Below are 114938 nucleotides of genomic sequence, written 5' to 3' on the forward strand. Positions count from 1 at the left end.
CTAAGGTTTCCATAAGCGCCAAGGTTAAGCCAGTTACTATGGCTGGACGCGCCATTGGCAAGGCCAATTTAAAGAAGGCTTTGCGGTTTGAGTAACCCAAGGTTTTGGCCACTTCTAAACTGTTCGCAGACTGTTCCAAAAAAGCAGCACGACTCATTAGATAAACGTAGGGATACAACACCAAAATCAGCATTGTCATAGCGCCGCCTAAAGAACGAATCTCAAAAAACCAATATTCCCCATAACGCCACCCCGTTAGATGACGAATAAAACTTTGTACAGGTCCGGCAAAATCCAATATGCCTGTATAAGTATAAGCAATGATATATGCGGGAAAAGCCATAGGCAGTAATAAAGCCCATGATAAAAGACGACGACCAGTAAAATCACACATACTGGTTAACCAAGCTGAAGGCACACCAATACATAGCACGCCAATGCCAACACCAAACATTAGCCAAAAAGAGTTACTTATGTATTCCCCAAGCACAGTATGGTAAAGATGATGCCAAACTTCACCATCACCAATCACCACATTGACCAGCACCACGAGAATAGGCAAAGAAAGAAGTGCGGCAATCAAGAATGCCGCACTAGGAAGAAAAGGAAATGGAAAGCCTTTAGAGGAGTTCAAGGGTGTACTAAAACCTTATTGTCAATAGTCTTTGACTGTTACTTCCAGCCACCAATATCCATTAGTTCAACGGCTTGACGATTATTTTCGCCCAATTTACTTAAGGATAAACTATCCGCGTGGAACTGACCAAAAGGTGCTAACATTTCGGGGGCACCAATACCTTCTACAACGGGATATTCATTATTCACATGAGCATACCATTCTTGGGCTTTTTTACTGGTTAAAAACTCCAGCAATAATTTAGCATTTTCTATGTTGGTTGCAGCTGCTGTAATACCAGCACCACTTACATTCACATGGGCACCACGATCGCCTTTTGCCTGATTTGGCCAAAAAGGTTTCACTTTTTGATACACCTCTCTATCACTAGCACGATCACTCTGGCCTAAACGACCATAGTAGTAAGTGTTCGCTAAGGTGATATCACATACGCCAGCGGCTACCGCTTTCAATAAATCCACATCCCCACCAAAAGGCGGACGTGCCAAATTTGCCATCAAACCTTTAATCCAAGCCTGTGTTTGCTCTGGGCCATCAGCTTCTATCATGGACGCAACCAATGATTGATTATAAATATTGGCAGAAGAACGCACACAAATTCGACCTTTCCATTTATCATCAACTAGATCTTCATAACGGCTTAGTTCACTTGGAGAAACCTTATCTGGGTTATAAAAAATGACTCGAGCACGTTGAGACAAACCAAACCAATAACTGTCTTTATCACGCAAGTGAGCTGGAATATTTGCCTCTAATACATCACTTTGAAGCGGCTGCAAAACTCCAGCGGCTTTAGCGCGGTGAAGACGTCCAGCGTCCACCGTGATAAAAACATCAGCAGGGCTTGCGCTGCCTTCAGCACGTAAGCGACTTAATAAAGCATCAGCAGATCCGGTAATAAGATTGACTACAACATCATTTTCTTCAGAAAAAGTATCTAAAATAGGTGCTATCAAAGATTCTTTGCGCGCGGAATAAATATTCACTTCCCCTTTGGCGAAGCTAGCAACAGAAGTCAAAAGAGCGGAACAAATGAGAGCCAGGCTAAAACCTCGCTTCAAGCCTTTATACTGTGTTTTTTTATTTATTAATTGCATTCTAATCGCCATTACTACCTTCCAGAATATTTAGCATTTTCTCGTACCTATGAATACGTCCATGCGCCAATAAAGAAAATAAGGTCGTTGAAAAATGAGTCAGAAATTGAGTGTCGAAGTTAGCATAAGAAAACCATAAACACTAGCGATTCTCATTCCACAGAAAAAGGATTATCACTTCGACCATCTAATAAATCAATGGGGACAACTCGTTACCAATCTGTAATGCCTCATCTAAATCAAACATCACACTTTCACCCAAACCAGCCGCTTTAACTACAGCTTTTGGAAGACTTTCGCGTACCAACTCAATCTCACGTTCACTGCGGATGCAAGCATTCAGAAAACAGGCCAGATTCAATACACACGCCAAAGGTTGCGGATTATCATTCATAAAAGGTCGTTTATGTTCTTTTACCGCAACCCCTAAGTTGGCTGGAAATTTCCACTGGTCCATTAAAGCTTGTCCAGCTTGTTGAGTGGTAAATCCCAATAAATCCATTTCGGCTTTCATGCGACTGGCTTTACGATTATCTACTAATGTCTGAATCTCTAACGCTGTTTCAGGTGCCGTTAAATGCAGTAATAACACCCCGATGTTATGCACAATCCCTACTGTGAAAGCTTCATCTTCATTAACCAAATTGCTACGTTTAGCAACCCATTTTGCCAACTCAGCAACCTGAAAGGAGTCTGCCCAGAAATCGCGCAGATTAACACCTTCAGCACTTTCCACTGACGCAGAAAAACCAGAAGCAATCACCAAGGTCTTTAACTTTTCCATTCCGATCAATACCGTGGCCTCATCAATAGAAGAGATCTTACGCGATAGACCAAAATAGGCTGAGTTAACGATACGCAATACTTTCAGTGAAATGGTCTGGTCATGAGCAACCTTGCTGCTGATATCAGAGTAATTTGCATCAGGATCACCCAATAATTGGATCAGTTCACGAACCACATCGGGCACATTAGGCAGCTTATCCGTTTGCTTGATTAACTCTTCAATACGCATGTTATTTGCCTTATCTGTTAGCTATCAACAGCTATGCAGCATAAGTCAGCCGTTTTTTTTTACAACGGGAAATACGTAGCGTTTTGAAAACGAAGAAAAGGCTATGATTACAAAAAAGAAGACAGTCCAGCAGCACGAGCTACCACTTTGTTTTTTATCCCTTGGCTACGATTAAATTGTTTCATACCCACATTACGCAGGCAGACCAACAAAGGATGCTGACTGGCAAACAGACGCTTAAAACTTTCCATACCAGCTGCCATAGCAAGATTATCCAGCATTCGAGCGCGCTGGTAACGACGTAATACCTGACAAGAGCCCAAAGCCTCACCACCTTGATGCGCTTTACTGAACACTTCAACCAAGGCCTTTACATCACCAAAACCGAGATTCGCACCTTGTCCAGCTAACGGGTGAATGGTATGTGCAGCATCACCAATTAAAGCAATACCAGCTTTCACGTACTGTTTTGCATGACGCTGACGTAAAGGGATGGCTTGACGCTCACGGGTTAATGACAACACCTCAAAACGTCGATTAATAGCGTAGTTTAAACGACGACAAAAAGCCTCATCAGACAGTGCCATTAAAGCATCCGCTTCTTTTGGAGGGACTGACCAAACAATGGAAATGAAGTGACGCTCTGCAACACTGGGCAAAGGCAAGAAAGCCAGAATGCCTTCATCGCCAAAGCTTTGCCAAGCGGTATTTTGATGACTTTGATCTATTTCAATGGTGGCCACAATGGCGCTGTGACCATAATCCCACTCGACTGTGGCAAAATCATTCTGTTGACGCAACAAAGACATAGCACCATCAGCACCTATTATAGTCTGTGCCAACAAAGAATAACCGGATGTTAAGGTCGCAGAAACGCCGGACTCGGCTAACTGGTATGACTCTAATGTATCACCCAAATAGAGATCCACATTGGGTTCTTGTTTGAGGCAATCCATAAGACTTTGATTAAGAACTGCATTTTCAACGAGATGGCCTAATTCTGGCATTTTGTTACGTTCAGCATTAAAGTCTACTAATCCGTCGCCTAAACCATCCCACACCACCATATTGTCATAACTTGCTAAACGTTCCATTGGCATATTCTGCCAAACGCCAGCATCTTCTAACAAACTTTTAGATTGCGCGGACAAAGCACTTACCCGGGCATCATAGGCTGGTGGCGTGGAGAGTGTGTATAACCCAGTGTGTTTATCCACAAGCGCCACACGCATTGAGGATTGGGCAAGCAATATGGCCGACAAGGACCCTACCATGCCAGCTCCCACCACAATTACGTCATACGCTTTCGCCATGAGATTGTCTCCAACTACATCATCTAATTTTATTGCGCCATCAAGGCTTCAATGTCATGGATTTCTTTGGGCAGTCCATGTGTCAATACATAAGGGCCATCGGCTTTGATCAGTACATCGTCTTCGATACGAATACCAATGCCACGCCACTGTTCTGCCACATTCATATTGTCTTTAGAAACATACAAACCCGGCTCAATGGTCAGCACCATACCTTCTTCCAATAAACGGGATTGCCCAGCCACTTTGTAAGCGCCACAATCGTGTACATCCAACCCAAGCCAATGACCGGTATTATGCATATAAAAATCACGGTATGCTTTGCTCTCGATCAGTTCTTCGACCTTTCCTTTCAGCAAGCCCAACTTTACCAAACCTTGCGTTAAGGTCTGCACCGCTGCGTTGTGAAAGGCCTCGTAAGGTTTGTTCACCTGCAACTCAAGCATGCCCGCCTGATAAGCATCTAATACCAGTTGATACAAAGCTGCTTGTGGCGCTGAGAAGCGGCCATTCGCAGGAAAAGTTCGAGTGATATCTGACGCATAACATGAAAGCTCTGCACCGGCATCAATTAAGATTAAATCCCCATCTTGAATTTCAGCATCGTTTTTAATGTAATGTAAAATACACGCATTTGCGCCACTGGCAACAATGTTATTATACGCGGGTTGACGTGCCGCGGATTTCATGAAGACATAGTTCAATTCCGCTTCCAGCTGATACTCCATCATACCGGGACGCACAGAGCGCATAGCTTGTTTATGAGCTTCTACACTGATTTGGGCTGCTGCTTCCATAATGGCGATTTCTTCCATATCTTTACGTAAGCGCATTTCTGCCACAGGCTGAGACAGGTCTAGTTGACTTTGTGGTGGCTGCGCACCCATTCGCACTCTGCCAGCTAAAGCATTTCGACACGCTGCCAACTCTTCTCTTAAACGCGCATCGCCAAAAACATATACCAGATGATCAGCGCCATCCATGGATTCTTGCAAGGTGTCATTTAAGGCAGTTAGTGGCTGCGCTTGAACAGCACCAAACTCCGCAATTGCACCCTCTACACCATAGCGAAAACCATCCCACTGCTCTTTTTCAGGATCTTTCGGCAAAGTGACTAGGGTTAAATCCCCTTGTCCGCTAATGATGGCGTAAGCACTGGGTTCAGAAAAACCGGTTAGATAATAAAAACTGCTGTCAGGTCTAAACTCATAATCACAATCATTGTTGCGCACCGCTAATTCACCGGTACGAATGACCACCACGCTGTTGTCTGGTAAAGACGACATCAAGCGCTCACGACGAGCTTGATAGGTTTGTAAAGAGATTTTCATTTAGACCTCGTTTGCTTATTAATCCATTGCCATTAATGCAAAGCGTTTTGTTGACTATTATCCGCGTCAGGATTCACATCATGATGCTCGGAATACATCATCATGGCAGACAAACGAACATATTCGACCAATTCAGTTAAATCCGCCTCGTTGTCATTATTGTCTTCCAAATGACGCATTTCCTCTTGCATACCAGAGATATTGGCAAAATCACGCAAAATTTGTTTGGTTTCTTCCGACAAGTCCTTTTTCTGTCCTGACAAACCGTAACCTGCCAAGAAGCCATGCGCCCATTGGGACAAGGTGACACCTCGTTCACTCAATTCAGCATCATCATCAGCAATACTGGGTACCAAAGCGTATTCCCCGTTTTGAAATAAAGTCAAAGTGGCGGTGTAGAGTTCAATAATCGCGGCGCGACTGGCCTCTTCCTTCCAACTTTCAATATCGCAAAACTCCACCACCATGGAAAGCCAATCTTCTAATGGTAAAGTAACACCTGAAGCCAAATAGCCACATAGTTGACCGTGTAACTCAGCAGGCGAAGCGGGTATGGATTCACTGACAAACACATCGGCGATCAGATCAAAATCCAAAGCATCTTTTAGCATTTCGGTAGACATCTTCTGCCTCATTTTATCTTGGTTGTTATACAAATAAAGAGCGACTGCGCAAATAAAGAAGCCGCACCAAAATCTGTGCGGCTTGTGAATTTCGCTCTTTTAAGACCTTAATTTAGCTGCTTCAAACCAGATTCTAAGGTCTGCAAAATCAGCGTATTAATGGTCATTGGTCCCACACCACCTGGCACTGGAGTATAGGCAGAGACGCGTTCAGTGAGTGGCGCTAATTCAATATCGCCTACACCACCAGGATGATAACCTGCATCCACCACAACAGCACCGTCCTTAATCCACTGCGCTTTTATAAACTCTGGTTTACCAACCGCACCAACCACCACATCGGCTTGTTTAATAAAGTCCGCAAGGTTTTGCGTACGGGAATGGCAAATGGTCACAGTAGCGTTCGCGTTCAACATCATCATGGCCATTGGTTTACCCAAGATTGGGCTTCGCCCTACCACAACCACATGTTTACCTTCTAAAGGCACTTTGTATTCCGCTAACAAACGCATGATACCCGCTGGCGTTGCCGCTCCATAAGCGGGTTCTTGCATCGCCATACGGCCAAAACCTAAGCAAGTAACACCATCCACGTCTTTATGAGCAGCGATGGCATCAAAACACAAGCGCTCGTTAATTTGTTTTGGTACAGGGTGTTGCAACAGAATGCCGTGTACATCTGGGTTATCATTCAATTCATGAATTTTATTTAGCAACTGTTCTGTGGTCGTGCTTTCAGGCAATTCGATCGCCATAGAGTCCATACCCACGCGGCGACAAGCATTGCCTTTCATTTTTACGTAGGTTGCTGAAGCGGGATCCGCGCCCACTAGAATGGTTGCTAAAATCGGTGTGCCACCAGTGCGTTCTTTAAGCTCCGCCACTTGAGCTTGCAAACGAGTTTCGGTTTCTTTGGCGCATAATTTGCCATCAAGAACCAATGCTGTCATGAATGAACTCCAAAATATCTCGGTGATGTTTGAGGGAGGCACATTGTACCTCAAGTTGACTCATGATGGGCACTCAATGCTGAGATTAATAACTTACGCAGGCTCTAAATAATCCACCAACAACTGCAAATTACGTTGGCCACGAAACTCATTAATGTCCAGCTTATAGACCAATCGTAGGCGCTTTGCCGATTCGTTTGGCCAGTTATCCAAATCAACAAAAAAGCTAATGGCGTCAAGCAACAAGCCACTTTCCGGTTCTCTAAGCAAGAGCTTAAGATGCTTTTCTCCCACTAGCCGCTGTTGCAGCACGTCAAACACACCATCAAAACTGGGTTCTGGAAAAGCTTGGCCCCAAGGTCCTGATACACGTACTAATTCGGCAAAGCTGAGACTAAAGTCTTCTGCAGCCAACGGCCCATCTGTCTCTATACAAGCTTCTAATGCCTGTGGTGTCACCCATTCGGTTATAATGGCATCAAAGGCCAATCGAAATGCCTCATAATGGGATTCCTTAATCGACATGCCTGCCGCCATAGCATGACCACCAAACTTGCTCAATAAGTGTGGATAACGCTTGGCCAATAAATCCAAGGCATCGCGAATGTGCACACCGGGAATGGAGCGGGCAGAACCTTTTAGCTCACCTTCACCCACTCGCGCAAAAGCAATCACAGGTCGATGACATTTTTCCTTCATTCGAGAAGCCAGAATTCCTATCACGCCTTGGTGCCATTCTGCATCGTAAAAACACATACCGTTAGGCATTTCATTGGTATCTTCCAACAGAGATTCCAACAACAACTCAGCCTGTTCCTTCATGTCGGATTCAATAGCTTTGCGCTCTCGATTAAATTGATCCAATTGCTGAGCATAGTATTGCGCTTGGTGAGCTTGTGTTGCCAACAGACACTCAATACCAATCGACATATCATCCAAACGCCCTGCCGCATTTAATCTAGGCCCTACCACAAAGCCCAAATCCGATGCTTTTAACTCTTGGTAATCACGTCGTCCTACTGACAACAAAGCCATGATGCCAGGACGAGCCAATCCTGCCTGAATTCGCTTAATGCCTTGCTGTACCAAAATGCGATTATTATTATCCAAAGGCACCACATCAGCGACTGTCCCCAGCGCTACTAAATCAAGGTAATCCGCCATCTTGGGCTCTGGAATGTGCTGACGCTCAAACCAATTACGACCTTTGAGTTCAGCACGAAGCGCACTCATCACGTAGAAAATCACCCCAACACCGGCTAGATTTTTACTAGAAAAACCGCAACTTGGGTGATTAGGATTGACTATAGCATCCGCCTGCGGCAATTCATCTCCCGGCAAGTGATGATCTGTCACCACCACTTTCATGCCATGGGATTTCGCTGCTGCCACCCCCTCTAAGCTGGCAATGCCATTATCCACGGTGACCAATACGGAAGGTCGACTGTGCTGAGCAACTGCAACGATTTCAGGCGTTAAACCATAACCAAATTCAAATCGATTCGGCACTAGATATTCAGGGTCAATAGCGCCCATTGCTTGCAAGGCCAATATTCCCAAACTGGTACTGGTTGCACCATCGGCATCAAAGTCACCTACAATGAGGATTTTTTCTCCAGCTTCAATTGCATCAGCCAAAATAGCAGCGGCTTTGGTGAGGTCAAATAAGGCATCGGGTCTTAATAAATGCGGCAAACGGTAATCTATTTGCGCCTGATTGAACACATCTCGCGCCATAAAGATACGCTGAAGACTGGCAGGAAAATGAGTTGGAAACTGACAAGGTGCTGAAGGCACAGATCGGCGTTCAATTCGCATAAATCACTCAACAAGAATCACAATGCCGCAAGCATATCATGAAACCTCATGATACTGAGCAAATCAACAATAGACTAGCCATGTCGAGTTTGATTACGACCAGCACGTTTCGCACTGTATAAACGGCTATCTGCCAAACTAATGGCTTCGCGCAGGGATATTTTATTATCCATACCGGCCACTCCAAAGCTTAAAGTGACATGAAAGCGTTGATCTTGATAGCAAAACTCATGCTGCGCAACAGCTTCTCGTAGCGCTTCGGCTATGTTGAAGGCTTGTTGTTTAGTGACATCAAACACGGCAAACAAAAATTCCTCACCTCCCCAACGGGAAGCCAAGGCTGAATCAGGCAATTCCGCTTTTACAATTTCAGCAATGGCTTTTAATGAGTAATCTCCAGCATCATGACCATATTCATCGTTAACACGCTTAAAAAAATCCACATCGGCCAAGAGCAAATAGGCTTTAGGACACTTTTCTAACTCTTGGTACATACCACGGCGGTTAAACAAGTTGGTCAGCATGTCAGTATTCGCCATGAGTTTAAGCTTGGCTGACGTGACCTTTAACTCATGATTAAAATGTGACATGGAAAATTCGTATATACCAGATAGGAAAACAACTACCGCAAAAGCGAACAAAATACGTGACCGAAATGATGGCGGATAATCGTATGAAGAAAAAGGACCGTCAGTATAAAACATCAGCACCAGCAAACCAGTAAAAATAGCTAACTCGATCAGACCTTTCTTTAGCCCGTGAAGAAACAGGGCTACGGCAGGAACGCAAAATAACCAAACATGCCCGGTTCCATTCACTCCACCCGAATAAATAAGATACAAAATTAAGGCATATAATGGATAAATCACAAAATGACCCGATATTTTATGATTATGAGTATGACGCAGATATACGTGATTTATCATGTATAAGAAGGCTGTTGCGATCAGTACAGCACCTAGCAATAATTTTTGCTGAAGAAGAGCGACGATACCAAGCGGGAGAGTGAAAAGTATACCGACACTGGCAAACAAGTTGATAATGAGTACACGGCGCACATCGTCGTCAGGTTTGCCTTTGACATCACCTGCATAGAAATAGATTATCCTAGATAATTGAGCTCGCATATTAGACGAGCTGGGCGGCTTTTCACGATACTCTTTTGCCATGTACTGATCCAAACTTGTGTTACCTCAATTCTTTTGAGGCGATATCAGTTAGATTTTAACGCAAATGTGTGTAAGCCTCTGTTAAGAAATGCACGTTTTTACAAACAATAACATGGCTAAGCTTAAAACTTGGGATTCAGGACACAATCGGCCTAGGCTGGATACAAACGAGACAGCAATACAGGCACAGCCGTCTCAACTTTCAGAATTCGTTGTCCAAGGTGTACGGCAGACATACCGGCTTCCAGCCACTTGGAGACTTCAAATTCATTCCAGCCACCTTCTGGCCCCAAAGCCAATACACAGGGCTCCTGTAAATCCACTGGACAAGCACTGGCTTGATAAGGGTGAGCTAACAAGCCCATTTTCCCTACTAATATATCAGGCAGTTGATCTTCGACAAAAGGACGGAATCTTGGCACCATAGTATAGTTTGGCATAATGGTATCTTTTGCCTGTTCTAACCCTTCCAACAAAATCTGATGAATGGACTCAGACTGTAACACAGGACTTTGCCAATAACTCTTTTCCACCTTAGCAGAATGAATCAAATACAATTCTTTAACGCCCATAGCAGTAATATTATGCAAAGTCCGTTTTAGCATATTGGGTCTAGGCAATGCCATCACCAGAACCATAGGCAAGGCTTTAGGAGGTGCCTGAGTGAGCTGTAAAGAATGAATGTGTGCGGGCAAATCCGAACTGGCAGCTTGATATACGCCTTCCCCAAGCTGTTCACCTAATAACCCCACCCGTAATACATCTCCCGACTTCGCCTGAATCACGTGATGTATATGCGATTGTTGACGCTCCGACAAGGCGTAGCGCCCTTCAGACAAACTCAAGTTAGGTTCCAATAAAATCAGATTCATATGCTTAAGTTTACACGAGAGGATGGTTTGCAAAATCACGGCCATATATTATGGCCGTGATAACAAGTTGATGGATTAATGACTTTGTTTAGATTCTTTCAGCAACAAAAGACTGCACTTTCGCTAATTCATTATCCAACACAGAATAAGACTCTTTACGCTCAAACAAGTCTTTCATGTGTTCAGGTAAATTAGGTGATTCACAAGCGGCTTTTTCGACTGCTTCAGGGAATTTCACAGGATGTGCTGTCGCCAAGGTAATCATAGGCACGGACGTGTCTTTCCAGCATTGTCTTGCTGCTTCCAAACCAATTGCGGTATGAGGATCTAACAAATATTGAGTCTTAGCATGAACATCGGCAATGACTTCACACGTACGTTTGTCGTCCACTTTATAACTGTCAAAATTCTCTTTTACATAAGACCAAGCTTGATCATTTAACATCACATCACCTTGATTGAAACGCGCCATCAAGTCATCAATTGCAGCGCCATCTCGGCCATGCGCATCAAACAACAGACGCTCAAAGTTACTCGATACCATAATATCCATACTTGGTGACAAGGTCACATTCAAAGCTTGGCGACTCATGTCATTTTCAGCAATTACGCGGTGCAAAATATCATTCTGATTGGTTGCCACCACCAGCTGATCCACTGGCAAGCCCATTTTCTTAGCCAAGTAACCAGCGAAGATGTCACCAAAGTTACCCGTTGGCACAGAGAAAGAGACTTTACGATGTGGCGCACCAACCGCCAAAGCGGAGGAAAAGTAGTAAACGATCTGCGCCATAATACGCGCCCAGTTAATCGAGTTGACCGCACCAAGCTTAGCACCATTTAAGAAAGACTGGTCTGCAAAGCTGGATTTCACCATGCCTTGGCAATCATCAAAGTTGCCTTTTACTGCAATATTAAACACATTATCATCGATTACTGTCGTCATTTGACGGCGCTGCACTTCAGAAACGCGTTGATAAGGGTGCAAAATAAAAATACTTAAATGATCCGAATGACGACAACCTTCAATGGCCGCAGAGCCAGTATCGCCAGAGGTTGCGCCCATGATAACCAGTTTCTCATTGCGCTGTGCCAATACATAATCCATTAAACGGCCTAACAGCTGCAATGCAAAATCTTTAAAGGCTAAGGTTGGGCCGCGGAACAGTTCCAATACCCATTCGTTATTACCTACTTGCACCATTGGCGCAATGGATTCGTGGTTAAAACTTGAGTAAGCATCCTCAATCATGGCTTTAAAAGCGTCTTGCGGGATATCCCCCTCAACAAATGGCCACATCACTTTAAAAGCCAAATCTTGGTAGCGTAAACTGGCCCAAGAAGCGATTTCTTCCTTACTAAAATGAGGCAAGGTTTCTGGTACGTACAAGCCGCCATCGTTTGCCAAACCAGCCAATAACACATCACCAAACGACAGAGCTGGTGCTTTACCACGAGTTGAAATGTATTTCATAGTATTCTCTCTTAAGCCAAGTTTTCGACACGGATACGTTGCACAGAGCCCGCAACGTCTGGCAATGCTTCAATGGCTGCAATCGCAGCATTCATATTGCGTTCTTTTACTTCATGCGTCATAACTACTAAAGGCACAAGATCACTGCCCTCACGCTCTCGCTGAATCAAAGATTCAATACTGATGCCATTATGAGACAGAATCTGGGTAATGTTGGCCAATACGCCAGCACGATCTTGAATCGTCATGTTCAGGAAAAAACCACATTCAATTTCTTCCACTGGCAAAATATCCGTATCAGACAAAGAGTCCGCCTGAAAAGCCAAATGTGGTACACGATTAGTCGGATCGGCTGTCAAAGTACGAGCCACATCAATTACATCAGCCACAACAGAAGAACCAGTCGGCAAAGCACCTGCTCCCGCACCATAAGTTAAGGTTGGGCCAACGGCATCACCTTGCACCATGATGGCATTCATAACGCCATTCACATTGGCCAAAAGTTGTTTACGTGAAATCAAGGTTGGATGTACGCGCAGTTCAATACCTTGTTTAGTACTACGAGCAATGCCAAGATGCTTCACGGCATAGCCAAGCTCATCAGCAAAGGCAACGTCTTCCGAGGTAATGCGACTGATGCCTTCCGTATAGGTCTTTTCAAACTGTAAAGGAATACCAAACGCAATGGACGCCAAAATAGTCAATTTATGTGCGGCATCAATACCTTCAACATCAAAAGTAGGGTCAGCTTCGGCGTAACCTAATGCTTGAGCTTCGGTCAACACATCATCAAAAGTGCGTTTTTTCTCACTCATTTCAGTCAAGATAAAATTACCTGTGCCATTGATGATGCCCGCTAACCAGTCAATGCGGTTAGCCGAAAGGCCCTCTCGTACCGCTTTGATAATTGGAATTCCACCAGCAACGGCAGCTTCGAAGGCAACAATAACGCCTTTCTCCTGCGCCTTGGCAAAAATTTCATTACCATGCTCTGCAATCAAGGCTTTGTTGGCTGTCACAACATGTTTGCCATTTTCAAGTGCCGTCATCACCAGCTCTCTGGCCACGCTAGTGCCACCAATCAGCTCAAGAACAATATCAATCTCTGGGTTATTCGCCACGTCGAAAATGTCACGGGTCACATCAATGCCTGTTGTGTCACATGCCTCATTGTCACGACGAGCTCCCACCTGCTCAATAACAATACTGCGACCAACCCGTCGTGTGATTTCTTCTGCATTTTTGCGCAGAATATTAAAACTACCGGATCCTACTGTTCCCAGCCCACAAATTCCGACTTTTACCGGTTTCAAAACATTACCCCACAGAGATGATTTCATTATTTGTTGTTGGTTTATAAAGCGCCATATTATAACGCCAGAAGCAAACAAACCCAACGCAGAAAGAACTGAACTAGGCCCATGTTCAGTGGATTATTTTGCAATAAGACTATAACCCAAGCCGAGCAGCCAATTCTTTTGGCGGTAAATAACCCGGTAGGAAAGTACCATTGCCTAAGACAATACTGGGTGTACCACGAACCCCCAGTTCATTACCCAATTGATATTGACTGGCGACCGGGTTCGCGCATTTATTTTCTGGCACATCCTGACCTAGTTTGGCCTTTGTCATCCAAGCTTTTGGATCGTCTGAACACCAGATACTGACCATCTTACGATAAGCCGTCGAACCAACCCCAGCTCTTGGATAGGCCAAATAACGCACACTAATTCCCATCTCGTTTAAAGCGGCTACATCGTTATGCAACATTCTGCAGTAACCACAATCCACGTCGGTAAACACAGTGATGTGTGCCTTTTCATTCGCCGCCTGAAAAATCACCATATCTTTTTCAGGCAAAGATTCAACTTGTGCCATCTTAGCCTGTTGGGTTTCGTTCACCAGACCTTGTTCACTGATCTTGTATAAATCACCGGCGATCAGATATTGACCGTTTTTCGTAGCATGTAAGGTAGGGCCGTTCTGCAAATGCACCACATACAAACCTGCTTCTTCATGCCATTCCAATGAATCGATACTGTATTGTGGCAAAGCCGATTGCAGTGTTTGTCGTAGTTGAGTTTGATCTGCGTAACTGGAAGATAAAGGGAGCAAGAAAGCGGCAGCGAAGAACACTCGTGCCCATTGCGCAAGGGTATGTTTCATGAAAACCTCAAAGACATGTGAATGGTCTCTATTAGGCCATATGATGGGGGGTTAGTTCCACAAAAAAAGGCGACTCTCGTCGCCTTTTTAAGGAAGAAGTATTAGCGCTTAGCCAACTTCTCTTTAATACGTGCAGATTTACCAGAACGCTCGCGCAAGTAGTAGATCTTAGCTTGACGAACATCACCGCGGCGTTTCACTTCAATACTCTCAACCAATGGGCTGTAAGTTTGGAAAGCACGCTCAACACCAACACCACTAGAAATTTTACGAACAGTGAATGCTGAGTTCAAGCCACGATTACGCTTAGAGATTACAACACCTTCATAGGCCTGTAGACGCTCACGTGAACCTTCTTTAACTTTAACCTGAACAACAACAGTGTCACCAGGCGCAAACGCTGGAACTTCTTTTGTCATTTGTTCAGCTTCTAACTGCTGAATCAGTTTAGTTTTATTACTCATGGATGTGACTCCTAATAATATGGTTTCTTATCAAATCGAAGGCTCTTCTCTGATAAGCTCGCAATTCCTACTCTGCCGAGGTTGAATCTTCAGTTTCGCGAATAAACTCTGCTAACAACTTTTGCTGTTCCTTGTCCAACTCAAGGTTCTGCAAAAGGTCTGGCCGGCGTTGCCAAGTTCTTCCGAGCTTCTGCTTTAAGCGCCAGCGTCTTATCTCCTCATGGTTGCCACTAAGCAGTACCGGTGGCACAGGCTCACCATTAAGCACTTCTGGGCGAGTATAATGCGGACAATCCAGCAAACCATCAGCAAACGAATCTTCCTCTGCTGAAGCCTGCTTTCCAAGTACACCTGGAACCATCCGAAAAACAGCATCCATAAGCACCATTGCCGGCAACTCACCACCACTTAGGACAAAGTCGCCGATGGACCACTCCTCATCAATCTCAGACTGAATGAGACGCTCATCAACACCTTCATAACGACCTGCTACCAGAATAAATTCTGCTTGTTTAGCAAGCTGTTGCACGCCTTCTTGCGTTAGCGTACGCCCTTGAGGGGATAAATAAATAACTTTTGCGTTGGGTACAGTTTGTTTTGCACTCACAATCGCATCTTTGAGAGGTTGAACTTTCATCAACATCCCAGGACCACCACCATAAGGTCGATCATCCACAGTCTTATGACGGTCATGAGTAAAGTCACGGGGATTCACAAAATCCACCTCAACCAACCCAGACTTAATGGCTCTGCCCGTTACGCCGTATTGGGTAATGGCTTGAAACATTTCCGGAAAGAGCGATATAACGCTTACCTTCACGTAATTGACCTCAGCTTATCGATTAAAATTCCGGATCCCAATTTACCAGCATTTCTTGCTGTTCCAAATCAACATTTAGAACATATGTCTCTGGTACATAAGGAATCAGGCGTTCTTCACGATCAAAACTTCCTTCACACGCACGGACAACGATCACATCATTCGCACCGGTTTCCATAAGTTGAGAAACCTTCCCCAAGAGGACACCCTCTTCGGTAATTACCCTAAGACCTTCTAACTGACTCCAGTAAAAATCACCGTCGTCCAATTCAGGAAGATCTTTTGCATCGATATATATGTCTAAACCACAAATCTCTTTTACTTGATCTCTGTCGCTGTAGCCTTTTATCGAGGCAACCAAACCACGCCCTTGCAGACGACCTTGGCCTAACTCTACGGTTTTCCACCCACTTGGAGTGTTCAACCACCAATGCTTATAATCAAAGATTCCTTGCATCGGTTCAGTGTGTGAATACAACTTCACCCACCCTTTAACACCATAAACAGATGTAATGCGTCCAACCACAAGGGCTTGCTCAGGAGCGGCCACTTGCTTTACCTTAGACATAGCACTACCTCTGAATTAAGCGTTTTTGCTGGCTTCTTTAACAAGCTTAGCAGCACGGTCAGATAGCTGAGCGCCTTGGCTAACCCAGTGATTTACACGATCTAGATCGATGCGTAAACGTTCTTCTTGACCACGAGCAATAGGATTAAAGAAACCCAAACGCTCGATATAACGACCATCACGAGCACGACGGCTATCAGCCACGTTCAAGTGATAGAATGGGCGCTTCTTAGAGCCACCACGAGAAAGACGAATAGTTACCATATGATTGGTTCCTTATTGCTTAACGAAACACCTCTTGCCGAGTCCTTTTTGACTCATACTACAAGAAGGCGGCATATTCTAGTCTATAAAGCAGAAAAACAAAAGGGCGAATCAATCGCCCTGTTAATAAAAATCGTACTTTTTTTGCTAAAGTCAGAAAAAACAAGCCAATAGGCTTACAACTTAGGAAATCCACCACCTGGAAGACCACCAGGCATCATCCCCCCAAGACCTCGCATCATTTTTTTCATGCCGCCTTTACTACTGAATTTCTTCATCATCTTCTGCATTTGTTTATGCTGCTTAAGCAAACGATTCAGATCCTGAATTTGCAAACCCGCACCAGCCGAGATACGTTTTTTACGCGATCCATTAATCACATCAGGATTACGACGTTCTGCTGGCGTCATGGAATTGATCAAGGCCTCCATACGCACAAACATCTTATCATCAACTTGATCTTGAATATTGCCCAATTGCCCCATGCCCGGTAACTTGTCCAACATAGAGCTCATGCCACCCATGTTTTTCATCTGCTGCAATTGTTCTTTGAAATCTTCCAAATCAAAGCCTTTGCCTTTTTTCAGCTTTCCGGCCAGCTTCTCGGCTTTATCCTTATCAATTTTTTGTTCCGCTTCCTCAATCAAAGAAAGCATATCGCCCATTCCTAGTATGCGCGACGCGAGACGATCTGGATGGAAAGGCTCCAAGGCATCGGTTTTTTCACCTACACCTAAGAACTTAATTGGCTTACCCGTAATATGACGCACAGAAAGCGCGGCACCACCACGTGCATCACCATCCGTTTTGGTCAACACCACCCCTGTCAACGGCAGCACATCACCAAATGCCTTGGCCGTATTGGCGGCATCTTGACCTGTCATAGAATCGACAACAAACAAGGTTTCAATAGGATTAACTGCGGCATGTAAGGCTTTGATTTCGCCCATCATGTCTTCATCAATCGCCAAGCGACCTGCGGTATCGACGATCACCACATCTTTGTGCGCTTTACGGGCATAATCAATGGCATTGTTTGCAATGTCGATTGGCTTTTGTGAGAGATCACTGGCGATAAAGTCAACGCCAATTTCATTCGCTAAGGTTTCAAGCTGTTTGATCGCGGCTGGGCGATATACGTCCGCACTGACCACAGAAACGGACTTTTTCTCACGTTCTTTAAGGTATTTTGCCAGTTTGGCAGTCGACGTGGTTTTACCTGCCCCTTGTAGACCCGCCATCAAGATAACCGCAGGACGTGCAGCACGCAGGTTCAGGCCATCATTCGCCTGCCCCATAACGGTTTCTAATTCTTGTTTAACAATTTTAAGAAAGACTTGCCCGGGGCTCAGACTTTTGGTGACTTCCGTACCAACGGCTCTTTCTTTTACCGCCCCAATAAAGTCTTTAACAACCGGTAAAGCGACGTCCGCTTCCAATAGCGCCATGCGCACTTCGCGCAACACATCTTTAATATTGTCTTCGGTTAATTTGGCTTTTCCTCGAATGCGATCTAAGGAGGAAGTTAAGCGTTCCGATAAATTGTCGAACATATTGCCCTCAAATTTGGCTCAAGAATGGAAAAAAACCGACCGTTTCAGTTTATCCAAGGTGAAATTGGTTTTATTATAACGGATAAATGAGTATCACCCTATACCTTTACTAAGCGGACAGCACAGTTTCATGACTCAAATATCCCTATGGTTAGCGTGCATTGCCTGTTTAATTGCGGGTGCAGTGTATTATTTCCGTCCACATCATCGCTTTACGCAAATGATTGGCGCCTTGACCATTGCTTCTCATACCTTTGCATTAATGCAATTACTGCTCAATCAAGATGGTTTTAACTTCCTTACCATAGGTCTACTCATCGCATTGATCGGTAACTCCCTGCTGTGGTTTAGTAATCGCGATAAAGATTTATCCTTACTGATTGGCACCGCCTTTCCTTTAAGCGCTACTATTATTGCACTCAACGCGATTCAGCCTTGGGACTTACAACAATTACACAGCCACTCTTGGGGCACCAGTGCGCACATTTTAATTGCTTCAGTCGCTTACAGCTTATTTGCCACCGCTTGTGGGGTTGGCATCCTACTTTCCATGCAGGAGTATCAACTCAAACACCATAAGCTCAAACAACTGCTTCGTGTGCCGCCTTTGCAAGTACTAGAACAATTGATGTTTGAATTCATTTGGGCTGCCTTCATTTTACTCACCATCACCATTTTCACTGGCTTCTACTTTATAGAAGATATGTTTGCCCAGCATTTGGTGCACAAAACTTTCTTTACCATTGCGTCTTGGTTTGTTTTCGCAGGCTTGTTACTCGGTCGCCATATTGCAGGTTGGCGCGGTCAATTGGCAGTAAAACTGACACTCAGCGGATTTTTCTTATTGATGCTGGGCTACTTTGGTAGTCGCATTGCATTGCAAATCATACTGCAACCCTAAACAAAACTATTAAAGTATGTTTGACAGTGCGTTCTTAAGAACTAATAATTCCACTATCTTAATTATTGAGGCGATCCCTTTTTGAACGAAATACCCTTAAGTTTGCTCGGCGGCATCTTGGTTTTTTTGATTTTATTTTCCGCTTTTTTTTCAAGCTCAGAAACCAGCATGCTGTCGTTAAACAAATACCGACTCAAGCATCTCGTAAAGAACAAACACAAATCGGCTATCAAAGTCAGCTCTCTACTTGAACGTCCAGATCGCCTTATTGGCGTTATTTTAATTGGCAACAACTTTGTCAACATACTCGCTTCCGCTATTGCCACTATTATTGCTGTAAGGCTGTGGGGCGATGCCGGTGTTGCCATCGCCACCGGCGCACTGACATTGGTTATTCTGATTTTTGCGGAAGTCACCCCAAAAACCTTTGCCGCCACCCACCCAGAAAAATTAGCCTTTCCTTTTTCTTGGGTTCTTGCTGTCATTTTAAAATTACTCTATCCACTGGTAGTGCTAGTCAACACCTTGTCAAACGGTTTACTGCGCATCTTAGGAGTACGATCCCATCACAGCAATCAAGACACATTGGATACAGAAGAGCTGCGCACTGTAGTAAACGAGGCCAGCGGGCTGATTCCTGCGGCCCACCAGGACATGCTACTGTCCATCTTAGACTTAGAAAAAGTCTCCGTGGAAGACATCATGATTCCTCGCAATGAAGTGGTTGGCATCGATATAGAAGACTCCATCGAAGAGATCATTGAGCAAATTTGTCAAACTCGTCACACTCGCATGCCAGTTTACAATGGCGAAATAAACAAGGTCATTGGCATACTACACGCCCGTCACGCTGCCATGTTCTTGCGTGACCCATCGCCCTCAAAAGCAGCCTTATTAAAAGCCACTGTAGAACCTTACTTCATCCCCGAAAGCACGTCCTTAAATACGGTTTTGCTTAATTTCCAGAAAGACCACCAGCAAATGGGGGTAGTGGTTGATGAATATGGTGACGTACAAGGCATCGCGGCTCTAGAAGACGTCTTAGAAGAAATCGTGGGCGAATTCACTCCACCAACCCAAGACGAAGAAGAAGAGATCAAACCCTTGGATGACGGCTCATTCCGTATTGAAGGCTCAACTCACATACGGGAGATCAACAAAGCCTTAGAATGGCATTTACCTACTGACGGACCAAAAACACTCAACGGTTTGATCATAGAGACACTTGAATTTATCCCTGAGCATCCGATCAGCTTATGGGTCGAAAACTACTTAATCGAAATCCAAGAAATTGAAGATAAAGTGGTGAAATACGCCAAACTTCAATTAAAGCGGTAAGGATGTATAGATGAGATACTGCCCCAAATGCGGCCACCAAGTTGATATGATGATTCCAGCAGGTGACAACCGTCCTCGAGCAGTATGTCCAAGTTGCCATCATATTGATTATGACAATCCGCGTCTCATAACGGGCACCATTCCCTTGTACCAAGGCAAAATACTGCTTTGTCGACGCAGCATAGAGCCGCGCCTTGGTTACTGGACCTTACCTGCGGGCTTCATGGAAAACCAAGAAACAACAAGCGAAGGAGCCTTACGAGAGACATTAGAAGAATCTGGCTCTATCGCTCACTGTAAACAAGCCTTCAGCATGATCAGCATTCCCAAGATCAATCAAATACACTTGTTCTATATTGCCGAGTTAGAAAGAGACGACTTTCATCCAACAGAAGAGAGTTCGGAAGTGGCCTTGTTCGCTTTAGATGAGATCCCTTGGGATGATATGGCCTTTAGCAGTGTCACCAAAACCCTCGAATTCTTTATAGAGGATCACAAAACGGGCCAATACGGTTTCCACGAAGACATCATTCGCATTAATTCCGTGCCAGAATACTAAATACTAAATACTAACCGGAATCAAATGATAGGCCACTTCCTCATAAGGGTGTGCTGACAGTAATGCGTTTACCACAGCGTCTTTATACTCTTCCAATAACACCATTTCCACTCGATATTCTGCAACTTGCTCAACTTGCCCTATTTCACCAAGAAAAGGGTTAGCGCCTTCATTAGGACGGAATTGCCCTTGCCCAAGCACTTGCCAGCAACAGGCCTCATACTCCCCCATACGGCCCGCGCCAGCGGCAAAAACCGCGCTTTTCACTGCCTCAAGATGACTGGCAGGCACATAAAATACCAGGGAATACATTGCTACTTCCTTCGTTTCAAATAAAACATTAATGACTAAATCAAACTCATTTGCTCTAACGTATCAGGCAAAATCAGCTGTTTCTCAGTCAAAGCACCATTGGCCACCAACTTATCGTCCAACCAAGACGCCAAAGTTGGCGCCGCGATATTGTCAGAGGAATGCACAAACACAGTGGGACTTAAGCCCTGCTCTAACCATTGTTTTATCTTTGCCGCCCATTGATCCAGCCAAACATGATTACGCGGTAAATCAGGGTGCCCAATATAGCGAACCACAGGGTTGCTTGCCGTTGCGACCGGATGACAGGGCACTCGTGGTTTCTTTTGTTGAGCTTCTACCAGACTGTCATTATAGGCGGGCGTTGAAAAAACCGGACGCGAATCCATTACCACTCGATCCACATTATGATCAGACAAGAGACTCAACAACGCCCCTTCCCATTGGCCTTTATCAAAAAACGCCAAATGGCGTACTTCAACACTTAAAGCGGTACTGAGCTGCCACTCCTCCAGCAACCCCTGAATATAAGGCAGTCGCTCTGCCGACAATCGCCCCGGCAATTGCAACATGCTTGCTCCCAACTTAGGCATAAGCGGCGCTAAAGTATCTTGAAAAGACAACCAATCATCGCGTATCGCTTGCCATGGCCGTTGCTCTGAAGCATGGGAAATCTGTTGCGGCACCTTAAAACAAAAGCGAAAGTCTTCTCCCACTTGATCAAACCAACGCAATAATTGCTGATCCGCCACAGGCGCATAAAAAGTGCTGCCCACTTCGACCGAGGAAAAGACCTTGGCGTATTCAGCCAGCCGCTCACCGCTAGGCACGGCAGACGAATACAACCAATCCACCCAAGCAGAATGCTGCCACTGAGCCATGCCATATAAAATCGTCATAGGATAATAGGGCGATATTCCACACGTTCAATACAATAGCGCTTTTCCCCTTGCGCACGACGAATCATCACCTCATCACCCTCTTCTTTTTTCAACAAAGCTTTTGCCACTGGCGAATCCATACTGATGTAATCCGCATGATGATCCAATTCATCCGGACCAACAATACGAAAACATTCTTGTTGCCCAGTGTCATCTTCTAACGTCACCCAGGCACCAAAAAACACCTTGCTTTGATCATCAGGAATACGATCTACCACCTTACAATGATCCAGACGCTTTTCTAAATATCGCACACGCCGATCAATCTCCCTCAGCTGTTTTTTGCCATAGATGTATTCTGCGTTTTCCGAACGATCCCCTTGCGCGGCCGCTTCTCGAACCGATTCCGTCACCGCGGGGCGCTTCTCTTTCCACAAATACTTTAATTCTTTTAACAAAATCTGCGCGCCTTCGTGGGTAATGTAATTGGATTTCGGCGCCGCTGGCGGTCGATAACGACTCATAAAGCTATCTCTTCGGACGGTTATCAAAAATACTGCTGCTCAACACTGCGTGGCAGCCTGTTAGCAACAAGCATTTTAATGCCAAAGAAAAGCTATTGAAAAATATTCTGATGAAAAAAACATAGGCATATGACAATAAAGATCAAACGAACCCGCAATAAAAGGCACGAACATGAGTCAAAACAACCAAAGTTGTTTTTCGCGCAACGCCTTACGATACAATGTTATTGAGTCACCTCCTACCTTTGGTAGGTTAAATTACTAAACTTATGACCTAATAACCAATACTGCACCGAGTACATTTTCAGCTTTGCCATCTAAATAAACTATTCCCGTTTTTCCCTCACCCTTGAAAATGTAGTTTTGAATCAATTGATCTTCACTAAGTGTTGCGAGGGTGTTCTGAAACTCAATCATGCCTACAGACTCTATGCCAGAATCTCTGACGCTCTTTGATCGTATCTTTAGCTCTGCTAACAAATCACCAGCCGTGTAATTACCGGGTTGATCGCTAACTAATTGAGTCTCATTCGACTCAATAAACGCTATAATCGCATTTGCCCACGACGAACCCGTTAATAGGCTGAGCTGTAAAAGAATTGATTCTCTCATTTTAATACCTCCACGCCGGAACGAACTCCTCGCATAAGCACTTCCTGCTCACCATAAATATCAGGAGACCATTCCCAACCCCACTGGGAACCTTTAGGTGGTGCTCCCTGCGGTACCCGAAGAACCACACCACCATCGCCATGCTTTGCCGCATGCTGGGCAGCGATGTTTGGATCGCGAGTCCAGGAAGTGAACGGACTGTTGCCAGCATGACCGCCGGCATTATGCATTTCTGGAGTAACCATACCATTAACGTTGCCTGGTGTTACATCACCTTTCTTAGCTGCGCTCAATGCTGGATGATTAGCTGAAACTCCTCTATATAAATAATTTGTTTCCTTTGTAACCCTAACCGCTTGCGCACCCAGTCTCGTCGCTGTGGCCGCTTGCCCAATAACAGGCACTGCCGACGCTAATCTTGCGGCAGCGGCAGGTAAGTTCCCTCTAACAACCGAAATTCCTGCATTAGCCACATCAGCAAAAAATTAGAGAGGCTTATCACTCCTACCAACTGCACCAGAACTGCCACCAACGCACACTCATTGGTGAAATTCATCTGGTAGGCCATTTGTTAATCAAAGCGGGATTTGAGATTGATTCACCTGTGAAAGTCAGTGTGATGGAGGGATGTTTGGTGTTAACTAGCGAATTGTAAAAACTAAAAAGGCACTCAATAATTTTAACGAGTGCCTATCCTATTTATTTAAATGTCTTTGTAAACTCTGGCAGATCAAATTTCTTTTTCAGTTCTAGAAATTGAACTTCGCTATATGGACCAGATGCACCATTAGCGAATTTATCATCATTGTCTTTTTCAATATAATAGTAAGCTACCGCATCAGTATCAGGCTCTTTTTGCTTAGCTACTATGTAATGATCGTTACTACCCACAGCAATAATTTTGGCCTTAATTCGAGTAATAGACCCACCATCACCAAGATCATAGTTTAGGGTTCTATTGTCTGTAACATCAATCCATAAAACCTGATATGGCTTATCTTCCCATAAGGCTCCACTATCACACCCAACCAGCAACAAAGCCGTAAATATTAAATACGTTATTTTCATTTTCACTACCTAACTGGTGACGTCCATTCTATCGTCATATGTACATCACTTGCTTTAGGGCCAATTGACCAACCAAACCACTGATCTGTATATCTCCCTGAAAAAAATGAGCTAGCTCCCATAGTGTTTGTAGCTCGGAAGAGAATTTGTTGATCAACGACTCTGGCTTGCCTACCTCCCCAACTGCCAACTACATGTTCAGCAAAATTAGCTGTTCCGAAGAAACGCGGAGTATTAAATCTATAAGCATAATCATCGACACTATCGCTAGTGGTCAAGCTACCTCCAAATTTGTCATAGACGAATTTTTCAAAAGCCTGCGCACCTTTTCCTTGGCTGAATAACTGAGACATCCGACTATCAGGGCCAAAGTAAAGACTTTGACCATCACCATTTTGCAAAACCGTTCCCCCAAAATATTTCAAGAGGTCGACAGGCGACATATTAACGCGGGCCTGCGTCAAAGCTACAGCAACAGATCGAGCAGGTCAGGCAGCTACCAAGAGCGAAGCAGCAGTTTGTGATAGAGATGTTAGATACAATAATCCAGCAAGCCGCACATTAAAAAGCCCGCGAATGCGGACTTTTTAACATATCAATGAGGTTTGAATACTTCAGGATCAAATATTGAAATGGCTTCAACACTTAAACTCGCAACTTCATCTGGCAAAGGATCATCTTCATTTAGCTCTATAGCAACACCTTCAAGCTCTTTGGATAGTATTGCTTCATCACAGTCATCGTAATAAAAGCCATGGCCTGACTTAAGAATATCACTTGCAGAACTTCCTATGCCAATCAAGTCATTTAGCTTTCCTGAGTAACCTTCAATAGCTGAAATTTTATAAATTAATCCTGTACGCGTATCAACATTAATCTCAATTGGAGAACCAACAAATGAATACCTAGTTGAGTAAATATCCACTTGCTCATATCTCAATTTTTTGAGGATGTTATATCTCTCAAGTAGCTCCGAATAATCAGCAATTTTTTTTCTTAACGAAAACCCACCCAAGCTATTTGCTGGAAGAATCTCAGCAGCTGCATCCATAATTTACACTCCATTTACAGGAAACCGAACTGTTCCATCACTACCGGAGGATACTTTCCAGTAGGGTTGGCCATCAACATGTCTTCGACTTCCTGGGTGATACTGAATATACCTGTCAGTATAATCTGTACCTTTTTTGTTTAGCTCTCTTAAGGTAAAACCCTTATCTGTACTTCGAGTTTTCTTCATTGTTCCGACAACCCAGCTATCGGATTTATTTATCCTCGACATTAATTGGGCAGGGTTGAGTCCTTTTAATAATTACGGGTTAGCCATCACATCGACAACACTTTGCAAGATGCTACCAACAGGTCTTAGAGCCTTACTTCCACTCTTCTTTGCAACCCTAACCGCTTGCGCACCCAGTCTGGTCGCTGTGGCCGCTTGCCCAATAACAGGCACTGCCGACGCTAATCTTGCAGCAGCGGCAGGTAAGTTCCCTCTAACAACCGAAATTCCTGCATTAGCCACATCGGCAAAAATGCCTATCCCAGGCACCATTCCAGCAAAGTCTAACACAGTTTGAACGGAATCCCAGAAGCTGTAGGCTGGCTCTGGTGTCTGTTCTGTTTCTTCTCTTTGTATCGGAGACACCACCTCGGGCGCATCTTCATTAACCGTCACGGTGACGTTTTAATGTCAAAGAAAGGCTATTGAAAAATGTTCTGATGAAAAAAGAATCTTTAATAAAAGGCACGAACATGAGTCAAAACAACCAAAGTTGTTTTTCGCGCAATGCCATCCGTTACAAACTCAATAAGACTAGACTGACCAGGGTACATTCCACTGCTTACCCACCGTTAAAAAACGGTAACGGCGCTGGCGCTTGGCGTAAAATTTCTTGGATTAATTTACGGGGATTTTGGTTGGAGCGAGCTGGCTCTACCATTGGCACAACCTACACCATTACAGCCTACAACAAGCAATTGATTTTTACGGCTGAGTAAGACGATGATACTGTGCCAGCTAACGCTGGCACAGTATTTTTAACTAGCAGTCCACTTTTTTGCTTTTGCTGATTCAATCAAAACCTTTACTGGCAACGGCGCAGTGTCTTTAGAGATTTCCTGCTTCCAACCTAGAGCATTTAATAAAAACAAAACAGGCCAAACAAAAACTCCTAAAGAAAATCCCTCTGACCCAAAATATGTTTCATTAATGGGTGTAAGATCAACGTCAAACTTTTCCGAAAACTCTGTCAGTAATTCACTTCCATCATCACCATCAACACCAAGTTCCTCATTTATCAATGTATCTGGTGTAATTTGTGAAGGCTTGGTGCCAGTTTTATCAGCAACAAAGTTAATAACCTCTTCCTGTATATCCATCAAATATTATTCTCCCGGTCTCACACAAGTAGCAACACATTGATCCAATGCCCTAACATCAGGGAACAACGATGCTGTGCCGACTATAGGTACAACACGACCTGCAAAAGTACCAACTTTAACTGTTCTTGCAGATATACCTTGCTTCAAAGTTGGCGCGGGCACTCGTCGTGGAAAACGAAGATTACCAAATATTTTACGAAAGAACTTTGATGCTGGTGAAGTTCCCGGTGTTGTTCCACCAGGCTTCCCATCGGCTGGTAAAACATTAAGGCCGGACGCAGCAACCCCAGCTTTAGCTGCTGTATTAACATCCAAAACTTCTGCTGCACAATCTATCGTACATTGAGCAAACTTTGCAGGGTCGTTTATCAATGCGCCAATATCCTTGATTAAATGTGGCTCCGTTTGCCCCTTTTGTGCATTAGCCACATCGGCAAAAATGCCTATCCCAGACACCATTCCAGCAAAGTCTAACACAGTTTGAACGGAATCCCAGAAGCTGTAGGCTGGCTCTGGTGTCTGTTCTGTTTCTTCTCTTTGTATCGGAGACACCACCTCGGGCGCATCCTCATTGACGGTCACGGTGACGTTTTAATGCCAAAGAAAAGCTATTGAAAAATATTCTGATGAAAAAAACATAGGCATATGACAATAAAGGTCAAACGAACCCGCGATAAAAGGCACGAACATGAGTCAAAACAACCAAAGTTGTTTTTCACGCAATGCCATCCGCCACAAATTCAAAATGCTCAATTAAACATTTCCCTTAAATCACGCGATTCCAAAAACTCACGCAATCCCAAAAACACACGTCGTACACTATCTCACCTAACAGACTGTTACTTTATGGCATTTAATTACCATCTATCCACACATGAGTACACGGTTTTTGAAAAGCGGTGGCTAGCAGATCTATATTACTAATAAGTTCCACAAGACATAAGATAACAAGTACTTGTTGGTAGTATACGAATACCATCAAAATCATACTGCTTATCACCTGAGCTAACCTTCAACCCATTCAAAGTAACAGGAAGCTCTTCAGTAACTTTTATCAAGAAAGTTTTCTTGACCTGCTGCTCGATGATCGAATGCGCCTTTATTGTCTGTGTTGAACTTTCTGAGGAAAGAAAGATAGGCGAAAGTAGTCGAAGCGGCTGATCGATTGTCATTGCCCGACCATTTATCAATAACGGAAGCGAGTTAGTAGATTCAACAGTCACTTCTAAAGCAAGCTCCCTATGTACATTTTTGAACTGAAACGGTACACCAGTTTGCTCTTTATCGACTAGGCTATATAGTGTTTTCAGTGTTACAGAGACATCATCACATGCAACACTCAGCACGCCACTCTTGTCATTCTTATAGACACAGTTATCAGCCTGTATACTCTCACCTTTCTCAATAACAAGGTGACTCGTACAACCCGACAATAATACTAGAACAATAATAGGTATGAATGACTTTATCATCAGCAGTTCCACGGTGTGAGAATAACATCGCTCACTTTCTCAAAAACAATGTCTTTTACAAGATAGGTTACGCCATCACTTGTTATGGTTAACCCACTCAGGGTAAATAAATCCTGATACTTACCAGCCACCCTTATAGTGACACTGCTTAAGTAAATATCATTTGAGTCGTTTGGGGAAAACAAAGAAGATTTCGAGTACTTGGTTAGCAAAATTTTGGCTTTTTTACCGTCATGACTTACCAGCAAATCATCACTTATGGTGGCATGGGATGTTTTAGAACGTGTAAAAACAAGTAATGTTTCATCTATTTGATCAGAGCGTAAGGTCACCTCTACTACCGTATCTTTCAGATAAAATAATAACATTTCCTCCGGCCCAGCCTTATAGTGACACAAAGATGGCACAACCTTAGCACCCGACTGGTTAGAAAACGGCTTATTGAAGCTTTTCTGCGTGGCACAGCCGACTAATGAAAAGGCGAGTAACCATACAAAGGGCTTTAAACATCTCAATTTTTCATAGCTCACTATGATATACCTTTCTAAACCTTAGTAGATTAACGACGTATATAGCTTTCAATTAACTACCCCATTGAACCCAGCTGATCCATGAGCCTCACTCTTGTTATATGAATTCCAGATTGAGCCGTTTGAAAAACGATTATGTTTTACTTGTAAAACAGCAAAACACAAAAGCCAGTGACTATAACGCCTTGAATCAAGAACCAAGACAGACAAGTTAAAGGTTACCGCCTTCATCAAATCCCCATGCTTTTACAATATAGGTATCTGAATCCACAACATAATAAATTAAACACTGACCCGCAATAACAAGATTGAAAGGTGAGTAGGCGGTTACATGAGCACTAGACTAGGGCCAAGACCTACAACTTAAAGGGTTACCGCCTTCATCAAATCCCCATGCTTTTACAATATGGGTCTCTGGATCCACAACATAATAAATTAAACACTGACCTACCCATGCTTTCATATTGGCGTTGGGTAGCACCTCTTGATCACTTATATGGTAAATAAGGTGACCCGCATGGTCTTTCGTAATATGCGTTAAACCTTGACCTGCAATAACAAAGTCCCCCCTTACTAACTCACCCGAGTTCTCAAACTTAAAAGGTTTGCTATAAGGTAGTTTTTTACCAATCATGTTATTTTTAAAATTTACGTAATCTTTATGACCCACTGCACATCCAGCAATTGTACATATACAAAAAAAATAAAAGACACTTAAATATCGAAAATTCATATTCTTACCTAATGCGACATTAAATCTACGAACATTTTATTTGGGAGCATCATGTTAAGTGTTTTGAAAAGACAAGTAACACAAAACCAATCAATTGGTTTTGAAAGGATGAACTATTCAATCTAGTTATTTAGAACAAGGCGCAAGATACTCGGGATTAATTGTTATATTTTCGTCCGTTACCCAATAGGGCCTAAACCACTTAGAAGGCATTTCAACACTTTGCACACTGCCTTTCATATTGCCCAAAATAAACCAGTGTCGCCCAGTCTCCCCCATTGCTTTGCTAATTACTTTCTTAACCATGAAAGATGTCCCAACTTCGTACATTGCAATATAGTTGTCATCACATACCTTCGCTAGCAATGAAAATCCTGACGAGCATTGAGGCAAAGCCATTTTCATTTCAAGCTCCTTTTTATCTTTAGGCAAGCAGGCAGTCGCTCCAAAGAAGCCCACTTTAATTCTCTCTGATCCACATCTTGCGTATGAAAAAGAGCTTTTTAATGTCATAAAACACTGGCCAGATATTTCACTGGCAATATCCTCATTGGTGCGATCATAAGAAATAATTTCACACCCAGCACAAAGCAAAAGAGGTAATACAATTAGGTATTTCATTTTCACCTTAGAAGTCAACTGCCAACTACATATTCAGCAAAATTAGCTGTTCCGAAGAAACGCGGAGTATTAAATCTATAAGCATAATCATCGACACTATCGCTAGTGGTCAAGCTACCTCCAAATTTGTCATAGACGAATTTTTCAAAAGCCTGCGCACCTTTTCCTTGGCTGAATAACTGAGACATCCGACTATCAGGGCCAAAGTAAAAACTTTGACCATCACCATTTTACAAAACCGTTCCCCCAAAATATTTCAAGAGGTCGACAGGCGACATATTATTGATTTCGTCCTGAGTCAATCCCTTTTGTGCAATAGCCACGTAGTCAAAGATGCCTATTCCAGCAAAGTCTAACACAGTTTGAACGGCATCCCAGAAGCTTTAGGCTGGCTCTGGTGTCTGTTCTGTTTCTTCTCTTTGTATCGGAGACACCACCTCGGGCGCATCCTCATTAACCGTCACGGTAACGTTTTAATGCCAAGGAAAGGCTATTGAAAAATGTTCTGATGAAAAAACCTAGGCAGTTGACGAAAAAGATTAAATGAACTTGTCCACTTCCCCATTAATGCCATCTGTTACAAACTCAATAAGACTAGACAGACCAATATGCAATCCACTTCCACTGGCCACCCGCCTTTAAAAAACGATAACGGCGCAGGCGCTTGGCGTAAAATTTCTTGGATTAATTTATGGGGATTTTGGCTTGAACAAGCTGGGTTTGAGATTGGGACGCCTTACACCATTACAGGCTACAACAAGTAATTGATTTTTTTGGCAGAGTAAAACAAGTAGCCCCGCTTTGCGGGACCAGTATTGTTCATACCTTATTTATTTCTTAGGCTTTTTTTCGTCGACTAATCCCAATTTTAAACATTGATACAACAGTGATCATAAGCAGATAAAAAGGAATATAAAGCAGCCCACCAAAAAGCAACCCTTGCAAAAAATATTGCTTCGTAGAGATTGGTAGACAAAAGTACGACATAAAAACAATACCAGATAACAAATAGATCCAGTGTAATCGTTTATTTTTGGCCGTTATTTGCCATAAATTCCATCCCCAAAATATCAAGGGTATTCAAGTGTCATTCGGTGTTCAGGTTTATTATAAATTCGACCTGTTAAAAACATGATTCTCGATAGCAGTTTCCAGCTATCATCTGTTAGCATGAGTCTCGGCATTTGGGAAAGTTAAATTTTTTTTGGCGAAATCATTATAAACGACCCAATTGCTGATTACTTTTCATACCACAAAGATCAATACGCTCTAATTACAAATCATTAATATCAGGTTCAGAAATTAGTAGTTTTAATCAAAAAGCACCGCTTTTGACACTAGGACTAAATAAAGGTTGTCTTTTTACCAAAATAAGTTAAATTTTTAACTCAAAGGAATTGAACACTTATTGTTAACGGAAAACTAAAATCAAGCTTGCAACTCCAAGCACCAGCCTTTATACAAATTATTTAAATTTAATCTCACAAACTTCGGAAAAGTTCACATAAAGACTATGTGCGGCTTTTAACCTTACACTAACAACATCGTCTTTTTTGATCACCGCATTTACAGTAACTGCATTTTCAATAATTGCATTTTATTTTGTTGTGTTATTGCATGTCGATGTGTAAGGTGATGGTATGTATTTCGTGAGTGATAGAAAACGTGGTGAACAAACTTATACCCAATGACGCAACGAGAGAGTTAAGGGCCTATTTACTATCTGACTCGGTAACAGAAACCTCTACTGAGTTTGTTCCAATGGCTGCGGCTTCTAGTGTTCTTGGAGTGACAACTCAAACAATGAAGTTGCGCATCCGAGAAGGTAAGTTAAATGCCAAGACGTTCTTTGTAATTGAGCCAGACCGCAAATCATGGGCAGGTGTTGAAGCTGGCTCTTTAAAATCTTTGCTTGAAGAAAAAGAGCGTCGTAGAGCTCGAATTAAACATAATGTCGACTTGTGTGCGAGCAAAGGGGTCTATATGAACTACTCACAAGTGATGAATGATGTTGGTATGGATTGGCACAGTCCTCCAGATAGGAAATATATCAATCAAGTACTTGAAGAGATAAACCATCAGTCATTCAAGGAAACTATCGATGCTGGTTCACCTTGTTTAAAAGGTTGCGTGGTCGTCAGTATTAACGAAGGGATCCCAACCGATTCTTTCTTCCGCTGCGCTGTCGAGTTGGGTGTTTGCGAGGTGGCTGACATTGAAAATCTTACGCATCGACGTGAATTTTGGCAGGAACAATTTGATTTAACCAAGCAGGTATATGGAGGCAGTTATGAGCAGTGAGCACATTATCCATATAGAAGATGTCTATAAAGGGTATGACGGGAAAGTAATACTGAAAGATATCGATTTGAAAATTCAAGAAGGTGAATTTTGCTCAGTCGTTGGGCCGTCTGGTTGTGGTAAAAGCACCCTACTTCGCCTGTTACTAGGTCAAGAACTGCCTGATTCGGGCAGTATTCTTTTCGACGGAAAGCCAGTGATAGGACCAGAACCAAGCCGAGGTGTCGTCTATCAAAAGTACAGTTTATTCCCTCACCTAACGGTGCTAGAGAACGTCATGTTAGGCCCAAAATACCTTGGCATAAATGGTAAGAAAGCCAATAAAGCCGAGATGGTTGAACGAGCAATGTACTTTTTGAAGCGTGTCAGACTAGACAACGCTGCTGATAAGTATCCCGACCAACTGTCCGGTGGTATGCAACAGCGTGTTGCAATCACGCAGACACTGATTGCAGAACCCAAATTGCTGCTAATGGATGAACCCTTCGGAGCATTGGATCCCGATACACGTGAAGAACTCCAAGTTTTTCTGCTGGAACTGTGGGAATCACTTAAATTAACCGTTCTATTCGTGACGCATTCGTTAGAAGAAGCGTGTTTTGTCGGTACCCGGCTGATTGCACTGAGTCAATACAACAGTTATTCGAGCGCAAAGATTGTCGAGGATCACCTCTTGGATAAAGAGGTCAAATCAACAACAAAGGATGACCTCAAATTTATCGAATTGATCACACAAGTGCGCAAGAACGCATTTGACCCAGATATTTTGCAACATCTAGAAGAATTTAACTTAAAGCATCCTGATAGCTTTATGACACCTTAAGGAAGACACTATGAAACGACTTTTAATCGCATGTTTAGCAAGCGTACCAATGCTGGTAAACGCTGTTACGGATATAACAGTACAACCGGTAGAAGAGCGCCAATTACCGGCACCGAAAAACCTTAAATCAGGACCGTATGATCTTCCCATTATTACCTGGGGCGGCGATATAGCAACGATACTCGCGAACGGAAACCAGGCGGTAACTCAACCTGGATCTATCTTTGCCGATGCAGGACTAGCGTTCAAACTCAAGCGAGTAGACGTGTTTGAAAACCAGTTACGTGATTACCTAGAAGGTAATACGCCTTACTTGCGCGGAACTATGAGTATGATCAACATGGCGGCATCTGCGGTTAAGGGTAACGATGCACTTACTCCAACTGTGTTTTATCAACTGACTTGGTCAGCAGGCGGCGATGCGCTGGTCGCTAAATCCAATATCCAGCGTCCAAGTGATCTGTGTGGCAAAACGATTGCCATGAACTATGATGGCCCTCACTTAAACTACGCGAATAAAGTATTAACTGATGCAGGCTGTAAGCTGTCAGATATTAACTTTGTGTTTACTAAAGATCTAACGGGTACACGCGAAACGCCGATGGAAGCGTTTAGAGCACAAAACGTCGACGCAGCCTTTGTCATTATTCCAGATGCTTTGGCCATGACATCTGGCGGCGGCGTTGGGGATGGTTCTGAAACGTCTATTAAGGGCGCCAAAATATTGTTATCCACGAAGACAGCTAACCGCGTTATCGTCGATGTATATGCTGTGCGCAGTGATTACTTTGAGCGCAATAAGCAAGAAGTTGAGGCATTAGCAGCTTCGTTGTTCAAGGCGCAAGAAAACCTTCAATCTCTCGCGTCAACAAAAGGTTCTGAATATCAAGCATTGATGCGAGCATCGGCTGGAATTTTACTTGATGCACCAGATGCAATTGCTGATACAGAAGGCTTATTGTTAGATGCCGAAATTTCTGGCTTTACTCAAAATGTACAGTTTTTTCAGAATGCCAATAACTTCCGCAATTTTGAGAACATCGTAAAGGAGTCAGCGAGTGGTGTGATAGCAATGGGGATCGTTTCTTCGGCGGGACCTGTAGCAAAAGCGGACTTAAATTTTGCCTTGTTAGCTTCTGGCGTAAGCACGATTCAACCTGAGAAACCGAAGTTTGACCAAAACGAAGTGACACGAGTCATCGAAAATAGACAAAGACAAGGTGGACTGGATAATGCCACGATTTTCGAATTCGAGGTGTATTTCCGTCCGAACCAACAAGTCTTTGACTCCAGTCTGTATTCAGCCGAATTCCAAAAGGTGTTTGAAATGGCGAGCACTTATGGTGGCGCAATCCTAACGATAGAAGGCCATTCTGACCCACTGGGATATTTGCGGAAGAAGAAAGAAGGTGAGCAACCATTTGTCCTTAATCAGATCAAAACGAGTGCACGCAACCTTTCTTTGACTCGCGCTAACCAAGTAAAGCAAGCCATTATCGATTTCATGTCGAATGAAAAAGGCACTGTCATGGATGAATCACAATTTGGCCTTATCGGTCACGGTATTGAAATGCCTAACACCGGTATCTGTGGCGTTGACCCTTGCCCACCGAAAACTGAACAAGAATGGCTATCAAATATGCGCGTTGTGTTCCGCATATTGCAAGTTGAAGCCGAAGAATCAGTGTTCTCACCGCTATAAGGGGATTAGCATGAAACTATTTAAAAAGACTCTCTGCAGCATGGTTGCGGCCAGCATAGTACCCATATCATTAGTGGGTTGTGGACAAGAAAGTCCGTCAGCTTTCAAAACTGCAATGCAAGATACCACTGCACTTTATGGCATGAGAGGAACCGACCACTCATGGCCTGGAAACATCAGTGAAAACAGTGTGTTTGCCGAGAATAAATTGCAGAAAAACTTCTACATTATTTTTGATGGCTCTGGCTCTATGGCCGAAGCAAGTTGTGAAAATGACGGGGCAAAAATCAATGTTGCGCAAAAAGCTATAAGAACGTTTTTCGATAATCTCGCTCGTGATGTCAACGTCGGCATGTACATTTTTGACTCTCAAGGGCGTCGAGAAGCAGTTTCGCTCGGTCAAAACGACCCAGCCAGCCTCAAACGAGCAATCCAAACTGTGTCGACTGGTTCAGGAACGCCACTAGGTGAAGCTTTGCGAAAAGGCTACTCAGCGCTGAAATCTCAAGGCATTGTTCAACAAGGTTACGGCGAGTACCATTTAGTTGTCATTACCGATGGACAAGCGAGTGATTCGGATTTAATGAAGGATATGGTTAGACAAATCACAAACGCGTCGCCAGTGAATGTTCATACACTTGGGTTCTGTATCGGTAAAGACCACGCACTAAATATCCCGGGAGTCGTGAACTACACATCTGCCAACAATGCAAAACAATTGTTGGATGGCCTGCAAAACATTGCTGCAGAGTCTGCTGACTTCGATATCAGTTCGTTCGCTGGAGTTTAATGAAATGAATAAACTTATAGCGGCTGGTGTTCTGGTAGTGGGTTTAGCTAGCATCGTTGGCCTTAAATTTTACTTTACAGAACAATCGAATGATTTGACTGCATTGACGTCTGATGCGGGTAACTTCGATCACTCCATTCGTGTTGGCGTTGACAGCTGGGCCGGCTACTACCCGCTCTGCAGCAAGTACATTCGAAGTGATTTACGCAATCAGGGCATTTTGCTTCAGTGCATTAATGACAGTGCAAACCTCGATGAACGCTTTGAAAATCTTCGTCGAGGGGAGCTTGATCTGGCAGTGAGTACTGTCGACGCATATTTGACTGTTGGCGAGCAACACAGGTATCCCGGTACCATTGTGTCAGTTATCGATGAGTCGAAAGGTGGTGATGCCATGGTCTGCTATCAAGATATGGTTGATAGCATTGATGACTTAAAAACCAATCCTAACCTACGTGTGGCATTGACGCCCGACAGTCCGAGTGAACATTTGCTGCGCTCATTGGCTGTGCACTTTGATGTTGAAACCTTTCAATCATCGGGTAGCTGGAGGGTTGACGCCAATGGCTCTGAGGATGCACTAAATAAATTACAATCACGAAGCGTAGACTGCGCTGTCGTTTGGGAGCCTGATGTCACAAAAGCACGTCAGCTTTCGGGCACTAAGAAAGTTATCGGAAGTGAAGATACTGAACGTCTAATCGTGGATGTATTGCTTTCGAATCGTGAATTCATTCAAAAGAAACCGGACGTTCTCAAGCATGTGCTCTCAGCTTATTTTGACGCATTGGTGTACTTCAAGAACAACCCCAATGCGCTAGTAGTAGAAATGAGCAAAGAAGCTGGGCTCAACAAAGGTGCAGCACGGCAAATGCTTGAAGGCGTTAAATGGGCTTCATTGTCAGAGAATGTGTTTAGCTGGTATTCGTCAGTCGGTCATGAGCGAAGTGAATATCTAGTTGAGTCAATCACCAGTACGCTCAACATATTAAAGAGTGCCGGAGTATTGGATTCAAACCCCCTGCCCAATCAAGATGTTTACGCGATCATTAACAGTACGTTTGTCACTGAATTGTTTGATGGCAATGTCACAACGACTGACAGCACACAAGAAGCGCGAGCGGCGACCTATAGAAACCTAAGTGTTGAAGAATGGTTGGCTTTGCCAAATGTTGGAACCTTGAAAGTACGTAAAGTGCAGTTTGCTCGGTCAAACGGAGAGCTATCAATGAATGCTAAACGCATGCTTGATGAGGCGTCTGCTGACTTGTCTCACTATCCAAACTTTCGGATCATGGTTAAAGGTCACACCGGAACATACGGTGATATGGACGCTAATAGACGATTAAGTGAGACGCGCGCGAAAGCGGTAGTGCGTTACTTGAATATTGTTCACGGGATAGATGAGTCTCGAATGCTGGCAATAGGCGCAGGCTCTGACGAACCGCTAGCGCAAATGCCGAACGAAGGTCTACGCGCATACGAAGCCAGGTTGCCGCGGGTAGAGCTTATTCTAAAGGTAGGAGACCGCTAAGTGTCAGACAGTAATGTTGATTTGAATGACGCAGACTTAGGAAAGCACCTATTGAGTGAGGTAGCGAACTCCCCTATCACGCTAATTTCTGGTGTTAGTAGTTTGTTGATGGGAGTGTCAAGTGCTGTGTTCTACTCTTCAGAAGTGTTCTTGTGGCTAGCAGGTCTCACAGGATTTAGCGTCGCTACACTCGGGAGTTACCTGTTAAAGCGAACAGTATTTGGTCGCCATAAAGAAATGATTAGGATCATCGAAAAGCACCGTGTTGAAGCGATAGCAAAGCGGAAAGACATGATGACTACCGTGACACAAAAGCTTGCTGAACTTAACCATAAAAAAGGAACACAGCAATTCAGTCAATTGGAACGAAAATTCTCTACGTTCTCTGACGTATTGAACATGCAGTTTGATAAAGATGAGTTGACGCATAAGCGTTATTTGACGATTGCTGAACAGTTGTACTTCGGTGCAATGGATAACCTACTTACGGTAGCGACGCTTCGCATGAGCATGAACGCAATCAATGTAAAAGACTTGGAAGCCAGTCTTAGTCAAGACACCAACATGCCAGAGGAGGCAAAACAAGCGCTCACATCAAGGATAGATATCTATCGAAATGCAAGTGAGCAAGAAACCCAAATTTTAACGTGCAACGAGCAAGTAATGACAAAGCTCGATGAACTAACAAGCAAATTAAGTGGGATTCAGACACGTGAAGGTTTGAGTACTTTAAAACTGGATTCAGCAATACGTGAAATCAAACACCTGATTGCACGTGTTGATGATTACGATATTTCGCAATAAGGAATTATTAGCATGAATACACAAGTGAAACAGGAAGAAACAAATGTGTTACTCCAAACGGACTTAAACCTCCCCTCATTAAGCGCATTAAGTGGCGAACTGGCGCCCGTTTATGCTGCCCAAGATATCTCGGATGAAGTGAAAGCTAGCGGTGATAGCTGGATCGAAAAAGTCATCGCTATCGATATGTCACAAATCGATATGCAACATGCCGCATCTGTCGAGTTGAAAACTCTCGGTGGCGAGCTGGAGAACGAGCTATTGGAAATGTCTGAGCTACTTCAGACGCCAATGTCTGAGTTAATGGCCGATGCTGAAAATGGCGGCGATGTAGCTAAAGACCTTCTCAAGCTTGAAGAAACCGCCCGCAGCATCGACCCGAATGGCTACGATTTCGAAAACATGTCTGGGGTCCGCGCGTTTTTAAGCAAGTTCGGACTAATGCCAACTCCGCTTAAAATGTGGATTGCAAAATACCAGTCGACAGAGTCGATTATTAAGAGTATCGAAAAAGGTCTGCGCCAAGGCAAGCAAAAGCTGGAGCGCGATAATCAAACGCTAAAATCAGATCAAATTCGTTACCGCCAGCACTTATTGAAACTCGACGCTTACATCCAATTCGCTCGTTATGTAGACGAGACGCTAGATAAAAAAGTGGCTGAAGTTACTGATGCTGAGAAAAAGCGCTTTTTGACCGATGAAGTGTTATTCCCTGTTCGTCAGCGCCATCAAGATCTGCATACTTCAAAGGTGGTGTTTCAACAAGCGTGGGTGACTTCTGAGTTCATCATTAAAACCAATGAAGAGCTTATCCGTGGTGTTGATAGAGCACTTAAGCACACACTTATTGCATTAGGCGTCGCATCATCGCTGGCTATCGCGTTGGCTCGACAGAAGAAGGTCTTAAAGGCACTTCAAAGCACTAAGCAAATCACTGAAAAGATGATCACGGATATTGCGGATCAATTGCTTGAACAAGGCACGGCTGTAATGGCACAAGCGTCTGATCCGTTCTTGCAAGTGGAAGTGATGAAAGCAGCCTTCACCAAGACACTTCAGGCCATGGATGAGGTTAGCCGTTATCGCTCAGAAGCACTAACGCAAATGAAAACGTCGGTCTCAGAGCTACAAACGATGACAAGCGAAATAGACTCCAACATTCAGCGCATTGAGCGCGGTCAGTTGGCGAAAGAAGAATTCAAAGTACTACTAGGTTAATAAGGAACGTATTATGTTTAAAAGACACTTTGCTGCAACGATCGCTGCATTAGCAATGTCTGCATCGTCTTCAATAGCATTTGCCGCAGACTCTTTTAAAGTATGCTGGTCTCACTATGCTGGTTGGGAGCCATATGCACTGCTTGAAACAACAGGGATCTTACCCAAGTGGGAAGCAAAGTACGGTATTGATATCGAAGTCACACTTATCAATGACTATATCGAGTCAATCAACTTGTACACTGCTGGCGAGTTTGATGCATGTACAATGACAAACATGGACGCACTGACTATCCCTGCCATTGGTGGTGTCGATAGTACTGCGATTATTATGGGCGATTACTCTAATGGTAACGATGGCATCGTGTTGAAAGTTGGGTCTTCAGTTAAGGACCTTAAAGATCGCACTGTAGACTTGGTCGAGTTCTCAGTTTCTCATTATTTGCTATCGCGTGCGCTAGATAAACACGGTATGTCAGAGCTTGATCTGACTGTTCGTAATGCGTCAGACGTCGATATCCCAAGTATCTTCCGCACGAAAGAAAATGCGGCCGTGGTAACATGGAACCCACCACTGCAAACGGTTAGAAACATGGCCGGTGCGAATCTTGTATTTGATTCAAGCGAAATTCCAGAAGAGGTTATGGACTTACTTATCGTTAAAACGGATACCGACGAGCGATTCAAGAAAGCCATTACCGGAGCATGGTATGAGCTCATGAGCAAGTTAAGCCAACCAGGCACTGAATCAAAGCATTTGATCTCGTTAATGGCCGCTAATGCCGGTGCTACCGATGCAGAGTTTCGCGCACAATTGAAAACAACAGCTATGTTCTATACGCCTCAAGAAGCGGCCAATGTTTTCACATCAGAGAAAGCAGCGGAGACAATGGACTTCATTCGTAACTTCTCGTTCGATAAAGGTCTATTCGGTCAAGGCGCGAGCACACTAGATTTCGTGGGTATTGAACTACCGGGCAAAGTCTTAGGTGACGCCGACAACGTTACATTGCGATTCGACCCAACGTACATGCAAATGGCTGCAGACGGCAAGCTGTAATTTCTGTACAGGGGCAGAAATGCCCCTTTTTTTGTGACGCTAGGAATGCAATATGTCAAGACCACAATTTATTGGACTTCATGCTAAGCCAAGAAAACTGTTGAGCATCTTTTTAGCCATATTACCCTTTGTACTGGTTATTGGCTCTTACATGTACTTCAGTGATATTCGATTAGCTGAAAATCCTAATGACAAGTTACTGCCTTCACTCTCAACGATGGCAGAGACAGTCAATAGAATGGCCTTTGAAGAAGATAGACGAACCGGCGACTATCTGATGGTAAAAGATACACTCGCGTCGCTAGGTCGTATCGCGGCTGGTGTAGGTTTAGCCACGTTTGTTGCGCTGATACTGGGTCTTAACATGGGTCTATATCGAGGCATGAGTGCTGTTTTAAACCCGTTTGTTAATTTCATCGCAATGATACCGCCCTTGTCGATTCTACCGATATTATTGATCACATTCGGTGTTGGTGAGTTAGGTAAAATTATGCTGATCTTCATAGGCACTGTTCTTATCATGACGCGTGACATTGCACTATACACGCGAAAAATTCCCATCGAAATGATCATAAAGGGCCAAACACTCGGAGCTAATCCATTAGCAATTACATACCGGATCATCATGCCGCAAGTGATGCCAAGATTGTTAGACAGTCTGCGATTAAGTCTCGGGGGAGCGTGGTTGTTCCTTATTGCGGCTGAAGCGATCGCCGCGAGTGAGGGGTTAGGTTACAGAATTTTCTTGAGCAGACGTTATATGGCTATGGATGTCATTATCCCTTATGTATTTTGGATAACATTCTTAGGATTTATGTTTGACTACATGTTGCAACGGTCAGTGAACTACTTTTATCCCTGGTATTCTCGTTACAAAACATAGGGTTAAAGAGACTTTAATTTGCAAAGCTGACTACCGCGTCAGCTTTGTAAATATGACTATGATTAGATGTTTCTGCAAGATGCTGGGTTGTCAGGGTATCGACGTTTCTCAATAGCAAAATAGGCTGATAGCAAATCCTCCTCAAGGCCAATGGCTTTGCGGACATCCTTTATACTCATCTCGCGCATTGACTCAAAGTCTACCTTGTCCAAGGGTTGGCAATCAGAAATATAACCAAGTTTAACGGCGTCTCTATACACCTGAATTTCATCATCTTTCAATCGATACTCTTTAGGAAAAAGATGCTTTGCGAAAATGGTGTAGAGCTTTTTCTCAACTGATGTAACTCGATTGGTGCTACCAGCAGTGAATCCTAGGACAAATGCCTCATCAGTTGCATGAATTCCCCGACCTAATACCAAATGAATATAATCATGCTGACGTAAGTCAGTACTGCCATGGAAAATATCAAATCCCGGCAAGTAATCATAATTTGGATTTTCTACAAGCTTCACAATTAGAGGAATATCATCCTGATTCAAACCAAATGAATTTAAATGATCAAACTCTACACCTAATAATCTTTGACCTTCCCACAACGGTACGTGCCATTTGTCAACAATTTCCTTGGTGTTCATTCTCATTTACCCCCTGACTAAAGATCGAAATTTGTGGTTATCAATATTCTAATACGAAACTGCTACTACCTATGAATCTTTTTTGTCCTGCGACCATTCACTTGACAGCTTACTACTCCGTTTGTGATAGAAAACTAAACGGACGGAATTAAAAGCGGCTACAAGGCTATCCCAGACACCATTCCAGCAAAGTCTAACACAGTTTGAACGGCATCCCAGAAGCTGTAGGCTGGCTCTGGTGTCTGTTCTGTTTCTTCTCTTTGTATCGGAGACACCACCTCGGGCGCATCTTCATTAACCGTCACGGTGACGTTTTAATGTCAAAGAAAGGCTATTGAAAAATGTTCTGATGAAAAAAGAATCTTTAATAAAAGGCACGAACATGAGTCAAAACAACCAAAGTTGTTTTTCACGCAATGCCATCCTCCGCGAATTCAAATGTTCAATTAAGTATTTCCCTTAAATCACGCCTCTCTTCACCCAATAAATTGTCGCCAATAATAAAGCGTCATACTGGCTAATGCGATGAAAGGGCCAAATGGCAGAGGGTTTTGCTTAGAGATTCCTTTTACAAAAACATAGAATATGGCGCTGATAGAAGCGATCAATACAATATTCGCCAGTTCGTAAATGCCTAGCCAAGCTCCGGTGACGGCCAGTAGTTTGACATCCCCCAGTCCTAACATTTCTGCTTTTCTGACCAGTAAGTAGACAAAGCGAATAAGATATAAAACGCTGTAGCCAATCATCATCCCTAGTATATGTGCCGTTAGGTCATTTCCATTGAGTAAAGCGAGAAGTAAGCCACACCCCAATATCAATACATTGCATTCATCTGGTATGAAAAAATGTTCAATATCAACGATGCTCACCACACATAAACTTGATACCAACATCATCAGGAGCAGCCATTCAAGAGGCGATTGCACCACCCAAATTAATGGCAGCAAAGCAAGCGCATAGCCAATTTCGATCAGTGGGTATCGGTAAGAAATGGGAGCATGACAGAAACGGCAATGACCCTTGTTAAGACAAAAACTCACAAGGGGTATGAGATCTCTTATTGCTAGCGTGTTTTGACAAGAAGGACAGAACGATCTTCCTTTAACAAAATCAGATGGCTGTATAAGTCTTGAATCGCTGGCGTCTTTAATACCGAGTAGTTGCCGAGCCTCCTGTTCCCATTCCGCCACTTTTCCCCTTGGATAACGCCAAGTAAAACAGGCTAATGCGCTACCAAGACAGAGTAATGTGACAAGATAGAGGAGAAGAATCGTCGGGGTTATTTCCATACTCTACTAATCCAAGACAAGGTTAATGTTGACTATGCCCGGCGATACCGACTGTATTTGCGCATTATCGATTCGAACGTCAGCTTTATTAAGCTCGGTAAACCAAGCAGCGACTTTTTCATAAGGAATGTTTGAAAAACTAAGGCGCAGTTGGTTTTGGCCTTCGCGACTGATCACTTCGGGGGTCAATCCAATACGCCGTAATGTAGTGGTAACACTATTTCGTAATTCTAGTGAGTTTCTCGCTTGAAGACTATCTTGTTGATGTTGCGGCTGCGCCACTAAATGCGCATTGTTATAAAGTTTTAGATACAAATTTTCAGCGGCTTCGGCGCGCTTTTTTTCATGTTGATAGTAGTCGTATACAGGTATGAGTGTTTGATTGCTAACCAGATAACCGCTCAAGAGCAGTAAAGACACTACAATTAGGCGCTTCTCTCTAATGGTTCGATTTATAAAGGCATTATAGATAAGTTTTAGCAGTGCGCTGTTATAATATTGCTCAATCCACCAATTTCTCATTGTGCCATTCCTTGAATTCTAAATGAGGCAATATACGCCTGATTGTTTTTCATAACCTGATCTAGGTATACATCCAACTTTTGATCTTCTAGATGGTGACTTAGGGCTTCTAATGTTTCTTGAGAATCGGCTTTCCATTCTAAATAAATAATACCGTTTCTGTAAGCGAGCAGTTGTAATGAATGAGGTGACGAAACCTGGCGCTGTGCTTCGTCGATCAAATGCAGAGCTTTATATAATGTTAAGTCTTTCTTTATTGATGAATTTGCATTCAATTGGCTTCGAATTCGCCCTTCGATTTGTCGCTTTAAGTTAATGATTTTGCCTTCGTCGGGAGCAAGGGACAGGAAGTTAGCGGATGTCTTATCTTCAATGTGATTTGCTATCTCGCGGAATTGAATGGCTTGATAATAGAACCAACCGCAAGATAACAATAAAACCAATATGAAAACACCACACAGTGTTTTCCAAAAAGGCATGGTGATAAGACGATTATTTTTATCGGCAAAACGGCCCTGTAGCAAGTTCAATGGAAGTGAATTTTGTAAAGCCAAATATTCAGAAGGTTCCATCTGATCATCCAGTGAATTATGAGGCTCCTCGGTAGATTGATTTACTCTTGGTAAAGCAAAAATCTGTCCATCAGAATAACGATAGGATTCCCCCATAAAACGCACATCATAGTCAGCATTAATTGCCTGTTTTTCACACAACACGGCTTGTGGGAGAGTTAAAATACGACGTTCAATAGCAATAAAACTCAACATTTCAAGCCATTTTTCTATATGCGACTTACTGATTGCAGCAACAAGCAGTTGATCTTTTCCAAGCATTTTATGGGCAAAATGTAGGTCTTCCAATGGCTGTGCTAAGTAGCTCTCCATTAACGCCGGTATAATTTCATTTTTGTATTTTACTTGGCCTTTTTTGAGCTCCAATATTCGCACATGTGCTCGGATTGAAGGCGCTAACACCATTGCTTGAATACTACTAGATGCCGTTTCAGACAATTTATGAGACGCAATAAAAGCATTTAACGCTGTGATCGGAAGGCTTTTTTCAACAGCCAAGAGTTGAGCATTTTTATCATATAGCCAAACCGTTACATGCCATTCTGACTCTTCTAATGTCGGTTCGATTAATTGCACTATCAGCTGATTCAAAAGACGGCCAACCTTATAAAAAGTGTCTAATTTAAAGATTTTATAGGAGCAAAAGAGCGATAGTAAGAGATCATTTGATCTCCCTTTCTTTTTTGCAATTTAGAATACAACCAATACGGCCTATTCTGGTAATTAAGCTTAACTAACACGGAGAAAAACTGACTATCAGTACGCCATCCAGAAGCCGATAAATTTGCCGCTTTAATACTGTCGTCAGAAAACAGAATAGAGAGATCGGTAACAGGCTCAGTGTGTATGAGGGTTAAAAGTTGATTTATATGTTCATCACTGACATTGGCATAATAGGATTTTATAACCAGGTCAGGAGCACGGTTGATATTAAGAGTAGACACATCGGAAGGAAGCGCACAAATATAGGGTAAAAGGGCCTGTCCTTGGTTTGGGGGAATGGCAATAAGACGCCACTCTTCTATCGATGGCAATGGTGTATCAGCGGTTCTGTAAGGAGTCACTCGATTTAAATAATAATCGTCTTCTTTACCATTATTGGAAGACAAAACTTGGTTATCATCAAGCCAGTCCGTTAATACATCTATCCAGTCTTGATTGATCCCAAGCTCAGTAGATAAATGCTCAAAACGAAGTCGAGTAACCTCTCTGTAAGCAGCATTATGAAGTAAATTCACATTAAAGCAGCTATTTTGGTCAAATATTCTAATGTCTATTTCACCCCGATCTGTTTCCAGCCTTTGCTGGATAAGCAGGTTATTTTTTGCTTTCATTTCTTGTTGACCCACTTCCTTATGCAACCAAGCTTGCGCCCAGGCCTCCCCACCCAGCAATTCTTGGTGAATTTGACTCATTGACTGTAATTGCTGAGAGAAAACAACATCTTTATGAACACCAGACAAGATGTTTGTTGCTATGCCACTTATTATGGCCAAAATCATTAACGCCAATAATAAAACAGAACCGGATTGACGAGAGATCATGGCGCCTCCTCATTACCTAAATAGGATGGTATGACAAATATCCGACTTATTTCAGGTAAATTATCAAACGCTAAGGTTAGTCTGATGGCTAATGGTAAGGCTTTTTCTTCTTGACCATTGGTATATCTTGGCCAAGTATCCACCCACTCCTGTTCGTTGGTCAGCACCTCCACCTTGAAAGACTGAACCGACGAAAAATTTTGCACTAATCTTTGACTGCCCGGCGGTCTATCCAGCTCTTGCCAAAAAGATCGTTTGAGTGAATTTTCAGTTTGTCGATACTCTACTCTCAAATAGGGAGGTCGCTCCGTATCCATAGGATCGAGCCACCCTGCGCGAGTGAAAGACAATTGATTGCTGTCTAGCGTTAACGCTGGTTCATCTTGGCCATATTCATTTTTAATAGGACGATCAATAAGTTGCTGTAGATCCGCTTGCAGTTTCCACCATGTTCTTGCCACTGTATTAAATTGCTCTGAGTCCTGATCCAGTTTGTTCTGCATCTGTAGACCCGTTGCTACCAACTGAAATGATACGACGCCAATACCTGCCATAATAGACATCACAATCAGTAACTCAATTAATGTAAAACCGCCTTGTGTGGCTTTCATTGAGATACCTGCAATAACTGATAAGTCGGCACATAAGCATCGAGCGAATAGATTACCTGATTAGGAAACTCAGCTGGTGAGACCTGTATCTCCAGCCTAGAAAGAGAGTCGGTATTTTTTTCTATATTGACACGAGACACCCATGCTATGCCCCCTTGCTCAGTCATTTTATTTGCGAATGAGATAGTCCATTGATGATCCAATGCTAAGCGTATTTCATTGATACGATTCTCCGCCACCCAAAGAGCGATGCTTCGCTTTGAAAAGTGTTGCGCATTAAGCCGCGTTGTCGCACTAATATTCATTAGCACGACACTCACTGCTGCAATAATGGCTAATGCAATCAAGACTTCAATGAGAGAAAAACCCTTTTGCTGCAGGCTATTGAATCTGGAGATCATTGATGCCATCCCCTTGCAGAGTAAGTGTTTCCTCATTACTTGTCATGGTAATATCAAAGCCTAAATATCGACCATTGGACAAAAAAACGAATAATGCAGATCGCGTAAAGGCAAGACTTTTTAATACCTTTTGCTGCTCCAATGCATTGGTCTTTATGTCCGTAATGGTCTCTGGCTGTTGAGCATACAGAGTATCAATCTGAACCCAGCCTTTTTCTTGTTTTGCCCAGAGTAACCATTGTCCCTCTTGGTCTTTCGAAACAATCAAGGGCTCGCCAGTAAAGATGCTTTGATCCGCTATTTCTTGTAATTGAGACCGCAAGGTATTTGCTTGTTTATATAAAGATTTAGAAAAAGCATTCACCGTGATCTTAGGAGTGACAACAGCAATCAGTAACGCAAAGATAGCAAGTACAATCATCAGTTCTAACAAAGAAAAGCCTGTTAGTTTTTTATTTATTGTCCTAAAAGGGAGCGCGTTACTGTTTAGCATCACGACAAGGCACGCTATAAATCATTTTGCGAAAGGTCAGCGTCGTCACCTGAGCCACCTTCCACACCATCCGCGCCCAATGACATAAGATCATAGTCACTCGTTGCGCCAGGGCTAACATAGAGGAACGCCTTGCCCCAAGCATCTAGAGGGAATTTCGGTAAATAACCACCTTCTTTCCAGTTCTTGGCTTCTGGATACCCTGAAGGTTTAGAGATTAATGCCTCTAACCCTTGCGCCGTTGATGGGTAGCTATTGTTATCTAACTTATAGACATCCAATGCCGTAACAATGTGACGCATTTGCACTTTGGTCACCGTGATTTTGGCATCGTCGGAACGGCTCAGTAAATTGGGTGCAATAAAGCCAATGAGTGACGCTAAGATCACCAACACAATCAACATTTCTAGTAAAGTGAAACCTGATTGCTTATGTTTTAAATTATGCAGGCGTAAAATTGGGTAATTCATCTCGTTTCCTTGTTAGAGAAGTAATTGATTAAGGTCCATAATGGGCAACAAAATAGCAGCCACAATCAACATCACTATGGCACCCATCATGAGCAACATAGCAGGTTCAAATAAGCCAACTAAAGTACTGATCCAGCCGTTTGTATCTTCCTCTTGTTGATAAGCGGCTTTGGATAACATGAGATCAAGCTGGCCACTTTGTTCACCATTTATGATCAACTGTAACATCATGGGCGGTAATAGTTCCGTTGCCTCTAAAGCTTTCCATAATGCCGTCCCTTCCTTAACCTGACGACACGCCTCAGCAAGTTTTTTTTGCAGTACTTTGTTGGCAAGGACTTGAGCAGCAATTCTCATGGCGTCCACTAGTGGCACTGCACTTTTGCTGAGCATGGCCAGTGTGCTGATGTAACGAGTAATTTGTATCGTCTTAATGGCTTCTTTTACAAAAGGGATCAATAACATGATTTGATCTCGTTTTACTTGTAAAGCGTCTTTTCTCATCAGCCATTTGTATAACACGCCAGTTAATAGAAAAAAGGCTAATAGGCCAAGCCCATGTTGCTTTAGGGCGTCACTCAGATTCAGCATAAATACAGTCACACCAGGAAGTGCCGTATTTTGCTTTTGAAAGGTTTCAACAATGTTTGGCATTACTGAGGTCAGTAGAAAACTGACAATAGCAATAGCCACTATGGTTAAGATGGCCGGATAGAGCATGGCCATTTTCAGCTTTTGTTCATTGCTTTTAGCACGTTCACTGAAATTGGCCAGTTCCACTAAAACATCAGCAAGATGACCTGATTCTTCACCCGCCTGAATACTGGCACAATACAAGTTAGAAAAAGCATTGGGGTAATCTTGCAGCGCCCTCGCAAAAGAATGGCCTTCTAGGACTTTAGAACGGACAGATAATAAAATGCTTACTATCTTACGTTTTTTGGTTTGTTTGGCGACGCCAGAAAGGGCTTCTTCTATTGGAAATCCTGCACTGATAAGAGTTGCCAGCTGTCTGGTTATTAACGCTCTTTCTTTTACTGACATTTTTGGCGAAAACAACTGAGCACTTTGCGTGTGTTTACTTTCTTTGCTGGTCAGTAAAATAAGTCCTTTTTCACTGAGTCTTTTTCTCAGGTGTCGTTCATTCTCCGCTTCCAAAACCCCTTTTTGCTTTTTACCTGATCCATCCAGTGCTTGATAGTCATAAGCTGCCATGTCACACCTCATCCTGTGAATTTTGTGCCACTCGCAGTACTTCTTCAACAGAGGTTGCACCCTCAGAGGCTTTCTGTAGTCCGCTTATGAGAAGACTTGGGTGTTTTGTTCTAGCATGGGATTCAATGTCCATTTCACTGGCTTTTTGATGGATCAAGCGCTTCAACACGCTATCCATTTCAATAATTTCATAAACACCAAAGCGTCCTTTATAGCCCTGATGAAAACACTTTTCACAGCCATTGGCCTGATACACAGTGACGGCTTGATCTAAAGCAACACCCATTAAGCGTTTAATTTGATCAGATGCTTGAATAGGCGTTTTACAGTGATCACATAATTTTCTGACTAAGCGTTGAGCAATAACGCCTTCTAAAGAAGAGGCAAGTAAAAAGGGTTCAATGCCCATATCCACCAGTCGAGTAATGGCACCTGCCGCACTGTTTGTGTGTAACGTTGACAACACCAAATGGCCTGTAAGCGAGGATTGAATGGCAATATCTGCAGTTTCTTGATCACGAATTTCACCAATCATGACCACATCTGGGTCTTGCCGAAGAATGGCTCGTAACCCCCTTGCGAAGGTTACCTTAGCTTTTGTGTTGACTTGCGTCTGACCAATACCGTGAATGTGATATTCAACCGGATCTTCAATTGTCATGATATTCCGTAGGCCATTATTTAACTGGTTAAGAACAGCATAAAGGCTGGTGGTTTTTCCCGAGCCAGTCGGCCCGGTAACTAGCAAAATACCTTTTGGTTTGCGAATAAGACTTTCAATGACTGAAAGTTCATTATGGGGAATACCTAAACTGGTTAAGTTAAGTAAGTTGTGCTCTTTACGCAGTAAACGTAACACCACTCGCTCCCCTTGAGTGGATGGAATGGTAGAGACACGCACATCAATATCTTGTCCCGACAACCGTAACTCAAGACGACCATCCTGTGGCAGGCGTTTTTCCGCAATGTCTAGCTTCGCCATGACCTTAATTCGAGAGATCAACATGGGTGCCAAAGCGCGAGTGGGTTTGATAATTTCTTTTAGTACCCCATCGATCCGAAAGCGAACCCGCATACTCGTTTCAAATGTTTCAATATGCACGTCGGAGGCATTCTCTTTAATCGCTTCACTGAGAATAGCGTTCACTAGACGAATAACTGGAGCACTATCTTCGTTAGCTAGTAGGTCTTCACTTTGCGCAAGAGAGTCTGCTGCTTCACTCAAGTCGATGCTGTCGTCTATGCCTTGCGTTAATGTATGACTGCCCTCTTGTTGATAGAAGAGAATCGTTTGCTGCTCAAAATCTTGGTCTGAGAGCGGTTCTATTTCTGGATAGCTGGGACACACTCGTATGGCTTCTGAGAGGGCGTTTAAAGAGGCAGTCTCTTTATGAACCAGGCACCACTTTGACCCTCCTTCGGACAAACTTTGTTCAATGAGCAGAACGCCATATTGTTCTACGAAAGCAAATGGAAGCTTCATCTAAAGTCACCATTACTCATCATAGAAAGAGTTTAGGGTCGCAGGGCGAGCCAAGCCAGTTGGTAGACCTAACTCAATAGAACGAAACTCTTGAATGGTTTCTTTTGATAGCGCATTGACGTGTTGTTTATTACGTAAAATAGTTGGCTTAATAAACACCAGAAGGTTTTGTTTTGATTTTTCAGTTGAGGTACTTCTGAACAAAGGGCCAAAAAAGGGCAAATCCCCAAATACGGGCACTTTTTGTTTGATTTCAGTAACGTTATCTTTCATCAATCCACCAAGCACTATGGTTTGTTGATCTCCTGCAATCACTGTTGTTGTGACCTCTCGTTTGGTGGTGATCACTCCTAGGTCACTTTTTTCAGGAGAGGCAGCTTCGACGATTTGTGTGACATCCATTTTCACTTCATCTCCAGCATTAATGTGAGGCGTAACTTCCAATGTTAAGCCTATATCATGTCGCTTTGTGGTGACAAAAGCGTTACTCGAAGAATCTGCATAAGCACCCGTTTGAAATGGGCGCGTCTCACCTACCAAAATCTTGGAGGTTTTATTGTCTAAGGTCATAATTTTAGGGGTAGACAATAAATTGGCATTAGAGTTACTTTCTATGGCTTGCAATATCCCTAAAATATTAAAGCCGTTATTATCTGTTTGACCAAACCCGGCCGTTATACCAGGTGCTAGGGTGATATTGTCAGAGTCGGAATTCACTAAGCTGGAAATGGTTTGTCCCGCATTGGAAAAGTTGGTGCCCGCCGCAGGAGTGGATGAATTTTCCCTATCACCTATAATCCATTGAAAGCCAAACGCATCCGTACCATCCATAGTAATCTCCACAATAATAGCTTCAATAAGCACTTGTGCACGTGGAATATCCAAGGCTTGAATGATGGGACGTAACTCCACCATAACATCAGGCTCAGAACTAATCACGAGACGATTCATACTGACATCAGGCTTCACTATAGGGGCTTTTTTTTGAGTGCCTGAACTCGAATTGGTCTCATTGACTAGTAAACTGGAAATCAGCTCCGCTGTTTCCTTCGCATCTGCATATTGTAAAGGAATCACATGCAATCGATTAGTGCGTTGAGCTGGCTGATCTAAGCGTTTTATTAAACTTTCAATATAGTCCAGGCTACTTGTTTGCCCTTTTAGAATGATCCTATTGGTACGCTCATCTGCAATTAACTTTGTCGTTGAACCATTGACATCATTGCGACTACTGGTCTCTTTTGAACCGGACAAATTATTTAAAAGGTTTAAAAGATCGCCAGCCCATGCATGGGTCAATGAAACAATACGAATTTCTCCTTCAGAAGTACTGTCTAAGCGTTCAATCAAACGTTCTAACTGCCGAATATTATCCGCATGATCACTGACAACCAGCGCGTTGATCGTTCCGATTGCTGCTAAATGACCGTATGGTGGCACTAAAGGACGAAGAATGGGAACCAGTTCAATGGCGGATGCACCTTTTAAAGGAAGCACTCGGGTGACTATTAAACCACTAAGAGCATCTCCTGACTCATCAAACATCAATCCGCTTTGTTTGCTACTGTCTTGCGGCACAATTTTTATGCCATTGGAAGTTTCCAAGGCTGCATACTTATGCACATTCAACACTGAAAACATCAGCTGTAGAACACCTTCTTTATCAAGTTCAGTATTGGCAATTACGGTGATTTTACCTTTGACTCTGGGGTCAAGGATAAAGTTCTTGCCTGTTATTTCTGCAACCTGATTTAAGAAAGTACTAATGTCTGCCTGCTTTAGATTAATCTTCCAAGTTTGCGCAAACACAAAATAAGAACCAAAGATACAGACAAATGTGAGCAATATCTTGAGAAAATAGAGAATTCGCATCCTATCCCTTATTCAAAAGTGTATCTGAGTGAAACACGTTTTTGCGCTCTCACCACATCCACTCGTGCCTTTCCAAGTGAAATAACAGCTAACATAGCGTTGCTATTCATTAATAATGCTTTAATCGGCTGTCCATTTATAGACACAATTTGATCTCCTGATTGGAAGCCCGCAAAAGTCAGAGGACTTTCATCTTCCACTTGATAGGCTCTCGACATCTCAGACAAGCCCATTTTCTTTAATATATCCTGCGGTGTCGCTCTAAAAGCCGCAGCATACTCTTCTAACCTTACTTTACTAAAGTTATTTTTTTGTTGAGAAGGAATGACTTCATCGGATAATTGTGGGCCATTCTGGGTTGCTATAAACAATGCTAAAACATCAGGGTTATCACTCGTAAAACGCAACTCTTCTTTTGTTTTCAACCCTTCTAAAATGACATGATCACTATATACTTCGACTAACTTCATATCATTCAGCACAGTATCGCCAACTCTAAAGAGAGTTTCTTCATTTCTGTCAATCGTAATAGCAGCCATGGCTTGACTCGGTTGCGAAGAAGGAAAGGTACCATTAAGTGTCAAGTTTAACCCTGTCGGGATAACTTGTTTTTTGACTTGTTTTTTGACTTGCTTCGTTACCTTTTTCACCTGCTGTGGAGTCGCCCCAAAAAGTTTTCCCGAGAGAGATGGAAGCAACGCCTGTTCTCTGTACTCTGGTATAGGTATTTCAGGAAGAACAACAGGAGAAACCTCAAATACATGAGTAAGCACTGAAAATGCGTCTTTCATTTGTTGACGTGAAGTCATGCCGCCATAGACGAGGGCAGCACTTAAACACAAGACAATAAAAGCACTCCATGTTTTTATACTCATATTTGACATGATCAACCTTTAATAAGACAAGGACACACCGATCTGAATGCCTTCCTGAATTGTCTCAAATTCCAATTCCCTAGAAACAAACCCATCATACCGATAAAAAGCAAAGAGATTAACATGAGAGTGGGGGCGATAATTGACCCCGAGTGATGCATTCATTTCCATAAATTCACTATTTTCATAATCCATTGACAGCCAAGTGAGTCGATATCCGCTATCAAGATACCAAGACAAATCACCTACAATAGGGAAGTATGCTCCAATTCCCAAATCGATCCCTGTTCTTTCATATTGCAAGAGTTCCGTTTTACTTATCCCTAAGGACACTCTTGCTCCATAAATACTTTTTTCTTGCGCCAGCTGCAAAGCCATTATCCCTACACCTATAATGTCGCCATCTGGTGTCAATGTGTCTTGGCTAAAATACAGCCCGCCGAAACTATTCTGATTCACATCTCGCTCTAATCCAAGCGCAACCAGCGTGTGTTCCGAGTCTTTGTCTCCTTTTGAATATTCTAAAAACCAAGTTGGAGGGATATATTCCACATCATTATTTTGAGTTTCATTATCAGCCCAAACAACAGATACAGCAAAAAAAGTTAACAGACAAAACAGTAATAACGATTTAAGACTATAATGCATCCATACTCCAGCAATTTATCATCTACTATCTTATCCGCAAAGATCTAACTTTTGTCAGAACTCAGATACACAACTATTCATAGATAATAAGATCAAGCTGAGTAAGAGTGAAGTAAACTTTATAAATTGCATTAAGGCTTTTCCACCTGCCAGTTAGATCCTAGGACTCAGATTTAAACAGGTGAACATCCATCTGTGGGTAAGGAATACCCACGCCCTTTTCATCAAAGGCGTATTTTATCTGCTCTAACAGATCAGCCCTTACATCCCAATAGTCAGCAGACGCTACCCAAGGGCGCAAGTTAAAATTCACGGAACTGTCTGCCAATTCTGCAACGGCAATCACACAAGCAGGGTCTTTCAGAATACGCTCATCTGCGTTCACAATATCTTCCATGATTTGCTTAGACAAACGAATATCCGCGTCGTAGCTGATACCAATCACCAAGTCTAAGCGACGAGTAGGCTCGCGTGAAAAGTTAACAATGGATCCGTTCATAATGGATGAGTTCGGCACAATAATCACACGATTATCCGGAGTTTTTAGGTGGGTGTGAAAGAGCTCGATGCGATTTACCGTACCCATCTGCCCCCCAGCATCGACAAAATCGCCTGAACGGAAAGGACGCAATAAAATAATCAACACACCAGACGCGAAATTCGACAAAGAACCTTGTAACGCCAGCCCCACAGCCAGGCCTGCCGCACCCAAAATGGCAATGAAAGAGGTGGTTTCAACACCAATTTGCCCCAGTACCATGAGCACTACACCGGCAAACATTAGGGCATATAAAATACTCGATGCAAATCCCGCAACCGCTTGATCAACCGACGATTTCAACAAACGATTTTCACACCAATTCGCTATCTTTGCGGCAATGAATTTACCAACAAAAAATATGACCAGTCCAACAGCCAGATTGATCGCACTATCGATCAACCAAGGCGCCCACTCAACACTCTGATCAAATAACTCCTGAATGTCGTTCATAGCTTACACCCTATCCTTCATAAAAAAGTCAGACGAAATAATCCGTCTTATGCTGCCATTCATCTAACAATTTTTCTAACGCTTTCCTTCCTTCTTTACTAAAAGAAACACAAGCACGTCCATTCACGGACTTAGTTCCCAAGACAGCCATTTCATCAAGCCAACAGCACTCTTCTCTAAGGGCTTCTAAATTGTCGTTATCTCGGATACTCATACCAATAAAGGCGTGCCATTCAAACTCAGGCAAATTGCCTTGCAAAGCTTTCTCTAGCATAGCAACGCAGTCTGCCTGACTGATGCGATAATAGGGCATTTTGGATTGATGACGAATGAAAAATATCATCAACCCCATTAGTAAAATAAAAAGAATGAGAGCGGAGAGGATAAGTTCAAGCATCATTCGGAAAAGTCATAGGCCAACAAGGAAGCTTTGGCTTGCTGCAAGGCATCAGCATAATCTTTTTCATAGGTTTCCATTTCTTTCTGAAAATTACGCTTCGCCTGTTTTGGCAAGGTACGCCATTGATCGTGAGTCGGAATGTGTTCTGTTTTCGCGGTGATATCGTAAATCACCGAGATAGCATCATGTGATGATAAATCCATACTCAATCTGTCCAGCAAATGCTTGACTCGAATACAGGTCTCTACCCAACTCACTTCATCCGTGCCCGCCACTTTTAGCAATACCTGAATACTGTCGATGGCTTTTTGACGCTCTTCTTGATAACGCGCCTCGCCTGCTTTGATTCTTTCCTCACGCTGCTTATTGGCCTTCAACTGTTGGCGAATAAACCAGATTGAAATCGCCATCACCACCAAAGATACCAACAAGACCCCAAAAAATACCGTCAACGACATAAGTTTCTCACTTTTCTATAACCAGAAGCTTGCCAAGCTGAATTCTTCAATAAAAACATTTTTACTCATTAAAACCGCTACAATGTGGCCAGCAAAGACTCATATAATTCTGGTGTAGCCACCAATAAGGCTTCACCACTGATAACTTCTGGCCAGTGGTCAAGCATTGGTAAAAAATGCCCAACTCTGGCTCCAGCCTCTTCTGCGATTAACGCGCCTGCCGCCATATCCCAAGGCTTCACACTTTCGTAATAGGCATCCAATCGACCAGCCGCAACCCAACATAAGTCCAGTGCCGCCGAACCGTTGCGACGCACATCCTGACAAACAGCTAATACCCGAGACAAACGCTCAATCAATTCAGGCAAAGCATCTTTTTGATATGGAAAGCCCGTCGCCACTAGAGCATTGCGTAACTGCAAAGCATGAGAAACCTGGATTGGTTGCTCATTACAAAAGGCACCACCATTTTTGACCGCATAATAGGTTTCTTGCAGAAAGGGCGCATGCACCACGCCTAATATACGCTGTGAACCAATAAACAGACCAATGGACACTGCCACATGCTTGTGCCCATGAGCAAAGTTTACCGTGCCATCAATAGGGTCGATCACCCAAACCACTTGCTCTTCTGCCAGAGAATCAAACGATACATCCGGAAAGGTTTCTTCCGACAATATGGTATGCTGCGGATAACGAGTTTGTATTTGCGCGCACAAATAAGCATCAACTGCCACATCGGTGGAAGTCACCAGCTCATGATGTAATTTATAATCACGCTCAAAACTGGCTGTTTGTCGTGCCTCTAAAATCATACTGCCAGCTTGTATCGCTATTTTTTTAGCAAAAGCCAACCAATCGTGATATTTCGAGGACATGACTCTTCTCCTTTTCTAAATTACACAAGTGTTAAGCTAAACGCTCATTGAGCCAAGCTGAAATATCTGTCACTTGTTCAGGACAAACTGCATGCGGCATAGGGTAACTTTGATACCTTACCTCATACCCCTTGGCTGAGAGTAATTGTTCCGCCTGCACTCCTAAACTTGGTGCGACAATCGGATCTTGACTACCGTGATGGATAAGAATCGGCGTTTTGCCGTTTGGACAAAACTGTGCTGAGGTAATATTTTCATGATTCACTAGATAAGTTGATAGGGCCATAACACCTGCAAGTTTATGTGGCGTATGCAAAGCAACCTGATAAGCAATGACGCCACCTTGGGAAAAGCCCGCCAAAACAATTCGATCTGTTGCAATACCTTTGCTGATCTGATCTTCAATCAAGTCTTCAATTTGTTGAGCCGACTCGTGGATATTTTCCATATCGACTTTGCGCTCTAAAGTCATTTCCAAAATGTCATACCAAGCACGCATTTCCATTCCACCATTAATAGTGACAGGACGGTGTGGTGCATGGGGAAACACAAAACGCACCTGCAAACCTTGCTTTAAGGTTAAGGCAGGTACCAAAGCTTCAAAATCATGGCCATCTGCACCCAAACCATGCAACCAGATAATGGCTGCATCCGGATTCGCGCCAGTTTCTACCTCTACTAGGGGTAACAAATCAGACATTTTTCTCTCTCTTTCTGTTAATTCTAATGTACCAGTCAAAAAAAAGGCTATTACCAAGCGGCAATAGCCTATCATATTGTGGTTTTTCGTGGTCATTTAAAGATCGATTAATGCTCCGTAGGATACTTCACTTCTAGTACAGATTGGGATTCATCCAGTCGCATTAACACATCGACTCGTTCCGGCATAACAGATAACAAGTGACGTGTAAGACGCTCGTAATATTGCATAAAACCCTTCAACTCTTCAGCAGACATGACTTTTAAATCTAAGGTGTCCAAAACACCGCCATGAATATCATACAAATGCGCTTCTAATAAACGCTCTTGCTTATTACGCCATTCATAAATTACATCGTAATTTGGGGCCTGCATCCATACCATCAAATCAATCATATTGAAAAGAGTATGGTAATCATCCGCCAACAAGTCATTCACCTTACTACGCCAAACACCATCAGCGTCTTTCTCTTGTTCTAAACCATTAATTGGCGCACTCAAATCTTGTTTCATTACGGGCGAACCAACACACCAACCTTCAAATAAAATAACATCAATTGGCCCCTGCACCTCCTGCCACAAATGTACTGCTTTCCTATCATCAAGGGATTTATCAAAACGAGGGAATTTCATGACCTCACCGTCTTTAAGCTGCTTAGCCCTTTCAAATAAACTGATTGCTAAATTCACATCATGAGTACCTGGCACCCCCCGCACCTTAAATAAAGGGGAATACTGTTCGGCGAATTTCAAACGGTCTTGTCGACTGCTATACAAATCATCCAAACTGATGACCACAGCATTCAATTCAAATCCCTTAATCAAGATACGGCTGACCACATTGGCAAAGGTGGTTTTGCCACAACCCTGAGGCCCAGATAGTCCAAGTATTAATGGGCCCTCATTATTACCAAGTTTGCTGCTTAACCAATTCGCAAAAGGTAGATACAAAGAGTCAATTTGATCGGCCAGATCTGCTTCAGCATATAAGCTATGAAGGGTCTGCTCCACTTCAAATCTCAATCGATGAGATAAGGGGTCGGGCAAATTCGAACGATCAATTTCTGAACGTCTATCTTGCTTCCACATAATCAATACCTCCAACAACAGAGTGAAACAAAACAAGAATCCGCTTTGTTTCCGAGTTATGATTATAGACAGAGAAAGACGGAATTGTTTGTTTTTTAACCACCCCAATTATTCAAAAGGCAAAAGTAATTGCGCTGGTGCAGGGTTAACCAAACGAAAGCCCACTCCAATTAACCGCACTGGACGCTGCACTCTCGCATAAGCCTGTTCTAGTAAGACAACAAACACTTCGTCTGATAATTTCTTTTGAATGGGTTGTTCTATGGTGGTTTGCTTAAAGTCATCAAACTTAAGCTTGAGATAATATTTGTGCAAACGCGACTCATAACCTCGCCCTTGCATCCGCTTATGTAAACTGCTCAATAACTCTGGCAATACCGACCGACAAATGTGAAGTCCTTTTAGATCCTCAGAGAAAGTATGCTCCACAGAAATACTTTTACGCTCTCTTGAAACCTGCACAGGTCGATCGTCAATACCTTTAGCAAACTGAGACAAACGAAACGCCATGCTACCAAAACGTTTTTGCAACAATGCAAAGTCAACCTTTTGCAGATCTGCACAGGTAAAAACGTCCAAAGCGGCCAGTTTGTCTTGCGCCACTTTACCAATACCCGAAATGCATTTAACTGGAATCTTGGCAACAAATTCGTCTTGATCATCTGGCGAGACCAAGGTTAATCCATCTGGCTTATCCCAATCGCTGGCAACTTTTGCGATGAATTTATTCGTTGCCACACCTGCGGATACTGTTATTCCTACTGTGTCATAAATTTCACGTCGAATTTCTTGTGCAATCAAAGTCGCACTGCCCTGAAATAACTCTGAATCCGTGACATCCAAATAGGCCTCGTCCAAAGACAAGGGTTCGATTAAATGGGTATAACGACGAAAAATCTCATGCATTTGCTGCGAAGCTAAACGATAAGCCTGCATTCGCCCTGGTAAAATCAATAAATCAGGACACAAGCGTTTTGCAATAGCCACTGGCATGGCGGAACGAACACCAAAAGCTCGAGCGGGATAATTGGCTGTCGACAATACACTGCGCCTTTCAGCAGAACCCCCTATCGCCATGGGACGATCTTGCAAAGAAGGATCATCTCGCATCTCTATCGCAGCATAAAAACAATCCGCATCTATGTGAATAATTTTTCGGGTCAAGTGAGACATGAATTAAGACCAAAATACTGTATATAAAAACAGTATATATCGACCTATTAGGCTTCTCAATTGTAAATTTTCCAATCTCAAAGATAAGAATTGATAGACTTTACCCATGTTATTGGAGAACAAAAGGGTAAACAAAAAATGTCCCAATAGTGAGTAAAGGCATTTTTATTATATAAAACAAAGAAAATTGCCTATTAAAGACGTTATAAATAGACGCTAGCACATAAAATAGTTTACATTTTAGGCATAGGAAAAATATCTCTGATGAAGTATTTCATTTATGTGTGAAACTCAGGGGTATGGCTTTGTTGTCCTACCACGCACTTAAGAAAAATAAGACGAGGTCGACAATAAAGAGATGAGAATCGCACACAAAGGGCACCGTCATGACACATTTCACTCAAATTTTGTTGATTGCTGCAGGAGCAATCCTTATCACGGGTTGTCAAACCTACAATCAGCAAGGTGTGGCCAATACAGGTACCTGTACTTCAATCGCGCCTTGTAATGGCAACCAAATTGGCAATGATGGCGCGACCAACAATTACACACCAGCTGCTACTACTGGCGCACTCAACGCCAACAACACCATCGCCGTTATCAAACAAGAACCTATTGTAGTAACCGCAACAGGTTATGCTGCCTTAACGACTAATAAACGTCTGACCAAATCACAAGCTCGAATCATGACGCTTCGCAGTTCTATGTTGGACGCTTATCGAAACCTTTCTGAACGTGTTTACGGCTTGAAAATCGATGGCTCCAGCTCTTTGAGCAATATGGTCATCCAAAACGATGAGTTACGTACTTATGTTGACGCTTATTTGGTTGGTGCCAAAGTGGTTTCACAAAGAGAACATGAAGACGGCACCTTTGAAACAGTAGTTGAGATGGCATTACAAGAGAACTTCCGTCAGTGTATCGCTTCAAGCAATGTAGCAAACGATCCAAACTGTCAAGTTCAACCTGGTTATCGTGCCATTAACGTACAAAGTTCTACTCCAACGACGAATTTCTATAGTATTGAATAATGCGATTGTCATTCTTTAGTATACTACTCAGTTATGTTTTATTGAGTTTCTCTGGTGCTAGCTTTGCGGTTACCATTGACGCAGTCGGTGAAGCTATAATTTATGATAACGACATCGCCGATGCACGTTATCGAGCCACTCAACAAGCTATTAAGCAAGCCGTTTTAGAAGCCAGTTCTAGAGTCAAAGTAAGCGATGAAATGACCAATGGAGATGTCACCTCTAGTGTGGCAATCCGCAGTTCTGGCTATGTGCAACGCGCGAAGATAATTTCGGAAGAACAAAATGGTAACTTCCTTAAAGTCGTTGCGCGTATCGATGTGACTGAAGACTCCCAATGCAGCACAGGCCCTACTAGCTATTACCGTAAGACGCTTGGTGTCACAGGCTTTGAACTACAAGTTCCTCAGCAAGCACAGCTTGGGGCAATCAGTAACATTGCACGTGAATTACCCAAGTTTTTGGCAGATGAAATTAATAAACAAGGGTACCTAAAAGCCCTTACTGCAACTAACATTGCCATTTATCCTGATCTTATTAACGCACCCTCTTCAACCAATTACGATGGCTCGCTCACTGACGTCACTCGTCTTAGTGAGCAATTAGGTGTCCAATATATTATCAGTGGCGTTATCCGTGACATTGGCGAACTCTATCAACGTCGCCCGAATGATAAGGCCAACAAAGACCCTCTACCCGATGAAGATAAAGAAAGAAACTTTGTGGTCGATATCTACCTATACGATGGCTTCAGTGGCGCTTTATTATTCGAAAAAAGATACAGCGAAATCGGCAACTGGGACATAGCAGATAATAAAAGAGTCGGCTTTGGTAGTGCTAAGTTCTGGACGATAAACTACGGCAAAGTGGTACAACAAGCTTTGAAAGAAAGCGCACTGGATACCAGCGAGCAATTGAGATGCCAACCTTTCATTGCCAATATTTTTCGCACGGAAGGCAATCGCATCCATATCGCGGCGGGATCCATTGCAGGCATCAAACCAGGCGACACCTTTAATGTATACCGTCGTTATGAAGTATTTGATCAGCTACAGTCTGCGCAAACTCAGCTGAACAATGCCAATATCAGTGTTACAATTAAACAAGTACAACCTAATTTTTCGGTAGGTGAATTGGTTGTCGACTCACGCATTCTAAATGTACAAAAACAAGATGTGGTCATCGCCTGGTAAAGAATTCAACTGCTTTCGCTTAACATCAGCGAATTATTTTAGGAATATATTATGAACAACGAACTACTTCATCACTTAGAACAACGCATCAATGAAGCAGTAGATGAAATTAGCTCTTTACGCAAAAAAATATCAGAACTAGAAGTACAAAATTACGAATTAAATGAAGAAAAAACTGAGTTGCAAAACTCACTGAATCAAACCAAAGAACAGCAATCTAATTGGGAAAGTTCCCTTTCTCAGATGCTGAGTCGCTTAAATCAAATGGATAACAAACAATGAGATCATTATTACTGGCAGTACTGGTGTTAGTAAGTGCTAATGCATCTGCAAATGGACAGCTTGCTAGCCTGCTAACATTTGAATCTGCAGCTGCACGACCAGACGGTAGAGATGACCAACCAAATGTTACCTCTATTATAAATGCCAACATGGAGTTTATCACCCCAGAAAATATATCTTTTCACGGTGGTATTTCTTTTGTATTAGGCGAAGAATTTGAGAGTTCCGTTAATTTAGGCACTCGCTTTTACAGTTCGAGCCCTGCTTTTCAAATTTTTCCTAACGCCCCTGTATGGTCATTTATCGGTGGTGGTATTTCATTCTTAGATGAGACTGTCTATTACCCTGAAGCAGGATTTCGTATCGCGACATCAAATGTTTCGCGTTTAGACGTATTTATTAAAATACTCAATAGTGATAGTGAAACTTACGACAGGCACATTATGATCGGCGCTGGACTCACTTTCTAAAACTCATGAAACTAGCACCTATTATCATTGCAGGTCTTTTAATAACAAGCACTTACTCATGGTGGCAAGGTAATAATGACATTGAAATTATCTTGCCCAACGATGCACAGAAAAAAGAAATGCTTGGCACCAGTAATACACCCAGCATACCATTAAGCCCATTACAGCACTGAGCCTCGTGTTTATGGAACATTTGATTGCCCAACTCGAAGCACGGATTGGCCAGCTGACCAAACAGCTGGAAGAAGCGAATGAAGAGATTGCAAAGCTAAAGGACAGCAAACATACTGCTAATGAGCATAACGCCTCTTTGGACCTATTAACCCAAATGGAGAGTCGCTCTACGGAAGATCAGCTGCAGTTTTATATAGAAGACTCACTGGATCTGTTATCACCGACAAAGACACCCTCTCCAAAACGCAAAGTAAATACAATGGTTGAGCAACAACTTAACTTTGATTTACTGTACGAAGGTGCCGATAACGACACCACCAATACGACAACTGAACAGACGAATTACATGACTACACAACAACCAGAGTCTAGCAAGCTAGCGGAAGAAGAGACAAACACGGACATAGAGCAAATGACAAATGATGCTGCTGATAAACAAAGCGCCCCTGATAAACAAGAAGTGACGCTAACGCCTGAGCAAAAAAAACGTCAGCGCAATCAGAAAAATAACCGTCGCCTCATCAAAATGTTGGAAGATCGTTACCCTAAAGCCTTTAATTGGAACCAACCAAAGCCACTGAAAGTGGGCATAGATAAAGACATGGTTCTAGACGATGACTTTAATGCCAGCAAACAAAAGCGCGCCCTAGCGGCTTACACACGCTCAGATCGCTACAAGAAATGTTTGTTGTCGGGTCAACCTCGCATTGACCTTGAAGGTGTAGCGGTAAACGACGAGCCCGCTTTACCTGAATCCATGATGCCAACGAAACCTAAAGCTACCACCAATCGACCAGCGAAAGATAAAACACCTCGCGCCAACAAAGCCAAATCAAAACCCCAACACAACAAAAAACCGAAAAAAGCCGAAACCAAAGAAGACAGCATCTATGACAACCTGTCTCCTGAAGAGCGCATGAAGGCCAAATTGGAAAAATTATTAAATAAATCATAAAAAATGGTTTACATACTTTAGTGTGGTATATATGATATGCCGCGCTGCTGTGGAGGGGTTCCCGAGTGGCCAAAGGGAGCAGATTGTAAATCTGCCACGAGAGTTTCGGTGGTTCGAATCCACCTCCCTCCACCATTTCTCTTATATCTTCTAAAAATCCATATAAATCATTGTTTTAAAATATTTTATACTTTAACTATTCAGCTAGTTAATTAATCGTAACACTTGGATTTCGCACACAGAGCACCGCTCTGCTTTCACTTTCATAACCCTATATGTACATCTAACCAGACACTCACAACAATTTCTCACCAAAGCGCTTATCTTATCGACGAACTGAACAGCAAACCTCTCAACACCAACAAGAAGAACAATGCATTTAACACAAAACAAAAAGGGACTATTGCAAAACAACAAGGCAATTTAAGAGAAATATACAAAAAGAAGAAAGAATGGTGGGTCGTACTGGATTCGAACCAGTGACCAATTGATTAAAAGTCAACTGCTCTACCAACTGAGCTAACGACCCATTCTTTGAGATGTGCAAACTGATGGTCGGAGTAGAGGGATTCGAACCCCCGACATCCTGCTCCCAAAGCAGGCGCGCTACCAGACTGCGCTATACTCCGATGGCTCCTCGAACTGGACTCGAACCAGTGACCCAATGATTAACAGTCATTTGCTCTACCAACTGAGCTATCGAGGAATTAATCAGATTAGTGCAGATTGTGCATCAGATATAGCTGGTGGGTCGTACTGGATTCGAACCAGTGACCAATTGATTAAAAGTCAACTGCTCTACCAACTGAGCTAACGACCCAACTATCATAGTAATGGGGTGGACGATGGGGCTCGAACCCACGACCGATGGAATCACAATCCATAGCTCTACCAACTGAGCTACGCCCACCACTACTAAAATGAACGATAAAATGGTCGGAGTAGAGGGATTCGAACCCCCGACATCCTGCTCCCAAAGCAGGCGCGCTACCAGACTGCGCTATACTCCGATGGCTCCTCGAACTGGACTCGAACCAGTGACCCAATGATTAACAGTCATTTGCTCTACCAACTGAGCTATCGAGGAACTAATTTTATCTTCGCCGCAACCTGTCTTTTAAAGACAATTTCTTTAAAAGATGGCGGAGGAGGAGAGATTCGAACTCTCGGTAGGCTACTAACCTACGCCGGTTTTCAAGACCGGTGCATTAAACCACTCTGCCACCCCTCCGTTGCGAGCGAGGTGTATATTACTGATTTGAAATTTCAGTGCAACATTTTTTTGAAAAAAAGTTAACTTTTTTCGCTCACATAGTGTTGATCTGCAGCTGGACGAATCCAAACATTGGAGTACCAATAGTAACTGCGACCAGTGCTATCTGGCATGGTACAGTTAATACGTCCACGTCCAGTACCAAATGCTTTCGGAGCCGTTGCCACCACTTGATTGTCTGCCGTCCATTCCAAATTGGCTTTGCCTTGCCCTGACACATAACAGGCTAAGTCTTTGAAGCGATACTTACCCTCTTTAAAAGTCAAACGAATTGAAACCGGATCAGCTCCAGCCAAATCGCCTCCTGCATCTGCGTTCAATAACGGCATTGGTTGTGAATTTAACTTGGTCTTTAATGTGGCCAAGTTGGCATACACACCTGAGGCCGGAAAGCGTGGCAAATTCTCAAAGTCAGAATCAATACTCACGACTCCTGATTGCTGACCAAACGCCATAATGCCTCTGTCTTTCATGATATTTCGAATCGCTTGATTAGATTCACCGTATGGATACGCGAACATTTTTGGCGTGAAGTCTAATTTTTCCAGCAAGAGTTCTTCAACCGTGTCTACCTCTTGCGTCATACGAGACAACCAAGCCTCATTTGTTTCCCCCTCTTCCTTACGCATCATATAAGGGTGATTCACTGTATGATTCGCAAACACAGCGCCCGACTTCTCCATCTCTTTCATCTGTTCCCAAGTTAATGCACTACTGCGCTTCGCTAAAACGGGTTCTGTATTAATAAAGACGGTGAAAGGATATTCGCGTTCAGACAGAATTGGGAAGGCGCCGGTATAAATATCACGATACGAATCATCAAAAGTGATGGCTACCGCTTTCTCAGGTAAAGGGCTATTCACTTTAATTTTGTTCAAGGCGGTACGTAAATCCACCACTTCAAATCCAGCACTTTCCAAATAATCCATGTGTCCGATAAACTCAGCAGGACTTAAAGAAGTCGATCTTGGCGTCGTTTCACTCACATGGTGATACTGCAAAATAGGTAAATAATCTTGCGCTTGTAACGCGACACTCATTCCAATACCACTTACCAACAAGCTAGATCGCATCATCCTCTTACAAACCTTTGACAACATGTCACATCCTCTTTGATTAAAACTTGCCCCATTCTACGCGACCCTTACAATTTAAGAAAACTGTTATGGTCATTTTACTATGCCACTGCATCTACTTTTCTTTATGGCGGACTTCTACACTCAAGACATATGTAATGTCACTTTTAGCGGAGTACTGTATGAGCAAAACCAACTTTTACCGAGGGTTGAAAAACCAGTTAGCCGAACTCAAAAAGCAAGGCTTATACAAGCAAGAACGCCCAATGATTTCACCGCAAGCCAGCTTGGTAGAAACGACTGATCAACGCCCCGTCATTAATTTATGCGCCAATAACTATTTGGGCTTAGCCAATGACGAAAAAGTGAAGCAAGCAGCTCACCAAGCCTTAGACACTTTTGGTTACGGTATGGCATCGGTACGTTTCATTTGCGGCACACAAAGTATCCATGAAACGCTGGAGACTAGTATTAGTGACTTTTTGGGAATGGAAGCCACCATTCTGTATTCTTCCTGTTTTGATGCCAATGGTGGTTTGTTTGAAACCCTGCTTGATGAAGATGACGCCATTATCAGTGATGCGTTAAATCACGCCAGCATTATAGATGGCATTCGATTATCTAAAGCACAGCGCTATCGCTACGCAAATAACAACATGGACGAACTGGAAGCGGCATTACAAGCTGCCGATCAAAAGGGTGCAAAAACCAAACTCATCGTAACCGACGGTGTCTTTTCAATGGACGGCATCATTGCGGATTTACAAAGCATCTGCGATCTAGCGGATCAATATGACGCTCTGGTAATGGTTGACGATTCTCATGCCGTTGGATTTTTAGGAGAACAAGGCCGAGGCAGCCATGAATATTGTCAGGTTATGGGACGCGTCGACATTATTACCGGCACCTTAGGGAAAGCCTTAGGAGGCGCTTCTGGTGGTTACACTAGTGCATCAAAAGAGGTGGTTGATTGGCTGCGTCAGCGCTCACGGCCCTACTTATTCTCAAATGCTTTAGCGCCTGTCATTACAGCAACCAGTCTGGCCATTATGGAGCAACTCAAACAAGGTGACCAAGCTCGTCAACAGCTCAAAAAGAACAGCCATTACTTTCGCTCCGAGATGAGCAAACTAGGCTTTGAATTGGTTCCTGGGGATCACCCCATTATTCCCGTTATGTTGGGGGATGCCAAACTAGCACAAGATATGGCAAATGCGCTGTATAAAGAAGGCATCTTTGTTACCGGATTCTCCTTCCCAGTAGTGCCTATGGGCAAAGCCAGAATTCGTACACAAATGTCGGCCGCTCATACTGAGCAACAGCTTGACCAAGCCATTCAAGCCTTTGCCAAAGTAGGTCAGCAACTTAACATTATTTAAGGAGGGGGAATTGCCATGAAAACGCTAGCCAAACTGCACGCCGAAAAAGGCATCTGGTTAACTCAAGCAGATTACCCTGAATGCGGCCATAACGATGTCATTATCAAGATACGCAAAACCGCCATTTGCGGCACCGACATGCACATTTATCACTGGGATGAATGGTCACAAAACACCATCCCTGTTCCCATGACTATAGGTCATGAATTTGTTGGCGAAATCGTCGAGATTGGTCCAGAAGTCAGTGGTTTTGCTCTAGGGGATCGCGTCTCAGGGGAAGGCCACATAACCTGTGGTCATTGCCGTAATTGTCGAGCTGGACGTCGTCACCTATGTCGTAAAACCCTAGGTGTGGGCGTCAATCGTAGCGGTGCTTTCGCAGAATATCTAGCCATTCCTGCCAGCAACGCCTTTAAAATTCCAGACAATATCAGTGATGAGCTAGCCGCTATCTTTGATCCCTTTGGCAATGCAGCTCACACCGCCCTCTCTTTTGATTTAATTGGCGAAGACGTATTAATCACAGGCGCAGGGCCAATTGGTGCCATGGCCACCGCTATCGCCAAACATGTAGGGGCGCGTAATGTGGTCATCACAGATATCAATGATTTCCGCTTATCACTCGCCAAAAAAATGGGCGCAACTCGTGTGGTCAATGTCGCTCGCGAATCACTCAGCGATGTGATGGCAGAACTCGGCATGAGTGAAGGGTTTGATGTGGGCTTGGAAATGTCTGGTAATGATCAGGCGTTCCGTTCCATGCTTGAAAACATGAACCATGGAGGCAAGGTTGCCATGCTAGGCATTCCAGATAAAAATGCCTTGATCGACTGGAATCAGGTCATCTTTAAGGGCTTGGTCATTAAAGGCATATATGGCCGTGAAATGTACGAAACCTGGTACAAAATGGTGGCCATGCTGCAATCTGGTCTCGACATCAGCCCAATCATCACACATCAATTCTCCATGGATGATTTTCAAAAAGGCTTTGATACCATGGCTTCTGGTCAATCAGGAAAAGTGATCCTAAACTGGAACTAACGTATTAAAACTTGCGTCAATAAGATGATCGCGTTAGCGTAATTCTTTTTGACGCAAGACAGAGCGGTAACATGTTAGAAATTGGCACACAAGCGCATCCTCGCCCACATCAAGATGCGCTCTATATTTTGTTACATCGTCAACAAGTGCTAGTCGAAGCGGATCAGCAGTTCTTAATCCCTTTTCATCATTTTCAACCTAACGCCAATATGGGCGCGGTGTATTGTGGTCAATGGCACGGTCAAGACCTATTTGTTTGCCGTTTTGATAAGGTACCGAAAGGCTTTAAAGAAATAAGTCTACGTGAACTCTTATTTCTGCAAGATCATGACCACTACATTTTACTCAGTCGTGCTCATCAGCTGTCTACTTGGGACAGAGATCACCAGTTTTGCGGCCGTTGTGGAACGGGCTTACAAGAAAAACACCATCAAGAACATACTAAAATTTGTCCAAAATGCCACCTAAGACATTATCCACGTATTTCTCCCTGTGTGATCGTCTCCATTCGTTATGACAATCGCATTTTGCTTGCTCGTGGTCCACAAGCGCCAAAAGACCGTTACAGTAACATTGCCGGATTTGTTGAAGCAGGCGAAACCTTGGAGCAAGCCGTTGCTCGTGAAGTTAGAGAAGAAGTGGGCATTGCGGTCAAGAATATTCGCTACATAAGCAGCCAACCTTGGTCCTTTCCTCATCAACTAATGACAGGTTTTTTTGCCGATTACCAGTCAGGAAAAATCACCCCAGCGCCCGGTGAAATTGAAGAAGCAGACTGGTGGCATATAGACAATTTACCCACGATTCCAAACCCTGCCACTATCTCAGGCCAACTGATATTACAACATGTTGACTGGATTAAGACACAACAGTACTTTAATCCGCTTAAATAACCATAATAAGATTGAGAAAAACGTGGAAGCCTTACTTCAGTCCATTGAAAAGAAAGTTCGCCCTTTAATCGGTCAAGGCAAAGTCGCCGATTACATCCCAGCCCTTGCAGAGGTTGACGCCAACCAATTTGGCATCGCCATCTACAGTAATGATGGCACCTTATATCAGGCAGGCCAGGCGGATACTGAATTCTCCATACAAAGTATTTCAAAGGTATTCAGCCTCACCCTAGCCATTAAGCACTATGGCGAGAGTATGTGGCAACGGGTTGGTAGAGAACCATCTGGTAATCCATTTAACTCTCTAGTGCAACTGGAATATGAGGCTGGCGTACCAAGAAACCCCTTTATCAATGCTGGGGCTTTGGTAATCAGTGATATGAACCAATCACGCTTCGCATCTCCGCATTACGCCATGCGCGAATTCATTCGTCGATTGGCAGATAATCCACACATTCAATCAGATAAAGTGGTATCAGACTCAGAATATGAGTTTCGCGCTCGGAATGCGTCCATGGCGTATTTAATGAAAGCCTTTGGCAATTTTGATAATGATGTGGAAGCGGTTTTGCACAGCTATTTCGATAACTGTGCCGTGCGTATGAGCTGCATTGACCTTGCCAAAGCCTTCAGTTTTCTTGCCAATAAAGGTTACTCGCAACTCTCCAATGAGCAAATTTTAAGCCCTAGAGAAACCACTCAGATCAATGGCTTATTGGCCACCAGTGGTTTATACGACGAAGCGGGCAACTTTGCATACCGGGTTGGCTTACCGGGCAAGAGTGGCGTTGGCGGCGGCATTATTGCCATTGTGCCAAATCAGTTTTCCGTATGCGTTTGGTCACCAGAACTAAACTCATCGGGCAACTCCCTTGCCGGCATGGCGGCACTAGAAGCCTTATCCGAGAGTATTGGTTGGTCAGTATTCGGTTAATCACAAAAAAGGCTCTCAAATTATTTTAAGAGCCTTTTACTTGCCTACTTTTTTTTACCTATACCAGATACCAATAACTTAATCAGTGATCACTTTGTAGCAAGGCACATAAGCCGTACCGGGCAATTTCATTCGTTGTTGATCAACAAAGGCTTGTAACAACACATCCAATTTGGCCAACAAGGCTTTATCGCCATGAATCTCAAATGGGCCAAATTCCTTAATGTGCGCCACACCTTGAGCCTTCACATTACCTGCCACAATAGACGAAAATGCTCGACGTAAATCAGCAGCAAGCAAATGCACTTCTTGTCCAAAATGCAGATTTAAGCTGCGAACATTGTCATGAGTGGGTTCAAAAGGGTATTGAAACTCTTCAGGAATATGCAGTTTCCAGTTGTAGTAGAAAGCGTCCTGATGGGTTTTACGATAAGCTCGCACCTCTTCCATGCCTTGCTTCATAATACGAGCCACCGCCACTTCATCATCAATGACAATCTGATATTTATTCTGCGCTTCGCTACCTAATACTTCTCCAATAAAGGCATGAATCTGTTCGAAGTAATCCGCACTTTCTTTTGGCCCAGTAAACACAAATGGGAAAGGAATATTGGCATTTTTAGGGTGCAGTAAAATACCCAAAATATAGAGAATTTCTTCCGCGGTTCCAGCACCACCAGGGAAGACAACAATCCCATGCCCGGCTCGCACGAAAGCCTCTAAACGTTTTTCTATGTCCGGCATGATCACTAATTGATTGACGATCGGATTGGGCGATTCAGCTGCTATAATACCTGGTTCCGTCAGCCCCAAGTACACACCATCTTTAATACGCTGTTTGGCATGAGCAATGGCCGCTCCTTTCATTGGCCCTTTCATGGCACCAGGTCCACAACCGGTACAAATATTCAGATCACGTAAACCCAGTTCATGACCAACACGTTTGGTATAATCGTATTCATGACGAGCAATGGAATGACCACCCCAACAAACAATCAAATCTGGGGTTTGAATGCGGCGAAAAACATCGGCATTTCGCAGTAACTCAAATACCACATTGGTTAATTTGTCTGAACTGGCGTTTTTAAGACCATCTTCTAAATCGTATTCGTGATGCGTGAAAATAATGTCACGCAATACGCTGAACAACATCTCACGCACACTACTAATCATCTTACCGTCAACAAAAGCACTGCTCGGCGCATTCTTCAGCTGCAATTTAACGCCTCGCTCTTGCTGAATAATTTGAATATCAAAGTCACGATATTCATCCATAATAGCTTGCGGATCATCCGAATCACTGCCGCAGTTCAAAATAGCCAAAGCACAACGATGGAATAAATCATGAAGTGGCCCTGATTCCTCAGACAAACGCGCCATTTCATCTTGTGACAACATTTCCAAAGCGCCTTTAGGCGCCACTAACGCATCTACGCGATCCTCATACTGCATGATCGCCCTCCTCTTTTTTCATCTTATTTTTCATCTGTTTCATGTCTTTATATTGGTAGTGATGAACAGCTTTATCAAGCAGACGTAACAAAGTTAACAAAATATCCCTAATTTGAAATCAATAAGTTAGCGACGATTTAGGCCATTTGAGCACGCAACCGAGCCACCGGGCGTTCATCAATCACAATGTGAATCAAGGCGGTAATCAAGGCAATAATGCAAGCTGCCCACCACACAACATCATAAGATCCGGTGTGATCATAAAGGTATCCGCCCAACCAAACTCCGCTGAATGAGCCAAGTTGATGACCAAGGAAAACTATGCCATACAACATGCCCATATAACGCAAACCAAACATTTGCGCGACCAAACCAGAAGTCGGTGGTACGGTAGCTAACCAAAGCAAGCCAGTCACAATCGAGAACAGATACACTGACCAATCCGTCATTGGGAACACCATAAAGAGTGCGATGGCCACAGCGCGTAGTGCATAGATGATGGTCAGTAGTTTCTTTTTCGAATAAATCCCTGCCCAACTGCCCGACAACAAACAACCAAAGATATTAAACAAACCAATCAGCGATAAACTGGCTACCGCCACTTCGGATGAAAAGCCTTCATCGGACAAGAAAGCTGGCATATGCACCGTGATGAAAGCCAATTGGAAGCCACAGACAAAAAAGCCCACCACCAGCAACCAATAATGTCGATACACACCCGCTTCTTTTAATGCCTGCATCATGGTTTGCGTGTTTTCTGTGCTTTCTGCTTGGAAAGAAGCGGGTTGGGTTTCATGACGAAAAGGACTCGACAATAACACCATCATTAGCGCGCAACCGGCTAACAAAAGCAGGGCGTTACTCCAACCGTAGGCCGCAATAAAACCTTGTGCGACTGGTATCACCAAGAGTTGTCCAGCCGAACCAGCGGCACTACCAAGACCAAGGGCAAAAGAGCGTTTTTCCGGCGCGACCATTCTCGCCAAAGCTGGCAAGACAACCCCAAAACCCGTAGCGGCTATGCCCATGCCCATCAAGATGCCCGCCCCCAGATTTAAACTGGTTACACTGCCAGCATCGGTTGTGACATACAAACCTAACGCATACAAAGCTGCCCCAATAAACAAGGTTTTCATGGTGCCAAAGCGATCGGAAAATGCACCAGCTAAAGGCTGAAACAATCCCCAGCATAAATTTTGTAACGCCAAGGCAAAAGCAAACACTTCACGACCATAACCAAACTCCTCGGAAATCGGCGTCATAAAGAAGCCCATGGAGGAACGCAAACCAAAGTTTAGTGCCAATAAAATACATACTAAGACAATGGCAAAACTCACTAATTTAACAGGCTGAGACATGAACTTCCTCGACTTCGTCTATAGGTGAAAGAGCATCAAATCATAGGAGTAAAGACACAAAAAGAGCAAGCGAATCCATCGCCCCTGCCCTGTACTAAAACATCTCCCTCGCCTAGCTGAATTTTAAAGAGTTTGAAAACTACCGCCCTTAGCTAACGCTTGTTGATAACTGGGTTGTTTTTCCACTGCGGTAAGGAAACGACGAATATTGGGATACTGATCTAAATTCATACGAGTACTGGATGCCTGTAAAGGAAAACTCATTTGAATGTCTGCGGCACTCATAGCATCACCAGCAAACCATTCGCGCTCTCCTAAAGTGACTTCTATGAAGTCCAACTGCGGCTGTAAACGGGGTAAAATGAACTTTTGCTGGACTTTATCCGTTAACGCTTTGGCAATGGGTTTGATGAAAAATGGCATGGGGCTTTTTGGTACTTTCATCATCACCAACTTCATCACTAATAAAGGCATTAAAGACCCTTCGGCAAAATGCAGCCAAAAACGATAATCCAACAAAGCCTGACCTTGCGCAGGTCGTAATCGTTGCTCGGAATCGTATGTATCGAGCAAGTATTCAATAATGGCGCCAGACTCCGCTATGGTATTTTCACCGTCAGTTATAACGGGGGCTTTACCCAGAGGATGCACTTTTTTAAGCGACTCAGGTGCAGCGGAGGTTTCTGGATCACGCTTATATTCGACAATGTCATACGCTAGATTAAGCTCTTCCAATAACCATAAAATACGTTGCGAACGTGAATTTTCCAAATGATGAAGCGTTATCATAATGACTTCCCTTGCAGACAAAAGTGTTTGATTTAGAGAGGAACATAGCAAGAGCAATATACAAAGTAGGGAAAATCAACACAAGAATTCACAACTCATTTAATAATGAATCGTACAATGAAAGACCGTCAAGGGTATTAAGTCCCTAGGCAAAGCCATGGGCTTGTGCTGAATATAAATATTCAGGTCTATGATCAAAGTTCCATTGAGCGGCTTCAATAATCTTCAATGTGCCATTTGGTTGACGAAATAAACAAGGGAAGGTTCATACCGCCAATACACCACCATTTGGTACTGCTAGTGTGGTCATATTGAACGGTATTATTTGTAATCTGTATTGCTCTATTAGAAGCCTATACAGGCTTTAATTGTCTTTGCAGGTCATGATAATTACCTACATATTCAGAGCCGTAGAAGAGTTGAGGTATCTTGGCTAGCTCCTGACCAATCATATAAATAAGTTCAGCTTTGGAAACCTGAGAGGATTCAGAATCTTCTATACGAACCGTCTCAAATACAATGTTATTACGCATTAAGGTATCTTCTGCCAAGCGGCACACGCCATCATTTGTTGCGCAATATAGTGTGTAATTTTTCATCTTGATCTCCTTCAAGTATGTGGTGGGATTAGCGCCTGTCGCCTTATTCCATGAGTCATACTTTAGAAGAATTACAAAACAATAAAAAATAAATTAAAATTAATATATAAATTAAACAAAACTATTTAATCACAAAACAGCTTCAAAACATTCTAAATGTGGATGCTCTATATAGACCTCTCTGCGGTTCCTGTATTTTATTAAGGTTACAAACATTCTTATTGAAATACGGGGTACGATAGAGAATAAATTTTACGTGCATAATAAATCATATTCCTTACACAAAAGATCACAATTCTCGTTCAAATAAGTATTTATAATACTAAAACAGAGTCTTAGAGGATTAAGGCTATTAGGAGCAATCGCATAAGGAAGAATTTATGCTTAAGGATATCGAAAAACCAATACAGAAAATAAGAAGCTCGTCTGCATGGGTAAGTTTCATAGAACAAACTCCCAATCCCTTAATAATTAACACGCCTTTAGTAAAGTCTGATCTCCTAGCAAGAGCTTCTGGCATAGACGAAGTTTATTTTAAGGCTGAATACCTCCAGCTTGGAAATAGTTTTAAAATCCGAGGAGCTATTCACAAATTACAATCCTTACTGTCTCTTTCTCAAAAACCTATCGTATATACGGCTTCGGCAGGTAATCATGGTATTGGTCTTGCCCTTGCTGCAAAAGCTCTTGGTTTCAAAGCCGTCATATATGTTCCAGAGAATACTCCTCAAATAAAACAAGAAAAGATTCTTGCTACAGGTGCAATCCTAAAAGCAGAGGGAAGTAATTTTGATGAAAGTGAGTTTTTAGCTAAAACTCATTGTGACAAAACCAAAGGAGAATACATATCTAGCTTTGATGATGATTATATAATTGCAGGAAACGGAGGAAGCATAGCGCGAGAAATATACCAAGCTTTAAACGAAAACATAGAAAATATGGACTTAATTGTACCAATAGGAGGAGGTGGAATGGCATCGGGACTGGTCACTTTTTTCCACGGTAGTTGTCTTAGACTACTTGGAGTAGAACCAGAAAATGACTGCGCCATGTATCACTCCGTTAAAAATCAAAGATTCCAGAAGGACTATATTGGGCAAGGAAGTTATGCCGACGGCTTAGCAGGCGCTATATCCCAACACACCTTCAACTTATGCAGCACTGGATTACAGCAGGTTCTAACTGTATCCGAATCTGAAATACTTCAAGCAACTTGTTGGGCTTATGAGCAACTTGGAATTGTTATTGAAGGCTCATCTGCTGTCACTATTGCAGCTTTGTTAAATAAAAAAATTCAATTTTCGCCGAGAGTCTGTCTGATTCTAACTGGCTCAAATATTGATCAATCACTTATAACAAAGGCGCGATCATTTAAACACACATTACCAATCTAAATACCAAGGACGAAAAATGGAAATCAATCATTTACTAAAACAGGTTAGCACGCCTGCATTCGTATATTGTTACGATACCTTAAAAAAATCTAAAGATAACGTACAAAATGCAATTGACGGATTATGCACCGGTAACTGGATTGCGTATTCCTATAAAACCAACCCTCTATTAGCTCCTTATTTAGCAAACTTAGGGTGTGCTATGCAAGTCACATCTGTTCAACATTTAATGGAGGTTACTTCATTTCTTAGTGAAGAGGCCATAAGAAACAGCTTTTACTGTTCAGGCTCTTTAACTGCTAAAGACGCTTTAGAAGTTATTAAATCTGGAATATATATTGTCGTCGATTCTATTTCCCAGTTAGCCATTATTGATAAAGTGTCCCAGTCGTTAGATATAAAACCAAGGGTGTTGATTCGTGTTGATGCAGGTCAATCTGCCATAGACTCACCTTTTGGCACCTCTGGTATGTTGCAAGGTATTGATATAAAAACATTACCTAAGCTACTAAATAACCCCTATTCCAACGTACGTATTGTGGGAATTCATAATCACTTTGGTAGCCAAGTAACATCACTAGATGCATGGCAAGAAAATATTCGAAGAATTGCCACTATAGTCTGTGATCTAGATTACCCTTTAGAAATACTTAATTTGGGTGGAGGCACTCCCATAAATTACGATTCAATGAATGTCCCAAACATTGAAGAAATATATGAAAAAAGCCTAATCACCTCCTTAAAATCAATGAAAGATATACATCCAAGCCTAAAGATAGTTGTGGAGCCTGGTCGCTATATTGTCGGACCTTGTGGATTTTTGGTCGCAACAGCAACTAATTTACACTCTGCTGATAATCGACAAGGTGCTAATTTAGATGCTTCTCTATTTGCCTCTTTCCAAGATCGTTTTCTTTCAAATTTATCATTCCAATTTCCTGTGCTAGAACCTAAAGCAGATATTAACTCTAGTAGCAAGACTATTTTGCGAGGAAGCTCCCCGGCTTCAATAGACTATTTTGGTATTTATGAACATATACCGAATGTAAATCTAGGAGATAAAATCATATTTGGCATGGCTGGAGCTTATGCATCGTCAATGGGAAGTGGGTTTTCTGGTGTTGAATGCCCAAAAGAATATGTGTTACGAGATCTTGCTCTAGAGGATATTAGTAATGACAAATAAAATTTTATCCTCTCTTGTTAAGGAAGAAGAGGTTTGCCAATCATTTCTTCATATGACGTCATATGAAAATCGCCTATCAAATACAGCAAGTAGTTTTCTTTCTTCCGATTTAGGTAATCGCTATCATTTAAGTACACCATCTAGCCATAACGGTTCAGATATTAGTGTTCATATTGCAGGTTTTAATTGTCGAACTCTCTCTAGTGTTCATCAACTGGAGCTAGAGGCACATTCTGCAGTACAAACCATGTTTAATGCTAGCCATGCTGAGTTAAGGCTGGTATCCGGGGTTCACGCAACACTATCCACCATTGCAGCAATGACTGAACCTGGACAGATTGTATATTCTATTGCTCCAGAAGATGGAGGTCATTTTGCCACTAAACATGTTGTTGAGTCTTTAGGAAGGAATTCAAAATATATTCCTTGGGATACAAAAAACTTAAATATTGACCTTACAAAAACTCAAAATGCTTTTAAAAAAGACTTTCCTAGCATGGTCTTTTTGGATCACGGAACTCCTCTTTTTAATCTACCTGTTTCTCAATTAAAAGAAATGCTTCCACCGGAAGGTCTTTTAGTATACGACGCATCGCATACTCTAGGGTTAATAGCTGGAGGGTATTTCCAAAAGCCATTATTAGAAGGAGCTGATGTTATCCAAGGAAACACCCATAAAACATTTCCTGGCCCACAAAAAGCAATGGTTCTTTTTAAAAATGCTGAATTAGGAGCACGATATTCTGACTCCATTTCTCTTGGGTTGGTGTCTAGTCAGCATACACATCACACTATTGCATTAGGCATCACTATTTTAGAAATGCAAAAGTTCGGGACTCAGTATGCTGGAGACATGCTAAATAATGCTCAACATCTTGGAGAAAAGATGATGTCAGAAGGACTTGGCTTAGTGTCTCATAATGGCATATTCACAACGTCCCATGAACTCCTTATCAACAAAGGTTGGTTTGATAATTATTTACAAGGCGTAGATAGGTTATTTAATGTAGGGATCAGTGTGAATGGGCGCATAGCATTTTCCCAACCAACCATTCGAATAGGAGTTCAAGAAATTACCCGTCGGGGTATGAGCTCACTACAAATGACTCAAATTGCAAAGATCTTCAAATTAGCCCTCCAAGATTCCAAGTCCGTAGACTATATCCAAACAGCCATAGCAGAGCTTAATCAGGAATTTGATCAAGTGTTTTATTCATTTGATCAACCAAAAGCTTCACTCCATGCAGCTAACAGGAGATAAACAGTGATTTTTCTTAGTAAAAAAGAGATTCTCAAAGTCCTTGAAAATATAGATATATTTAACTGTATAGAAGAGGGGTTCATTGCGTTCTCAAAAGGTGAAGCGCTAATTCCTCCTGTTGCTGGAATGGAGTTTGCCTCTCCACCTGGAGAAGTCCATATAAAATATGGTGCTATAAATAACCATTCAGAATATGTCATTAAAATTGCTTCGGGTTTCTATGAAAACCCGAAAATAGGCATGCCCTCCAGCAATGGGGTTATGATGGTTTTTTCAAAAGTCACAGGAGAACTCTTATCCGTTTTGCATGATGAGGGATATCTTACAGACATTAGAACGGCGATTGCAGGAGCGATTTCTGCACGCTTACTTGCTCCTAAACATATAAAAAAAATAGGCATAATAGGAACAGGTACTCAAGCTAGACTTCAGCTCTCATATTTGAAGTACATAACGAAGTGCAGAGATGTTGTTATCTATGGGCGTCGAAAAGATGCTTGCCATAGTTTTCATAAAGATATGGCAGCGGAAGGTTTTAACATAAATATTGCCCATAGCATCTCTGAGCTAGCAGTTTCATGTAACTTAATAGTTACTACTACAACATCACGAGACGCTCTTCTTATGGCTAAAGATATACAGCTTGGCACCCACATAACAGCAGTTGGTGCAGATACTCCAGGTAAACAAGAGTTAGACCCTAAATTATTTGCAAAAGCCGATAGAGTTGTGGCTGATAGTATCGGGCAGTGTGTTGAGAGAGGGGAATGTGCCATAGGAATTCATAAGGGGTATTTACATAAGCAGCAAATAGTAGAGCTTGGAGAGTTGCTAGAAAAAAACAACACTTCCAGAGAAGAGACAGATATCACTATTGCTGATCTAACTGGAGTCGCAGTCCAGGACATTCAGATTGCTACTGCCGTTTATCACAACTCACTATAATTTCTATCTCACTGTAAGGAGACAAAATGGAATCCCCACTTATCAGCTTCAAAGAAGCGGAACATTTAATAGAAAGAAATAATGTCCAGTCATGGAAAAAACAGGTAGTTGAGCAAGTTAAAAGCAGAATTTTGAACAAGGACTACCCCTGCATTTTTACAAAATCTGCTTACGATCATGATCATATTATGATTAATTTTATAAATGATCCATTCAGCGAAGACGATCTAAATAGATCATTCGTTGCTATTAATGAATTCATTACTTTAATCAATAATACACGTAATAAACAATCAGCTTCTATGAAAACTTTATTACTGTGTATTGATTGCAATGAAATGGGGGCAGACGACGAACCTAAAGCAGTTTGGCACTTATTAAATGGATTTCTTCGTTTAGATTCTTCTGCTTGGCCGATGGATGTACCTACAGATCCAGAAAATGAAGAGTGGGCATATTCTCTCTTGGGAAAACGAGCTTTTATTACGGCTTTAACTCCAAGCCATAAGAAGCGGCATAGTCGAAATATTGGTTCCCATATGGTTCTTCTTTTCCAGTTACGAGACGGAATTGAGCATGTCGCTCCATATAACGCTAAAGGGGATAATATACGTGAGTTAATAAGACAGCGTATCGAAGCCTATGATGATGTTCCTTTAGCCCCAGATATGACCACTCATGGGGATGGGGGTAATAAGGATTGGACTCAGTACTGGCTAGGAGATAGCATGGAAAGCCATACAGGGAAATGTCCATTACATGATAAATATGGAGAGTAAAATAATGACGGCCAGCGCTTATTCAAAACGCTTGTTTAACGTAACTATAGCTGATTGGATACTGCTGGCTGTTGCTATGGTTTGGGGCTCTAGCTATCCCGCTGTTAAGTTTGTTTTAGACTATTCTGATGTAATGACATTTATCTTTATTCGGTTTAGCTTAACGGCTGTGATAATGCTACCCGTTGTTACAAAAAGCCTCTGCCATAATACTAAAGCAACATTAAGCGTTGGCTCTATTTTAGGCGTTTTACTGTTTCTTATTTTCTTATCTGAAACGGCAGGAGTACAAAGAACAACGGCGGTAAACGCGGCCTTCTTCATTAGCTTATGCGTCCTATTCACCCCCATACTAGAGTCGATAATAGCTAAAACATTCCCTCGACTAGGATTAATATTCGCCTGCTCATTAAGCTGCATTGGGGCTGGTTTAATGGGAGTGAATGATGACTACCATTTTCAATTAATGGAAGGAGATTTAATTATTCTCTTGGCTGCTTTTCTACGTTCAGTGGGCGTCATAACCACTAAACAGCTAATGCAGGAGAAAAAGTTAGACTCTGGGGCAGTCACTTTTATTCAGATGCTCGTAGTCGCGTTAATTGCAGGGAGTTGGCTATTAACATCTAAACATGGCTTCTCAGTACCATCCCATATGAGTTTTTGGTTAGTCACACTATATTTAGCGTTATTTTGTACTTTATTAGCTTTTTACCTACAAACTCACATGATCCGAGAAACATCCCCAACTCATGTAATCCTAATTATGGGCACAGAACCAATATTTGGTGCTTTATTTGCAATTATCCTTCTACAAGAAGCTCTTACTTTTATCCAGTTAATTGGAGGCTCTCTAATTATAGTGGCAACTTATTGGGGGATTATACATCAACAAAAACATAAGATAACGGCTCCTAATGAACAAATATAGGCCTAAGGTGTATTAGTTCAGACAAGATCTGACACATCTTCTTGAAAAAGAGAGAGTTACCCGTTTTGATAAAGGTGTCGAATCTTTAACTCAAAACAAAAAAGAGGTAACTCTCATGCTTCATACTAACAACCCAATCATCAAACACAAAGCAGGTTTACTTAATCTTGCCGAAGAACTGGGTAACGTATCTAAAGCTTGTAAAGTCATGGGCGTATCAAGGGATACGTTTTATCGTTATCAAGAGCTGGCCGAAGAAGGCGGTATTGATGCGTTAATTGATAAATCCCGTCGAGCACCAAATCTAAAAAACTGAGTCAACGAAGAAACTGAGCAAGCCGTTATGTCCACTTCCCCTAAACTGAGACAGACATAATTAGAGTTTTCTGTAATGATTAATACAGGAGACGACTATGAAAAAATCACGTTACACAGAGACACAGATCATCGCGGTATTAAAAGAAGTGGATTCCGGAATGAAGGTAGAGGATGTATGCCGTCAGCATGGAATCAGCAGTGCAACCTATTACAATTGGAAATCCAAATATGGGGGGATGGAAGCCTCTGATGTGAAACGATTAAAAGAGCTCGAAGAAGAAAACGCTAAGCTTAAAAAATGTACGCGGATGTCAGTTTAGAAAATCATGCGATCAAGGAATTAGTCGCAAAAAAGGGCTGGTGACAGCAGATAAACGAGATTGCGTTAGTGTATAGGTTGAAGCTGGTCTGAGTATTTTTAAGGCTTGTCAGTTTGTAAAGATTGGCCGTTCAACATTCTATCGCCCAGAGCGAGACTGGCGCAAAGCCGATGCTGCTGTCATTGAGGCCATTAATGCTGAACTGAAGAAATCTCCCAGAGCAGGATTCTGGAAGTGTTTTGGTCGTATGCGATTTAAGGGCTATCCGTTTAACCATAAGCGTGTTTATCGTGTGTACTGCCAGATGGGGCTGAATTTAAAACGCAGAACGAAGCGTATGCTTCCAAAACGCGTTGCACAACCGTTGGCAGTGTTAGACCAAGTGAACCACCAATGGGCACTGGATTTTATGCACGATACTTTATACTGCGGCAAACGATTTAGAACACTTAATCTTGTCGATGAAGGGACACGAGAATGTTTGGCGATAGAAGTTGATACATCGCTTCCGGCTGAACGAGTGGTGCGCACTTTAGAACAGTTAAAAACAGAGCGTGGCTTACCTAATCAAATTCGAGTAGATAATGGCCCTGAGCTTATCTTAGCCAAGCTGACCGACTGGTGTGAGGCGCATAATATCAACTTGGTTTATATCCAGCCTGGTAAGCCACAACAAAATGGTTTTGTTGAGCGTTTCAACGGTTCATTCCGTAGAGAATTTCTTGATGCCTATCTGTTTGAGAGCCTTAGCCAAGTAAAAGAAATGGCTTGGTTCTGGCGATTGGATTACAACGAAGAACGAACACATGAAAGTTTGGGTAACCTGCCTCCGGCAGCTTACCGAGCAAAACTGGAAAACTCTAGTTTAGAACTGTGCCATTAATGGGGAAGTGGACAGTTATTGCTTACGCAATTGACTACCTTTTGGCATTACAGCCATCCACCCTGATGAGTTCTTAAGTGACATGTTCGAATTAGATTCTGCAGCCTGTCTACTCGCAGCTCAACGACATAGAAAATCTCTGAAAAATCCGCCTTTTAATTCAAATGAGTACTTGGACTGCCTACTCAAACAAAAGCTCCCATCATTCGTTAGCGATTTGAAAAAACTTTCATTTGCAATATAAATTTCTACGCGGGACTCATATGAAACTTTCTAGCATTAAAAAGTATATAGATAGGGTAAAAACAGGGAAACTGGTCATTTGTTAAAGTTCCAAATTTCCCGCAGACTTGACAATACCCCTTCCACGAGCCGCCAACACCTTTTTGCCTTCCACTAATTTTTTTATTCATAGATTAGTTCCAAGTATTATAGGCAATTTCAAAGAGTTGATATTTTTATTTCAATGACTGATAAAAATGGCACGCCCGAAAGGATTTGAACCTTCGACCTTCGCCTCCGGAGGGCGACGCTCTATCCAGCTGAGCTACGGGCGCATAGTGAGCCATGATCGATGGACCAACGGCAAAAGAGTGTGCGTATTCTAAAGCAAATCCAGAAGTATTCCAGTGCTTAATACCAGAAATAATCAGAGAATCCTCTCAGACAAATGATCCAGTACATTTACCTTATCGTAAAACTCACTGATAATGTCATTATCCTCTTCGAGTAAAGCCATTTAGGGACAACAAAGCTTATGATGTTAACGAGATCTTCCACTCAGTTTAATCCGTTTCTTGTAACCGCATTGGTGTTATTTGCCTTTTTTGCCAGTACGGAAGTATTTGCCGAAAGAACGGGGGACAAGGTATTCAATACTTTTTGCGTCGCCTGTCACCTTCATGGTGTTGCAGGCGCGCCACAGTTTGGTAATGCTCAAGATTGGCAAGCCAGAATGGAAAAAGGCATGCCAACCTTACTAAAGCATGCCATTGAAGGTTTTAATGCTATGCCACCACGAGGCATGTGTTCGAATTGCAGTGACGATGAAATTCAGAGCGCCATTCAGTTTATGATAGACAATAGTCAATAATAGACAATTGCTAATCATTCAACATGGCTTTGAGAGCGGACAGAGAAGCTTGACCACGCTCACGCTTGGCACTTTCGCCTTCGTCGCCTAGGCCTTCCCACACCAGATCGTCTTCCGGCAGCTCGTCCAAAAAGCGGCTCGGTAAACAATCAATCTCTTCACCGAACTGACGACGTTTGGCAGCTAAAGTAATACATAAGGTCTTCTTAGCACGGGTGATACCAACGTAAGCCAACCGACGTTCTTCTTCTATGTCATCATTTTCAATACTGTTACGATGCGGCAATAATTCTTCTTCACAACCAATCAAGAAAACGTGGGGATACTCCAATCCCTTCGACGCATGCAATGTCAGCAATTGCACCTTGTCTTCGTCTTCCTCTTCTTCTTGTCGTTCTAACATATCGATCAGCAACAGCTTACTGATTGCCTGATCCAATTCAGCACTATCGTCGTCTTCCCAAGCCGACTCCATCATGCGTTGGATAGAATCGAGCAGGAAGCGCACATTTTCAATGCGCCGTTCCACTGCCTTGGTGGAGGCACTTTGTTCTTGAATCCAGCCATAATAATCCATGTCATGTATCATTTGCTCTATAACAGGAACAGGCGAAGCGCCTTGTAGCCTCTGTCTTAGAGTCGACATCCAACGTTCAAAGTCTTGCAAGCTTTTCAAGGATCGACCGGTAACCGTTTCTTCCAATTCTTTATAACCCGATGCTTCAAACAAGCTGACTCCGCGCTCGGTGGCTAAGTTGCCCACTTTTTCCAAGGTAGCAGGTCCAATTTCACGACGCGGTAGGTTCACCACCCGCAAAAAGGCATTGTCATCCGCTGGATTCACCAGTAAACGCAGGTACCCCATTAAATCTTTGATTTCCGCTCGTGAGAAAAACGATGTACCGCCATTCATCTTGTATGGAATACGATAAGCCTGCAGCTTTATTTCTAATAAACGTGCCTGATGATTACCACGATACAAAATAGCAAAGTCACGATAAGGAATGTCGTAACGTAAATGACGAGATTGAATTTCTGCCGCCACTCGCTCCGATTCCGCGTCTTCATTACGCGTCACCATGACACGAATTTTATCCCCCAGTCCCAAGTCACTCCATAAAGACTTATCGTAAACGTGAGGGTTATTCGCAATGAGGGTGTTGGCCGCTTTTAGAATGGTCTTGGTAGAACGATAATTCTGTTCCAACTTTACCAATTTGAGATTAGGGTAATCCACCGACAAACGCTCAAGGTTTTCTGGGCGCGCACCTCGCCAAGCATAAATAGACTGATCATCGTCTCCAACCAAAGTGAAACAACGACGAAAGCCCGCCAGCAATCGAATCAACTCGTATTGACTGGCATTGGTATCCTGACACTCATCCACTAAGAGATATCGCACTTTATTTTGCCAGCGCTCACGCAGCTCATCGTCAGACATGAGTAAGCTAACGGGCAACAAAATCAAATCGTCAAAATCCACCGCATTATAAGCACGCAGATAACGCTGATATTGAGCGTACACTTGGGCTGCTAATAAATACTCTTCGGTATCCGCATTAGTGACCGCTTCTTGTGGTGTGATGAGATCGTTTTTCCAATTGGAGATAGTATGCTGACAAAAAGCTGCCGAATCGGTTTGACCATTAAATTCTTTGTCTAAAATTTCTTTCACCAAAGACAAAGAGTCCTGTGAGTCAAATAAAGTAAAACCTTCTTTTAAACCAACGCGGCGGTATTCTCGACGTAACATTCGCAGCCCAAGGTTGTGGAAAGTCGAAATACTTAGACCACGACTTTCTTCTTTCGCCAACATGCCCACCACACGTTCTTTCATTTCACGTGCTGCTTTGTTGGTAAAGGTCACCGCTATGATGCTACTTGCCTTGAATCCACAGGTTTGGATCAAATAAGCGATTTTCGTCGTGATAACGCTGGTTTTACCCGAGCCCGCTCCAGCCAGCACCAGCAATGGCCCGTCGATCTGCTTAACCGCCTCAAGCTGACGCTCATTCAGGTTTCGCATGCGCTGCGAGATAGAAGGTAAAGGTTCACTCATAATGACTCAACGTAAATGACTGACATACAAACCCACAGTGTAACCGACCTGCTCAGGAAGCTACAGCTACATAACCACTCTTACATAGTCACACTTAAATAGTTACTTTTAAATAGTTACTCTTTTTAAAAACTCTCTTTAGTAGAAAAGCCTAAAGCACATGTGAAATTATTCCTTGCTAACCGGACGACGACTCCAATAACTGGCAAGCAAAGAACCTGAGATGTTGTGCCAAATGCTGAAAAGAGTGCCAGGAAGCGCAGCCATGGGCGTAAAAAATTTCACCGCCAATGCTACCGCCAGACCTGAATTTTGCAATCCAACTTCAAAAGCGATGGTACGACATACACGAGCATCAAAGCCCAAGGCTTTTGTCACCCAATAGCCCAATACCAAACCGATACTGTTATGGATTATCACGGCCGCTGCCACGACCAAACCAATCTGCACAATTTTCGCAGCACTTAACGCAACCACAATGGCAATGATAAGAACAATGGCAAACATAGAAACATAAGGAAATATGGGCTCCGCCTTACGAACCCAGTTTGGTAAAAAGGTATTAATTAAAACCCCAATGGCTACGGGCAAGAGAACAATTTTAAATAAACTCATCAACATGGGCGCCACTGGAACATTAACACTTTGGCCTATCATCAGTGAGACAAGAAGTGGCGTCAGTACCACACCCAGCAAAGTGGAAATGGCCGTCATAGAAATAGACAAGGCCGTATCTCCTTTCGCGAGATAGCACATAACATTCGAAGCGGTGCCACCCGCCACGCTACCAACCAATAACATACCGACTGTTAATTCGTTATCAAAACCAAACATTGTGGCCACACCGAAAGCCGCTATTGGCATGACTAAAAATTGTAACAACACACCAACACCAACAGCTTTACCGTTTTTGACCACTTGCTTAAAATCTTTTGGACTTAACGTCAGCCCCATGGCCAACATAATAAGGGTTAACAAAGGAAGAATTTGAGATTTCAGATCAACAAACAAATGTGGCTGAAAAAACGCCCAAACTGAGAGCAACACCGCCCATAAGGGAAATAGCAGGATGACCATATTACCAACTCCATTTTTACAACATCATGCCAACACATGTCTGTCGTTTATTATCAAACGCCCAGCGCTTCCTTAAGAAAGCCGCTTGTCTAGCTAATCAAAACGAGGGAATGGAATTGTAATCAAATAAGGGGGATTAAAATAGCACTTCTTTAAAACGCAACAAGAAAGGAAACGCCCCATTCATTGGAAGAGTGGTTGGCTGTTTTTTCTCTTAAATCAGATCTTTCAGCCTCTTTTACAAACCAATATTTATAAAAGGGTTCAATCACAAAGCCACCCCCTTCTTGGTTTAGCAAACGTTTAAATTTTAATGAAAAATGGTAACCTCGGCCATTAGATAAATCCGTTTCAATCACACGATAATTTTCCTCAGCAGACAAACGGGTTCGATTTCGCGCTATGAGTACAAGCTCGTATTCTATTCGCGCGCCCATCAACCAACCTGCTTCACTTTCTAGCGCCTGAAACTCAATACCAACTGGGTTGTAAAAATAAGTTTGCTGACTTTTATATCCTTCAATCAGGGTCGAAGATACTCTATCTCTGGAATCTAATGTCGAACGTCGATAACCCAAGCCCAAATAAGGCGTTATTCGATACCCATCAACCAAATACAAAGCTCGACCGATCATACTTCTAAAGTTAATAATGTCGTTATTCACTTGCTCTATTTTGCCAGCGCTTTTTTGCGTAATCTTGTCACCGGAATAGGCTAAATCCACCAACAAAACTGAAAAGCTGTGGTATGAAGAGTAACGGGCTTGCACACCAAACAGAAAGCCATATTGTTCGATATCGCCATGTTCACCGTACTCTAAATAAGATAGATTTGGCCCTAACTCCAAATCATAACCACGCGTATCCGCCAACACGGGCACAGACATAATCGGAATCAGCCAACTCAGTAATAGTATGCAGAGCCTCATCATAATTGATGCCCTTCTCGCTTCCTTACTGTATAACTATAAACCAAGCTGGTTAAAAAATAATCAACCAGATAGCAGATTCCCTAAGGTCTTTTCCATTTTACGATAGCTTAAGGATTCCATAAGGTGTGCGCGGCTCACTTCTGTGCCATTCAAATCCGCTAAGGTTAAGGCGACTTTAAGTACCCTATGATAAGCTCGAGCAGATAAGTTTAATTTTTCCAAGGCTTGCTGCATAAAGCCTTTATCCGCTTCACTCAAGTTACAAATTCGTTCCAGCTCGCGTCCATTTAGCTGGGCATTTTGCACACCTTGGCGAACGCGTTGACGAATTACGGCAGCTTCCACGCGCTGTCGAATGGCATCACTTGATTCCCCTTCTTCTTGCGCATTAACCAACACATTCGACGGTAAAGGAGGGACTTCAACATGTAGATCAATACGATCTAAAAAGGGAGCCGACAGCTTTTTAAGGTATTTTTGACTCGCTGCAGATTGATAATAATCTTGCTCCCCACGATACGTTTCATTACTGGCATTCATCGCCGCGACCAACTGAAAACGGGCAGGAAACATCACTTGGCCACGTGCTCTAGAAATATGCACTTCACCACTTTCTAAGGGCTCTCGTAATACTTCTAAAACCTTACGATCGAATTCTGGTAACTCATCTAAAAATAACACGCCACAATGTGCCAAAGAGACTTCTCCTGGCTGCGGAATCGAACCGCCCCCCACTAAAGCAACGGCCGAGCAAGAATGATGAGGAGAACGAAAAGGCCTTTCAGACCAGTGCCAATCGCGACCCATTTTACGTCCAGCTACCGACTGAACTGACGCCACAGATAAGGCTTCTGTTTCCGTCATTTGTGGCATGATACTTGGCAAACGTGATGCTAACATGGTTTTACCTGTCCCTGCTGGACCGATGAACAGCAAATTATGACCACCTGCTGCCGCGACTTCTAAAGCTCGCCTTGCTTGGTACTGACCTTTTACATCGCGCATATCATTAAAGTGATGGCAGCTCTCTTGTGCATCTAATGCCTGTCCTAGGCAAGTAGGCAAACTGGTTTGCTTTAATAAATGCGCCGTCACTTGTGTTAAATGTCTGGCACAAACTGCATTTCCTTCAACTAAAGCGGCTTCTTGTTGGTTCGCTTCGGGCAAAATAAGTTGTCGACCGGCTTGCTGACAAGCAATCGCAGAGGGTAAAAGCCCAGAAATGCCTCGAATATCACCGGATAAGGCTAATTCGCCAATAAATTCTATGTCGCCAAGATTCACGTCACCCAATTGCCCCGAGGCTACCAACACACTAATGGCAATTGCCAAATCATAACGCCCACCTTCTTTAGGCAAATCCGCTGGCGCGAGATTAATGGTGACTCGACGTGTTGGAAATTCAAAATGACTGTTGATAATGGCGCTGCGGACTCTGTCTTTGGCTTCACGCACTGCCGCTTCAGGTAAGCCAACAATGTTAAGAGAGGGTAAACCATTGGAAATATGCGTTTCTACTGTTACTAAGGGAGACATCACGCCCACACGAGCACGACTGTATATGGTTGCTAAACTCATGATCACTCCTTGATCTAAGAATTATGGCACGCTGAATCATCCTTTTCGGCGTGTTGTGCGTATTTGAGTTAATCTATAGCTTTTTAACTCAATCACGTTTTAACTAGTGCTTTTTTATTCACTTTATTAATTACTATTTCTAGCCCATCATGAACAAAAATCAGATCAATCCAGACAAACTTTTATTGTCCAAATGGACTTCTCGCACACCTCAACAAAAAGAAAAACACTTTATTGTGACCGAGTTATTTCGAGACGAAAACGACCAAATACTCGAATGCTTGTTGGAAGCCGTCATCAATAAAAACCAATATCGCGTTGTTTGGCAAGAGCTTGCTAACATTGAGCAATGGCAGCAGGGTTGGAAATAGAGACCTTATTTTTCCTCTAACTCGGCTAGACGCGCTTCCAATAAAGCGAGTTTTTCACGATATCTCGCTAACATAGCAGCCTGCACTTCAAACTCTTCACGCGTCACCAAGTCCATCTTACTGAGGGTATTTTGCGCTACTTGATGAAGCTGCGCCTGAATTTCCTCTTTGGGCAATTTGCCTAACGTATCCGCAGCTTGCTCCAAACCAGTGCCTAATTGCTTTATAAATTGATCAATCATTATAGTATCGTCACTTAAAAGGGTGAATTTGTCATTAGTACTAAGTATAAAGCGGGAGTAACTGAGCAAACAAGAGACATTCTATGCATCGTAACTGTGCGTATGAACATGTTGATTGATCAAAAACCGACCAACATAAAGCAATACTCTCTCCCAAACGTACTGCATAGGTTTTTCATTTTCTGCATAATTAGCAATTAGATAGCCAATTCATACGCGGTAAATTCCTATCTCAATTCAACACGCGCACCGTTTTAACGCACCAAAAAGAAACCACTCACCAATATATAGCACTAATTCGACTCATTCATCGCCATTTTTAATTTCAAAAAGTCGACAAAATCCTTACAAAGCCCAGAAAGATAGGACTCCTTTAGATATGGCACACATATTGAATAAAAGACACCTACCTGCGAAATGACAATAAAACTGACTTTTAAAGGAGACAGTGGGTATGAAGCTTATTACTGCCATCATCAAGCCATTTAAACTCGATGATGTTCGAGAAGCGCTTTCTGAAATCGGTGTTCAAGGTATCACGGTAACAGAAGTAAAAGGGTTCGGACGTCAAAAAGGTCACACTGAACTGTACCGTGGTGCAGAGTACGTTGTGGACTTTCTACCTAAAGTAAAAATCGAGCTAGCCATTGCAGACGACATGACCGACCAAGTGGTTGAAGCTATTAGTGGTGCCGCAAACACTGGCAAAATCGGCGACGGTAAAATCTTTATCGTTAACCTTGAGCAAGCGGTTCGTATTCGTACCGGCGAAACAGGTGTAGAAGCCGTTTAATCACTGTTCGAATAATAAAAGCCTTTAGGGGGGCGAAACATGCAAGATCAAATTTTTCACTTACAATATGCCATGGACACCTTCTACTTCTTGGTGTGTGGCGCACTGGTTATGTGGATGGCAGCTGGGTTTGCCATGTTGGAAGCAGGTCTAGTACGTGCTAAAAACACCACAGAAATCCTTACCAAGAACGTCGCTTTGTTCGCGATCTCTTGTATCATGTACCTAGTATGTGGTTACTCAATCATGTACGGCGGCACTTGGTTCCTAACTGGCATTCAAGATGTTGACGTGGCTTCAACGCTAACTGACTTTGCTGGCCGTGACGGCGGTTTCGAAGGCGGTTCTATTTACTCTGGCGCTTCTGATTTCTTCTTCCAAGTGGTATTCGTAGCAACGGCGATGTCTATCGTCTCTGGTGCGGTTGCTGAGCGCATGAAATTATGGTCTTTCCTAATCTTCGCGGTAGTAATGACAGCTTTCATCTACCCAATGGAAGGTTCTTGGACTTGGGGTGGCAACGATGTATTCGGTATGTTCAACCTAGGCGACCTTGGTTTCTCTGATTTCGCAGGTTCTGGTATCGTTCATATGGCAGGTGCAGCAGCCGCTCTAGCAGGTGTTATTGTACTTGGTGCTCGTAAAGGTAAATATGGCCCTAACGGCGAAGTACGCGCTATCCCTGGTGCTAACCTACCACTAGCAACACTAGGTACTTTCATCCTTTGGATGGGTTGGTTCGGTTTCAACGGTGGTTCCGTATTGAAGCTAGGTGATATTGCCAACGCTAACTCTGTCGCCATGGTATTCCTAAATACTAATGCAGCGGCGGCTGGTGGTGCGATCGGTGCACTATTGCTTGCTCGCATTCTATTTGGTAAAGCGGATATCACTATGCTACTTAATGGTGCACTAGCAGGTCTTGTTGCCATTACTGCTGAGCCTTCTACTCCTTCGGCTCTAGGTGCAACGCTAATCGGTGTTGTAGGTGGTCTAATCGTTGTGGTTTCTATCTTGACACTAGATAAGCTAAAAATTGACGATCCAGTTGGTGCTATCTCTGTTCACGGTGTGGTTGGTCTTTGGGGTCTATTAGCAGTGCCTCTAACTAACGACGGCGTAAGTTTCAGCGGTCAAATCGCAGGAGCATTGACTATCTTCCTATGGGTATTCGTAACCAGCTTGGTAGCTTGGTTGATTATCAAAGCTATCATGGGTGTTCGTGTTAGCGAAGAAGAAGAGTACGAAGGTGTTGACCTATCTGAATGTGGTATGGAAGCGTACCCAGAATTCAAGAAGTAAGACACAGTTAATCTCATCTTACTCTTTTCTGTAAGACCAAACCCTCGCCCCGGCGGGGGTTTTCTTTTTTTAGCGCTCATAATTGCAATGAAAGGATTTCAAAGAAGTTATCACCCCAATCACCCAATAGGTTATTATCCAATTTTATCGCGAACATAAAGGCTCACTCAGCATGCGTGAAGATTTACATTTAAAAATTCGTAACATCACCAACCAAGATTACACCCAAGTCAAAACCCTAATGGATAAGGTTTATCATGATATTGGCGGCGCCTGGCCTGAGCATACTATCCATAAACTGATTAAAGACTTTCCAGAGGGGCAGATCTGTCTGGAAGATCATGGTGAAATTGTTGGCATTGCCCTTTCTGTACAAGTGAATTATCAAAAATTCAGTAACCCACACACTTATGATGATTTAGTAGATCAAAAGGAAAATATCTTAAATGACCCAATGGGTGATGCTATGTATGGTCTGGATCTACTGATTTCACCTGATTATCGGGGTTATCGTTTGGGACGTCGTCTCTATGAGGCCAGAAAAGAACTGTGTCGCCAACATAATCTAAGAGCAATTTTAGCCGGTGGTCGCATTCCAAATTATCATGAACATGCTCATGAAATGACCGCCGTAGAATATCTTGAAGCAGTGAGCGAGCGAAAAATTTATGATCCTATTTTGACCTTTCAATTATCAAACGATTTTCAGGTCACTCGCTTAATGAAACGTTACTTGCCGGAAGATGAAAAATCGCAAGGCTATGCGACCTTATTGGAATGGAAAAATATTTTCTTCACGCCAGAAACTACAGTAATACAATCCCGTAAAACCCAAGTGCGTATTGGGGCCATTCAATGGCAAATGCGTGAAGTGGAAAGTGTTGATGAGCTACTCAAACAAGTCGAATACTTTGTTGATGCTGTCTCCGACTATAAAAGTGACTTTGTACTCTTCCCCGAGTTCTTTAACGCGCCTTTAATTGGCTTAAGCCCAGACCAAAGTAATCAAACTGAAGCCATTCGATTCTTAGCCAGTTTCACCGAACGCTTTAAAAATGAAATGTCACAATTGGCGGTCAGCTACAACATTAATGTGATTACCGGTTCCATGCCATTAATGGAAGATGAAACTCTCTATAATGTCAGCTACCTATGTCGTCGTGATGGCACAGTAGAAGAACAGAAAAAAATTCATATCACCCCGCACGAGCGGCGTGATTGGATCATCGAAGGTGGCCATGATTTAAAAGTGTTTGATACGGATGCGGGTCGAGTCGGTATTTTGATATGTTACGATGTGGAATTCCCTGAACTGGGACGTTTATTGGCCTCTCAAGACATGGACATTTTGTTCGTACCTTTCTGGACAGATACTAAAAACGGCTACTTGCGAGTACGTCGCTGCGCCCAAGCACGAGCCATTGAAAACGAATGCTACGTGGTGATCTGTGGTAGTTGTGGCAACTTACCACAAGTAGAAAATCTAGACATACAGTATGCACAAAGTTCCGTATTTTCACCTTCCGACTTTTCCTATCCACACGATGCCGTCATGGCAGAAACCACACCAAATACGGAGATGATCATGTTCTCAGATTTGGACTTAGATAAGTTAAAACTGACGCGAAGTGAAGGCTCGGTTAATAACCTAAAAGACCGTCGTACTGACCTGTATTCGCTTAATTGGAAAAGTCTGTAACGAGCATTAAGTAATATTCGCCCTGTGATAACATGGACGTTAACCAAGACAAGCAAATTAAGAGAAACAAATGGCTAAAGCGAAAACCGCCTTTGTCTGCAATGAATGCGGTGCAGACTACGCCAAATGGCAAGGCCAATGTCAGGCCTGTGGCGCATGGAATTCACTTTCAGAAATACGCCTAACTTCCAGAAAAACTTCAGCACGAGTAGCGGCCAGCCAAGACACTAGAACCCTAGGTTATGCCGGCGCGACTACAGGTATTCAAGACTTATCCGAAGTGGATCTGGCCGATGTACCACGCTTCAGCTCAGGAGCAAATGAATTTGACCGAGTATTAGGGGGCGGTTTAGTGCCAGGAGGCGTGGTGTTAATTGGTGGTCACCCAGGGGCAGGCAAGAGTACGTTATTGCTGCAAACCATGTGCTGGCTTGCGCAACAACAAAGTGCACTCTATGTAACGGGGGAAGAATCACTACAGCAAGTTGCCATGCGTGCCAAGCGTCTTGGTTTACCTACACAAAACCTCAAAATGCTGTCTGAAACGAATGTTGAAGCCATTCTCAATGTAGCACAACAAGTAAAACCCAAAGTCATCGTCATTGACTCAATCCAGGTCATGCATTTGGATGGTATTGAATCTGCACCAGGGAGTGTGTCGCAAGTTCGTGAAAGCGCTGCTGTACTGACCCGCTTTGCCAAGCAAACACAAACCGCCGTCTTGCTGGTTGGGCATGTAACCAAAGACGGTACCTTGGCAGGACCAAAAGTGTTGGAACACATGGTAGATTGTTCGGTATTACTAGAAGGCTCGGAAGATTCACGTTTTCGCACCTTACGTGGTATGAAAAACCGCTTTGGGGCAGTAAACGAGCTAGGGGTTTTTGCCATGTTGGAAAACGGCTTGAAAGAAGTCAAAAACCCCAGTTCTATTTTCCTCAATCGTAGCAATCATCCGGCAGCAGGTAGTTTAGTTATGGTGGTGTGGGAAGGTACTCGTCCACTACTCGTTGAACTGCAAGCCTTAGTGGATGATTCCGCTCTTGGTAATCCAAGGCGTGTCACAGTAGGTTTTGATCATAATCGTTTGGCCATGTTACTCGCTGTACTTCACAAGCACGGCGGCTTATTAACGGCCGATCAGGATGTATACCTAAATGTGGTGGGTGGCGTCAAAGTATTAGAAACCAGCGCAGATTTGGCCGCTATTGCAGCTGTCGTATCCAGTTTCCGTGATCAAGTATTACCGCACGACTTGGTCGTACTAGGAGAAGTTGGCTTGTCGGGCGAAATTCGTCCGGTTCCCTCTGGGCAAGAACGTATTAGTGAAGCTGCAAAACATGGCTTTACTAAAGCCGTTGTACCAAAAGCCAATTGTCCGAAAAAATCGATTGATGGTATGAAAGTCATAGGAGTAGAACGTCTCTCCGAAGCCTTAGAAGCTATTTTCGGTTAACGAATTGACAAACAAATCACCAACAGGGTCATCTTCTATGCCATACGGCAATGCTTTGTCAGACATAGCTTCAAGCTTATCTTGGCGTGCTTTTAACAAACGTGCTCGGCGCTGTTTACAGAGTTCTAATACATGAAAACGCGCTTCATTGGACAAGGAAAACCAATGAAAGCGCTCTTCTCGGTTACGCAAGCACCCTTTGCAAAAGCCTTTTTTGGTATTTTCACAGATACCGCGACAAGGGCTTTCTATGGCAAATAACTCGATTTGTTCCATACGCCCTCCGTTATCATTGAGACCTTATTTTGTAGCTAGCTGAAAATCATACACTTCTTCGGGTGACAAAAAGTAGACTCTATCGGCAGGGGCTGCCGTCAAAGAAAACCAATAAAAACGCTCAGGCACACCCATTTCTAGATAAAAGTTTACATAAGTTGCATGAATAGGATCAGCCACATTCGCACTGGAAGCCTTCACCCGCGTTCCATCCGACCAAGCATGAACACCAACACCTGCTCCTGCGCCAATTGATCGCTCAACCCCACCAAGAAACAAATCCACACCGCCAGAAAGAACGTATCCCGTAGTCGCGATATGCGTATTTAACCCTAATCGGCGGATTAAACGGGCAGCATCCATGGTAGCTTGCTGATCAACGGAACCCGGCACATCCACTAACACCAAGTCCGTCACATTTGGGTTTTCAGCGAGAAAAGCAGTTAATTGCTCCACCAAGCTAGAGCTTAAAATACCCGACATATAGGCAGTATTATCTTCAACTTCAAAGGCGATGGATTCCGTTTCCGAGACCTCTTGATTATCCATAGAAGCACAAGCTGACAACAACAGAGCGAGGGAGAGAAATAAGCCTTTCAGCCCACTTGGCAAAAACCTAATAATCTTCATAGCGTACTAATGAACCCAACAACATGACTAGCTGCTAACATACTAGTTCAAAAAAACACCACTTCCCAGTGAAAGTAAGGCTCTTCACAGCAATTTCACGTAATTTGATGAAAAAAGACCGCTATGGCAGATGGCCAATAGCGGTCAATCAAACATGACTCTCTGAAATCGTTTGATACTGAACTTGAAAAGACAAGTGTCAAATCTAACTAAGAAGGAAAGGCAAAGCTCTTACCTTCTCGTACGCCCGCCGACGGCCAACGCTGAGTAATGGTTTTACGCTTAGTATAAAAGCGCACCGCATCTGGACCATAAGCGTGCAAGTCACCAAATAACGAACGCTTCCAACCACCAAAGCTATGGTAGGCCACAGGCACGGGTAAAGGTACATTAATCCCCACCATGCCCACTTCAATATGATCTGAGAAATAACGCGCTGCTTCTCCATCGCGGGTAAAGATACAAGTCCCGTTACCATATTCATGGTCGTTAATTAAGCTCATGGCTTCTTCCATGGAATCAACACGAATAACTTGCAAGACAGGGCCGAAAATTTCCTGTTGATAAGAATCCATTTCTTTGGTGACCCCATCTATTAAGGTGGCGCCAACAAAGAAGCCATTTTCATAACCCGCAACCTGAGGATTACGACCATCCACCACGACTGTGGCCCCCTGCTGCTCTGCACTATTTATAAAGCCAACCACTTTATCCTTGTGCTGTTTGGTAATCACAGGTCCAAAGTCGTTTGTTTTATCAGAGCATTCACCCACTTTTAATGGCGCCATCGCAGCTTTCATTTTAGTGACTAATTCATCACCGGCTGCTTTGCCCACTGCAACGGCAACCGATAGTGCCATACAACGCTCGCCAGACGAACCAAAAGCCGCGCCCAATAATTGACTCACCACATTGTCCATATCGGCATCCGGCATCACAATGGCATGATTTTTCGCACCGCCTAATGCCTGACAACGCTTACCATTGGCGCTGGCTTTGCTATAAATATATTCGGCAATAGGTGTCGAGCCAACAAAACTTACCGCTTTAACGCGCTTGTCTTCTAGCAAGGTATCAACCGCTTCTTTATCGCCATTCACCACATTGAAAACCCCAGCAGGCAAACCGGCTTCATGAAGCAGTTCCGCAATAAAAATAGACGTACTAGGGTCTCTCTCAGAAGGTTTGAGAACAAAGGTATTGCCACATACTATGGCCATTGGGAACATCCACAAGGGTACCATAGCTGGGAAATTAAAAGGCGTAATACCCGCTACCACACCAAGAGGCTGGAACTCGCTCCAAGAATCAATGTTTGGGCCAACATTTTTGCTGTACTCGCCTTTTAACAGTTCTGGCGCACCACAAGCGTATTCTACATTTTCAATACCTCGTTGCAGCTCACCAGCCGCATCATGACAAATTTTACCGTGCTCAGCGCCAATCAATTCACAAATTTTATCAGCGTGTTTTTCAAGCAAAGCTTTATAATTGAACATAATTCGAGCACGTTTTAACGGTGGTGTGTTTCGCCACTCTGGATACGCCGCTTGTGCCACTGCAATAGCCTCTTCCACTGTTGCCCGCGGCGCAATAGCAACTTGCTTAGCCACTTGGCCTGTGGCCGGATTAAAGACCTCTTGCTTACGAATTGCTGCGTGCGATGCTTCACCGCCAATAATGTGTCCAATAAGTTCCATAAATGTCCCATTTATCATAGTTGTAATAAAAGCTATTTCTGCGAAAGTCCTGAATTAATCGACTTATCACACAAACTATTGACCTCACTATGCCTAGCGAAATAGATTATAAAAAGTTAATTTTATTAACCCTTGGTTAACTTATTATTTAACTAATGGCTTAATATTCTTTCCTTCTAAATATCCTTAAGAAATGGCCTGTTATTAAATGAGGTTGAGTACAATGAAAAGCTTTCAAAGCCAGGTCAGTGACGCAGACCTGCGCATTTTGCGTATTTACCGAACCGTTGTGGAATGCGGAGGCTTTTCGGCTGCCGAAATAGAACTTAACATCAGTCGCGCAGCCATCAGTATTGCCATTTCTGATTTAGAAACTCGACTGGGCTTTCGTCTTTGCCAGCGTGGTCGCTCAGGCTTCTCACTGACCAACGAAGGTAGTCAAGTATACGAATACACTCTGCAATTGCTCTCTTCAATTGAAGACTTTCGTACGCAAATTAATGCCCTCCATCAGCATTTACAGGGTGAGCTCAACATCGGCATTACCGACAATTTGGTAACTCTACCTCATACTCGAATTACCCACTCTTTGGCAGGGCTTAAAGACAAAGGGCCAAAAGTCAAAGTGAATATTCGAATGATACCTCCCACGGAAGTTGAACGAGGTGTGCTCGACGGCGGTTTACACATTGGCATAGTGCCTGACTTAAAGGTGTTAAGTGGATTAGATTACCGTCCTTTATATGAAGAAGAATCCAAGCTTTATTGCAGCGATCAGCATCCATTGTTCACTTTGTCTGATAAAGACATAAACAAAGCTAAACTCAAACAGTATGACGCTGTCTTGCCAGCCTATGCCCAAACACCAGAGGTCAAAGCACAACACCAACCTCTTCATACCAGTGCCACAGCAACAGATAGAGAAGGTATTGCCTTTCTGATATTAACAGGACGTTATATCGGTTTTTTACCTGACCATGTGGCTGACCATTGGGTTCGAGATGGGCGAATGCGCGCCATCCTTCCCGCTGAATGCCGCTACATTACTCAGTTTTCAGCCATTACTCGTAAAGGAGCCAGAAACAATTTGGTATTAGAAACCTTCTTAGAGGAATTAGACAAAACGACTTAATAAATGAACTAGTCATCCTTAATAAGTGCAAATTTACTGGCAGTATTCCCTAGGTGATATATCTTTAATATATATTTAAAAATTTATATCGCCTTTACAGAGATATAAAATAGATTCATCTAACATCTTTCAATTTATTGACGGAGCCACCAATGATACGCGCCAAGCGACTTAATTTAATGATGGGCATCACCCTAGCGACTTCGCTATTGCTGACCGCTTGTTCACCTGAAAGCACTGAAGAAACCGCTGCGGAGAAAGATATTATCCGTCCCGTTAAACTGCTGACTATTCAATCAACAGACGCTATTAACATTCGACGTTTCCCCGCTGAGCTACAAGCTAGCGAAGAAGCTGACATTGCTTTCCGTGTTGGTGGACAATTACAAACGCTGAATGTGATTGCTGGTCAACGAGTCAAAAAAGGCGATTTACTAGCGACCTTGGATCCAACAGATTTCAAATTGGAAGTAGAGTTAGCACAAGCCAACCAACGTTTAGCAGACGCTCAATTCAAACGAATCCAAGCGATATTTAAGCAAAACGCTACCACCAAAGCAGAATACGACTCCAGTAAAGCCAACTTGGATCAAGCCAATAACGCCCTACAAACAGCGCGCAATCAGCTTAAATATACTAAGGTATATGCACCATTTGACGGTGTTATTGCCACTGTTGATACCGAAAACTACCAATACGTAAGCGCAGCTCAAGCTTTGATGCACATTCAAAACATCGACCAATTAGACGTGGATTTCGAAGTGCCAGAGAGTCTTGTGGTTAGTATCAAAGGTACCCATTCCAACTACCGCCCACGGGTTATTGTCGATGTTGCCCCTAACGAAGTATTCTCTGCTGCTTATAAAGAGCATAACACCTCGCCAAATTCGACAACCATGGCTTATAAAGTCACCATGCACTTGATTCGCGGTGATAACAATCATCACACTTTGTTACCAGGTATGACAGCCAATGTGGACATTGATGTCAGTATTTTATTAGGCACGAAAAGACATATCACAGTTCCAGTAGAAGCCGTAATGCGTCACGAAAATATCGACACTGGGGAATCAAACAGCACTGTCTGGGTGTTTAATCCAGATTCAAATAAAGTGTCCTCCCGTATGGTTGAGTTAGGCGCGTTAGAAGGCACGCAAGTGGAAATCATTAATGGCATCTCGCCTGGTGAACAAGTTGTTGCTGCAGGCATTCATAGTCTGACAGAAGGCATGGAAGTTCGCCCATGGACACGTGAGCGAGGCTTATAATGGATATTGCTGCTTATTTTATAAAACGCAAAGTCACCAGTTGGATGGTAACACTTATCCTACTGGTTGGTGGTATCGTAGCTTTTACCAACCTTGGTCAGCTTGAAGACCCTGAATTTACCATCAAAGATTCTTTGATCATCACTACCTATCCTGGCGCTTCTCCTGAACAAGTAGAAGAAGAAGTGACCTATCCAATCGAGCGTGAACTGCAAAATCTACCTTACGTCGATAAAATTGTGTCGACATCCAAAGCGGGTTACTCGAAAGTACAACTTACCATCAAAGACACTTACCGTGCCGAGCAGTTGAAACAGATTTGGGACGAAGTACGGAAGAAAATTCGTGACATTTCAGGCACCTTCCCTTCAGGTGTCAATACGCCTATGGTGTTGGATGACTTTGGTGACGTATACGGCGTCATGCTGGCCATTCATGGTAAAGGCTATCCATATAAAGATCTAGAAAACTACGTGGATTATGTAAAGCGTGAGTTGGTTCTAGTAGACGGTGTCGCCAAAGTAACGGTCGCAGGTGAACAAGACGAGCAAATTGCCATTGAGATTTCTCGCTCTAAAATGGCCAATATGGGCATTGCACCTAGCCAATTACAAACTTTACTAGCAAACCAAAACAGTGTCTCCAATGCGGGTAGCGTCAAAGTCGGCAGCGAATACATTCGCATTAGTCCAACAGGCGAATTTAAAGACATTTCTGAATTGGAAAACCTGATCGTAGGTACACCAATCGACGGCAACCTCATTCGTTTAAAAGATATTGCCACGATCAAACGTGAATATGTTGAACCTAAAACGCATATTGTCGATTTTAATGGCGCTAAATCCCTATTGCTTGGCGTGTCCTTCTCTAAAAACGTCAATGTGGTAAAAGTAGGTGAGCGACTAGAGCAACGTATTGGAGAACTTGAGTATCAACAGCCTGTTGGTATCAGCATGGATCCCATTTACTTCCAATCAAAAGAAGTAGATCGCTCCGTTGCTAATTTCCTACTAAACCTAGTTGAAGCCGTTGGTATTGTTATCTTGGTACTCTTGGTTTTCATGGGGATTCGCTCTGGTATTTTGATCGGTATTATCCTATTGCTAACCATTTTGGGCACCTTCATTGTGATGGATTATTTCCAGATCAATTTACAAAGGATTTCCCTAGGTGGTTTAATCATTGCTCTCGGTATGTTGGTGGATAACGCCATCGTGGTGACCGAAGGCGTGTTAATTGGTATGCAACGGGGTAAAACTAAGTTGCAAGCCGCTAGCAATGTTGTCAAACAAACCAAGTGGCCGCTGTTAGGCGCGACCATTATTGCTATCACCGCCTTTGCTCCTATAGGTTTGTCACCAGACTCAGTAGGCGAGTTTGTTGGTTCTTTGTTCTACGTCTTGTTGATTTCGTTACTCCTTAGTTGGATCACGGCCGTCACTTTAACGCCTTTCTTCTGTGATTTATTCTTCAAAGAGAAAATCGCACAAGGTGACATGGACAACAAGGATCAAAACACTGAGGCAAACGACCCCTATCAAGGCTTTATCTTCACTGGTTATAAGTTCTTTTTAGATAAAGCCATGCATTATCGCTGGGTAACCGTGTTGCTTTTGGTTGGTAGTTTGCTCACTGCAGGCTGGGCATTTCAGTTTGTAAAGCAAGCTTTCTTCCCACCTTCTACTACGCCAATGTTCTACATGGACATTCAACTACCGGAAGGCACGCACATTGACAGCACTTATGAAAAAGTCCAAGAAATAGAACAAAATCTTCTTAAAGATGATCGTATTGAGTTTGTCGCATCGACCACGGGACGAGGCGCATTACGCTTCATGCTGACTTATAATGCTGAGCAAACCAACTCAAGTTACGCTCAATTCATTATACGTACAAAAACCAAAGAAGATATTCCTGGCTTGCTTAAAGACCTGTATGTCAAAATGCAGGAAGAGTACCCGGAACTGGAAGTGAAACTGCAACGTTTGCAATTAGGGCCCGCCAGCGGCGCGAAATTGGAAACTCGTATTAGCGGTCCAGATCCAAAAGTCTTGCGTCAAATCAGTACTAAGATTCAAGACATTTATCGTGCTGATGGTGGCTTAGAAAGCATAAAAGACGATTGGCGCCAGCCGGTGAAAGTATTACGTCCTATTTTCAATGATGCACAGGCTCGTCGCTTAGGCATCAGCAAAACTGAACTGGACGAAGTGTTACTCACCAACTTCACAGGGTCACAAATTGGCTTGTACCGCGAAGGTACTGACTTGTTACCAATTGTTCGTAAAGCGCCAGAAAACGAAAGCATGTCGATTGATCAGATACGCGATCTGCAAATCTACAGCCCGGCATCTGGCTCTTATGTGACCTTATCCACCTTGGTATCAGGATTTGAAACTGTATGGGAAGATCCCATCATCGAACGTCGTGATCGTAAACGCACCATCACAGTGATGGCCGACCCGAAAATCCTCGGCAATGATACCGCTATGGCAATCTTCAACCGTACCAAGGACGCCATTGAAGCTATTAAACTACCTCCAGGTTACAGTCTCGAATGGGGCGGTGAATACGAAAACAGTACCGATGCTCAGGCTAACATTTTTAAAGCCTTACCAATGGGTTATATGTTTATGTTTATCATTACCATTCTGCTGTTTAACTCAGTACGTGTACCATTGACCATTTGGTTCTGTGTCCCTTTGGCCTTGATCGGCGTATCAACTGGTCTATTGCTCATGAACTCTGCCTTCAGCTTCATGGCACTCTTGGGCTTCTTAAGTTTGTCTGGAATGATAGTGAAAAACGGTATCGTATTGGCCGACCAGATTAATTATGAGTTAGATCAAGGCACAGAAACCTATGAGGCCATCTTTAACTCTGCGGTCAGTCGTGTGCGCCCAGTTTGTATGGCAGCCATCACTACTATCTTAGGCATGATTCCACTCTTATTCGATGACTTCTTTGAAGGCATGGCGGTGGTCATTTCCTTTGGTCTGGGCTTTGCAACCATTCTGACTCTGATTGCAGTACCTGTGTTCTACGCCATACTGTTCCGAGTGAAATACCGTTTTCATAAGGACTTCAAGTAGAGCTATTTCGTTCATCATCGAGTTTGGCCCGTTGATGCTAAGCTCGATGATCCTTAACTTTGTGAGTAAATTATGCATTTAGACGAAATCTTAAAACTGGATATTAAGTTGCTCGTCGCTTTCGTCACCATAATGAAAGAAGGCAGCGTATCACGTGCCGCCGAACAACTGGGTGTCACTCAACCCGCGTTAAGCAAAAGTCTGCAAAGGCTACGTGAGTTGTTCAAAGACACCTTGTTTACTCGACAAGCTTATGGTTTGACGCCAACGGCCAGAGCAACGGAACTACACGACGCTATTCAACCCATTCTTGACTCCTTATCGGATTTAATGAGCCCTAGCTCATTGAATCTGAAAACCTTAGACAGACGTTTCAAACTACGGGTTGATGAGGGTGATCTAGAAAATTTTATTGAACCTCTATTGGCGTCAATGCAATACGAAGCACCACAAGTATGTTTGTCGATCAGTTCATGGGGGGAATCGCATTTCGAAGAGATTACCTCAGGTAACGCTGACATTGGTATCATGCGTGTCAGTGATACGCCCAACAACGTTCGAAGCAAACTAATAGGTTACCTAGATTCCTGCATTATTTTGAGCGAAGCTCACCCTCTTTACCAACAAAATAAAGTGACGGTATCTGAGCTTTTAGAACATAAAGTGGTGACACATCATTTACGCAGTGATCATAAAAATTCTTTTACCAAAACCGAGCAAAAATTAAAACAACGCGGCCATAATATACGCGCATCACTAGAGACAGATAGTCTTATGGTCGCTATGCAAGCAGTGAAAAGAGGTTTGGCTCTTGTAACTTCCCGTTCCATCGGAGATTTATTTTTGCAAGTAATGGGTGAAAAAAGTAATTTCTATCCTGTCAAATTGGTTGAAATTCCAGATGAAGTAATTGAACTGGATGAATACAATGGTCGTCATCCCATTCACATTTGTTGGCATGAAAGGTTCAATAACGACTTGGCGCACCGTTGGCTTAGGGAAAAAATCATCACCTTTATGCGTGAATCTCCTTGGATGCATCCCCCAACCTAGTTACTTCTACTTATAGTTACTTCTACTTATAGTTACTTCGGTCTAAAATGGTAATGCCAACTAAACTATTTCGCGTTGCGAGTGCTGCGAATCCACTCAAAACGCGGAATGACTTCGCCGTTCACCTCAACACTTTCTGAAAACATCTCTTTTGGTCTTGCCCACCAGCCAAACTCACCATACAAAGCCTGATACACCACCAACTCTTCTTCTGTCTCACTGTGTTTTACCACGCGCTCAACCCAATACTCAGCGCCTTTATAATGTTGATAAACGCCTGACTTCACCATGAAAACACCTCTTTATTACCAAAATACGACCCCAAATAGCCAAATATTGGAAATCCAAGTCGCAAATACGAAAAAAGCAAACTTACCAAGTTCAGGGAAGTAGGTAATAATTCCCTTATCAAAAACAATTAGGTTGCCCAATGTATCTTGTTCGCCCCGCTGACTTCGCAGATCTCCCCGCCTTGGAACGCATTGCCAAGCAAGCTGGTATAGGTTTTACTAACCTACCGGCCAATCGAGATCGCCTAAATGACAAGATTGCGACGTCAAAACGCTCACTGCAAGCAGACATCAGCCAGCCGGGAGATGAATCCTACTTGTTTGTGCTAGTAGATACCAGCCGAAATAAGGTGGTCGGCTGTTGTGGTATCGATGCCATGGTAGGTACCGATACACCTTTTTATAGTTATCGGATTGATGAAGTGGTGCATGCTTCACCTCAATTGCAAATTCATAATCGTATCCCAGCTTTGTTTCTATGCCATGACTACAATGGCACGAGTCGCCTAATTGCCCTAGTTGTTGATAAAGCGCATCAAAACCCACTGGCAGTTTCCTTACTGTCCAAGGCACGTTTACTTTTCATGGCCCGCTACCCTGAGCGTTTTACTAAAAAGGTCTTTGCAGAACTCCGCGGAGACAGTGATAAACAGGGGCATTCGCCTTTTTGGGAAGCATTAGGAAAGCATTTTTTCAGCATGGATTTTAAAAAAGCTGATTACCTTTCTGGCGTCAGCAATAAGCATTTTATTGCCGACCTCATGCCACGTTATCCCATTTATGTTCCCACCTTGCCTGATGCGGCCCAGGAAGCCATTGGCGTTGTACATGAAGAATCCAGCCAAAGTGCGGACATATTACTGGCTGAAGGCTTTGAATTTCGTGGCTACGTGGACATATTTGATGCAGGTCCCAGTGTGGAAGCACAAACACACCAGCTGAATACAGTCACCAAACATAAGGCCGGTAAAGTACTCAACATCAATACCGCAGCACAGGCGCAACAATACTTGATTGCTACAGGACATTTAGCACAATTTCGCGTTATCTGTGCTCCTGCCGAGCCACAATCAGCAGGCCTTGGAGTAAATTATGACACCCTAGAACAATTAGGCATTAAGGTTGGTAGTCGCATTCAATGGGCTGAAATGTCAGTGTAAACGTCGACAATGCAATACCTAACAAGTTTGATTTAAAACACATGATCAACGTAAGAAGTATGTAAGAGGACACCGCCCATGATGGTCATTCGCCCTATTCAATCAGAAGATTTACAACAACTGTATCGATTGACCCAACTAACCGGTATCGGTTTTACGTCTCTGGTCACAGACGAGGCTATGTTGGAAAAGAAAATTGCTCGTGCAATAACCTCTTTTGCAAAACAAGACATCACTAAACCAACCAATGAAGACTACCTGATGGTCTTAGAAGACACAGCAATAGGACAAATCGTTGGCACCTGTGGCATGTTGGCCACAGTAGGCTTGGACGAGCCATTTTACAGTTACCATCTAGGCACCATTACTCACGCGTCTCGTGAATTGAATGTTCATAATGCTATTCCTACCTTGATACTCAATAACGACTTCACTGGCTGCAGCGAAATCTGCACTTTATTTTTAGAAGAAGGCTATCGACACTCTAAGAACGGTCAGTTGTTATCTAAATCACGTTTTATGTTTATGGCGCAATTCCCTGAGCGTTTTACGGAAAAAATCTTCGCGGAAATGCGCGGCGTCAGTGATGAGAATGGCACTTCGCCTTTCTGGGAATCTTTAGGCCGTCATTTCTTCTCGATCGATTTCAAACAAGCTGACGAACTAACAGCGCAAGGTAATAAACAGTTCATTGCCGAATTGATGCCCAACAACCCTGTGTACGTTAACCTGTTGCCCGCTGAAGCTCGCGCGGTATTGGGCGAAGTTCACAAAAACACTCTGCCAGCACGTCGTTTATTGGAAAAAGAAGGCTTCCGCTATGAAAATTACGTGGACATTTTTGATGGCGGCCCAAGCTTAGAGGCACGCGTGCAAGACATACGAGCGGTACGCGATAGTCGCCTCAAAGAGGTGGTGATTTCAGAATCCATTGAGTCGCAAGAGGACGACATTAGTTTCTTAGTTGCCAATACCAAAATCAGCCATTTCCGTTGTATATTGGTGCAACGTCAAGTCTCCCGCAAAGAGCCAATCCAATTGACTCAAGAAGAAGCCGATGCACTTTGTTTAACTGGCCATGATCAGGTTCGCATCGTTGAATTATCTGCCGATCCACAACCGAATAACCCTTAGGAGGCGATATGAAACAAGCTCATTACATTAATGGTCAATGGCAAACGGGTGAAGGTCATCCCTTTGCTTCCATCGACCCCAGTGATGCCAGCCTTGTCTGGCAAGCCAATGCAGCCTCTGTTCAGCAAGTGGATTTGGCCGTTGAAGCCGCTCGAGAAGCCTTCCCAAGCTGGGCAAACCGTCCATTGAGCGAACGCCTAAACATCATCGAAGACTTTGTGGCCTTGCTAAAGCAAAACACTGAACAACTGGCGCGTATCATCAGCCGAGAAACCGGTAAGCCATTGTGGGAAACTCGTACCGAAGTCGCCGCCATGATTGGTAAATTCGCGATCTCCAAACAGGCCTATGAAGAAAGAACCGGACACAAAGAAAACGACATAGCGGGTGCCAAAGCCGTGTTACGTCATCGTCCACATGGCGTGGTGGCCGTGTTCGGCCCTTATAACTTCCCTGGTCACTTACCCAATGGTCATATTATTCCGGCATTGATTGCCGGTAATACGGTGGTTTTCAAACCCAGTGAGCAGACACCAGCGACCTCTGATTTAGTCTTGCAACTTTGGCAACAAGCGGGCATTCCAAACGGTGTGCTCAACTTAGTTCAAGGAGAAAAAGAGACCGGCATTGCTCTGGCAAACCATATGGGAATTGATGGCCTGTTTTTTACCGGTAGCCCACAAGTTGGTCACTTGCTGCATAAAGAGTTTGCCGGCCATCCAGGGAAGATTCTGGCTTTGGAAATGGGCGGCAACAACCCACTAATCGTTTCCAATAAGGTGTCAGATGAAACCGCAGCCGTACACGAAATCATTCAATCTGCCTTTATTTCAACAGGTCAACGCTGTACCTGTGCCCGCCGTCTGTTACTTCCTCACGGGGAATTAGGTGATCGCGTCCTAGCAAAGCTGATTGATGCGACCAAAACCATTCGAGTGGATCGTTTTGATGCCGAACCACAACCTTTCATTGGGCCATTGGTGTCAGCACAAGCGGCAGACGGCTTAATGCAAGCTTATCAAACACTAGTAGAATTAGGTGCACAACCTTTGGTTGCTATGACTCGTGGTGTCAGTGACAGCGGCTTTGTTAGTCCTGCTATTGTCGAGGCGACTCAAATTCAAAACAGGTTACCCGATCAAGAATACTTTGGCCCTTTGCTGACTGTCATTCGATACGATGATTTAACACAAGCCATGAAGATTGCCAATCATACTCAGTTTGGTTTATCGGCGGGCATTTTGTCTGACGATAGACAAGAATACGAAGGTTTCTTGCAACATAGTCGCGCTGGCATTATTAACTGGAACCGACAGACAACAGGTGCTTCCAGTGCCGCGCCGTTTGGTGGCACAGGTGCCAGTGGCAACCACAGAGCAAGCGCTTACTACGCGGCTGACTATTGTGCTTACCCAGTCGCCAGTATCGAAGTCGATACGCTAACCATGCCTGAATCTGTGGCTCCTGGCTTAACACTTTAATTTAACTCTTTGTTGCTCTAGAACCCTCTATAGTCCTACAGCTGTCTACAAATAAAGGAAAAAAGGTCATTATGAACTCAGCATGCGAAGCCAACTTCGATGGTTTAGTTGGCCCAACACACAACTACAGTGGCTTGTCTTTTGGTAATGTCGCTTCCTTGAAAAACTCAGCACAGGCATCCAATCCTAAAGCTGCTGCCAAACAAGGCTTGGCAAAAATGAAAGCCTTGGCCGATATGGGCTTTGCGCAAGGTATCTTAGCGCCTCATGAGCGCCCGCATTTGCCAACACTTCGCAAATTAGGCTTTATAGGCACAGACGCGCAAATCTTGGCGAAAGTGACCAAGCAAGCTCCCAAACTATTGACCGCAGTGAGTTCAGCTTCTTGTATGTGGACAGCAAATGCGGCCACGGTTTCTCCTAGTGCCGATACCAAAGATGGTAAATTGCATTTTAGTACAGCCAATTTGGTCAACAAGTTCCATCGTTCTATTGAACATGAAACCACAGCAGCCATTTTACGCGCTAGTTTTGCAGATCCTGAGTATTTTACCCACCATGAAGCTTTGCCAAGCGTCGAGCATTTTGGTGACGAAGGGGCTGCGAATCACAGCCGATTTTGCGAGCAATACGATACAGCTGGCGTGGAGTTTTTTGTTTACGGTATGGAAGCATTTAACTCATCAATGCCAAGACCAAGCCGCTTTCCTGCCCGCCATACCCTAGAGGCGTCACAAGCGATTGTGCGTCGTCATGGTCTAGCAGAATCGCAAGTGGTGTTTGCTCAGCAAAACCCTGAGGTAATTGATGCTGGTGTGTTTCACAATGATGTTATTGCCGTTGGCAATCGTAACGCTCACTTTTACCATCAAGAAGCCTTTTTAGATAATCACAAGATGCAACAAGACTTGCTCAAGGCATGGGGTGATCGCACTTCACCATTGCATTTTATTGAAGTCCCGAACCAAGCTGTATCGGTTCAGGATTGTATAGAGTCCTATTTATTTAACAGCCAACTATTGAGCCGTGGTGATAATGACATGGTGCTGATTGTACCGGCAGAGTGCCAACAAACCCCAGCGGTTTGGCAATATTTACAAGAGCTTACCACGTCTTCTGCACCGATCAATCAGGTAGAAGTGTTTGATTTGAAACAAAGTATGAGCAATGGCGGAGGGCCAGCTTGCTTACGCCTTCGAGTAGCCTTAACCGCAACTGAAAGGCAAGCCGTAAACTCTAACATTTGGATGAATGACCAACAGTTTGAACGTCTCAACTTCTGGGTGGATAAGCACTATCGAGATCGTTTAGTGGAAACGGACTTAGCAGACCCACAACTTTTGACGGAAAGTAGAACCGCGTTGGATGAACTGACACAGTTACTTAGCTTAGGCAGCATTTATCCCTTTCAACAGGGTTAGTAGAAAATCACCATATAAAGAAAAACCTATTCATAAAGTCATGAATAGGTTTTCAGGGGAAAGATCAAAATTCTGTGTTGAAGACAATTCTTTATAAGGGTTTTGTGATAGCTTCTTCAGCCAAAGCATTATTCTTCATCCACATAAGCAAAGGAATGGGATTCAATCACAACACCATCTTGTACTATGTCGACGCTCCATGTGCCGTCAAAACCTGGCATTAAACGCTTACTTGACCAGACACGCCAACGGTCACCACCAATTTCAAAACTGACATCAGCCATTTCATCACCATCGAGTTTCCAATGATGTACTACTTTACTGCCTGACATGCCACGCAAATCCGTAAAAAAATACACGCGCTGAATAGCACCGTATTCTACTTTTACCACATCACCAATATCATCAATGGGTTCGCGGTCCACCACATCCGTTGCAAACTGTGCTCTTGCTACCGAACCTTCTGCCCAAGCAGATACTGCCAATACTGACAATAAAGCGACCAAGGCGACTTTCATTAACCTAATACTCATATGAAATTCCTGTAAGAGTGATAAAGCAGGTTAAAAACGACAAATTGTGTTCGTCACTTTTTCTGATAAAGCACATTTAAATGTAGACTATAATGCGGTAAGAAATACGAGAAATTTGTGTAAAATTGCAAATTTCTCGTGTTTTTCTAGAAAAATCAGAAGGGTAGAAAAGTATTATCTTGACTGGCGATCGGCCAAAGGCGTTGAGAAGGTGTATTCCATATCCCACGGAAAGCGAATCCAAGTATCTTGGCTGACTTCCGTGATAAAGGTATCCACCAGAGGCTTACCTGCAGGTTTAGCATAAATAGTAGCAAAATGAGCTTTTGGTAACATTTCACGAACTTTTGCAGCGGTACGGCCAGTATCCACCAAGTCATCGATCAATATAAAGCCTTCACCGTCGCCTTCCACACCTTTTAATACATTAAGGTTACCTTGTTTCGTCGCCGCACCACCCTCTTCTTCAGCGCTATAGCTAATGATGCAGATAGTATCAATCAGGCGAATATCCATTTCACGACATAAGATAGCAGCGGGTACTAGACCACCACGGGTAATAGCAATAATACCTTTCCAAGGACCTTGCTCAAGCAATCGCCAAGACAAAGCACGTGCATTTCGGTGCAACTCTTCCCAAGAAACAGGAAAATCTTTTGAATATGGGGTCATCAAGGCTCCTATGCTTTTCTACAGTTATTCGTTAAATTCAGAACCATCTCAAAAATAGATTGCCTTAACGCAAACTGCTTTGGATAAGCAGCATTTGGATAAGGGCGATTTCAAGGTGCTGGAAGGCTGGCTATTTTAACGGCATTGGCAATCCGGCTGCAACAAAAGTTACCCGGTCGGTCAATTTCACCAAAGCTTGATTTAATAAACCTGCTTCATCGCCAAAGCGTCTGGCTAAGGCGTTCATTGGCATAATACCCATACCTACCTCACTGGACACCATGATCAAATCCCCTTTAAAGCCTTCAACTGCTTTCATTAATGACGCATGTTGCTCTGTAAAAGTGTCTTGGTTTTCCAAGCACAACAGGTTACTCAACCACAAACTAAGGCATTCAACAATGACAGCTTTATTTGTTCCACTTAATTCATTCAGCACACGAGCCAGTTCAATGGGTTCTTCAATCAGCTGCCAATCTGAAGGACGGTTGTCTTTATGCCGAGCGACTCGCTGTGCCATTTCGTCATCCAAAACCTGCGATGTGGCAACATAACAAACAGGTTTATGGTACTCAGCAACCAATTGTTGAGCGAATGCGCTTTTGCCACTGCGCACCCCACCTATGACTAAGTGTTTCATGCTAACTCTCGACCTCCTGCCCCTTTTAATAAACGAACCAAGGAATTATTTAACTCCGCTAATTCTGTCATAGCCGGCATGGCAACTCGAATCCAGCCTTCTCCTAAACGAGTGTGTACCCCGACCTGATGCAGCATGGCAAAAACTTGCTCAGCATAACACTGATCAACCAATTGCCAAGTAGTAAACAAAGGGTGCAAAACGTAATCTTGTGAGTCAAAAATGGTATTGAATTTAGGCAATACTTTTTCTATAAAGGCCGCTTGTCGTGCCAGTAACTGCTTTCTGGCTGAACCTTGCCAAACGGTATCCTGCAATGCCAAACTCACTAGGTGCAAACTCGCCGTTGATACAGGCCAAGGGCCGATCAAATTATTGATACTCTGCTGCCATTGCGCATGACTAAAAACAAAACCAACCCGTGCGCCTGCCAAGCCGAAAAACTTGCCGACAGATCGCATCACAAATAAGCCCATTGGCCAGCTTTCTTGCTTAAATTTCTTCAGCACACTTTGCTCGGGCTCAACATCAACAAAAGCTTCATCCACGACCAACCAAGCACCTTGTTGTTCTGCTCGCTGAATAAGCGAATCTAGCAAAGTCTGATCCGTCCATTCTGCCGATGGATTATTAGGTTGAATCAATACAGCCACTGCCCAAGAAGCGTTTAATAATTGACTAGTTTGCTGGTAATAGATCACCTCATAACCCCACTTTTGCCAAGCAAAAGCATGTTCTTGATAGCCAATGTGTGGCACATATACTCGCTTATTTTCGATTTTGAGAGCTTCACGCTTTAATATCGGCAAGGCTTCGATAATCTGCTGGCTACCAGAGGTGATCGCGGTTGGATGCACACCGTAATAATGTGCCGCCGTTTCAGACAAGGCCGTTTGATCCGGCAGCGCCAGCCATAATTCCGGCTTGAGATTAGGAATTGGCCAAGGCTCACGATTACAAGCAGAGGACAAATCCAACCAATTTTGCGCTTCGATTTGTTGTCTCTGCCAAGCTTCTATATCACCACCATGAGACAAACTTGGCGCATTCAAGTTAGTCGCCCCTAAAATAGCAGACATATCACCAATCCCCACAAATAAAGGCTTCTGTCCACCAGCTCGACAGCTTTTGCAATATCTTCAGACTGAGGGGATCGACCTTCTCCCAAAATCGGTCTTTCTTGTACTTGACCGAAATAAGGTGCTTTGCCGCCAAGCGCTATACCAAGCGCCCCTGCACCTGCAGCCATCACAGGTCCTGCATTAGGGCTTTTCCAACTGGCTGAGGGTCGTCTTGCACTGCGCAATGCCGCTGACCACTCACCGCAAGCCCCATAGGTGTAAACCACCAAACGCGCTGGCAAATAATTCAATACATCGTCAGCTCGTGCGGCGAACCAACCATAATGTTGGAAGGTTTCATTCTTATAGCCCCACATAGCGTCCAAGGTATTCGCTAAACGATACACAAATAGCCCAGGCACACCTGCCACAATGAACCAGAAAATGGGAGCAAAAATGGCATCGTTACCATTCTCTAAAACCGATTCTATACTAGCTTTGGCTACCTCATCGGCGGACAAATTTTGTGTATCTCGACTGACAATATGCCCAACCGCTTCGCGTGCCTGTTGCAGAGCCCTGTCATCTTCGATGGGGTTTGATTTTTTTCGTCTCATTAAAGGCTCAGACACAACTTGAGCGTGCTCTCTTAGACTTTGCCAACCAATGGCAAAATACACCAGCACCACCGACAAGGTATTGTCTAGCCAAGCAGGTAACACGGCATACAAAGCCCACAGCAAGACCAACCAAGGCATAATTGCCAGACACCAAGCCAAAGCACCAGCGCGATTTTGTTTTACAGGTTGAGAAGTAAGGGGCACAACCGTATAGGTGCGTACCAGATCCACCCAACGGCCAAACCAGATCAATGGGTGCCAAGTTTTTGGCTCTCCCAATAATCGATCCAACAACAAAGCAGTGATCAAAATCAGCGCATTAGTCGATATAAAGTCAAATATTGAAGTCATCATGAATATTGATCGTTTTTCAGTAATCCAAACATTAGGTAGAATTCTAACATCGAATTGATTTAAAACGTGATGACTTGATGTCCGCTTTTCATTTAATGGTCCAAGGGACCACTTCAGATGCCGGAAAAAGCACCTTGGTAACAGCGTTATGCCGCTTGTTGGTGAGACGTGGTATCTCCGTCGCCCCTTTTAAACCACAGAATATGGCTCTAAACAGCGCAGTAACCGAGCAAGGTGATGAGATAGGTCGAGCCCAAGCTGTGCAGGCTCAAGCCGCTAATTTAGCGGCGCACGTTGATATGAACCCTATTTTGCTCAAACCCAATACGGATACTGGTGCGCAAGTCATCATTCAAGGCAAAGCGGTTGGTAATATGAACGCGGTGGGTTATCACCAATACAAAACCATTGCTAAACAAGCAGCTTTGGATTCCTATTATCGTCTTGCTGAGCAACATCAAGCATTATTAATTGAGGGCGCGGGTAGCCCTGCTGAAATCAATCTACGGGCCCGTGATATTGCCAACATGGGGTTTGCCGAAAGTGTAGATTGCCCTGTAATCATTATTGCTGACATAGACAAAGGCGGTGTATTTGCCCACCTTGTTGGAACATTAGAGCTGCTTAGCCAAAGTGAGCAAAACAGAGTAATTGGCTTTGTTATTAACCGTTTTCGCGGGGATATTAGCTTATTAAAGTCTGGATTAGACTGGTTAGAAGAACGAACCGGGAAGCCCGTACTAGGTGTTTTACCTTACTTAACAGGTTTTCATTTGGAATCGGAAGATGCCGTCGCCAAGAGTCCATTGAAAGATCAGAATACAGCGAAACTGCATGTGGTCATTCCTGTGATGCCGCGCACCAGCAATCACACAGATTGGGACGCACTTCGCTTACACCCTGAAGTACAAGTAACCCTGGTGGGTGCCAATAAGAGCATACCGCCAGCCGATCTAGTCATTTTACCTGGCAGTAAAAGCGTACAAACAGATCTCGCTTTTCTACGCCAACAAGGGTGGGAAGTGTATCTCAACAAACACCTGCGATACGGTGGCAAAGTCATCGGCATTTGTGGAGGATTTCAAATGCTGGGCGAACGCCTGAGTGACCCACTAGGATTGGAAAATAAAACCCCTGGTACAGATGCCAAAGGTTTTGGTTTTATTCCCATGACCACCGTCTTGTCTGCAGAAAAACAGCTTAAGCAAAGACATGGCATGCTCATCAAAGAAGACGTAATCATTACCGGTTACGAAATTCACTGCGGTGTCTCAGAATTCCATTCAGGTCACCAAGCTTTGGTTAGATTGGAAAATGGCGAACTGGAAGGCTACTGTTCTGAAGACAACCAAATCATTGGCACCTATTTGCACGGTTTGTTTGACCACCCTAATGCC

Annotated in this window: 120 protein-coding genes, 10 tRNA genes and 3 pseudogenes (2 of these 133 only partly in view); 48 read left to right on the forward strand and 85 right to left on the reverse strand. The window is 43.2% G+C overall.

The window, feature by feature from the left end; all coding sequences use genetic code 11:
* The 18 genes from ABXS85_RS08525 to ffh all read right to left on the reverse strand — a co-directional run.
* Positions 1-634: the 5' portion of an iron ABC transporter permease gene (locus ABXS85_RS08525; RefSeq protein ID WP_353669598.1), read on the reverse strand. It extends 1013 nt beyond the left edge of the window; only the first 634 of its 1647 coding nucleotides appear in the window; the start codon lies at positions 632-634; the stop codon falls past the left edge of the window.
* A gap of 38 nt (positions 635-672) precedes the next feature.
* Positions 673-1734: a Fe(3+) ABC transporter substrate-binding protein gene (locus ABXS85_RS08530; RefSeq protein WP_353669599.1), complete on the reverse strand. Its 1062-nt coding sequence runs from the start codon at positions 1732-1734 to the stop codon at positions 673-675.
* Positions 1735-1921: 187 nt separating this feature from the next.
* Entirely contained in the window at positions 1922-2749 is an 828-nt protein-coding gene (locus ABXS85_RS08535; protein WP_353669600.1) for an HDOD domain-containing protein, read from the reverse strand.
* Positions 2750-2856: 107 nt separating this feature from the next.
* The gene (locus ABXS85_RS08540) at positions 2857-4062 is read right to left on the reverse strand and encodes a UbiH/UbiF/VisC/COQ6 family ubiquinone biosynthesis hydroxylase (RefSeq protein ID WP_353669601.1); all 1206 of its coding nucleotides are present in this window, start codon (positions 4060-4062) and stop codon (positions 2857-2859) included.
* A gap of 29 nt (positions 4063-4091) precedes the next feature.
* The gene (locus ABXS85_RS08545; RefSeq protein ID WP_353669602.1) at positions 4092-5393 is read right to left on the reverse strand and encodes an aminopeptidase P N-terminal domain-containing protein; all 1302 of its coding nucleotides are present in this window, start codon (positions 5391-5393) and stop codon (positions 4092-4094) included.
* A gap of 32 nt (positions 5394-5425) precedes the next feature.
* Positions 5426-6016 carry a UPF0149 family protein gene (locus ABXS85_RS08550; RefSeq protein ID WP_353669603.1) on the reverse strand — a complete coding sequence of 197 codons (591 nt, stop codon included), beginning with the start codon at positions 6014-6016 and terminating at the stop codon, positions 5426-5428.
* Positions 6017-6123: 107 nt separating this feature from the next.
* Positions 6124-6966: a bifunctional methylenetetrahydrofolate dehydrogenase/methenyltetrahydrofolate cyclohydrolase FolD gene (gene folD / locus ABXS85_RS08555; RefSeq protein ID WP_353669604.1), complete on the reverse strand. Its 843-nt coding sequence runs from the start codon at positions 6964-6966 to the stop codon at positions 6124-6126.
* Positions 6967-7059: 93 nt separating this feature from the next.
* Positions 7060-8784, reverse strand: a complete 1725-nt coding sequence (gene recJ, locus ABXS85_RS08560) for a single-stranded-DNA-specific exonuclease RecJ (RefSeq protein WP_353669605.1) — start codon at positions 8782-8784, stop codon at positions 7060-7062.
* A 74-nt stretch (positions 8785-8858) separates the two neighbouring features.
* A complete protein-coding gene (locus tag ABXS85_RS08565; RefSeq protein WP_353669606.1) occupies positions 8859-9953 on the reverse strand; it encodes a GGDEF domain-containing protein in 1095 nt (364 codons plus the stop codon).
* A gap of 152 nt (positions 9954-10105) precedes the next feature.
* The gene (locus tag ABXS85_RS08570) at positions 10106-10798 is read right to left on the reverse strand and encodes a 16S rRNA (uracil(1498)-N(3))-methyltransferase (RefSeq protein WP_353669607.1); all 693 of its coding nucleotides are present in this window, start codon (positions 10796-10798) and stop codon (positions 10106-10108) included.
* A gap of 115 nt (positions 10799-10913) precedes the next feature.
* Positions 10914-12299, reverse strand: coding sequence for a threonine synthase (gene thrC, locus ABXS85_RS08575; protein ID WP_353669608.1), 1386 nt, complete (start codon positions 12297-12299; stop codon positions 10914-10916).
* Between the two features lie 11 nt (positions 12300-12310).
* On the reverse strand, positions 12311-13612 hold the full coding sequence (locus ABXS85_RS08580) for a homoserine dehydrogenase (protein ID WP_353669609.1): 1302 nt from the start codon (positions 13610-13612) through the stop codon (positions 12311-12313).
* Positions 13613-13748: 136 nt separating this feature from the next.
* Positions 13749-14465: a thioredoxin fold domain-containing protein gene (locus ABXS85_RS08585; protein WP_353669610.1), complete on the reverse strand. Its 717-nt coding sequence runs from the start codon at positions 14463-14465 to the stop codon at positions 13749-13751.
* 101 nt (positions 14466-14566) lie between these two features.
* Positions 14567-14929, reverse strand: coding sequence for a 50S ribosomal protein L19 (gene rplS, locus ABXS85_RS08590; RefSeq protein WP_353669611.1), 363 nt, complete (start codon positions 14927-14929; stop codon positions 14567-14569).
* A 67-nt stretch (positions 14930-14996) separates the two neighbouring features.
* A complete protein-coding gene (gene trmD / locus ABXS85_RS08595; protein WP_353669612.1) occupies positions 14997-15749 on the reverse strand; it encodes a tRNA (guanosine(37)-N1)-methyltransferase TrmD in 753 nt (250 codons plus the stop codon).
* Between the two features lie 22 nt (positions 15750-15771).
* Positions 15772-16317 (reverse strand): ribosome maturation factor RimM, encoded by a 546-nt coding sequence (gene rimM, locus ABXS85_RS08600; RefSeq protein ID WP_353669613.1) that lies wholly within the window; start codon positions 16315-16317, stop codon positions 15772-15774.
* Between the two features lie 15 nt (positions 16318-16332).
* Positions 16333-16581: a 30S ribosomal protein S16 gene (gene rpsP / locus ABXS85_RS08605; RefSeq protein ID WP_353669614.1), complete on the reverse strand. Its 249-nt coding sequence runs from the start codon at positions 16579-16581 to the stop codon at positions 16333-16335.
* Between the two features lie 176 nt (positions 16582-16757).
* The gene (ffh, locus tag ABXS85_RS08610) at positions 16758-18134 is read right to left on the reverse strand and encodes a signal recognition particle protein (protein WP_353669615.1); all 1377 of its coding nucleotides are present in this window, start codon (positions 18132-18134) and stop codon (positions 16758-16760) included.
* Between the two features lie 130 nt (positions 18135-18264).
* On the opposite strand from ffh, the gene ccsA reads away from it, so the two are divergent.
* The 3 genes from ccsA (at position 18265) to ABXS85_RS08625 (ending at position 20932) form a co-directional block, all read left to right on the forward strand.
* Positions 18265-19035: a cytochrome c biogenesis protein CcsA gene (ccsA, locus tag ABXS85_RS08615; RefSeq protein WP_353669616.1), complete on the forward strand. Its 771-nt coding sequence runs from the start codon at positions 18265-18267 to the stop codon at positions 19033-19035.
* 81 nt (positions 19036-19116) lie between these two features.
* Positions 19117-20373, forward strand: coding sequence for an HlyC/CorC family transporter (locus tag ABXS85_RS08620; RefSeq protein ID WP_353669617.1), 1257 nt, complete (start codon positions 19117-19119; stop codon positions 20371-20373).
* A 10-nt stretch (positions 20374-20383) separates the two neighbouring features.
* Entirely contained in the window at positions 20384-20932 is a 549-nt protein-coding gene (locus ABXS85_RS08625) for an NUDIX hydrolase (protein WP_353669618.1), read from the forward strand.
* Positions 20933-20935: 3 nt separating this feature from the next.
* Here the strand turns inward: ABXS85_RS08625 and ABXS85_RS08630 are convergent, their stop codons facing one another.
* From ABXS85_RS08630 to ABXS85_RS08650, 5 genes are all read right to left on the reverse strand, one after another.
* Entirely contained in the window at positions 20936-21244 is a 309-nt protein-coding gene (locus ABXS85_RS08630) for an NGG1p interacting factor NIF3 (RefSeq protein ID WP_353669619.1), read from the reverse strand.
* Positions 21245-21279: 35 nt separating this feature from the next.
* Positions 21280-22143 carry a DUF72 domain-containing protein gene (locus tag ABXS85_RS08635; RefSeq protein WP_353669620.1) on the reverse strand — a complete coding sequence of 288 codons (864 nt, stop codon included), beginning with the start codon at positions 22141-22143 and terminating at the stop codon, positions 21280-21282.
* Positions 22140-22649 (reverse strand): transcription elongation factor GreB, encoded by a 510-nt coding sequence (greB, locus tag ABXS85_RS08640; RefSeq protein WP_353669621.1) that lies wholly within the window; start codon positions 22647-22649, stop codon positions 22140-22142. Before greB ends, ABXS85_RS08635 begins: the two co-directional genes overlap by 4 nt.
* A gap of 267 nt (positions 22650-22916) precedes the next feature.
* On the reverse strand, positions 22917-23261 hold the full coding sequence (locus tag ABXS85_RS08645) for a hypothetical protein (RefSeq protein WP_353669622.1): 345 nt from the start codon (positions 23259-23261) through the stop codon (positions 22917-22919).
* Positions 23258-23734, reverse strand: coding sequence for a hypothetical protein (locus tag ABXS85_RS08650; protein WP_353669623.1), 477 nt, complete (start codon positions 23732-23734; stop codon positions 23258-23260). The genes ABXS85_RS08645 and ABXS85_RS08650 overlap by 4 nt, the downstream gene beginning before the upstream one ends.
* Before the next feature lie 77 nt (positions 23735-23811).
* Here ABXS85_RS08650 and ABXS85_RS08655 point away from each other — a divergent pair, with 77 nt between their 5' ends.
* Complete coding sequence (locus ABXS85_RS08655) at positions 23812-23916, forward strand: SymE family type I addiction module toxin (protein WP_353669768.1); 105 nt, start codon at positions 23812-23814, stop codon at positions 23914-23916.
* Between the two features lie 44 nt (positions 23917-23960).
* On the opposite strand, the gene ABXS85_RS08660 is transcribed toward ABXS85_RS08655, so the two are convergent.
* The 4 genes from ABXS85_RS08660 to ABXS85_RS08675 all read right to left on the reverse strand — a co-directional run bounded on the left by ABXS85_RS08660 (position 23961) and on the right by ABXS85_RS08675 (position 26004).
* Entirely contained in the window at positions 23961-24329 is a 369-nt protein-coding gene (locus ABXS85_RS08660; protein WP_353669624.1) for a hypothetical protein, read from the reverse strand.
* Positions 24330-24334: 5 nt separating this feature from the next.
* Complete coding sequence (locus tag ABXS85_RS08665) at positions 24335-24772, reverse strand: hypothetical protein (protein WP_353669625.1); 438 nt, start codon at positions 24770-24772, stop codon at positions 24335-24337.
* 152 nt (positions 24773-24924) lie between these two features.
* Entirely contained in the window at positions 24925-25380 is a 456-nt protein-coding gene (locus ABXS85_RS08670; protein ID WP_353669626.1) for a hypothetical protein, read from the reverse strand.
* A 261-nt stretch (positions 25381-25641) separates the two neighbouring features.
* The gene (locus ABXS85_RS08675) at positions 25642-26004 is read right to left on the reverse strand and encodes a hypothetical protein (protein WP_353669627.1); all 363 of its coding nucleotides are present in this window, start codon (positions 26002-26004) and stop codon (positions 25642-25644) included.
* A gap of 77 nt (positions 26005-26081) precedes the next feature.
* Between ABXS85_RS08675 and ABXS85_RS08680 the strand changes: the two genes are divergently transcribed.
* Positions 26082-26327 carry a SymE family type I addiction module toxin gene (locus ABXS85_RS08680; RefSeq protein WP_353669628.1) on the forward strand — a complete coding sequence of 82 codons (246 nt, stop codon included), beginning with the start codon at positions 26082-26084 and terminating at the stop codon, positions 26325-26327.
* Between the two features lie 39 nt (positions 26328-26366).
* Here the strand turns inward: ABXS85_RS08680 and ABXS85_RS08685 are convergent, their stop codons facing one another.
* The 7 genes from ABXS85_RS08685 to ABXS85_RS08715 all read right to left on the reverse strand — a co-directional run bounded on the left by ABXS85_RS08685 (position 26367) and on the right by ABXS85_RS08715 (position 30255).
* Entirely contained in the window at positions 26367-26708 is a 342-nt protein-coding gene (locus ABXS85_RS08685; RefSeq protein ID WP_353669629.1) for a DUF1493 family protein, read from the reverse strand.
* A gap of 6 nt (positions 26709-26714) precedes the next feature.
* Complete coding sequence (locus ABXS85_RS08690; RefSeq protein ID WP_353669630.1) at positions 26715-27293, reverse strand: hypothetical protein; 579 nt, start codon at positions 27291-27293, stop codon at positions 26715-26717.
* Between the two features lie 338 nt (positions 27294-27631).
* Positions 27632-28183 (reverse strand): hypothetical protein, encoded by a 552-nt coding sequence (locus ABXS85_RS08695; RefSeq protein ID WP_353669631.1) that lies wholly within the window; start codon positions 28181-28183, stop codon positions 27632-27634.
* The gene (locus ABXS85_RS08700; RefSeq protein ID WP_353669632.1) at positions 28183-28713 is read right to left on the reverse strand and encodes a hypothetical protein; all 531 of its coding nucleotides are present in this window, start codon (positions 28711-28713) and stop codon (positions 28183-28185) included. Before ABXS85_RS08700 ends, ABXS85_RS08695 begins: the two co-directional genes overlap by 1 nt.
* A gap of 343 nt (positions 28714-29056) precedes the next feature.
* Complete coding sequence (locus tag ABXS85_RS08705) at positions 29057-29446, reverse strand: hypothetical protein (protein WP_353669633.1); 390 nt, start codon at positions 29444-29446, stop codon at positions 29057-29059.
* A 126-nt stretch (positions 29447-29572) separates the two neighbouring features.
* A complete protein-coding gene (locus ABXS85_RS08710) occupies positions 29573-30067 on the reverse strand; it encodes a hypothetical protein (RefSeq protein WP_353669634.1) in 495 nt (164 codons plus the stop codon).
* Positions 30068-30081: 14 nt separating this feature from the next.
* The gene (locus ABXS85_RS08715) at positions 30082-30255 is read right to left on the reverse strand and encodes a hypothetical protein (protein WP_353669635.1); all 174 of its coding nucleotides are present in this window, start codon (positions 30253-30255) and stop codon (positions 30082-30084) included.
* 420 nt (positions 30256-30675) lie between these two features.
* Here ABXS85_RS08715 and ABXS85_RS08720 point away from each other — a divergent pair, with 420 nt between their 5' ends.
* A complete protein-coding gene (locus tag ABXS85_RS08720) occupies positions 30676-30831 on the forward strand; it encodes a SymE family type I addiction module toxin (RefSeq protein ID WP_353669636.1) in 156 nt (51 codons plus the stop codon).
* A gap of 315 nt (positions 30832-31146) precedes the next feature.
* Here the strand turns inward: ABXS85_RS08720 and ABXS85_RS08725 are convergent.
* A pseudogene (locus ABXS85_RS08725) lies at positions 31147-31251 on the reverse strand (IS5/IS1182 family transposase); the annotation flags it as partial.
* A gap of 469 nt (positions 31252-31720) precedes the next feature.
* Here ABXS85_RS08725 and ABXS85_RS08730 point away from each other — a divergent pair.
* Genes ABXS85_RS08730 through ABXS85_RS08770 form a run of 9 tightly spaced genes read left to right on the forward strand, consistent with a single transcriptional unit; the run spans position 31721 to position 41182 of the window.
* Entirely contained in the window at positions 31721-32368 is a 648-nt protein-coding gene (locus ABXS85_RS08730; protein WP_353669637.1) for a hypothetical protein, read from the forward strand.
* On the forward strand, positions 32358-33191 hold the full coding sequence (locus ABXS85_RS08735) for an ABC transporter ATP-binding protein (RefSeq protein ID WP_353669638.1): 834 nt from the start codon (positions 32358-32360) through the stop codon (positions 33189-33191). Before ABXS85_RS08730 ends, ABXS85_RS08735 begins: the two co-directional genes overlap by 11 nt.
* A gap of 10 nt (positions 33192-33201) precedes the next feature.
* On the forward strand, positions 33202-34893 hold the full coding sequence (locus ABXS85_RS08740) for an ABC transporter substrate-binding protein (protein WP_353669639.1): 1692 nt from the start codon (positions 33202-33204) through the stop codon (positions 34891-34893).
* Positions 34894-34903: 10 nt separating this feature from the next.
* Positions 34904-35683, forward strand: a complete 780-nt coding sequence (locus ABXS85_RS08745) for a vWA domain-containing protein (RefSeq protein ID WP_353669640.1) — start codon at positions 34904-34906, stop codon at positions 35681-35683.
* A 4-nt stretch (positions 35684-35687) separates the two neighbouring features.
* The gene (locus tag ABXS85_RS08750; RefSeq protein WP_353669641.1) at positions 35688-37217 is read left to right on the forward strand and encodes a phosphate ABC transporter substrate-binding/OmpA family protein; all 1530 of its coding nucleotides are present in this window, start codon (positions 35688-35690) and stop codon (positions 37215-37217) included.
* A complete protein-coding gene (locus ABXS85_RS08755; protein WP_353669642.1) occupies positions 37218-38021 on the forward strand; it encodes a hypothetical protein in 804 nt (267 codons plus the stop codon).
* A 12-nt stretch (positions 38022-38033) separates the two neighbouring features.
* Positions 38034-39239 (forward strand): toxic anion resistance protein, encoded by a 1206-nt coding sequence (locus ABXS85_RS08760; RefSeq protein ID WP_353669643.1) that lies wholly within the window; start codon positions 38034-38036, stop codon positions 39237-39239.
* Positions 39240-39252: 13 nt separating this feature from the next.
* Complete coding sequence (locus tag ABXS85_RS08765) at positions 39253-40299, forward strand: putative urea ABC transporter substrate-binding protein (RefSeq protein WP_353669644.1); 1047 nt, start codon at positions 39253-39255, stop codon at positions 40297-40299.
* 52 nt (positions 40300-40351) lie between these two features.
* Positions 40352-41182, forward strand: coding sequence for an ABC transporter permease subunit (locus ABXS85_RS08770; RefSeq protein ID WP_353669645.1), 831 nt, complete (start codon positions 40352-40354; stop codon positions 41180-41182).
* 62 nt (positions 41183-41244) lie between these two features.
* Here the strand turns inward: ABXS85_RS08770 and ABXS85_RS08775 are convergent, their stop codons facing one another.
* The 22 genes from ABXS85_RS08775 to dinB form a co-directional block, all read right to left on the reverse strand.
* Positions 41245-41820, reverse strand: coding sequence for a hypothetical protein (locus tag ABXS85_RS08775; RefSeq protein ID WP_353669646.1), 576 nt, complete (start codon positions 41818-41820; stop codon positions 41245-41247).
* Between the two features lie 158 nt (positions 41821-41978).
* A complete protein-coding gene (locus ABXS85_RS08780; protein ID WP_353669647.1) occupies positions 41979-42125 on the reverse strand; it encodes a hypothetical protein in 147 nt (48 codons plus the stop codon).
* A gap of 171 nt (positions 42126-42296) precedes the next feature.
* On the reverse strand, positions 42297-43112 hold the full coding sequence (locus ABXS85_RS08785) for a prepilin peptidase (protein ID WP_353669648.1): 816 nt from the start codon (positions 43110-43112) through the stop codon (positions 42297-42299).
* Between the two features lie 6 nt (positions 43113-43118).
* Positions 43119-43634: a type II secretion system protein GspM gene (gspM, locus tag ABXS85_RS08790; RefSeq protein ID WP_353669649.1), complete on the reverse strand. Its 516-nt coding sequence runs from the start codon at positions 43632-43634 to the stop codon at positions 43119-43121.
* Positions 43631-44797, reverse strand: coding sequence for a type II secretion system protein GspL (gspL, locus tag ABXS85_RS08795; protein ID WP_353669650.1), 1167 nt, complete (start codon positions 44795-44797; stop codon positions 43631-43633). The genes gspM and gspL overlap by 4 nt, the downstream gene beginning before the upstream one ends.
* A gap of 26 nt (positions 44798-44823) precedes the next feature.
* Positions 44824-45750, reverse strand: coding sequence for a type II secretion system minor pseudopilin GspK (gspK, locus tag ABXS85_RS08800; RefSeq protein ID WP_353669651.1), 927 nt, complete (start codon positions 45748-45750; stop codon positions 44824-44826).
* A complete protein-coding gene (gene gspJ / locus ABXS85_RS08805; RefSeq protein ID WP_353669652.1) occupies positions 45747-46361 on the reverse strand; it encodes a type II secretion system minor pseudopilin GspJ in 615 nt (204 codons plus the stop codon). Before gspJ ends, gspK begins: the two co-directional genes overlap by 4 nt.
* The gene (gene gspI / locus ABXS85_RS08810) at positions 46358-46762 is read right to left on the reverse strand and encodes a type II secretion system minor pseudopilin GspI (RefSeq protein ID WP_353669653.1); all 405 of its coding nucleotides are present in this window, start codon (positions 46760-46762) and stop codon (positions 46358-46360) included. Before gspI ends, gspJ begins: the two co-directional genes overlap by 4 nt.
* Positions 46743-47195 carry a hypothetical protein gene (locus ABXS85_RS08815; protein ID WP_353669654.1) on the reverse strand — a complete coding sequence of 151 codons (453 nt, stop codon included), beginning with the start codon at positions 47193-47195 and terminating at the stop codon, positions 46743-46745. Before ABXS85_RS08815 ends, gspI begins: the two co-directional genes overlap by 20 nt.
* Positions 47196-47269: 74 nt before the next feature.
* The gene (gspG, locus tag ABXS85_RS08820) at positions 47270-47725 is read right to left on the reverse strand and encodes a type II secretion system major pseudopilin GspG (RefSeq protein ID WP_353669655.1); all 456 of its coding nucleotides are present in this window, start codon (positions 47723-47725) and stop codon (positions 47270-47272) included.
* 12 nt (positions 47726-47737) lie between these two features.
* A complete protein-coding gene (gene gspF, locus ABXS85_RS08825; protein WP_353669656.1) occupies positions 47738-48940 on the reverse strand; it encodes a type II secretion system inner membrane protein GspF in 1203 nt (400 codons plus the stop codon).
* A 1-nt stretch (position 48941) separates the two neighbouring features.
* A complete protein-coding gene (gene gspE, locus ABXS85_RS08830; protein ID WP_353669657.1) occupies positions 48942-50423 on the reverse strand; it encodes a type II secretion system ATPase GspE in 1482 nt (493 codons plus the stop codon).
* A gap of 12 nt (positions 50424-50435) precedes the next feature.
* On the reverse strand, positions 50436-52295 hold the full coding sequence (gene gspD, locus ABXS85_RS08835; protein ID WP_353669658.1) for a type II secretion system secretin GspD: 1860 nt from the start codon (positions 52293-52295) through the stop codon (positions 50436-50438).
* Between the two features lie 8 nt (positions 52296-52303).
* Positions 52304-53179: a type II secretion system protein N gene (locus tag ABXS85_RS08840; RefSeq protein ID WP_353669659.1), complete on the reverse strand. Its 876-nt coding sequence runs from the start codon at positions 53177-53179 to the stop codon at positions 52304-52306.
* A gap of 9 nt (positions 53180-53188) precedes the next feature.
* Positions 53189-53818 carry a hypothetical protein gene (locus ABXS85_RS08845; RefSeq protein WP_353669660.1) on the reverse strand — a complete coding sequence of 210 codons (630 nt, stop codon included), beginning with the start codon at positions 53816-53818 and terminating at the stop codon, positions 53189-53191.
* A gap of 160 nt (positions 53819-53978) precedes the next feature.
* On the reverse strand, positions 53979-54809 hold the full coding sequence (locus tag ABXS85_RS08850) for a mechanosensitive ion channel domain-containing protein (protein WP_353669661.1): 831 nt from the start codon (positions 54807-54809) through the stop codon (positions 53979-53981).
* 28 nt (positions 54810-54837) lie between these two features.
* A complete protein-coding gene (locus ABXS85_RS08855) occupies positions 54838-55209 on the reverse strand; it encodes a hypothetical protein (protein ID WP_353669662.1) in 372 nt (123 codons plus the stop codon).
* The gene (locus tag ABXS85_RS08860) at positions 55206-55667 is read right to left on the reverse strand and encodes a DUF2489 domain-containing protein (protein WP_353669663.1); all 462 of its coding nucleotides are present in this window, start codon (positions 55665-55667) and stop codon (positions 55206-55208) included. Before ABXS85_RS08860 ends, ABXS85_RS08855 begins: the two co-directional genes overlap by 4 nt.
* A 77-nt stretch (positions 55668-55744) precedes the next feature.
* Positions 55745-56545: an inositol monophosphatase family protein gene (locus ABXS85_RS08865; RefSeq protein ID WP_353669664.1), complete on the reverse strand. Its 801-nt coding sequence runs from the start codon at positions 56543-56545 to the stop codon at positions 55745-55747.
* Between the two features lie 31 nt (positions 56546-56576).
* On the reverse strand, positions 56577-57245 hold the full coding sequence (locus ABXS85_RS08870) for a dienelactone hydrolase family protein (protein ID WP_353669665.1): 669 nt from the start codon (positions 57243-57245) through the stop codon (positions 56577-56579).
* A gap of 107 nt (positions 57246-57352) precedes the next feature.
* Positions 57353-58333 (reverse strand): hypothetical protein, encoded by a 981-nt coding sequence (locus tag ABXS85_RS08875; RefSeq protein WP_353669666.1) that lies wholly within the window; start codon positions 58331-58333, stop codon positions 57353-57355.
* Between the two features lie 108 nt (positions 58334-58441).
* The gene (gene dinB, locus ABXS85_RS08880) at positions 58442-59506 is read right to left on the reverse strand and encodes a DNA polymerase IV (RefSeq protein ID WP_353669667.1); all 1065 of its coding nucleotides are present in this window, start codon (positions 59504-59506) and stop codon (positions 58442-58444) included.
* A 386-nt stretch (positions 59507-59892) separates the two neighbouring features.
* Here dinB and ABXS85_RS08885 point away from each other — a divergent pair, with 386 nt between their 5' ends.
* From ABXS85_RS08885 to ABXS85_RS08910, 6 genes are all read left to right on the forward strand, one after another.
* Complete coding sequence (locus ABXS85_RS08885) at positions 59893-60537, forward strand: LPP20 family lipoprotein (protein ID WP_353669668.1); 645 nt, start codon at positions 59893-59895, stop codon at positions 60535-60537.
* Entirely contained in the window at positions 60537-61730 is a 1194-nt protein-coding gene (locus ABXS85_RS08890) for a flagellar assembly protein T N-terminal domain-containing protein (RefSeq protein WP_353669669.1), read from the forward strand. Before ABXS85_RS08885 ends, ABXS85_RS08890 begins: the two co-directional genes overlap by 1 nt.
* A gap of 51 nt (positions 61731-61781) precedes the next feature.
* The gene (locus ABXS85_RS08895) at positions 61782-62012 is read left to right on the forward strand and encodes a cell division protein ZapB (RefSeq protein WP_353669670.1); all 231 of its coding nucleotides are present in this window, start codon (positions 61782-61784) and stop codon (positions 62010-62012) included.
* Positions 62009-62482: a hypothetical protein gene (locus tag ABXS85_RS08900; RefSeq protein ID WP_353669671.1), complete on the forward strand. Its 474-nt coding sequence runs from the start codon at positions 62009-62011 to the stop codon at positions 62480-62482. The genes ABXS85_RS08895 and ABXS85_RS08900 overlap by 4 nt, the downstream gene beginning before the upstream one ends.
* A 184-nt stretch (positions 62483-62666) precedes the next feature.
* Complete coding sequence (locus ABXS85_RS08905) at positions 62667-63611, forward strand: ProQ/FINO family protein (protein WP_353669672.1); 945 nt, start codon at positions 62667-62669, stop codon at positions 63609-63611.
* Between the two features lie 51 nt (positions 63612-63662).
* A tRNA-Tyr gene (locus tag ABXS85_RS08910) sits at positions 63663-63746 on the forward strand.
* Between the two features lie 318 nt (positions 63747-64064).
* Here ABXS85_RS08910 and ABXS85_RS08915 read toward each other — a convergent pair.
* From ABXS85_RS08915 to ABXS85_RS08955, 9 genes are all read right to left on the reverse strand, one after another.
* Positions 64065-64140 (reverse strand) — tRNA-Lys (locus ABXS85_RS08915).
* Between the two features lie 23 nt (positions 64141-64163).
* A tRNA-Pro gene (locus ABXS85_RS08920) sits at positions 64164-64240 on the reverse strand.
* A 1-nt stretch (position 64241) separates the two neighbouring features.
* A tRNA-Asn gene (locus ABXS85_RS08925) sits at positions 64242-64317 on the reverse strand.
* A gap of 38 nt (positions 64318-64355) precedes the next feature.
* Positions 64356-64431, reverse strand: a tRNA-Lys gene (locus ABXS85_RS08930).
* Between the two features lie 14 nt (positions 64432-64445).
* Positions 64446-64521, reverse strand: a tRNA-His gene (locus ABXS85_RS08935).
* 23 nt (positions 64522-64544) lie between these two features.
* Positions 64545-64621 (reverse strand) — tRNA-Pro (locus ABXS85_RS08940).
* A gap of 1 nt (position 64622) precedes the next feature.
* Positions 64623-64698, reverse strand: a tRNA-Asn gene (locus ABXS85_RS08945).
* A gap of 53 nt (positions 64699-64751) precedes the next feature.
* Positions 64752-64842: transfer RNA gene (locus ABXS85_RS08950), tRNA-Ser, on the reverse strand.
* Positions 64843-64904: 62 nt separating this feature from the next.
* Positions 64905-65960, reverse strand: coding sequence for a polysaccharide deacetylase family protein (locus ABXS85_RS08955; protein ID WP_353669673.1), 1056 nt, complete (start codon positions 65958-65960; stop codon positions 64905-64907).
* Between the two features lie 182 nt (positions 65961-66142).
* Between ABXS85_RS08955 and ABXS85_RS08960 the strand changes: the two genes are divergently transcribed.
* The 4 genes from ABXS85_RS08960 (at position 66143) to glsB (ending at position 70207) form a co-directional block, all read left to right on the forward strand.
* Positions 66143-67339, forward strand: a complete 1197-nt coding sequence (locus ABXS85_RS08960; RefSeq protein WP_353669674.1) for a glycine C-acetyltransferase — start codon at positions 66143-66145, stop codon at positions 67337-67339.
* Between the two features lie 15 nt (positions 67340-67354).
* Positions 67355-68380: an L-threonine 3-dehydrogenase gene (gene tdh / locus ABXS85_RS08965; RefSeq protein ID WP_353669675.1), complete on the forward strand. Its 1026-nt coding sequence runs from the start codon at positions 67355-67357 to the stop codon at positions 68378-68380.
* Positions 68381-68451: 71 nt separating this feature from the next.
* Positions 68452-69273: an NAD(+) diphosphatase gene (nudC, locus tag ABXS85_RS08970; protein WP_353669676.1), complete on the forward strand. Its 822-nt coding sequence runs from the start codon at positions 68452-68454 to the stop codon at positions 69271-69273.
* A gap of 22 nt (positions 69274-69295) precedes the next feature.
* Positions 69296-70207: a glutaminase B gene (gene glsB / locus ABXS85_RS08975; protein WP_353669677.1), complete on the forward strand. Its 912-nt coding sequence runs from the start codon at positions 69296-69298 to the stop codon at positions 70205-70207.
* 78 nt (positions 70208-70285) lie between these two features.
* Here glsB and ppnN read toward each other — a convergent pair whose 3' ends face one another.
* From ppnN to ABXS85_RS08995, 4 genes are all read right to left on the reverse strand, one after another.
* Positions 70286-71659, reverse strand: coding sequence for a nucleotide 5'-monophosphate nucleosidase PpnN (ppnN, locus tag ABXS85_RS08980; RefSeq protein ID WP_353669678.1), 1374 nt, complete (start codon positions 71657-71659; stop codon positions 70286-70288).
* 137 nt (positions 71660-71796) lie between these two features.
* Positions 71797-73017 (reverse strand): MFS transporter, encoded by a 1221-nt coding sequence (locus ABXS85_RS08985; protein ID WP_353669679.1) that lies wholly within the window; start codon positions 73015-73017, stop codon positions 71797-71799.
* Between the two features lie 123 nt (positions 73018-73140).
* Positions 73141-73806: a glutathione S-transferase gene (locus ABXS85_RS08990; protein WP_353669680.1), complete on the reverse strand. Its 666-nt coding sequence runs from the start codon at positions 73804-73806 to the stop codon at positions 73141-73143.
* Between the two features lie 353 nt (positions 73807-74159).
* Complete coding sequence (locus ABXS85_RS08995; RefSeq protein WP_353669681.1) at positions 74160-74405, reverse strand: hypothetical protein; 246 nt, start codon at positions 74403-74405, stop codon at positions 74160-74162.
* A gap of 380 nt (positions 74406-74785) precedes the next feature.
* On the opposite strand from ABXS85_RS08995, the gene ABXS85_RS09000 reads away from it, so the two are divergent.
* The 8 genes and pseudogenes from ABXS85_RS09000 (at position 74786) to ABXS85_RS09035 (ending at position 82422) form a co-directional block, all read left to right on the forward strand.
* A complete protein-coding gene (locus tag ABXS85_RS09000; protein ID WP_353669682.1) occupies positions 74786-75799 on the forward strand; it encodes a threonine/serine dehydratase in 1014 nt (337 codons plus the stop codon).
* 16 nt (positions 75800-75815) lie between these two features.
* Positions 75816-76985 carry an alanine racemase gene (locus ABXS85_RS09005; RefSeq protein ID WP_353669683.1) on the forward strand — a complete coding sequence of 390 codons (1170 nt, stop codon included), beginning with the start codon at positions 75816-75818 and terminating at the stop codon, positions 76983-76985.
* Complete coding sequence (locus tag ABXS85_RS09010) at positions 76975-78246, forward strand: hypothetical protein (protein WP_353669684.1); 1272 nt, start codon at positions 76975-76977, stop codon at positions 78244-78246. The genes ABXS85_RS09005 and ABXS85_RS09010 overlap by 11 nt, the downstream gene beginning before the upstream one ends.
* Before the next feature lie 3 nt (positions 78247-78249).
* The gene (locus tag ABXS85_RS09015) at positions 78250-79191 is read left to right on the forward strand and encodes an ornithine cyclodeaminase family protein (protein ID WP_353669685.1); all 942 of its coding nucleotides are present in this window, start codon (positions 78250-78252) and stop codon (positions 79189-79191) included.
* Positions 79192-79217: 26 nt separating this feature from the next.
* Positions 79218-79970, forward strand: a complete 753-nt coding sequence (locus ABXS85_RS09020) for a YqcI/YcgG family protein (protein WP_353669686.1) — start codon at positions 79218-79220, stop codon at positions 79968-79970.
* Between the two features lie 4 nt (positions 79971-79974).
* Positions 79975-80901 carry a DMT family transporter gene (locus ABXS85_RS09025; RefSeq protein WP_353669687.1) on the forward strand — a complete coding sequence of 309 codons (927 nt, stop codon included), beginning with the start codon at positions 79975-79977 and terminating at the stop codon, positions 80899-80901.
* Between the two features lie 115 nt (positions 80902-81016).
* Positions 81017-81214, forward strand: a pseudogene (locus tag ABXS85_RS09030) (helix-turn-helix domain-containing protein); the annotation flags it as partial.
* Between the two features lie 100 nt (positions 81215-81314).
* A pseudogene (locus ABXS85_RS09035) lies at positions 81315-82422 on the forward strand (IS3 family transposase).
* A 480-nt stretch (positions 82423-82902) separates the two neighbouring features.
* Here the strand turns inward: ABXS85_RS09035 and ABXS85_RS09040 are convergent.
* Positions 82903-82979 (reverse strand) — tRNA-Arg (locus ABXS85_RS09040).
* A 200-nt stretch (positions 82980-83179) separates the two neighbouring features.
* Between ABXS85_RS09040 and ABXS85_RS09045 the strand changes: the two genes are divergently transcribed.
* Complete coding sequence (locus ABXS85_RS09045; RefSeq protein ID WP_353669688.1) at positions 83180-83515, forward strand: cytochrome c5 family protein; 336 nt, start codon at positions 83180-83182, stop codon at positions 83513-83515.
* A gap of 10 nt (positions 83516-83525) precedes the next feature.
* Here the strand turns inward: ABXS85_RS09045 and rep are convergent, their stop codons facing one another.
* The 4 genes from rep to ABXS85_RS09065 form a co-directional block, all read right to left on the reverse strand.
* The gene (gene rep / locus ABXS85_RS09050) at positions 83526-85574 is read right to left on the reverse strand and encodes a DNA helicase Rep (protein WP_353669689.1); all 2049 of its coding nucleotides are present in this window, start codon (positions 85572-85574) and stop codon (positions 83526-83528) included.
* A 168-nt stretch (positions 85575-85742) separates the two neighbouring features.
* Complete coding sequence (locus ABXS85_RS09055; protein ID WP_353669690.1) at positions 85743-86651, reverse strand: bile acid:sodium symporter family protein; 909 nt, start codon at positions 86649-86651, stop codon at positions 85743-85745.
* A 152-nt stretch (positions 86652-86803) separates the two neighbouring features.
* On the reverse strand, positions 86804-87583 hold the full coding sequence (locus tag ABXS85_RS09060; RefSeq protein WP_353669691.1) for an outer membrane beta-barrel protein: 780 nt from the start codon (positions 87581-87583) through the stop codon (positions 86804-86806).
* Between the two features lie 60 nt (positions 87584-87643).
* Positions 87644-89161 carry a YifB family Mg chelatase-like AAA ATPase gene (locus ABXS85_RS09065; RefSeq protein WP_353669692.1) on the reverse strand — a complete coding sequence of 506 codons (1518 nt, stop codon included), beginning with the start codon at positions 89159-89161 and terminating at the stop codon, positions 87644-87646.
* 149 nt (positions 89162-89310) lie between these two features.
* Between ABXS85_RS09065 and ABXS85_RS09070 the strand changes: the two genes are divergently transcribed.
* Complete coding sequence (locus ABXS85_RS09070; protein ID WP_353669693.1) at positions 89311-89532, forward strand: TIGR02450 family Trp-rich protein; 222 nt, start codon at positions 89311-89313, stop codon at positions 89530-89532.
* A gap of 5 nt (positions 89533-89537) precedes the next feature.
* On the opposite strand, the gene ABXS85_RS09075 is transcribed toward ABXS85_RS09070, so the two are convergent.
* Complete coding sequence (locus ABXS85_RS09075) at positions 89538-89774, reverse strand: accessory factor UbiK family protein (RefSeq protein WP_353669694.1); 237 nt, start codon at positions 89772-89774, stop codon at positions 89538-89540.
* A 454-nt stretch (positions 89775-90228) separates the two neighbouring features.
* Between ABXS85_RS09075 and glnK the strand changes: the two genes are divergently transcribed.
* The 4 genes from glnK to radA all read left to right on the forward strand — a co-directional run bounded on the left by glnK (position 90229) and on the right by radA (position 95024).
* Entirely contained in the window at positions 90229-90567 is a 339-nt protein-coding gene (gene glnK / locus ABXS85_RS09080; protein WP_013795072.1) for a P-II family nitrogen regulator, read from the forward strand.
* A gap of 39 nt (positions 90568-90606) precedes the next feature.
* Positions 90607-91869, forward strand: coding sequence for an ammonium transporter (locus tag ABXS85_RS09085; protein ID WP_353669695.1), 1263 nt, complete (start codon positions 90607-90609; stop codon positions 91867-91869).
* A gap of 172 nt (positions 91870-92041) precedes the next feature.
* Entirely contained in the window at positions 92042-93568 is a 1527-nt protein-coding gene (locus ABXS85_RS09090) for a carbon-nitrogen hydrolase family protein (protein ID WP_353669696.1), read from the forward strand.
* 70 nt (positions 93569-93638) lie between these two features.
* Positions 93639-95024, forward strand: a complete 1386-nt coding sequence (gene radA, locus ABXS85_RS09095; RefSeq protein WP_353669697.1) for a DNA repair protein RadA — start codon at positions 93639-93641, stop codon at positions 95022-95024.
* On the opposite strand, the gene ABXS85_RS09100 is transcribed toward radA, so the two are convergent.
* The 3 genes from ABXS85_RS09100 to ABXS85_RS09110 form a co-directional block, all read right to left on the reverse strand.
* The gene (locus ABXS85_RS09100; RefSeq protein WP_353669698.1) at positions 95004-95300 is read right to left on the reverse strand and encodes a DUF1289 domain-containing protein; all 297 of its coding nucleotides are present in this window, start codon (positions 95298-95300) and stop codon (positions 95004-95006) included. The genes radA and ABXS85_RS09100 overlap by 21 nt on opposite strands.
* A gap of 24 nt (positions 95301-95324) precedes the next feature.
* Positions 95325-95849, reverse strand: coding sequence for an alpha/beta hydrolase (locus ABXS85_RS09105; protein WP_353669699.1), 525 nt, complete (start codon positions 95847-95849; stop codon positions 95325-95327).
* A gap of 290 nt (positions 95850-96139) precedes the next feature.
* Entirely contained in the window at positions 96140-97630 is a 1491-nt protein-coding gene (locus ABXS85_RS09110; RefSeq protein WP_353669700.1) for a CoA-acylating methylmalonate-semialdehyde dehydrogenase, read from the reverse strand.
* Positions 97631-97853: 223 nt separating this feature from the next.
* Between ABXS85_RS09110 and ABXS85_RS09115 the strand changes: the two genes are divergently transcribed.
* The 4 genes from ABXS85_RS09115 (at position 97854) to ABXS85_RS09130 (ending at position 104175) form a co-directional block, all read left to right on the forward strand.
* Positions 97854-98762 (forward strand): LysR family transcriptional regulator, encoded by a 909-nt coding sequence (locus tag ABXS85_RS09115; RefSeq protein WP_353669701.1) that lies wholly within the window; start codon positions 97854-97856, stop codon positions 98760-98762.
* 152 nt (positions 98763-98914) lie between these two features.
* Complete coding sequence (locus ABXS85_RS09120) at positions 98915-100030, forward strand: efflux RND transporter periplasmic adaptor subunit (RefSeq protein WP_353669702.1); 1116 nt, start codon at positions 98915-98917, stop codon at positions 100028-100030.
* Positions 100030-103122: an efflux RND transporter permease subunit gene (locus ABXS85_RS09125; RefSeq protein ID WP_353669703.1), complete on the forward strand. Its 3093-nt coding sequence runs from the start codon at positions 100030-100032 to the stop codon at positions 103120-103122. Before ABXS85_RS09120 ends, ABXS85_RS09125 begins: the two co-directional genes overlap by 1 nt.
* 72 nt (positions 103123-103194) lie before the next feature.
* Positions 103195-104175: a LysR family transcriptional regulator gene (locus tag ABXS85_RS09130; RefSeq protein ID WP_353669704.1), complete on the forward strand. Its 981-nt coding sequence runs from the start codon at positions 103195-103197 to the stop codon at positions 104173-104175.
* A 65-nt stretch (positions 104176-104240) separates the two neighbouring features.
* Here the strand turns inward: ABXS85_RS09130 and ABXS85_RS09135 are convergent, their stop codons facing one another.
* A complete protein-coding gene (locus tag ABXS85_RS09135) occupies positions 104241-104465 on the reverse strand; it encodes a DUF1653 domain-containing protein (RefSeq protein WP_353669705.1) in 225 nt (74 codons plus the stop codon).
* Positions 104466-104605: 140 nt separating this feature from the next.
* Here ABXS85_RS09135 and ABXS85_RS09140 point away from each other — a divergent pair, with 140 nt between their 5' ends.
* The 4 genes from ABXS85_RS09140 to astB all read left to right on the forward strand — a co-directional run bounded on the left by ABXS85_RS09140 (position 104606) and on the right by astB (position 109661).
* Positions 104606-105625 carry an arginine N-succinyltransferase gene (locus ABXS85_RS09140; RefSeq protein WP_353669706.1) on the forward strand — a complete coding sequence of 340 codons (1020 nt, stop codon included), beginning with the start codon at positions 104606-104608 and terminating at the stop codon, positions 105623-105625.
* A gap of 78 nt (positions 105626-105703) precedes the next feature.
* The gene (astA, locus tag ABXS85_RS09145) at positions 105704-106759 is read left to right on the forward strand and encodes an arginine N-succinyltransferase (RefSeq protein WP_353669707.1); all 1056 of its coding nucleotides are present in this window, start codon (positions 105704-105706) and stop codon (positions 106757-106759) included.
* Between the two features lie 8 nt (positions 106760-106767).
* Positions 106768-108240: a succinylglutamate-semialdehyde dehydrogenase gene (gene astD, locus ABXS85_RS09150; RefSeq protein ID WP_353669708.1), complete on the forward strand. Its 1473-nt coding sequence runs from the start codon at positions 106768-106770 to the stop codon at positions 108238-108240.
* A gap of 71 nt (positions 108241-108311) precedes the next feature.
* The gene (gene astB, locus ABXS85_RS09155) at positions 108312-109661 is read left to right on the forward strand and encodes an N-succinylarginine dihydrolase (RefSeq protein WP_353669709.1); all 1350 of its coding nucleotides are present in this window, start codon (positions 108312-108314) and stop codon (positions 109659-109661) included.
* Between the two features lie 128 nt (positions 109662-109789).
* Here the strand turns inward: astB and ABXS85_RS09160 are convergent, their stop codons facing one another.
* The 5 genes from ABXS85_RS09160 to cbiB form a co-directional block, all read right to left on the reverse strand.
* A complete protein-coding gene (locus ABXS85_RS09160; protein ID WP_353669710.1) occupies positions 109790-110194 on the reverse strand; it encodes a DUF2914 domain-containing protein in 405 nt (134 codons plus the stop codon).
* A 174-nt stretch (positions 110195-110368) separates the two neighbouring features.
* Positions 110369-110866 (reverse strand): xanthine phosphoribosyltransferase, encoded by a 498-nt coding sequence (gene gpt / locus ABXS85_RS09165; protein ID WP_353669711.1) that lies wholly within the window; start codon positions 110864-110866, stop codon positions 110369-110371.
* A gap of 130 nt (positions 110867-110996) precedes the next feature.
* On the reverse strand, positions 110997-111506 hold the full coding sequence (cobU, locus tag ABXS85_RS09170) for a bifunctional adenosylcobinamide kinase/adenosylcobinamide-phosphate guanylyltransferase (RefSeq protein WP_353669712.1): 510 nt from the start codon (positions 111504-111506) through the stop codon (positions 110997-110999).
* Positions 111503-112585, reverse strand: a complete 1083-nt coding sequence (locus tag ABXS85_RS09175) for an aminotransferase class I/II-fold pyridoxal phosphate-dependent enzyme (protein ID WP_353669713.1) — start codon at positions 112583-112585, stop codon at positions 111503-111505. The genes cobU and ABXS85_RS09175 overlap by 4 nt, the downstream gene beginning before the upstream one ends.
* A complete protein-coding gene (gene cbiB, locus ABXS85_RS09180; protein ID WP_353669714.1) occupies positions 112570-113541 on the reverse strand; it encodes an adenosylcobinamide-phosphate synthase CbiB in 972 nt (323 codons plus the stop codon). The genes ABXS85_RS09175 and cbiB overlap by 16 nt, the downstream gene beginning before the upstream one ends.
* Before the next feature lie 77 nt (positions 113542-113618).
* Here cbiB and ABXS85_RS09185 point away from each other — a divergent pair, with 77 nt between their 5' ends.
* Positions 113619-114938, forward strand: partial view of a cobyric acid synthase gene (locus tag ABXS85_RS09185; protein WP_353669715.1) — the 5' portion only. Its footprint extends 159 nt past the window's final position; the window shows 1320 of its 1479 coding nt (coding positions 1-1320); the start codon lies at positions 113619-113621; its stop codon lies off the right edge, out of view.

This window comes from Marinomonas sp. THO17 (assembly GCF_040436405.1).
Lineage (GTDB): Bacteria > Pseudomonadota > Gammaproteobacteria > Pseudomonadales > Marinomonadaceae > Marinomonas.

What these genes read in the sequence shown, in the direction of transcription:
- gspD (WP_353669658.1), bottom strand. Translation starts at nt 52,295, where the DNA reads ATGCGAATTCTCTATTTTCTCAAGATATTGCTCACATTTGTCTGTATC.
- ABXS85_RS08865 (WP_353669664.1), bottom strand. Translation starts at nt 56,545, where the DNA reads ATGTCCTCGAAATATCACGATTGGTTGGCTTTTGCTAAAAAAATAGCG.
- radA (WP_353669697.1), top strand. Translation starts at nt 93,639, where the DNA reads ATGGCTAAAGCGAAAACCGCCTTTGTCTGCAATGAATGCGGTGCAGAC.
- ABXS85_RS08785 (WP_353669648.1), bottom strand. Translation starts at nt 43,112, where the DNA reads ATGGAAATAACCCCGACGATTCTTCTCCTCTATCTTGTCACATTACTC.
- ccsA (WP_353669616.1), top strand. Translation starts at nt 18,265, where the DNA reads ATGACTCAAATATCCCTATGGTTAGCGTGCATTGCCTGTTTAATTGCG.
- ABXS85_RS08850 (WP_353669661.1), bottom strand. Translation starts at nt 54,809, where the DNA reads ATGAACGACATTCAGGAGTTATTTGATCAGAGTGTTGAGTGGGCGCCT.
- ABXS85_RS08775 (WP_353669646.1), bottom strand. Translation starts at nt 41,820, where the DNA reads ATGAACACCAAGGAAATTGTTGACAAATGGCACGTACCGTTGTGGGAA.
- ABXS85_RS08670 (WP_353669626.1), bottom strand. Translation starts at nt 25,380, where the DNA reads ATGGATGCAGCTGCTGAGATTCTTCCAGCAAATAGCTTGGGTGGGTTT.
- ABXS85_RS09060 (WP_353669691.1), bottom strand. Translation starts at nt 87,583, where the DNA reads ATGATGAGGCTCTGCATACTATTACTGAGTTGGCTGATTCCGATTATG.
- ABXS85_RS08565 (WP_353669606.1), bottom strand. Translation starts at nt 9,953, where the DNA reads ATGGCAAAAGAGTATCGTGAAAAGCCGCCCAGCTCGTCTAATATGCGA.
- ABXS85_RS08685 (WP_353669629.1), bottom strand. Translation starts at nt 26,708, where the DNA reads ATGGATATACAGGAAGAGGTTATTAACTTTGTTGCTGATAAAACTGGC.
- nudC (WP_353669676.1), top strand. Translation starts at nt 68,452, where the DNA reads ATGTTAGAAATTGGCACACAAGCGCATCCTCGCCCACATCAAGATGCG.
- ABXS85_RS08960 (WP_353669674.1), top strand. Translation starts at nt 66,143, where the DNA reads ATGAGCAAAACCAACTTTTACCGAGGGTTGAAAAACCAGTTAGCCGAA.
- ABXS85_RS08625 (WP_353669618.1), top strand. Translation starts at nt 20,384, where the DNA reads ATGAGATACTGCCCCAAATGCGGCCACCAAGTTGATATGATGATTCCA.
- ABXS85_RS09175 (WP_353669713.1), bottom strand. Translation starts at nt 112,585, where the DNA reads ATGTCTGCTATTTTAGGGGCGACTAACTTGAATGCGCCAAGTTTGTCT.
- astA (WP_353669707.1), top strand. Translation starts at nt 105,704, where the DNA reads ATGATGGTCATTCGCCCTATTCAATCAGAAGATTTACAACAACTGTAT.
- ABXS85_RS08985 (WP_353669679.1), bottom strand. Translation starts at nt 73,017, where the DNA reads ATGTCTCAGCCTGTTAAATTAGTGAGTTTTGCCATTGTCTTAGTATGT.
- ABXS85_RS09125 (WP_353669703.1), top strand. Translation starts at nt 100,030, where the DNA reads ATGGATATTGCTGCTTATTTTATAAAACGCAAAGTCACCAGTTGGATG.
- gspK (WP_353669651.1), bottom strand. Translation starts at nt 45,750, where the DNA reads ATGATCTCTCGTCAATCCGGTTCTGTTTTATTATTGGCGTTAATGATT.
- ABXS85_RS09130 (WP_353669704.1), top strand. Translation starts at nt 103,195, where the DNA reads ATGCATTTAGACGAAATCTTAAAACTGGATATTAAGTTGCTCGTCGCT.
- ABXS85_RS08885 (WP_353669668.1), top strand. Translation starts at nt 59,893, where the DNA reads ATGACACATTTCACTCAAATTTTGTTGATTGCTGCAGGAGCAATCCTT.
- ABXS85_RS09115 (WP_353669701.1), top strand. Translation starts at nt 97,854, where the DNA reads ATGAAAAGCTTTCAAAGCCAGGTCAGTGACGCAGACCTGCGCATTTTG.
- ABXS85_RS08955 (WP_353669673.1), bottom strand. Translation starts at nt 65,960, where the DNA reads ATGATGCGATCTAGCTTGTTGGTAAGTGGTATTGGAATGAGTGTCGCG.
- ABXS85_RS08715 (WP_353669635.1), bottom strand. Translation starts at nt 30,255, where the DNA reads ATGTCTCAGTTATTCAGCCAAGGAAAAGGTGCGCAGGCTTTTGAAAAA.
- ABXS85_RS08645 (WP_353669622.1), bottom strand. Translation starts at nt 23,261, where the DNA reads ATGAGAGAATCAATTCTTTTACAGCTCAGCCTATTAACGGGTTCGTCG.
- ppnN (WP_353669678.1), bottom strand. Translation starts at nt 71,659, where the DNA reads ATGCAGTATGAGGATCGCGTAGATGCGTTAGTGGCGCCTAAAGGCGCT.
- astD (WP_353669708.1), top strand. Translation starts at nt 106,768, where the DNA reads ATGAAACAAGCTCATTACATTAATGGTCAATGGCAAACGGGTGAAGGT.
- ABXS85_RS09100 (WP_353669698.1), bottom strand. Translation starts at nt 95,300, where the DNA reads ATGGAACAAATCGAGTTATTTGCCATAGAAAGCCCTTGTCGCGGTATC.
- ABXS85_RS09065 (WP_353669692.1), bottom strand. Translation starts at nt 89,161, where the DNA reads ATGAGTTTAGCAACCATATACAGTCGTGCTCGTGTGGGCGTGATGTCT.
- ABXS85_RS09105 (WP_353669699.1), bottom strand. Translation starts at nt 95,849, where the DNA reads ATGGATAATCAAGAGGTCTCGGAAACGGAATCCATCGCCTTTGAAGTT.
- rplS (WP_353669611.1), bottom strand. Translation starts at nt 14,929, where the DNA reads ATGAGTAATAAAACTAAACTGATTCAGCAGTTAGAAGCTGAACAAATG.
- gspE (WP_353669657.1), bottom strand. Translation starts at nt 50,423, where the DNA reads ATGAAGCTTCCATTTGCTTTCGTAGAACAATATGGCGTTCTGCTCATT.
- ABXS85_RS08695 (WP_353669631.1), bottom strand. Translation starts at nt 28,183, where the DNA reads ATGATAAAGTCATTCATACCTATTATTGTTCTAGTATTATTGTCGGGT.
- ABXS85_RS08745 (WP_353669640.1), top strand. Translation starts at nt 34,904, where the DNA reads ATGAAACTATTTAAAAAGACTCTCTGCAGCATGGTTGCGGCCAGCATA.
- thrC (WP_353669608.1), bottom strand. Translation starts at nt 12,299, where the DNA reads ATGAAATACATTTCAACTCGTGGTAAAGCACCAGCTCTGTCGTTTGGT.
- gspM (WP_353669649.1), bottom strand. Translation starts at nt 43,634, where the DNA reads ATGAGAAATTGGTGGATTGAGCAATATTATAACAGCGCACTGCTAAAA.
- gspG (WP_353669655.1), bottom strand. Translation starts at nt 47,725, where the DNA reads ATGAATTACCCAATTTTACGCCTGCATAATTTAAAACATAAGCAATCA.
- ABXS85_RS09070 (WP_353669693.1), top strand. Translation starts at nt 89,311, where the DNA reads ATGAACAAAAATCAGATCAATCCAGACAAACTTTTATTGTCCAAATGG.
- ABXS85_RS08990 (WP_353669680.1), bottom strand. Translation starts at nt 73,806, where the DNA reads ATGATAACGCTTCATCATTTGGAAAATTCACGTTCGCAACGTATTTTA.
- ABXS85_RS09075 (WP_353669694.1), bottom strand. Translation starts at nt 89,774, where the DNA reads ATGATTGATCAATTTATAAAGCAATTAGGCACTGGTTTGGAGCAAGCT.
- ABXS85_RS09055 (WP_353669690.1), bottom strand. Translation starts at nt 86,651, where the DNA reads ATGGTCATCCTGCTATTTCCCTTATGGGCGGTGTTGCTCTCAGTTTGG.
- cobU (WP_353669712.1), bottom strand. Translation starts at nt 111,506, where the DNA reads ATGAAACACTTAGTCATAGGTGGGGTGCGCAGTGGCAAAAGCGCATTC.
- ABXS85_RS09090 (WP_353669696.1), top strand. Translation starts at nt 92,042, where the DNA reads ATGCGTGAAGATTTACATTTAAAAATTCGTAACATCACCAACCAAGAT.
- ABXS85_RS08545 (WP_353669602.1), bottom strand. Translation starts at nt 5,393, where the DNA reads ATGAAAATCTCTTTACAAACCTATCAAGCTCGTCGTGAGCGCTTGATG.
- ABXS85_RS08895 (WP_353669670.1), top strand. Translation starts at nt 61,782, where the DNA reads ATGAACAACGAACTACTTCATCACTTAGAACAACGCATCAATGAAGCA.
- ABXS85_RS08705 (WP_353669633.1), bottom strand. Translation starts at nt 29,446, where the DNA reads ATGAATTTTCGATATTTAAGTGTCTTTTATTTTTTTTGTATATGTACA.
- ABXS85_RS08855 (WP_353669662.1), bottom strand. Translation starts at nt 55,209, where the DNA reads ATGATGCTTGAACTTATCCTCTCCGCTCTCATTCTTTTTATTTTACTA.
- ABXS85_RS08905 (WP_353669672.1), top strand. Translation starts at nt 62,667, where the DNA reads ATGGAACATTTGATTGCCCAACTCGAAGCACGGATTGGCCAGCTGACC.
- gspI (WP_353669653.1), bottom strand. Translation starts at nt 46,762, where the DNA reads ATGATCTCCAGATTCAATAGCCTGCAGCAAAAGGGTTTTTCTCTCATT.
- ABXS85_RS08870 (WP_353669665.1), bottom strand. Translation starts at nt 57,245, where the DNA reads ATGTCTGATTTGTTACCCCTAGTAGAGGTAGAAACTGGCGCGAATCCG.
- gspF (WP_353669656.1), bottom strand. Translation starts at nt 48,940, where the DNA reads ATGGCAGCTTATGACTATCAAGCACTGGATGGATCAGGTAAAAAGCAA.
- ABXS85_RS09000 (WP_353669682.1), top strand. Translation starts at nt 74,786, where the DNA reads ATGCTTAAGGATATCGAAAAACCAATACAGAAAATAAGAAGCTCGTCT.
- greB (WP_353669621.1), bottom strand. Translation starts at nt 22,649, where the DNA reads ATGAGTCGTTATCGACCGCCAGCGGCGCCGAAATCCAATTACATTACC.
- ABXS85_RS08995 (WP_353669681.1), bottom strand. Translation starts at nt 74,405, where the DNA reads ATGAAAAATTACACACTATATTGCGCAACAAATGATGGCGTGTGCCGC.
- tdh (WP_353669675.1), top strand. Translation starts at nt 67,355, where the DNA reads ATGAAAACGCTAGCCAAACTGCACGCCGAAAAAGGCATCTGGTTAACT.
- ABXS85_RS08635 (WP_353669620.1), bottom strand. Translation starts at nt 22,143, where the DNA reads ATGACGATTTTATATGGCATGGCTCAGTGGCAGCATTCTGCTTGGGTG.
- ABXS85_RS08660 (WP_353669624.1), bottom strand. Translation starts at nt 24,329, where the DNA reads ATGAAAATAACGTATTTAATATTTACGGCTTTGTTGCTGGTTGGGTGT.
- ABXS85_RS09160 (WP_353669710.1), bottom strand. Translation starts at nt 110,194, where the DNA reads ATGAGTATTAGGTTAATGAAAGTCGCCTTGGTCGCTTTATTGTCAGTA.
- ABXS85_RS08765 (WP_353669644.1), top strand. Translation starts at nt 39,253, where the DNA reads ATGTTTAAAAGACACTTTGCTGCAACGATCGCTGCATTAGCAATGTCT.
- ABXS85_RS08710 (WP_353669634.1), bottom strand. Translation starts at nt 30,067, where the DNA reads ATGAAATACCTAATTGTATTACCTCTTTTGCTTTGTGCTGGGTGTGAA.
- ABXS85_RS08760 (WP_353669643.1), top strand. Translation starts at nt 38,034, where the DNA reads ATGAATACACAAGTGAAACAGGAAGAAACAAATGTGTTACTCCAAACG.
- ABXS85_RS08735 (WP_353669638.1), top strand. Translation starts at nt 32,358, where the DNA reads ATGAGCAGTGAGCACATTATCCATATAGAAGATGTCTATAAAGGGTAT.
- ABXS85_RS08750 (WP_353669641.1), top strand. Translation starts at nt 35,688, where the DNA reads ATGAATAAACTTATAGCGGCTGGTGTTCTGGTAGTGGGTTTAGCTAGC.
- ABXS85_RS08540 (WP_353669601.1), bottom strand. Translation starts at nt 4,062, where the DNA reads ATGGCGAAAGCGTATGACGTAATTGTGGTGGGAGCTGGCATGGTAGGG.
- ABXS85_RS08550 (WP_353669603.1), bottom strand. Translation starts at nt 6,016, where the DNA reads ATGTCTACCGAAATGCTAAAAGATGCTTTGGATTTTGATCTGATCGCC.
- ABXS85_RS09140 (WP_353669706.1), top strand. Translation starts at nt 104,606, where the DNA reads ATGTATCTTGTTCGCCCCGCTGACTTCGCAGATCTCCCCGCCTTGGAA.
- ABXS85_RS09020 (WP_353669686.1), top strand. Translation starts at nt 79,218, where the DNA reads ATGGAATCCCCACTTATCAGCTTCAAAGAAGCGGAACATTTAATAGAA.
- ABXS85_RS09120 (WP_353669702.1), top strand. Translation starts at nt 98,915, where the DNA reads ATGATACGCGCCAAGCGACTTAATTTAATGATGGGCATCACCCTAGCG.
- ABXS85_RS09005 (WP_353669683.1), top strand. Translation starts at nt 75,816, where the DNA reads ATGGAAATCAATCATTTACTAAAACAGGTTAGCACGCCTGCATTCGTA.
- ffh (WP_353669615.1), bottom strand. Translation starts at nt 18,134, where the DNA reads ATGTTCGACAATTTATCGGAACGCTTAACTTCCTCCTTAGATCGCATT.
- ABXS85_RS08530 (WP_353669599.1), bottom strand. Translation starts at nt 1,734, where the DNA reads ATGCAATTAATAAATAAAAAAACACAGTATAAAGGCTTGAAGCGAGGT.
- ABXS85_RS09025 (WP_353669687.1), top strand. Translation starts at nt 79,975, where the DNA reads ATGACGGCCAGCGCTTATTCAAAACGCTTGTTTAACGTAACTATAGCT.
- gpt (WP_353669711.1), bottom strand. Translation starts at nt 110,866, where the DNA reads ATGACCCCATATTCAAAAGATTTTCCTGTTTCTTGGGAAGAGTTGCAC.
- rpsP (WP_353669614.1), bottom strand. Translation starts at nt 16,581, where the DNA reads ATGGTAACTATTCGTCTTTCTCGTGGTGGCTCTAAGAAGCGCCCATTC.
- rimM (WP_353669613.1), bottom strand. Translation starts at nt 16,317, where the DNA reads ATGTCTAAGGTAAAGCAAGTGGCCGCTCCTGAGCAAGCCCTTGTGGTT.
- ABXS85_RS08630 (WP_353669619.1), bottom strand. Translation starts at nt 21,244, where the DNA reads ATGTATTCCCTGGTATTTTATGTGCCTGCCAGTCATCTTGAGGCAGTG.
- ABXS85_RS08740 (WP_353669639.1), top strand. Translation starts at nt 33,202, where the DNA reads ATGAAACGACTTTTAATCGCATGTTTAGCAAGCGTACCAATGCTGGTA.
- ABXS85_RS08900 (WP_353669671.1), top strand. Translation starts at nt 62,009, where the DNA reads ATGAGATCATTATTACTGGCAGTACTGGTGTTAGTAAGTGCTAATGCA.
- ABXS85_RS09085 (WP_353669695.1), top strand. Translation starts at nt 90,607, where the DNA reads ATGCAAGATCAAATTTTTCACTTACAATATGCCATGGACACCTTCTAC.
- ABXS85_RS08845 (WP_353669660.1), bottom strand. Translation starts at nt 53,818, where the DNA reads ATGCATTATAGTCTTAAATCGTTATTACTGTTTTGTCTGTTAACTTTT.
- ABXS85_RS08535 (WP_353669600.1), bottom strand. Translation starts at nt 2,749, where the DNA reads ATGCGTATTGAAGAGTTAATCAAGCAAACGGATAAGCTGCCTAATGTG.
- glnK (WP_013795072.1), top strand. Translation starts at nt 90,229, where the DNA reads ATGAAGCTTATTACTGCCATCATCAAGCCATTTAAACTCGATGATGTT.
- ABXS85_RS08720 (WP_353669636.1), top strand. Translation starts at nt 30,676, where the DNA reads ATGCAATCCACTTCCACTGGCCACCCGCCTTTAAAAAACGATAACGGC.
- dinB (WP_353669667.1), bottom strand. Translation starts at nt 59,506, where the DNA reads ATGTCTCACTTGACCCGAAAAATTATTCACATAGATGCGGATTGTTTT.
- ABXS85_RS09135 (WP_353669705.1), bottom strand. Translation starts at nt 104,465, where the DNA reads ATGGTGAAGTCAGGCGTTTATCAACATTATAAAGGCGCTGAGTATTGG.
- ABXS85_RS09045 (WP_353669688.1), top strand. Translation starts at nt 83,180, where the DNA reads ATGATGTTAACGAGATCTTCCACTCAGTTTAATCCGTTTCTTGTAACC.
- astB (WP_353669709.1), top strand. Translation starts at nt 108,312, where the DNA reads ATGAACTCAGCATGCGAAGCCAACTTCGATGGTTTAGTTGGCCCAACA.
- ABXS85_RS08585 (WP_353669610.1), bottom strand. Translation starts at nt 14,465, where the DNA reads ATGAAACATACCCTTGCGCAATGGGCACGAGTGTTCTTCGCTGCCGCT.
- ABXS85_RS09110 (WP_353669700.1), bottom strand. Translation starts at nt 97,630, where the DNA reads ATGGAACTTATTGGACACATTATTGGCGGTGAAGCATCGCACGCAGCA.
- ABXS85_RS08665 (WP_353669625.1), bottom strand. Translation starts at nt 24,772, where the DNA reads ATGTCGCCTGTCGACCTCTTGAAATATTTTGGGGGAACGGTTTTGCAA.
- rep (WP_353669689.1), bottom strand. Translation starts at nt 85,574, where the DNA reads ATGAGTGAACCTTTACCTTCTATCTCGCAGCGCATGCGAAACCTGAAT.
- ABXS85_RS08770 (WP_353669645.1), top strand. Translation starts at nt 40,352, where the DNA reads ATGTCAAGACCACAATTTATTGGACTTCATGCTAAGCCAAGAAAACTG.
- cbiB (WP_353669714.1), bottom strand. Translation starts at nt 113,541, where the DNA reads ATGATGACTTCAATATTTGACTTTATATCGACTAATGCGCTGATTTTG.
- ABXS85_RS08875 (WP_353669666.1), bottom strand. Translation starts at nt 58,333, where the DNA reads ATGTGGAAGCAAGATAGACGTTCAGAAATTGATCGTTCGAATTTGCCC.
- recJ (WP_353669605.1), bottom strand. Translation starts at nt 8,784, where the DNA reads ATGCGAATTGAACGCCGATCTGTGCCTTCAGCACCTTGTCAGTTTCCA.
- gspJ (WP_353669652.1), bottom strand. Translation starts at nt 46,361, where the DNA reads ATGAAAGCCACACAAGGCGGTTTTACATTAATTGAGTTACTGATTGTG.
- ABXS85_RS08860 (WP_353669663.1), bottom strand. Translation starts at nt 55,667, where the DNA reads ATGTCGTTGACGGTATTTTTTGGGGTCTTGTTGGTATCTTTGGTGGTG.
- ABXS85_RS08840 (WP_353669659.1), bottom strand. Translation starts at nt 53,179, where the DNA reads ATGTCAAATATGAGTATAAAAACATGGAGTGCTTTTATTGTCTTGTGT.
- folD (WP_353669604.1), bottom strand. Translation starts at nt 6,966, where the DNA reads ATGACAGCATTGGTTCTTGATGGCAAATTATGCGCCAAAGAAACCGAA.
- ABXS85_RS08680 (WP_353669628.1), top strand. Translation starts at nt 26,082, where the DNA reads ATGAGTCAAAACAACCAAAGTTGTTTTTCGCGCAATGCCATCCGTTAC.
- ABXS85_RS09010 (WP_353669684.1), top strand. Translation starts at nt 76,975, where the DNA reads ATGACAAATAAAATTTTATCCTCTCTTGTTAAGGAAGAAGAGGTTTGC.
- ABXS85_RS08890 (WP_353669669.1), top strand. Translation starts at nt 60,537, where the DNA reads ATGCGATTGTCATTCTTTAGTATACTACTCAGTTATGTTTTATTGAGT.